Here is a 110,333-nt window from a genome sequence, read left to right as displayed (position 1 = left end):
GCCGGCGTGCATCAGCTGGTGCAAACCGCGCGCGGCGTGCCGACCATCCTGCTGCCGTCGGAGAAGTTCGACATCGCGGAAGCGTATCGCCTGATCGCCAGGCACCGCGTCAGCAACATGTTCACGGTGCCGACCATCCTGAAGATGATGGTCGAGCATCCCGCCGCCGACCAGCACGATCATTCCTCGCTGCGCTACATCATCTATGCCGGCGCGCCGATGTATCGCGAGGACCAGAAGGCGGCGCTGCACAAGCTCGGCGGCGTGCTGGTGCAGTACTTTGGCCTCGGCGAGGTCACCGGCAACATCACGGTGCTGCCGCCCGGCCTGCACGATCCCGAGGACGGCCCGCATGCGCGGATCGGCACCTGCGGATTCGAGCGCACCGGCATGCAGGTCTCGATCCAGGGCGACGACGGACGCGAGCTGAAACCGCACGAGACCGGTGAGATCTGCGTGATCGGCCCCGGCGTGTTCGCCGGCTACTACGACAACCCCGAGGCTAATGCGAAAGCGTTTCGCGACGGCTGGTTCCGCACTGGCGATCTCGGCCATATGGACGAGGAGGGGTTCGTCTACATCACCGGCCGCGCCTCCGACATGTACATCTCCGGCGGCTCCAACATCTATCCGCGCGAGATTGAGGAGAAGCTGCTGACCCATCCCGCGGTCGGCGAGGTCGCCGTGCTCGGCGTGCCGGATCCGTTCTGGGGCGAGGTCGGCGTCGCCGTCTGCGTCGCGCGCGAAGGCGTCGAGGCGGTCGCGGAGGCGGAGCTTGCCGCCTATCTCGCGCCGAAAGTGCCGCGCTACAAGATGCCGAAACGCTTCTTCTTCTGGGAGGCGCTGCCGAAGTCCGGCTACGGCAAGGTGCCGAAGCGGTTGATCCGCGACGAGCTCGAGGCGCGCGGGCTGCTCGAGGTGATCGCCAAATCGACGGGCGCGTGAGGCGATGCGCAGCATCGCCCAGCCTGGCGCTCCGCATGCTGAGCGCATCCAATGGGTCGCCGCGCGCGGCCGCGCGTTTTCATTCGTGCTCGAGGCCGGCATTTCCTTGCTCGAAGCCGTGCGCCGCGGCTTTGCGGCTGAAGGTTTTTCCGGCGGCGTGCTGAACGCGACCGGCGGCGCGCTCGGGCCATTCGCCTATGTGATGCCGGCGCTGTCGAAGGACGGCGTCAACGCGGCGTTCTACAGCGACGCGTTTCGTCCCGATGGCGTGACCCGGCTCAAGCTCGCGGCGCTGACCTTCGGCGAGCGCGACGGCGCGTCGTTCTTCCATTGCCATGGATTGTGGACCGAGGCCGACGGCCGCTGCAACGGCGGACACATGCTGCCGGACGAGACCTTCGTTGCCGAACCGTTCGAGGTGAATGCGTTCGGGATCGAGGGGGCGACGTTCCGGGCCGAGCCCGACAGCGAGACCAATTTCAAGCTGTTCGGTCCGGTCGCATGCGCGCCGCATGCTGCGAAGACCACCAGCCATGCCTTCGCGCTGCGGCTGCGGCCGAACCAGGATTTCGCCTGCGCGCTGGAAGGCTTCTGCCGCCAGCACGGCATTTTGCGGGCGCGGCTGCACGGCGGCGTCGGCTCGACCATCGGCGCGGTCTTCAGCGACGGCCACAGCGTTGTGCCGTTCGCGACCGAGCTCGCGGTGACCGCGGGGCAGATCGCGCCCGACGCCAATCGCCGCCTGCGCGCCAGTCTCGACATCGCGCTGGTCGACTATCTCGGCGGCATCGCCGAGGGCCGCCTGGTGCGCGGCGACAATCCGGTGCTGATGACCATGGAGCTGGTGCTGGAAGTGCTGGAGGAGGCGGAGCGGCCGTAGGGGCGGGCAGTCTCTTGCGCGGGGATGACGGGACTGGGAGCGGATCCAGCAGTCAAATGGCCGAGCACTCGCTGTCATCACCCGCGAAGGGATAGGCGGGTGATCCAGTATTCCAGAGACAGCAGTGCTTGAACCGAGGCGGCGACTGCTTCCCCGCGTCGTCCTGGCCCACCGCGCAACTGTCAATTCCGTCATCCTGAGGAGCGCGCTCTTGCGCGCGTCTCGAAGGATCGACGGCCACCGGCCGGGCCGTGCATCCTTCGAGGCTCGCCAGCGGCGCAATTGCGCCGCAAGGCTCGCACCTCCAGCGACAAAGGCGAAGCTTTTGCGCGGGGAATTTGGTACATCGTCAAACAGCGCTGAGGATGTGCAACGACGTTCTCGCGACATGATTGTCCGAGCTTTGCTTGTCGTTCCGCCCTCCCTCCTTGAAGAGGGCGCAGGGAAAGCCGGGTGCCGATCGCACCCATGGGCCCCGAGCAATAGGTAGAAAGCTCGGGGGTAGGACCACAGGTGTAACCGGAAACAACCCGGCTTTCCCTGCGCGATGGTTGTGCGGCTTATACGTGCTCTCCCCGGCGAGACTTGGCTTTGTTGTCACCGTCTTCACAACGCGCATTTGCGCAATCGGAAAAGACACCTACCGCTAGGGCGTCAGGCCTGCACGATTTCGCCGTCCGCCTCATGCGCGTTCGTCGACTGCGCAATCGGCGTCCACCGCATCTCGACCCGCGTTCGTGACGACCGCGAAGCGCCCCTCGTGTCGGGTGAGACGGCAAATTCATACACTGAACTTCCCTTCGGATAAAGCGAAATATTTTTGCTGCGGGGGCTTGCGCCGTCGGGCAACTCAGATGTATGGGCCGCTCACCGCCGCTTGCGCACGTGGATGTTGATGTCGAGGTCGATCGCGCTGACGCAGGTCTGCTCGGTGCGGTGCGAGCCGCCCTCGTGCCAGCGGCCCTTGCGCAGGCGGATGTCGCTGACATTGGCGAGCCGCAGGCAGCGCCATTGCGGCAGTCTGCCTGAACTCTCGCCGGCGAACTGCCAGGCCAGCACGACCTCTTCGCCGCTCTTGTTGTGGCCGATGATATGCGGGCAGAGCTCGCGCGGCCGGCCGTCATAGACGCAGACCACCTGCTGCTCGGTGCTGACGGCGTTGCGGAACAGGGCGTAGGCGTTGCTGGGCATGCGCTATCGAGCCATCTAGGATTGCTGCGGGGACCTATCATAAACTGGGCCGCCCGCCATTGTTTCCCCGGAACCGCGCAGATGACCCGACGCAATCGCCCGATCAACATGCCCGCGCCGTATCTGCGGCGGGTCTGGCTCGATCCCGCACGCATTCCAGACCGCGAGGCCTATCCGTTCGTGCTGCCGCTGCTGCGCGACGATTTCGAACTCAGTTTCGACAAGCCGATCACCATCATCGTCGGCGAGAACGGCACCGGCAAATCGACGCTGCTCGAGGGCATCGCCGTGATGGCCGGCTACGATGACGCCGGCGGCGGCAAGGGCTACCGCGCGGTCGACCATGGCCGGGCGCTGGAGAAAATGGGTGGCTCGCTTGCGTCGGCGCTGCGTGCAAGCTGGCTGCCCAAGATCACCAACGGCTGGTTCTTCCGCGCCGAGAGCTTCTTCTCGGTCGCACGATATCTGGACGAGGCCGCGATGGACGCCGGAGGCCTTCCGCCCGACTTCCTGTCGCATTCCCACGGCGAGGGCTTCCTGCGCTTCTTTGAGGAGCGCTGCCAGCGGCAGGGCATCTTCATCTTCGACGAGCCGGAATCCGCGCTGTCGCCATCGCGGCAGATCGAGTTCCTCAAGCTGCTGCACCGGATGCACGGCACCCGCCACTGCCAGGTGATCATGGCGACGCATGCGCCGGTGCTGATGGCCTATCCGAACGCGACGCTGCTGCGGCTGAGCAAATATGGCCTCGAGCCGGTGAGCCTGCGGGATACCGATCACTACCGGCTGATGCGCGAGTTCTGCGACGACCCGAAGGGATTCGTCGAGGCGGCGATCGAGGCGTGAAGCCGCCACCGCGGCGGACTTGCCTCCCGGGGAAGCCGCCGGCCGCCAACTTCGCTCTCGTGCAAGCAGCCGGTCCCCGATCTGGTCTAGAACGTCGAGCCATAAACTGCGGCATGCGCCGGGCGGCGGATGGCCGACACATATCGGGAGAGACCAAGGATGAGGCGAACGATCGCGCGGGCTGGCGTCGTGGTGGCGGCATTGGCTGTGTTGGGGGCCGCCTGGGCCCATGGGCCGACCCGCCAGAAGGTGCGCGAATCCATCGAGATCGACGCGCCGCAGGCCAAGGTGTGGGCGGTGATCGGCAATTTCCAGGACATGAGCTGGCTCGCCGGCGTCATCAAGACCGAGGGCGAGAAGGGCAACGAGATCGGCGCCACGCGGCGGTTGACGCTGGGGCCGGGCGCCACCGTCGACGAGGAGCTCTACAAATACGAGCCCGAGATGATGAGCTATTCATACCGGATCACCGCGGTCGACGTGAAGGTGCTGCCGGTCACCAATTATTCCTCGACGCTGACGGTCTCGCCGGCGCCCGAGGGCAAGACAAAGCTGGAATGGGCCGGCGCGTTCTACCGCGGCTTTCCCAACAACGATCCGCCGCCGGAGCTGAGCGACGAGGCGGCGGTGAAGGCGGTCAGCGGGCTCTACAAGGCCGGGCTCGAGGCGCTGAAGAAGAAGATCGAGAGCGGCACCTGAGCGGATGCGAAACTTGCCGTCATTGCGAGGAGCTCGCGACAAAATTGCAAGGCAATTTTGCGCTGAAGCGACGACGCAATCCATTTTTCCTTTCTGCGAGCTATGGATTGCTTCGCGGAGCCTGTCATCCGGCGGCGCTTCGCGCCGACCGGGTGGCTCGCAATGACGTGGATAAAGTTGTCTACTGTGAGCGCGATCGCGTTGGTGGCGCTGCTCGGCCTGCTCGGCGCCGCGCGCGCCGAGGAGGCCTTCGTCACCAACCAGCTCAGCGACGATCTCACGGTGGTCGATCTCGCGACGTCAAGGCCGGTCGCGACGATCGCGATCGGCGGCAAGCCGGCGGGCGTCGCCGTCAGCAATGACGGCCGCTTCGTCTATGTGACGAGCCCGGATGCCAAGGCGGTCACGGTTGTCGACGCGTCGTCGCGCACGGTGGTCGGCCGGATCGATGTCGGCGGCGGGCCGCTCGGCATCGCGGTCGCCCCCGACGGCGCGACGGTCTATGTCGCCGACTGGTATGCCGCCGCGGTGCGAGTGATCGACGCCAAGGCGCAGCGGGTCACCGCCAGCATGGCGGTCGGCGCGTCGCCGTCCGGGCTCGCGGTGACGCCGGACGGGCTGCTGCTGCTCTCGGCCGACCGCGACGACGACAGCATCTCGATCGTCGATACGTCGACGCGGGAGCGGCGAGGGACCGTGAAGGTCGGCGCACGGCCGTTCGGCGTCACCATCGATGCCGAAGGCAAGCGCGCCTACACCGCCAATGTCGGCTCCAACGACGTCTCCGTGATCGACATCGCCACGGCGCAGGAGATCGGCCGCGTCCATGTCGGCCTGCGCCCCTATGCGGTGGCGCTGGCGCAGGGCCGCGGCTTCGTCACCGACCAGTATGACGGCAAGGTCAGCGTGTTCGACCTCGCGACCTTGCAGCCGGTGAAGCGGATCACGGTCGGCGATTACCCCGAAGGCATCGAGGCCACCGCCGACGGCAAGCGGATCCTGGTCGCCAACTGGGAGAGCAATACGCTCAGCGTCATCGACGCCGCCGAGCTGAAGGTGATTGGCGAGGTCAAGGTCGGCGACGGGCCACGGGCGTTCGGGGCGTTTCTCAGGCGGACGGAGTAGCGGCGGGCTGCAGTGCAAGCGCGGTCTCGGGACGGACGCGTGGCGTCCTGACAAGTGAATTCATCGTCCATTCGAACTTGCGCATGAAAATCAAAGTCAGCATCGGCTCGGTTGGGCTGAGTATGATCAGGCTTTCGGGCAACTGGTCGACGTGCAACAGGTCGCGCAGCATCCGTTCCACGTCTTCGATGTTGTCGTGCGACACCAGCATCATCATGCGCTCGATCGGAATGCGCTGGATCGTCTGAAGCAGTTCCCACAGCATATTCTCGGTTATCTCCCCGGGCCAGTCGAAGACGACGAAATCGGCAAATTTCAATTGGGTCGCGATGACTTGCTTCCAGTCGTCATGTGATCCCGGCTTGGCAATGAGGGGCATGTAGGTCTCAGCGAGCACCCAATTGTCCATTCTGGCACCACCGCCTTCCCAAGCCGTTGCCAGCGTTTCGTCGGTCAAGAGCAGGGTCTGCCCATACGTGCCGCACACCGGCATGACTGCTGCAATGTGGCTTGTCGCGAACGCGCGCGCGTTGCGGCGGAACACCACGATCCGAAAGAACGTGTCGATTTGACGTTTGACGAGCATCCTGATCGCGGCGCTGGCGAGCAACGCACTCCAGCTCGCAACGGTGGTGAAGAGCAGTCCCAGCCAGAAGCCGAACGCCATGTAGGACGCCGCGAAAGCGAGGAATCCGGTCAGAGCATTCACCCAACGCAGCTTGGTTCGATTCCACAGGAGGTAGTTGCTGAACGCTAGATAGCGTGGTGTTCGGTAGACATCGTGATCGACGCGATAGCGCCTGAGCACGGATTTGCGATGGGCGTGAATGAATGCCACGCCAGACGCGAGGAAGAGCAGGCCCAGGCCGACGTATTGCAGGTGGCCCGGGACGGAGAAGCAGAGGATGAAGACCCCGGCGACCATGTTGATGCGGGCGAACCATCGGAGCGGGCGAAAGAACGGGTGATCGAACCTATACTGTTCCATATTGCACCATTGCACTGCGTGCTGCCGGTTGCGCTTCCACGATAAGTCATGTCCAGGAATGCAACTGTGAGTAGATTAACACTGTGTCTTGAAATGACGACGGCACGTGGCGCACTTTGCGAGAAATCTCCCGGATTTCGCGGAGCGGGTCGTCGGCCGCGCGCTCACGCGACCCGTTGGCCGATTAGGATGACGGGCGTATAATGGCCGGCAAATATGAGGAAACAGGGAGGATGCCATGCATCATACCTTGGTGCCCAGTGACAGGGTCGAGCATGTCTGCGTCTTCGGGCGCGATGGCGCCAAGCTCGGTTCGATCGAGCGGCTGATGCTCGACAAGGTGAGCGGCACGGTGGCCTACGCCATCATCAAGACCGGCGGCGTGCTGAGCACGCACCACCACTATCCCGTCAGATGGACCGCGCTGCACTTTGATCCTGCCCGGCAGGCCTTCGAGGCCGAAGTGACGTTTGAGGATTTGCGCACCGGTCCGTGCGAATTCGATGGCGACGAATTCGACTGGGGCGACCGCTCGCGATCGTACACGCACCTGAATTATTGGGCGGTGTAGCGCGCAGGTGAGGGGGTGGTGTTGTAGCCCGCATGAGCGAAGCGACATGCGGGAGCGGTCAGTGTGTCCGACCGACAGTCCTCGGATATCGCTTCGTTCATCCAGGCTATTTACTGTCTGGTCTATGAACCCCGCATATCGCTTCGCTCATGCGGGCTACTTGTTGGGCAAACGTCTGACAGATCGCCGCCCATCGCGGCAATCCGTAGGATGGCCGGCCCGCGCTACTCCGCCGCCTCGCTCGCGCTGCTCTTCCTCGGCTTGCTGTTCGCCTTCTTCAGCACCGGGGCCAGAAACTTACCCGTGTAGCTCCTCGGCGCCTTGACGATGTCTTCCGGCGGGCCCCAGGCAACGATCTCGCCGCCGCCGTCGCCGCCTTCGGGGCCGAGGTCGATGACCCAGTCGGCGGTCTTGATGACTTCGAGATTGTGCTCGATCACGACAACCGTGTTGCCCTGCGCGACCAGCTCGTGCAGCACCTCGAGCAGTTTTGCGACGTCGTGGAAGTGCAGGCCGGTGGTCGGCTCGTCCAGGATGTAGAGCGTGCGGCCGGTGGCGCGCTTCGACAGCTCCTTCGCCAGCTTGACGCGCTGGGCTTCGCCGCCCGACAGCGTGGTGGCCTGCTGGCCGACATGGATGTAGTCGAGGCCGACCCGGTGCAGGGTCTGGAAGGTCTCGCGCACGCGCGGCACCGCCTTAAAGAACTCGGCGGCTTCCTCGACGGTCATGTCGAGCACGTCGGCGATGCTCTTGCCCTTGAACAGCACCTCGAGCGTCTCGCGGTTGTAGCGCTTGCCCTTGCAGGTGTCGCAGGTGACGTAGACGTCGGGCAGGAAGTGCATCTCGATCTTGATGACGCCGTCGCCCTGGCAGGCCTCGCAGCGGCCGCCCTTGACGTTGAAGGAGAACCGCCCGGGCTCGTAGCCGCGCGCCTTGGCCTCGGGGAGACCGGCGAACCATTCGCGGATCGGCGTGAAGGCGCCGGTATAGGTCGCCGGATTCGATCGCGGGGTGCGGCCGATCGGCGACTGGTCGATGTCGATGATCTTGTCGATATGCTCCAAGCCCTCGATGCGATCGTGCGGCGCCGCGCCCTCGCTGGCGTTGTTCAGCTTGCGCGCGATCGACTTGTAGAGCGTGTCGATCAGCAGCGTCGACTTGCCGCCGCCGGAGACCCCAGTGACGCAGGTGAACAGGCCGAGCGGGATCTCGGCCGAAACGTTCTTCAGATTGTTGCCGCGGGCGTTGACGACCTTGATGGTGCGGCGGTGGTTCGGCGGCCGTCGATCCGGCACCGGCACCGACAGCTCGCCGGTGAGGTATTTGCCGGTCAGCGATTTCGGATTGCGCATGATCTGGTCGGGCGTGCCTTCGGCGACGATGTGGCCGCCATGCATGCCGGCGCCGGGGCCGATATCCAGCACATGATCCGCCAGGCGAATGGCGTCCTCGTCATGCTCGACCACGACCACGGTGTTGCCGAGGTCGCGGAGCCTCTTGAGGGTGTCGAGCAGGCGGGCATTGTCGCGCTGGTGCAGGCCGATCGACGGCTCGTCCAGCACGTAGAGCACGCCTGTCAGCCCCGAGCCGATCTGCGAGGCGAGGCGGATGCGCTGGCTCTCGCCGCCGGAGAGCGTGCCGGACGAACGCGACAGCGTCAGATAATTCAGGCCGACGTCGAGCAGGAAGGTCAAGCGCTCGCGGATCTCCTTCAGGATACGGGCGGCGATCTCGTTCTGCTGCGCATTGAGCGCTTCCGGCACCGTCTCGAACCACTCGCCGGCGCGCTTCACCGAGAGCTCGGAGATCTCGCCGATATGCTTGCCGCCGATCTTGACGCACAGCGCCTCCGGCTTCAGCCGGTAGCCGTGGCAGCCTTCGCAGGGCACGTCGGAGAAATACTTGCCGAGCTCCTCGCGCGCCCATTCGCTCTCGGTCTCGCGGTAGCGGCGGTCGATGTTGGTGACGACGCCCCTCGAACGGCTTCTTGGTGTCGTAGGAGCGGACGCCGTCCTCATAGGAGAACTTGATCTCGTCGTCGCCGGAGCCGTGCAGCAGCGCGTTCTGGACCTTCTTGGTCAGGTCCTTCCACTTGGTGTCGAGCGTGAACTTGTAGTGCTTGCCGAGTGCGGTCAGGGTCTGGATGTAATAGGGCGACGACGATTTCGCCCACGGCGCGATCGCGCCCTTGCGCAGGGTCAGCTCCTTGTCGGGGATGACCAGGTCCTCGTCGATGTGCTGCTCGACGCCGAGGCCGCCGCAGGCCGGACACGCGCCGTAGGGGTTGTTGAACGAGAACAGGCGCGGCTCGATCTCGGGGATCGTGAAGCCGGAGACCGGGCAGGCGAATTTTTCCGAGAACAGGATGCGCTCGGGGCCGCTCTTGTCGTGGATTTTCGCGGTCTTCTTCTTGTCTTCTTTCTTCTCGTCCTGCGCGGCCGCCGCGGGCGCGTCGGCATATTCGATCACCGCAAGACCCTCGGCGAGCTTCAGTGCGGTCTCAAAACTTTCCGCGAGGCGTTGGGCGAGGTCGGGGCGCACCACGATGCGGTCGACCACGACGTCGATGTCGTGCGGGAATTTCTTGTCGAGGCTAGGGTCTTCCGACAGCTCGTAGAAGGTGCCGTCGATCTTGACACGCTGAAAGCCCTTCTTGAGATATTCGGCGAGCTCCTTCTTGTACTCGCCCTTGCGGCCGCGCACGACCGGCGCCAGCAGATAGAGGCGGGTGCCCTCGGGGAGCGCCAGCACGCGGTCGACCATTTGCGAGACGATCTGGCTCTCGATCGGCAGGCCGGTGGCGGGCGAATAGGGCACGCCGACGCGCGCCCACAACAGGCGCATGTAGTCGTAGATCTCGGTGACGGTGCCGACGGTGGAGCGCGGGTTCTTCGAGGTGGTCTTCTGCTCGATCGAGATCGCCGGCGACAGGCCGTCGATCTGGTCGACATCCGGCTTCTGCATCATCTCCAGGAATTGCCGCGCATAGGCCGACAGCGATTCGACGTAGCGGCGCTGGCCCTCGGCGTAGATGGTGTCGAATGCGAGCGAGGATTTGCCGGAGCCGGACAGGCCGGTGAACACCACCAGCTTGTCGCGCGGAATCTCGACGTCGATGTTCTTCAGATTGTGTTCGCGTGCGCCGCGGATCGTGATGGCGCGCGATGAGGAGCCCGCGTTCTGTTGGCGCTTCGCCTTGAGCACTTCATCCATAGCGACAATTCCGGGCGCATGATCGGGCGCCTTTTGGGCGCGCGTCGCCGGTGATGCCGGGAGCTTGCGCCGATGAGTGTGAAGACTGGAACGTAGGAAGAACGGCCGGCAATTTCCAGTGCTGAATAGCGGCCATCAACGGATAGTTTGCCGGATGGCAGCAGCCGGCAGCAGGATGGGTTCCGAAATGCAAAAAGGCCGGCGCGAGGCCGGCCTTTCGGTGCGATCCGATGCTGGATCCGCCTGGTCCGTTGCCTAAAGCGCGATGAGATTGGATCGAATCGTCATCGCGCCTTAGGTCTTTGTTTGACATGATCTTTCCGGAAAACCGCTTCGCACTTTTCCGGATCATGCTTTAGTACTTGGCGACGATCGGGCCGCCGAAGTGATAGTTCACGCCGAACTGCACGCTGTGCAGGTTGAGGTCGCCGGAGGCAACGCCGAAGTAGGTCTCGCTGCCGAGGCTGCGATACAGGTACTCGCCCTTGATCGACCACTGCGGGGCGATGAACGCCTCGATGCCGGCGCCGACGGTCCAGCCGGAGTGGAAGTTGCTCTGCGAGACGGTGGCGCCGAGCGCGGTGACGCTGATCTCGTTGTCGACCCAGGCATAGCCGCCGGTGCCGTAGAACAGCACCTTGTCGACCGCGAAGCCGAAGCGGCCGCGCACGGTGCCGAGCGCGTCGATCTTGCTCTTCGCGGTGACGCCGAGCGCGCTGACCGACGCATCGACGTCAGCCCAGGCGCCGTCGGCCTCGAGGCCGTACACGATGTTGCCGGCCTGCCAGTTGTAGCCGATGGTGCCGCCGCCGAAGCCGCCTTCCATCTTCGGATTGCCGGAGTTCTCGCTGGCGTAACCGCCGAAGCCACCGATGTAGAAGCCGGTCCAGTTGGTGATCGCGACCGGCGGCGGAGCCTTCACGTAGGGGGCGCGCGCGCCGAGATCGGCGGCCATTGCCGGTGCAATTGCGCTGAGGGCAAACATGCCGGCCGAGGCCAGCAAAACATTCCTGATTTTCAAAGTCCAAATTCCCGTTTTTCTTGCCACATTTTCTTATTGTCCCCTTCAAACATTGAAGGGAGCGTCACAGCAGTGTCGCGTGACGATCACGTGTTTCTACATAGAAATCTCGGAAGTTGTGTATCCGTGAAACCACAATGCACGGAAAACAGCCGCGCCGTGTGCTTGCGCAACGAAAAGGCCGGCGCGAGGCCGGCCTTTATTTTGATGTGAACGCGCGCGTCGCGCGATCAACCGCAGCAGGCTCAGTATTTCGCTGCTACGACCGGGCTTGCGGCGTTGAAATGGTAATTGATGCCGAGCTTGACGGTGTGGAAGGTGTCTTTCCACTCCGAGCGATCGTTGAGCGCGGGCGTGTACTGGATCGGCGCAACCTTGCCGAGATCGATGTAGTTGTACTCGAGCTTGGCCGACCAGTTCGCGGCGAACATGTATTCGACGCCGGCGCCGAGGGTCCAGCCCCAGCGGGTGTCGCTGGCCGAGGCCGAGGGCGGCGCGAGGCCGGCATTGTAGCGATGCAGGATGTCGCCGACCGCAGCGCCGCCGCTGACGAACCACAGCGTGGCGCCGTCGGCGTAACCGAGCCGGCCCTTGATGTCGCCGAAGCTGCGCAGCTCGGTGTAGTAGGTGTCGAGCACGCTTGGCGGTCCGACATTGATCACGTTGGAGCGGCCGGTGATCGAGGCCCAATGGTAGGCGCCCTCGATGCCGAACACGGCAGGGCCGGCCTGGACGTTGTAGCCGATCACGCCGCCAATGAAGCCGCCGCCGGTGGTGTAGCTTTGCGTGCCGATGAACGTCGCATCGTTCGGAGCGCCGAGATAGGTCTCGCTGCTGGTGCCCCAGCCGCCGCCGCCCTGGGCGCCGAGATAGAAGCCGTTCCAGCTGGTCAGGGGCGCGGCAACCGCCGGCTGGGGGGCCTTTGCGGCAAGGTCAGCCGCCGACACGGACGAAACGCTGAGCACGGCGAGGCCGGCTGCACACAGAAGCTGCTTCATGGATCCATCCCGCTTCGATTCGATCATCGCAGGACAGGCTACCATTGCAGGTTGCAGATCGGGCGTAGCGCCCGCGCAACACCGGTAACATTTTGATTTTACTGTATATTTTACGATTTATTAGGATTTAACCATGTCGATTCGGGGGCGGGGCTCAACTCGCAACCGACCCCGGCAAACAGAAAGGCCGGCACAAGGCCGGCCTTTCGTGTCGATCCAATCCGTGTCGCGCAATCAATAGCGCGCAACCACCGGGCCGCCCCACTTGTAGTTCACGCGGACGGTGACGAGGTCGACGTCCTGGCGGTCGCGGATGGTGCTCAACAGCGCTCCACCGGGCGTGGTGAGGTTGTAGTTCTTGTCCTGCATGAACAGGTGGTCGTATTCGACACCAGCGGTCCAGTTCGGCGCGAAGCCGAACTCGATGCCGGCGCCGATGGTGCCGCCCCAGCGGGTGTCGCTGGCGCTGCCGGCGAGCACGCCGGTCGGCGTAACGAAGGTGCTGAAGCGATTGTCGGTCAGCGCCGCACCGCCCTTGGCGTAGAGCAGCACGTTGTTGACGGCGTAGCCGATCTGGCCGGTGAACAGGCCGAACGCGTCGATCTTGGTCTGGTTGGTGAACAGGCCCGGGAAGACCGCACTGCCGTTGCTGCCCTTCAGGTCAGCCCAGTCGCCCTGCGCTTCGAGGCCGAACACCCAGGCGCCGGCCTGCCAGCGATAGCCGATCTGGCCACCGGCGACGCCGCCGGTTGCGTCATGGCACCCGTCCGCACCGAAGGCACCGAGCGGGACCTGGTCCCAGCAATTGTGACTCGAGCCCCAGCCGCCGTTGGCGCCGATGTAGAAGCCGCTCCAGTCATAGACGGCAGCGATCATCGGCGGCGCCTTGGTGTACGGGCGCGCCGCGAGGTCGGCGGCCGCGGCAGGCGCAGCAAACGCAATCAGAGCAACCGTCCCGAGCAAAAACTTCTTCATCGTCAATCTCCCCAGCTCCCCGATCGGCTTCCAAAAGGTCCCGAAGCGCGATCCCAGACGCGAGCGCCCGTCCGTTGGTTGATAGCTATACGCCGATTCAACCGGAAAGCCCGTCTCCCAAATGCCACACTCGGGGAAGAAGTGCCGCCGGAATAAGGCGCTGATTTGTTTATTGTTTTTCTGACGTCGCGTCGCCGGCGGGCGGCTGGGAGCGAAACCGGCTGTCATATCATCGCCACGGACGGCCTCTACGGCTGGTTGTGGCGAACAAAACTGGAACATTCCCGGGCGGGATGCTATATCTGATTATCGTGGATAACCGTGCGACGGCGGAGGGCGCCAAGCCGCCGCCGGCGTATAGGGTCATCCACGACGCCTGCAATGTAAGTGGCGAAGGTTGAGAGTGGCGGCCGATGTCCGGACGCCCGGTTTTTGAGTGGAGATGATGCGATGGCAGGAAGCGTGAACAAGGTGATCCTGGTTGGAAACCTCGGCAAGGATCCGGAGATCCGGCGGACCCAGGACGGTCGTCCGATCGCCAATCTGTCCATCGCCACCTCGGAGACCTGGCGCGACAAGGGCACCGGCGAGCGCAAGGAAAAGACCGAGTGGCACCGCGTCGTGATCTTCAACGAGGGGCTCTGCAAGGTCGCCGAGCAGTACCTGAAGAAGGGCGCCAAGGTGTACATCGAGGGTCAGTTGCAGACCCGCAAATGGACCGACCAGAGCGGCGTCGAGAAGTACTCGACTGAAGTCGTGCTGCAGGGCTTCAACTCCAACCTCACCATGCTCGACGGGCGCGGCGGCGGCGGCAGCAGCTTCTCCGATGATGGCGGCAGCGATTTCGGCTCGTCCGGTCCGGTCAGCTCGGCGCCGCGCCGTGCGGTCGCCGCCGGCGGCGGCAGCCGCAACAGCGACATGGACGACGACATCCCGTTCTGAGCGCGCGCTCGGACACCGCGTCAGCCGCCGTTCCGTGACGATCAGTTGCCGAAACGGCGGTTCGATATGTCGCGACAGTTTCCTCATGTGAATTATGAAGATAACTTTCTAACGGCTTGCAGTGTTTCGCCCAGATGGCGGCGCTCAGAGCCGGTTCCCGCGACTTTGACACAGGTCAATGTGAATGGTATTTACATTGCCTGTGGCGAGCGAGGCTTTGCCGCGGATCATTTCGAGGGCCGCCATCATGAGCCTCGCGCCATTGCTCGACGCCGCGCCTGCGATCCCGCTCCATGCCTTTGCCGCCATGACCGCCTTCGTGCTCGGCTCCATCCAGCTTGCCGCGCCGAAGGGCACGCTGCCGCACCGGACGCTGGGTTGGATCTGGGTGATCCTGATGCTGGTGGTCGCCGGAAGCTCGTTCTGGATCCACCAGATCCGCCTGCTCGGGCCGTGGAGCCCGATCCATCTGCTGTCGATCTTCTCGCTGCTCATGCTGGTGCTCGGCGTCATGGCCGCGCGGCGTCACAACGTCCGCCGCCACAAATACACGATGATCGGCATCTTCTTCGGCGCGCTGGTCATTGCCGGGCTGTTCACGTTCATGCCCGGGCGGATCATGCATGCGGTGGTTTTTGGCCGCTGACGGGATTTGCGAATAGCGAATGGGGAGTGGCGAAGAGGGGATTCTCCACTCGCTATTCGCTACTCGCCATTCGCTTCTCGACCAAGCGGCCGTGGTCCCGCCGACCCACCCGTAAGTCCATGAAAAAACGAAGGGAAAAACGGCTTGCCGGAGCCGTGGAAGGGTGGTTATCAGGCCCCCGATGGGCTATATGATTCCCCAGTAGAACCGACCGGATTTCCCCTTTGTCCGATAACGACGACCACAAGCCCGGCGAGCCGCCGGGGCCCTCAGATATTCGTCCCGTTTCCATTCTCGACGAGATGAAGAAGTCCTACCTCGATTACGCGATGAGCGTGATCGTGTCGCGTGCGCTGCCCGATGCGCGCGACGGGCTCAAGCCGGTGCACCGGCGCATCCTCTACTCGATGCATGAGCAGGGACACACCCCGGACAAGAAATACGTCAAGTCCGCGCGCGTGGTCGGCGACGTGATCGGTAAATATCACCCGCACGGCGACCAGTCGATTTACGACGCGATGGTCCGCATGGCGCAGGATTTCTCCCTGCGTGTGCCGCTGATCGACGGCCAGGGCAATTTCGGTTCGATCGACGGCGATCCGCCGGCCGCCTATCGATATACCGAAGCGCGGCTGACGCGCGCGGCACTGGCCGTGCTCGCCGACATCGACATGGAGACCGTCGATTTCCAGCCGAACTACGACAATTCGGAGCAGGAGCCGTCGGTTCTGCCGGCCCGCTTTCCGAACCTTCTGGTCAACGGCGCCGGCGGCATCGCCGTCGGCATGGCGACCAACATCCCGCCGCACAATCTCGGCGAGGTGGTCGACGCCTGCGTCGCGCTGATCGATAATCCGGCGCTCACGATCGACGAGTTGATCGACATCATTCCCGGACCTGATTTCCCGACCGGCGGTGTCATCCTGGGCCGCCAGGGCATCCGCTCGGCCTATCATCTCGGCCGCGGCTCGATCGTGATGCGCGGCAAGGTGACGATCGACACCATCCGCAAGGACCGCGAAGCGATCATCATCTCCGAAATTCCCTATCAGGTGAACAAGGCGACGATGGTCGAGCGCATTGCCGACCTCGTGAAAGAGAAGAAGATTGAGGGCATCGGGGACCTGCGCGACGAGTCCGACCGCGACGGCTATCGCGTCGTGATCGAGCTGAAGCGCGAAGCGGTGCCCGATGTGGTGCTCAACCAGCTCTACCGCTTCACGCCGCTGCAGACCAATTTCCCCGCCAACATGCTGGCGCTGGATTCCGGCCGTCCGCAGACCATGAATCTGAAGGACCTGCTCAACATCTTCGTCGCGTTCCGCGAGCAGGTGGTGACAAGGCGGACCAAGTTCCTGCTCGGCAAGGCCCGCGACCGCGCCCACATCCTGGTCGGCCTTGCGATCGCGGTCGCAAACATCGACGAGATCATCCGCGTCATCCGGACCTCGCCCGATCCGAACACCGCGCGCGAGGCCCTGATGTCGCGCGACTGGCCGGCGCGCGACGTCGAGGCGATGATCACGCTGATCGACGATCCCCGGCATCGCATCAACGAGGACGGCACGCTGCGGCTGTCGATGGAGCAGGCGAGGGCGATCCTCGACCTCCGGCTGCAACGCTTGACCGCGCTCGGGCGCGACGAGATTTCCGAAGAGCTCGACAAGCTCGCGGCCGAGATCGCCGACTATCTCGACATCCTCCGGTCGCGTGCCCGCGTGCAGGACATCGTCAAGACCGAACTCGCCGAGGTGAAGCAGCAGTTCGCGACGGCGCGCAAGACCGAGATCATCGAGCAGGAAGGCGAGGTCGAGGACGAGGACCTGATCCAGCGCGAGGACATGGTCGTCACCGTGTCGCATGCCGGCTACGTCAAGCGCGTGCCGCTGTCGACCTACCGGGCACAGCGCCGCGGCGGCAAGGGCCGCGCCGGCATGCAGACCCGCGACGAGGATTTCGTCTCGCGGCTGTTCGTGGCCTCCACGCACACGCCGGTGCTGTTCTTCTCGTCGCGCGGCCAGGTCTACAAGGAGAAGGTCTGGCGGCTGCCGATGGCCGCTCCGAACGCGCGCGGCAAGGCGCTGATCAACATCCTGCCGCTGGAGCAGGGCGAGCGCATCACCACGATCATGCCGCTGCCGGAGGATGAATCCTCCTGGGGCAATCTCGACGTGATGTTCGCGACGACAGGCGGCACCGTCCGCCGCAACAAGCTGTCCGACTTCGTCGACGTCCGCCGCTCCGGCATCATCGCCATGAAGCTCGGGGAGGGCGAGGCGATCGTCGACGTGCAGATCTGCACCGAGCATGACGACGTGCTGCTGACCGCCGCCGGCGGGCAGTGCATCCGCTTCCCGGTCACCGATGTGCGCGTCTTCACCGGCCGCACCTCGATGGGCGTCCGCGGCATTGCGCTGGCCGAGGCCGACAGGCTGATCTCGCTGGCGATCCTGCGCCATGTCGAGACCACCTCGGACGAGCGCTCGGCCTACTTGAAGATGCGCCGCGCGGTGGCCGGCGAGGCCGCGACCGAGGAGCCGGTCGAGGCCGAGGGCGAGGAGACCGCGAATGCGATCCAGCTGTCGCAGGAGCGCTATGCCGAGCTGTCGGCCGCCGAGCAGGTGGTGCTGACCGTCTCGGTCAACGGCTACGGTAAGCGGACCTCGTCCTACGAGTACCGCACCACCGGCCGCGGCGGCAAAGGCATCGTCGCGATGAGCGTCAACAACCGCAACGGCAACCTCGTGGCGTCGTTCCCGGTCGAGGATGCCGACCAGATCATGCTGGTCACCGACAAGGGACAGCTGATCCGCTGCCCGGTGGCCGACATCCGCGTCGCCGGCCGCTCGACCCAGGGCGTGATCGTGTTCGACACCGCCGAGGACGAGCACGTGGTCTCGGTCGAGCACATTCCGGAAGAGGAAAACGGCGAGAACGGCAACGGCGGCTAAGGCCGCCGGGGCCGATCTCGTAGCCCGGATGGAGCGAAGCGAAATCCGGGGGTCTGTCGACGCAGCACGCTGGTGCCGGATTGCGCTGCGCTTCATCCGGGCTACGCGGACGATGAGATCAGATCTCGATCTCGGTGCCGAACTCCACGACCTGGCCGGTGGGTACGCCGAAGAACGCCGCCGATCGCTCGGCGTTGCGTTGCAGGAAGGCGAACAGCGATTCCCGCCACACCCACATGCCCGGAATGTCCTCGCGCGGGATGATGGTCTCGCGGCCGATGTAGTAGGTCACGTCGGAGAGATCGATGCCGGGCAGCTTGGCCTGCCGGCAGGCGGTCTTCAGCCCCTCATAGATCGTCGGATACTGCATGAAGCCATAATGCAAGATGATGCGGGTGATGCCCGGGCTGATCTCGATCACGTCGGCGCGGTCCTCGTCGGGAATCCGCGGCCGCTCCTCGATCTGCACGGTGACCAGCAGCACGCGCTGATGCAGCACGTGATTGTGCTTGACGAACTGGGTCAGCGCCAGCGGCACCCCGTTGGGGGCCGAGGCCAGGAACACGGCGGTGCCGGGCAGGCGGGCGCTGCATTTGTTGACCGCGGTCTCGATCAGATCCTCTTCCGGCTGACGCAGCTTGCTGCGCGCCTTCTCGACCAGCTTCACGCCGCTGCGCCAGGTCATCATCAGGAACGCGACCGCGCCGGCGAGCAGCAGCGGGAACCAGCCGCCTTCGAACAGTTTCTCGGTGTTCGCCGCAAAGAAGATCAAGTCGATGATGAAGAAGAAGCCGTTCACCGCGATCACCAGGATCGGCGAGTAGCCCCACTGGATCGCGACCAGGGCGGCGAGCAGCGTGGTGATCGCCATCAACAGGGACACCGCGATGCCATAGGCGCCGGCGAGGGCATCCGAGGTGCCGAATGCCAGCACCGCGCCGAGCGTGCCGGCCGCGAGCAGCCAGTTCACCAGCGGCACGTAGATCTGTCCGATCGCATCGCTGGTGGTGTGGCGGATATGCATGCGCGGCAGGAAGCCGAGCTGGATCGATTGCTGGGTCAGCGAGAACACGCCGGAGATGATCGCCTGCGAGGCGATCACGGTGGCGAGCGTCGCGAGCAGCACCAGCGGATAGTGCGCCCAGTCGGGGGCGAGCTGGAAGAACGGGTTGTCGATTGAGTTCGGGTCGTTGATCAGCTCGCCGGCCTGGCCGAAATAGTTGAGCACCAAAGCCGGCAGGCAGACCGCGAACCAGGCGAGCCGGATCGGAAAGCGGCCGAAATGCCCCATGTCGGCGTACATCGCCTCGCCGCCGGTGACTGCGAGGAAGGCGGCGCCGAGGATGGCGAAGCTGACGTGAAAATCCTGATGGATCAGGAAATCGAATGCATAGTACGGGCTGAGTGCGACCAGCACGCCGGGCGCCTTGACGATGCCGTGGATGCCGAGCGCCGCCAGCACGGCGAACCAGAACAGCATCACCGGGCCGAAGATCTTGCCGATGAAGCCCGTGCCCTGCTTTTGCATGATGAACAGGCCGATCAGGATGACGACGGTGAGCGGCACCACCGCAGGCGCCAGCGAGGGCGCGTCGACCTTGAGGCCTTCGATCGCCGACAGCACGGAGATGGCCGGCGTGATCGCGCCATCGCCATAGAGCAGGGCGGCGCCGATCAGTCCGACGACCAAAAGATGGGCCCGCCAGGTGCCGGGCGCCGCGTTGCGGGCCGAGAGCAGCGCCAGCAGCGCGACAATGCCGCCTTCGCCGCGGTTGTCCGCGCGCAGGATCAGCATCGCATACTTCACCGAGATGATCAGGATCAGCGCCCACAGGATCAGCGACACCACGCCGAGCACCGCACTCGAGGTCAGCGGCCCGCCATGGGCGGCAGCCTTGGCAGCTTCCTTCAGGGCGTAGAGGGGGCTGGTGCCGATGTCGCCATAGACGACACCCAGCGCACCGAGCGTGACCGCAACCGGGATCGGACTGGTTGGAGGGTGGCCGGAAGAGACGATGGCGGGCGTACTGGTCACGGCGATCCCCCGATGGCTTGCGCCCGCCGGATCATCCAACCGGGCGCCTAAACGATAGTCTGCGACGAGACGTCGCAAATTACCATTGGGTTCTGCGTGACGGCCTTGACCTTATGTCAGGCTGACGGCTGGTGTGCCGCTCCGATCGCGCCGGGGCGGCAACTCTCCGAGGTACGACCTCGTCGCATTTCCTTCACGCGAACCGGTGGCGACCTCGTCGGGAAGTTTATTCTACGGGGTGCGGTCGGCGGTGACGAGGCGGGCTTCGCGGACCACCGTCTTGTTGCCGGCGCTGCGCAGGCAGGAGGCTTCGAAATTCGGCCAGGCCTGCTGCGAGCAGTCCTTGCCGACCGGGTGAATGTCGAGACGGTCAGCCTTGGCCAGCGGCTGCGGGGTGGAGGCTTCGACCTGCGGCGCAAAGCCCGGCAGCACGGTGAGCGCGGCGGCAATGAACGCGGCAACGGCGATAGCGGAAAGTGCCTTGATCATGACGGTCCCCATGTGATCGGGCCCCCCGGGGCCCGTCGTTTCGTTGTCCAATGTCTACCGGCCGCAAGTTTCCTGGTGTCTTCGCCACCCCGGGAAATGGTTTCGTCGCCGGCCGGTTTTGTTTCATCCGCCAGTGGCCGACGAAACATTCACCCTCGTAGACGCTGGCATCCCAGAACTCGTTCACTGGACGAGGCGGAATTTATTTCGCGCGGCCGACGGAACCGGGGCGGCTTGCCGGGGAGGGCCGGGCGGGTTAGGAGGGACCATGTCCCGTATCGCGCTCTATCCAGGCTCCTTCGATCCCGTCACCAACGGCCATCTGGACGTGGTCCGGCAGGCCGTAAGCCTGTGCGACCGTCTAGTGGTCGCCGTTGCCATCCACGCCGGCAAAAAGCCGCTGTTCTCGACCGAGGAGCGGCTGGAGATGCTGCGCGAGGTGTGCGGCCCGATCGCCCAGCAGGCCGGCTGCGCCTTCGATTGCACCACCTATGACAATCTGACGGTGACCGCGGCACGCAAGCTCGGCGCGACCATCATGATTCGCGGCCTGCGCGACGGCACCGATCTCGACTACGAGATGCAACTCGCCGGCATGAACGAGGCGATGGCGCCCGAGGTGCATACCGTATTCGTTCCGGCATCCGTCGCGGTCCGCCCGATCACGGCCACACTGGTGCGCCAAATCGCCCAGATGGGCGGCGACTTCTCTGCATTCGTGCCGTCATCAGTCGCCGCTAGCCTGAAGGCCAAGTTCGCCGGTTGAGACCGGCGGGGCCTGCCACATCCCGAACGCTAAAGAGATCCGGAGTTTCCATGATCCGCATTCTTGCATTTGTTGCCGCGCTGCTTTGCGTCGTGCCCGCGGTCGCGCAGCCGCTGCCCGCCGGCCTCGACAAGGCCAATGCGATCGTGATCGACTCGACCAAGGGCCGCATCGTCATCAAGCTGCGCACCGACATCGCGCCCCAGCATGCCGAGCGCATCAAGCAGCTGGCGCGCGAGGGCTTCTACAACAACGTGCCGTTCCATCGCGTGATGGACGGCTTCATGGCGCAGACCGGTGACGGCCAGAACTTCAACGGCACCGGCGGCTCGAAATATCCGAACCTGAAGCAGGAGTTCTCGCAGGTGCCGTTCAAGCGCGGCATCGTCGGCATGGCCCGGCGCGGCGACAGCGTCGACAGCGCCAATTCGCAGTTCTTCATCATGTTCGCCGACGGGCCGAGCCTCAACGGCCAGTACACCGTGATCGGCGAGGTGGTGTCGGGCATGGACGTGGTCGACAAGCTGAAGAAGGCGTCGGCGGGCTCGCCCGGCGGCGCCGTCACCGACCCCGACAAGATGGTGAAGGTGCAGGTCGCATCCGACATCAAGTGATCCGGATGGCGGCGCCCAGCAAACCGTTTGCCTGGTTCGCCGCGCCGCTGATCTGCCTTGCGCTGGCCACGCCGGTGCGGGCCGAGCCGGAGCAACTCAATACGATCAGGGACGTTGTTCTTGCCATCCACCGCTGCTGGCGGCCGCCGCCGGCGGACAAGGCCGGACCGATCGACATCACCGTCATCGTCAGCTTCAACCGCGAGGGCGCGATCCTCGGGCATCCCAGGATCAGTTACGAAACGCAGGAGGCCACCGACAATGACCGGATCGCATACCGGGTCGCGGTGATGGAGGCGTTGCAACGCTGCACGCCGATGCCATTTACCGAGAGCCTGGGCGGCGCAGTCGCTGGCCGCCCATTCGCAATCCCGTTCAGGAACAAGAAATATCCACCCCGAAGCCAGGAGAAGCGAGCATGGCTGCTACCGAGAATACTCTGATCCTCGAAACCACCCAGGGCCCGGTCACGATCGAAATGCGCCCGGATCTCGCGCCCGGCCATGTCGCGCGGATCAAGGAGCTGGTGCGCGAAGGATTCTACGACGGCATCGTGTTCCACCGCGTGATCGACGGCTTCATGGCGCAGACCGGCTGCCCGCAGGGCACCGGCATGGGCGGAAGCGGCAAGAAGCTGAAGGCCGAGTTCAACAAGGAGCCGCATGTCCGCGGCACCGCCTCGATGGCCCGCGCCGCCAATCCGGATTCCGGCGACAGCCAGTTCTTCATCTGCTTCGACGATGCCTCGTTCCTCAACGGCCAGTACACGGTCTGGGGCAAGGTCACCGAGGGCATGGAGAATGTCGACAAGATCAAGCGCGGCGAGCCGGTGCAGAACCCGGACAAGATCGTCAAGGCCCACATGGCCGTCGACGCGGCGTAAGTATTGACCGTCATTCCGGGGCGATGCCTAAAGCATCGAACCCTCAGGTGCGCAATTGCGCACCGAGAATCCCGAGATTCCGGGTTCACGCTTCGCGTGCCCTGGAATGACGGCGGTGAGGTACTGATCGCGCCATGCGCACCGATCTTTTCGACTTCGAACTGCCGCCCGAAAGCATCGCGCTCCGGCCCGCCAGCCCGCGCGATTCCGCGCGGATGCTGGTCGTGCATCCGGACGGCGCACTGCGCGACGCCACCATTGCCGACCTGCCGCATTGGCTGGAGCCCGGCGATCAGGTCGTCGTCAACGACACCAAGGTGATCGCAGCCCAGCTCAAGGGCCGCCGGATCGGGCGTGAGACCGAACCGAAGATCGAGGCGACCCTGATCAAGCGGCTCGACGGCTCGCGCTGGCAGGCGCTGGTCAAGCCGGCGAAGAAGCTCAGCCCCGGCGACAGCATCCGCTTCGGCAACGAGGGCAAGGTCTGCCTGCTCGGCAATCTCGATGCAGAGGTCGAGGCGAAGGGGCAGGAGGGCGAGGTGACGCTGTCATTCTCGTTCCACGGTCCGGTGCTCGACCAGGCGATCGCAGATGTCGGCGTCACACCGCTGCCGCCCTACATCGCCTCCAAGCGGACGCCTGACGACCAGGACGTCAGCGACTACCAGACCATGTTCGCTTCGAACGAAGGCGCGGTCGCCGCGCCGACGGCCGGGCTGCATTTCACGCCGGCGCTCGAGGCGGCACTGCGCAGCCGCGGCGTCGAACTGCACCGGCTGACGCTGCATGTCGGGGCAGGGACGTTTCTGCCGGTCAAGGCCGAGGAGACCTCCGAGCACAAGATGCACGCCGAGTGGGGCTGCATCACCGCGGAGACCGCTTCCGCCTTGAATGCCGCGCGCGCAAAAGGCGGCCGGATCGTCGCGATCGGCACCACGTCGCTGCGGCTGCTTGAAAGCGCCACGACGCCTGACGGCATCGTGCAGCCGTTCGCGGCGGAAACCTCGATCTTCATCACGCCTGGCTATCGTTTCCGCGCGGTCGATATCCTGATGACGAACTTCCATCTGCCGCGCTCGACGCTGTTCATGCTGGTCTCGGCCTTCTCCGGCCTCGATACCATGCAGAGCGCCTACGCGCATGCGATCAAGCACGGCTACCGGTTCTATTCCTACGGTGACGCGTGCCTGCTGTTTCGCGGGAAATCAGACCAATAAGCAAGATGGGCATCGTCTGCCCATCACTGCAGTGGTGTCCTGGAGCGGAAGAGCCAGACCGATGGCTCAGTCTTTTCGGCGGCTCAGGTAAAATTGAACATGCTCGCATCGAGCTGCGCGGGAGCGACGCCGATCAGCCAGGCCGCATTGCCGGCCGCGTCGGTGATGATGGTCGTGTTGATGCCCGCCGAGTAGAACGAGGCGGCCTGGACATCCGCGAATGAGTGCAGCGACGTGCCGGCAAAATCCAGCAGGTCTTTGACGCCACCCGTATTGAAGTCCTCGATCACCATGGTCTCGGGTGCCGCATCGGTGATCATGAACGTATCCGAGCCGCCGCTGCCCCAGACATAGTCGACACCGCCGCCACCGTTGATGACGTCGTTGCCAAAGCCCATCAAAAATACGTCGACACCGCTTCCGCCGGTGACCGTATCTCCGGCGTTGGAGCCGTAGACATAGTTCTGGCCCGATCCGCCGTAGATCACGTTGCCTTCGGTCTCGCCCGAGGAGATGAAGATGTTCAGGCCCGATCCGCCATACATGGTATCGACGCCGGCCCCGCCATAGAAGTAATTCGTGCCGGGCCCGCCATAGAGATAATCCGCGCCGTCGCCGCCGAACATGACGTTGACGTCGCTAGCGCCAGTGCCTCCCGAGCCGACTAGAATGTCGTTGCCCGCTCCGCCAAACAGATAGTTGAAGCCGGCGCCGCCATAGATGGAATCGTTGCCGTCTTCGCCGAGCAGCACGTCGAGGCCGGTTCCGCCGACCAGCAGATCGTTGCCCGCGCCGGCGTAGATGTAATTGTTGCCGTTGCCGCTGTAGCCGGTGTCGTTGCCGTTGCCCAGCACGAGCACGTCGTTACCTACGCCGCCGCTGACCAGGTCGTTGCCATCGCCGCCGTAGAGCAGGTTGTTTCCCGTGCCGCCGTCGACGATGTCGTCGCCGCCGCCGCCGTCCATGGTGTCGTTGCCGGCTCCGCCCGAGAGAGTGTCGCCCAGGGTAGAACCGGAAATGTTGTCATCGCCCGAGAAAAACAGAGTTAGCAGCGCGTCGTTTGGAATATGAACGGTCGTCGCGTATGGCTCCGCTTGCGTCGGGCTGATAGTGTACCAAGAGCTGAAGTCGACCGCGACTGATGTATTCGATATATTAAAATCTACCGCACCGTTGTGCGATGTCTGCATCGATGTGACAGTGCCAGATGCTGCAGCAAAGTAGATGCCATCATTGTTAACATCCGTGTAGGTGAAGCCGCTTCCGGACACAAAAGCTGCGTATTGAGTACCCACGTTCGCCCAAACGAATCCTGCACCAGTTCGGCTCGAAAAACCCGCAATATAGTCGTTCTGGTTCGCGGGTACGAAGACGGAGAACAGGGTCGCAAAGTTGATGGCTTGGTTGGCGGCGGTAAATGTCGTCATGCTGAGAGCCCCGATGCAATGCTCATTTGGAAAAAGGCATAAGCCGTGTCCCTTCGCCCTCTAATTGCATTTTAATGTCGAGCGTGCAATTCTCAACCAGCGCACGAAAATTGGTCCGCTTGCTCTCACACTGTTAAACGGGTTGGGTCTGCGAAGGCAGTGCGTGCGCGAGCTATACGTGGTTCGCCCGCGGGGCATTTGAGCGAGGTGAGTACCGGTTCGGCCTGGAAAATGCATCAAGACCGGAATCCAGAGCTCCGTTCCGATTCAATCGGAACGGAAAGGCTCGAGGCATTGGATCACCCCGGGTCAGATCGCTAGATCAAACGCAGTCGTGTTGGCGGCATCCGACGACACGCCAACACTCTTCAAGAGCCGCTTGCGCTTGCTCGACGTCTTCCGATGAGTGCACGGCCTAGGTAAACGTGAACAGGCTCGCATCGAGTTGCGAGGGAGCCACGCCGATCAACCAGGCAGCGTTGCCGGCCGCGTCGGTGACGATCGTCGTGTTGATGCCCGGCGAGTAGAACGAGGCGGCCTGGACGTCGGCGAATGAGTGCAGCGACGTGCCGGAGAAATTCAGCACGTCGTTGACGCCACCCGCATTGAAGTCCTCGATCACCATGACCTCGGGAGCCGCATCGGTGATCGCGAAAGTGTCCGAGCCACCGCCGCCCCAGGCGTAGTCGACGCCGCCGCCGCCGTTGATAACGTCAGCGCCGGAGCCCATCAGGAACACATCAACGCCGCTGCCGCCCGTGACCGTATCTCCGCCATCGGAGCCATAAACGTAGTTTTGGCCAGAGCCGCCGTAGATGACGTTGCCGTCGGTCTCGCCCGAGGAGACGAAGATATTCAGGCCCGATCCGCCATACATGGTATCGACGCCGGCGCCGCCGTAGAAGTAATTGGTGCCTTGTCCGCCGTAGAGATAATCCGCGCCGTCGCCACCAAACATCACGTTGACGTCGCTGGCAGAGGTGCCTCCTGAGCCGATCAGAACGTCGTTGCCCGATCCACCAAAGAGATAGTTGAAGGCGGCGCCGCCGTAGATGGAGTCATTGCCGTCTTCCCCGAGCAGCACGTCGAGTCCGGTACCGCCAACCAGCAGATCATCGCCGCTGCCGGCGTAGATGTAATTATTGCCATTTCCGGCGTAACCGGTGTCATTACCGTTTCCGAGGACAAGCACGTCGTTGCCTGATCCGCCGGTGACCAAGTCGTTGCCATCGCCGCCGTAAAGAAGATTGTTGCCGGGCCCACTGTCGACGGAGTCGTTTCCACCCCCGCCGTACATGGTATCATTGCCGTCCCCGCCCGAGAGCGAGTCACTCGCTGTAGAACCAGTGATCTGGTCATTGCCTGCAAAGAAGGCATTCATGAGCGCGGTGACAGGAATCTGGACCGTTCCTCCCGCGTACCATGAGCTGAAGTCGACTGCGACCGACGTATTCGTCACCGTGAAATAGGGGGACCCATTGTGCAGCACTGAAATCCCGGTAACTGTCCCTGATGCAGGAACCTGGACGAACAGGACAGTCGTATAAGTGAAATTGGTTCCGGTCACAGTGGTCGTGAAACCATTGTCGTTCGTGTAGGTGAATCCGGACGCGGTTTCGTTCGAAAACGCGGTTGCCAGATGAGCCAGATTGTTCTCGCTGAAGACGGAAAAAAGTGTCGCGAAACTGACGGCTTCGGTATTGGCCGTAAATGTCGTCATCCTGAAACCTCCGAAACAATGCCTTGTCCGCGAATGAGGCTTCCTAAAATATCCGGTCCAATTAACGACAGTTCAGTTGGGCTGGCCGACCGAACGTCGTGCAGGTCAAAGCCAGCATCAGACAGGCAACTTACCGGCGAAAAATTTAGCAGAGCCCGCACGCCGCCGGTGTGAAGCAGGTAACACCGGCCGATCGTACGAGGCCCATTCGAGCAAGCTTGCCGGCCGGAGTCAATTGAAGTTGGTATGACGCTCGTCTATCCCTGCCTGCTGTTTCGAAGGATGGGGCGACCCGCATCGGCCGGGATCAAACCCGGCCGGCGTCGACGATGTAGGTCTGGTGGAGCAGGCGCCGTCCAGCTCGCCGAGCCGAGCCTGATGAGCGAGGCATCGCCTGACTGCTTCATGTCGTCGCGCGCCGCATTGGGCGTGCGGGACCTCAGCACATTCCAGCTTCCCTCACGCCATCGCGCGCTCAGGCAGCAGCTCCGCGATCTGCACCGCGTTCAGCGCGGCGCCCTTGAGCAGCTGATCGGCGGCGACGAACATCGAGATCGAGTGGCCGCTGGGGTCGCTGAGATCCTTGCGGATGCGGCCGACCAGCACGTCGTCCTGGCCGGAGGCGTCGATCGGCATCGGGAAGTAGTTCTTGGCGCGGTCGTCGACGATCTTGACGCCCGGCGCCTGCGCCATGATTGCGCGCACTTGGTCCTCGGTGATCGGCTTCTCGCATTCGAAGGTGATCGCCTCGCAATGCGCGCGCAGCACCGGCACCCGCACGCAGGTGACGCCGATCGCGATCTTCTCGTCCTCGAAGATCTTGCGGGTCTCCTTGATGACCTTGGTCTCTTCGTCGTTGTAGCCGGTCTCCGGATCGACCGCCGTATTGTGGTTGAACAGGTTGAAGGCGTAGGGGTGCGGCATCACTTTCGGGGTGTAGACCTGTCCGTTGAGATTGGCCCGGGTCGATTCGACGAGTTCGTCCATCGCGGCGGCGCCGGCACCGCTCGCGGCCTGATAGGTCGAGATGATGACGCGCTTGATGCGGTTCTTCTGGTGGATCGGCCATAGCGGCACCAGCGCGGTGATGGCGGCGCAGTTCGGGTTGGCGATGATGCCCTTGTGATCGCGGATCCGTCGCGCGTTGATCTCCGGGATCACCAGCGGCACATTCGGATCCATCCGGAAGGCGGAGGAGTTGTCGACCACGACGGCGCCGGACTTCACCGCAAGCGGCGCGAACTTCCTGGAGATGCCGCCGCCGGCCGAGAACAGCGCGATGTCGACGCCCTCGAAGGCGCGCTCGGTCAGCTCCTCGATCACCACCGGCTTGCCGCGGAAGGTGACGGTCTTGCCGGCCGAGCGAGCGCTCGCCAGCGCCTTCAGCTTGCCGACGCGGAAGCCGCGCTTGTCCATGGTGGCGATGAATTCGGCGCCGACTGCGCCGGTGACGCCGACAATCGCGACGACGGGATCGTTACTCACTTTGTCCTCCATTCGGGTTGAAATTCAGGCAACAAAAAAGCCCCGGACCTTCATCAGGCGGGGCTTCGGGCAGAGATGATGCGGTTCGACCGACTACGCGCGCACGCCTCCCGAGGCCCCGGAGGGCTTGGTGGTTTTGCTGGTGCGTTTGGTCGCGGTGATCATGGTGCGGACTTATGCGGGACAGATCGGCGTCCGTCAACGGCTTTTGGGCGAAAATCTGGCGAAGGATTACTGGGTATGCTCAGCGCCGGCGCGCGCCGGGCGGCTCGAGGATGACCTCTTTCAGATCGTTGCCGGCGAGCACGACGATGACGAAATTGAGCTTGCCGCGCTCGCGCATCAGGCCACCCGAGATCGCCTTGCCCGAGGTCGTGTGCTCGGCGACGCGCACCGCGTCCGCCAGGCGATGCCGGAGCGCCCTGAGCACCGTGAGGTTGTCGCGGTCGTCGGCATCGAGGGATGCCAGCGACGAAGGAGCCTCGCCACCGATGACTTCGCCGGTCGAGGCGTTGATGGCGTGCTGCCAGATGCGATCCCGCTGCATGGTCTTGACCCGGTAGACCGCGGGCTCGGTCGCCCCATCGAAGCTGACGTCAGCGGTGATCGCGCCGGAATGCAACGCCTCCGCGATCGCCATCGCCCTGCGCAGCGAGATCTGGGCCGCCTGGAAGCTGTCGAGCTCGCGGCGAACCGCGTGCACGTCGAGCGCGCTGTCGCTGTCCTGCGGGGTGAGGGCTGCGGCCGCCGAGTTCGTGATCGCATGCGCCGGCGAGGCGAAGGGCAGGGCCAGCAGCGCGGTGGCAAAGAGCCGCGTTCCGAATAGCCAAGGCCCAAATGTCCAAGGCAGCAGTCCGCGCAATCGTCCTGTCCTCATCGTCAAACCTGTATCGAACTCATGCTCGCGCGTTGCCCGCGCTTCGGATCGGCCTCTTGGGCCGGGAAAATGCGGCCGGCCCTTGTTAGTCAAAGGCCGGCCGCCGAACGTTCAGACGAAGCGATGGCGGCAGCTCCGTCCTAGACGATCGAAGTTTACAAGGCGGCGCAAAACCCATTGGGGGGCTGATCCGGGTTCGGCGTCTCTTTGCAACTAAACAATACGGTTTCGTTCCGTTTATTCAAGGCTCATCACGGCAACGTGTAAGACGCGGAAACGATCCTATTAAACTGTCAGCGGGACGGCCGGCGGCGCACCTTCGCGGCCTCCTTGGCCGCCTCGTGCAGCCGGTCCCTTGGCCCGACGGCGCCGGCGAGGAACAGCCGGATCGACACTTCCATCCGCGTCTCGGCGGCTTTCATGTCGATCGGAATCCCGAATGTCGCCATCCGATGGGTGTGGCCGACCACCATGTTGAGGAAGGTCTCGGCCGCAATCGTGGTATCTTCGAGGTCGAGGGCGCCCTTGTCGACCAGATGGTCGAAGAAATCCGCCGTCGTGGACACGGCTTTCGACCAGCCCTCGTCGACCGCGAGCTTGGCGACCTCAGGGAAATTGATCGCCTGCGCGGTCAGGATCCGGCTGAAGGCGATCGAATCGGCGCTGCAATTCAGCACCAGCAATTGGCGGCCGAGATCGATCAGCCGCTCCTCGACCTGGCCGTCACAGTTGCCGTCGCCGTGCATCTCGGCGGCGGCGGCGGCGAGCGGTGCAAGCCAACGGGCGATCTCGCGCCGGAGCACCGCGGCGAACAGACCGCGCTTGTCGCCATACTGCCCATAGACCGTGGGCTTGCTGACGCGGGCGGCCTCGGCCACCGCGTCGATCGATGTCGCCTCGAAGCCGCGCTCGAGGAACAGGCGCGTGGCGACCTCGATCAGCCGTTGGTCGCGCTCGATCGCAGCGTCCCGGGTCGGCCGGCCGCCGCGTGACTTGATCACGCCGCGTTTGGTCGCCTTGTTGGCCACCTTGGCCTTGGTTGCCGTCAATCCCATTGCCCATTCATCTCGTTGTGCGTCGGACGGGTCCCTCCGGTCTATAACCCGCGCGATGCGGATTCGTCCATTCGGCGGTATCGGGGGCGGGCCGCTCAGGGCGGCGTCGCGGTCCAGGCCTGGCCTGCGGCGGCCTTGTCGTAGCCGTACTGGTAGAGCGCACGCATATAGCCGGTGTCGAAGCCCTGGGTTTCCGGCGCCGGGTAATCGCGCTCGATATAGGACAAATGGAAGCCCAGCCGGTTGCGGCGGGCGAAATCATAGGTCGACAGGATCACGGAGCGGGTCTGCGCCTGCGTGATCGCGGAAATGCTGCGTGAGGCGACGTCGATCGTCGAGTTCGACACCAGCTCAAAATTGCCTTCGAGCTTCTTGTTGACGAGGATGTAGATGTTCATGCGGCCATTGGCGGGCCAGGCGCGCTCGCGGAACATCAACGCGTCGGGCAGCGTCAGCACCGGCGCGGTGACGCCGCCATCGACATGCATCTCCTGGAAGCGGCGGCCCTGGCCCTCGGCGTCGATCATGATCGGTGGAAACACCAGCGGGATCGAGGCGGAGGCAGCCATCACGTCGCGAAACAGCTGCAACGCGTCCGGCGTTCCGACCGCGGCGATCCGCCCCATGTCCCAGATCACGGTGCGTTGGGTGTCGAGATCGGTGGTGACGATCAGGAGCTTGCGGCCCTTGGTGTTCTCGCGCGCCACCTCGCTCAGGATGTCCGGACCGACATAACGCGCCACCAGTTCGCGCAGCCGCTTGTTGCCGAACAGGCCGGAGCCGAACAGCACCCGCATCAGGCTCGGGTCCTGCAGCAGGCTCTCCGCGATGCCTGAGGTATAGACCTCCTTCAGCGTGTCGTCGTAGCGCGAGCCGAGGAATGCAAAGGGCGCTATCAGGCCGCCGGTGCTGACGCCGGAGACAACCGAGAAGGAGGGACGGTTACCGGCCGCGGTCCAGCCGCTGAGGACACCGACGCCGTAGGCGCCGTCGGCGCCGCCGCCGGAGAGGGCGAGGTAGGTCTTGATCGGGGCGAGGTTGTCCTTCTCGAGTTTGAATTTGGACGCCGGCTCGTCGGCATAACGGCGCAGCCCGTCGAGATCGAGGACCCGCGAACTGGCGGCGTCGGCGGCCGTATACGGCGTGCGCGGGATCGAGCTGCAGGCCGCCAGCACGACCGCAAGCCCGCACAGCAGGGCCGCTTGCCGGATCATGCGCACGATCGTCATCCGATTGCGGATGCCGTCAGGCCGGGCGCTGGAGGGGGAGGACATCGCGATCGGGTTTCGGGCGGGATTGCTGTCGCGGCGGGACGGTCCACCGCCATATTGTTGACATAAAACGATACGGTTTCGTTTTGTTTAACGGAGGCACGGTTCCAGAGCAAGCTTGCGTTCGGCTGTGCGCGTTCACGAAGTCGCGCGGAAGCTGTTACCCGACGGGTTGATCGGGCGTCAGTGACACGCAATAAGCAGCCGCATGACGCTTCCCAATCATTTCGAGCTCTTGGCAACCGACGGCGCCGCCCGTACCGGCCGCCTGACCACGCCGCATGGCCTCGTGCGGACGCCCGCCTTCATGCCGGTCGGCACCGCAGGGGCGATGAAGGGCATGCACTGGCGCGAGGTGCGCGATGCCGGCGCCGATATCGTGCTCGGCAACACCTATCATCTCATGCTCCGGCCGGGCGCCGAGCGCATTGCCGGGCTTGGCGGCCTGCAGCGCTTCACCGGCTGGGGCGGCCCGATGCTGACGGATTCCGGCGGCTTCCAGGTGATGTCGCTCTCGGAATTGCGCAAGGTGACCGAGAAGGCTGTGACCTTCCGTTCGCATATCGACGGCGCCAAGGTCGAACTGTCGCCGGAGCGCTCGATCGAGGTGCAGCGGCTGCTCGGCTCCGACATCGCGATGCAGATGGACGAATGCGTGCGGTTGCCGGCCGAGCGCGCCAACATCGAGCGCGCGATGCAGCTCTCGCTGCGCTGGGCCGAGCGCTCCAAGCGCGCCTTCGAAAGTGCACCGGACGGTTACATGCTGTTCGGCATCGTGCAGGGCGGCGATATCCCCGACCTCCGTCACGCCAGCGCACGCGGGCTGACCGACATCGGCTTTCACGGTTACGCGATCGGCGGCCTCGCAGTCGGCGAACCGCAGGCGGTGATGCTGTCGATGATCGAGGAGACCGCACCGGCGCTGCCGGAGGATCGGCCGCGCTATCTGATGGGTGTCGGCACGCCGGAGGACATTCTGGAGGCGGTGGCGCGCGGCGTCGACATGTTCGACTGTGTGATGCCGACACGGAACGGACGCCACGGCATGGCATTCACCCGGTTCGGCCAGATCAATTTGCGCAACGCCCGGCACATCGACGACCCGCGTCCGCTCGACGAGGAGAGTTCGTGGCCGGCGGCACGCGACTATTCGCGCGCTTATCTGCATCACCTGGTGCGATCAGGCGAAACACTTGGGGCAATGCTGCTGTCCGAGATTAATGTCGCCTATTACCAGGAACTGATGCAGGGCATCCGCGATGCGGTGGCGAGCGGCACGTTCGAGGATTTCAGAACGAAAACGCGCGCCGGTTGGGCGCGCGGGGACATCGCTCAGAGGTGAGCTTATGTGATCAGTTGCACACGATCGGTTTGACCGCGTGCTTGGTCACGAACCCGTAACCGCAGGTGTCGCAGGTCCAGAGGTAGCTGATCAAATTGGCGTGGAGGTAGGCCGACGCTTCCGCCGCAACCATGGAATCCGCACACACCGGACAGGTCGGCAAATCGCTGCCGCGCGGATCGGGCCGAGACGCCGTGGTCGACAGAACTTCAGCAAGAGCTGGCATGTGACCTCCTTTGCGTTCTGAGCTGCACCTGACGAAAGTATATAAGCGCACTTGTTTGACCATGTCGCAACACAAATGCGTAGGTTTTACGTTATTTGGCTGAGGTTTCGATTTTGCGATGCAACGAATTCGCGTCGCGACCGTTTCACACTTGCGCGTTGTGGTGCGCTGCCTCAAATGAGCAAGACCGCATATTTCCAGCATATCCCGCAACGAGGAGCCGCTTGATGGACGCGCCGTCGACAATGAGTGCAGTGCAACCCGGACGCGGCCGCGTCTTTGACTCCATCGTTGATGCGATCGGTTCGACGCCGATCGTGCGGCTGCGCCGACTGCCGCAGGCGGCAGGCGTCAACGCGACGATCCTCGCCAAGCTCGAATACTTCAACCCGGCGGCCAGCGTGAAGGACCGCATCGGTGCGGCGATGATCGTGGCGATGGAGAAGGCCGGCATCATCAACACCGATACCGTGCTGATCGAGCCGACCTCGGGCAATACCGGCATTGCGCTCGCCTATGTGGCCGCGTCGCGCGGCTACCGGCTCAAGCTCGTGATGCCGGAATCGATGTCGATCGAACGGCGGCGGATGCTGGCGTTCCTCGGCGCCGAGATCGTGCTGACGCCGGCGGCGCAGGGCATGAAGGGCTCGATCGCGACCGCGGAAGAACTGGTGCGCACGACGCCCAACGCGGTGATGCCGCAGCAGTTCAAGAACCTCGCCAATCCAGAAATCCATCGCCGCACCACCGCCGAGGAGATCTGGAACGACACCGGCGGCACCATCGACTATTTCGTCGCCGGCGTCGGCACCGGCGGCACCATCACCGGTGTCGGCCAGGTGCTGAAGCCGCGCAAGCCGTCGCTGCGGGTGGTCGCCGTGGAGCCGGAGGAGAGCCCGGTGCTGTCGGGCGGCCAGCACACTCCGCACAAGATCCAGGGCATCGGCGCAGGCTTCATCCCTGACATCCTCGACCGCTCGGTGATCGACGAGATCGTCAAGGTCAACAGCGCGACCGCGATCGAGACCTCGCGCGCGCTGGCGCGCAACGAAGGAATCCCCGGCGGTATCTCCTCGGGCGCCGCGATCGCGGCCGCCTTGCAGATCGGCAAGCGGCCGGAAGCTGCGGGCAAGACTATTCTGGCGATTGTGCCGTCATTCTCGGAGCGCTATCTCTCGACAGCGTTGTTTGAAGGAATTTGAGCCACAGGAATCCCAGACATGGCCGACCAGCCGAGACGTCCGCGAACCCTGAATGATGCCCGCAGCGAGGCCGAGGCGGCGTTCAAGCGCGCCACCACCAAGGTCGCCGACGCGGTGCCGAAGACGGTGGCCGTGCCCGGCGTCCGCGAGCAGGTCACGCTGCGGATCGACCAGGACGTGCTGGAGTATTTCCAGGAAGGCGGTCCCGGCTGGCAGGACCGCATCAATGCGGCCCTGCGCAAGGCCGCGGGGAAGTAGCGCTTTCTGGACCAGGGAGCCCGGGAGATCCCGGGCTCTCTGCTACGATAGGCAAGCTGCGCTGGACGTGGCGCGACGCGAGATCATTTCGCGTGCGCCGGCGCCTTTCCGCCCGGCGTCAGGTTCAAGAGGTTGCCGGCCAGGATCATCGCCGCGCCGAGCACCGTGTAGGCGTCGAGCCGCTCGGCATAGATCAGCCATCCGACGATGGCCGTCAGCGGCACCCGGACGAAATCCATCGGGATCACCACGGTCGCGTCGGCGTGGAGCAACGCACGCGCCATGCAATAATGCGAGAAGGTGCCGCAGAATGCGATCACGGCGAGCCAGCCCCAGGTCGACAGCGGCGGCCAGGTCCAGACATAGAGCGCGGGCCCGATGCTGGCGAGCGACTGCACCACCAGCATCCAGAACATGATGGTCAGTGTCTGCTCGGTTCGGGTCAGCGATTTGACCACGACGACCGAGATGCCGAAGCCGACGGCCGCGCCGAGCGCGATCAGCTGGCCCGGATTGATCGCGCCGGCCGGCCGCACGATGACGAGCACGCCGACCAGTCCCAGCACGATCGCGACCACCTTCCAGGATGTCATGCGTTCGCCGAGAAAGCTCGCCGCCAGGATCGCGGTCCAGATCGGCATCGTGAATTCGATCGCCACAACCTGGCCGAGCGGGATCAGGGTCAGCGCATAGAACCAGCCGAGCTGGGCGCAGAAATGGATCAGGTTACGCGCGATGTGGACGTGCACGCGTGCGGTCTTCACCACGGCAAGCCCGCCATTCATGGCGATCAGCGGATACAGCATCACGAAGCCGAGCACGCCGCGCACCGCCATCAGCTGGAAGACGTTGACCTCGCGCGTCGCCTCGCGACCGGCCACCGCCACGATCAGCATCAGCGCGAGCCAGCCGGACATCCACAGCGCGGCGCGGGTCTTTGAGGGTGTGCGATCCATGACGGAAAAGAGGTGAGGAGGGATTCCCGGTATCGGCGAGCTGCCACGAATTTGCAACGCGCAATTCCGTCGACCGGTGGTGCGCCGGCTGCGCGATCTCTGCTAAGCACAAGATGTCATTCCGGGATGGTTCGAAGAACCAGGCCCGGAATCTCGAGATTCCGGGTTCGCCCGCTTTCGCGTGCGCCCCGGAATGACAATCAGGGAGGATCTGCTCATGCGTGTCTTGCAACCGGCCGAATGGTCGAAACCCCGCGGCTTCTCGCACGGTGTCGCGTTCGACGCGCCCGGCAAATGGATCGTGCTCGCAGGCCAGACCGGCGGCGACGAGAAGGGCGATTACGCCTCCGACATGGCCGCCCAGGTCGGCACCGCGCTGAAGCGCATCGTCAAGCTGTTGAACGAGGCCGGCGCCGGCCCCGAGCACATCGTGCGCCTGACCTGGTACCTGACCAGCCGCAGCGAATACGAGGCCGCGGGCGCCGGCATCGGCGCGGCGTGGAAGGAGACGCTCGGGCGCAATTTCCCGCCGTCGACGCTGCTCTATATCGACGGTCTGGTCGATCAGCGCGCCAAGGTCGAGATCGAGGTTACGGCGTTCGTGCCGGCCGCATAGCGCCGCTGGACGCGCGCGGGGTCATTGACGCGCGGCCAAATGAAAAGCCCCCGGGGATGACCCCGAGGGCTTTTCTCGTCGCAGGACGATTGATTACTTCGACAGCGTGATGTTGGCGCCGCGGAACTGGCTGTCGGCCCTGATGGTGACCGACTGCTTGTTGCCGCTGGTGCGCATCGAGATGTCGGCGTTGAAGCCGGGGGCGCTGGCCACGACCTGGAAGTTGCCGCCGCCGCCACGACCGCGCAGATCGCCGCTGACATTGCGGCTGGATTCGCTCCACGATCCAGTCACCGCGCTGCCTTCAGCCTGTACGTCGGCCGCCAGGTTGAACTTGTAGGCGTCGCTGGCGCAGGTGAGGCTCATGGTCATCCTGGGCCCGCCGACGTGATAGGTCGCACGGCAGCGAATCCGCTCGCTGGATCCATCGTCCAGCGTGACCGAGCCGGCGCCCGACCAGGTGCCGGCCATGCCGGCGAACGGGCCGGACTGCGCATGGCCCGCCGTGCTCGCGAGGGCGGTCACGAAAAACGCGGCGGCTGCAAATGCGGGCCGCCGCGCGCTGGCGAAGAAACTTGATAGGCTGGTGATCTTACTGACGGGATGCTTCCCATCGGCCGCTGCACGGTACGCCAGCTGATGCCCCATTCCACTTCCCCGATCCGGAGTTGCCACTGAGTTGTCCGTTCGCATATGCACCATTGATCGAGACTCGCACAAGTCCCCCACTGCCGACGGTGCCGGAGATCGCCGCACCCTGTGCCGAGATCTTTCCTTCGGCGACGGTCACGGTCGAGCTCTGCGACGGCTCGCAGCTTCCGGTCTTAGTGACGACAGTGACGTTCCAAAGGCCGTCATAAGGCTGCTGAGCGGACGCGGGAGCAGCGGTGAGGGCGGCAGCCGAAGCGACCAAAATCAGGTCGCGGATGCGGATCGAACGCATGAATCAAATCCCTGTAATTTCGTGTGATGACGCGGCTTATCCTGTCACAATGTGTTCAAAATTTGCTGCGTCGCGGGAACCCCCGAATGTTCCTGTGAACTCAAACACATCATAGTGAATCTGGTTCCGGCTCAGGAACGAAAGAATCGTGTCTCCTCGTTTCTAGATGTGGTATTTTAGTACCTAGATGCGGCCTAGTGCTTGCCGGGGCTCAGGTTGGGCGCCTTGGTCGCAAACTGCTCGTCCTGCGGCTTGGCCGGCAGCGTGCCATTGACCTTGCCGTAGTCGATGACCTCGCCGAGCAGACGTAAGCCGAGCGGCGCCAGCGCGCGCTCCCACAACTCGCGGGCGGTCTCGCCCTTCTTGACGAACACCCAGTCCTGCGCGGCGATCGCGCCGGCATCCATGCGATCGGCGAGATGATAGATGCTGCCGCCGGCGATCGGATCGCCTTCCTTGATGGTCCATTCCACCGCCGCGATGCCGCGGTGACGCGGCAACAGCGATGGGTGGTATCCGATGCCGCCGAGCTTGGCGACGGCGAGCGCCTCCTTGCTGACGCGGGCGTGACTGTGGGCGGTGACGATCAGGTCGGTGCCGGGCGCGATCTCCGCGGCGGTCACCAGCTTGGGATCGGCCTGGACCACGACCTCGATGCCCGCCGCCCGGGCTGCGGCCGCCAGCCGGTCCTCGCCGTCATGGACGACCACCCTGACCAGCGTGACGTGGTGCTCGCGCAGCATGTTCAGGGTCGTCACGCCGAAATGGCGGGAACCGACGAGGGTAATGCGCATGGGATCAATTCCGTGGGGGTTACTTTGGACCTATCGAGGGCTGCCGCTATGCCGATAGCACACAGCGGCCGCCCGTTTTGCTGTCCTGCCCGTTATCAACAGGCCGGCCGGCTGGCAATGTCAGGCCGCCGGCGCCTTGCTCGCCAGCACCTTGTCGATGCGTCGGCCGTCGAGGTCGACGATCTCGAAATTCCAGCCCTGCGCGGTGGTTTTCGCGCCGGTATCGGGGATCGCGCCGAACGCGTGCAGCAGGAAGCCGGCCGCGGTCTGGTAAGGCCGCGGCGAGGGCAGCGTGATGCCGAGCAGCTCGCTGAATTCCAGCGCCGGCATCCAGCCTGAAATCAAATAGGAGCCGTTATCGCGCCTGACATAGGCCGGCTCGGCCGGGCCCTGCTCGGTATGGAAGGCGCCGACGATGGCCTCGAGGATGTCGGCGCTGGTGACCACGCCCTGGAAGGTGCCGTACTCATCATGCACGAGGCCGATATGCACCGCGGAGTCGCGCAGGATCGCGACCACGTCGCGGGCGTCGACGGTCTCCGGGATGATCGGCGCATCGCGCGTCAGCGCGCGGATGTCGGGGGTCTGGCCGGCGAGGTAGACGTCGAGCACGTCCTTGGCCTGCACGATGCCGAGCGCATGATCGCGGTTGCCGTCGAACACCACGCAGCGCGAGTGATTGCTCCTCTGCAACGTCGCCAGGATTTCGGGCGCGGGCGCGGCGAGGTCGATCAGGCTGACCTCGTGGCGCGGCGTCATCACGGCACCGACCGGCAGGTCGCCGAGCCGCATCACACCGGCGATCATTTCCTTTTCGCCGGGCTCGAGCACGCCGGCGTTCTCGGCCTCGACCACCAGCGTCTTGATCTCGTCTTCGCTGACGCGGTCCTGGGCGTCCTCGCGATGGCCGAGCAGCCACAGCAGCGACTTGCCGGAGCGGTCGAGCAGCCACACCACCGGCAGCGACAGTTTCGCCATCACCGTCATCGCCGGTGCGGCGCGCACCGCGATCGCCTCGGGATCGCGCAGCGCGATCTGCTTCGGCACCAGTTCGCCGACGATCAGCGAAGCATAGGTGATGACGCCGACGACAATGCCGACACCGGCGGCGTCGGCGACGTTGGCCGGCACGCCAAGCTCGAACAGCCATTGCGAGAGCCGCTGGCCGAGCGTGGCGCCCGAGAAGGCGCCCGAGAGCACGCCGATCAGCGTGATGCCGATCTGCACGGTGGAGAGGAATTTTCCGGGATCGGAGGCCAGCGCCAGCGCGCGGCGCGAGCCGCTGACGCCGCGTTCGACCAGCGCGGCGAGGCGCGCCGGACGCGAGGAGACGATCGCGAGCTCCGACATCGACAACAGACCGTTGACGACGATCAAGACCGTCACGATCGCAAGTTCCAGATATAACACGGGAGTCCCCAAAAGCTTCAGCGGCGTTGGCCGCCCGACGACGCCCAATATAGGCATGCCGGCGAGGTTTTGCTCTGCCTCAGCGCCTCCCGCACAAGCAGAGGGGGCGGATGGGTTGATCGCGGCATTTTGGCGCGCCGGCAGACGGACGCTAGACGAGGATCCGCAGTTCCGGCCTGGCGAACGTCCTGCCCGAAGGCAGGGGCTGGCTCAGCCGTTCGGACGCCGCCTGCAGCTGCACGCGCAGATCGGCGTTGCATTGCTTCATCTGGTTGCGCAGTTCGCGGCGGGAGAAGGCGGTGAGCGAGGGATCCGCAAGCTGCTGCCAGGCGTTGCGGAGCCATTCCTGCAATTCGCGAATATTTTGATCCAAACCGTCGGGCTGGGTCATGCTGCCAAATCCCACGAAGCGATCAGTTGCAAAGTAACGCTGATTCGCCTCGCTTCACCTAGCGCTATGTTGTGTTGGGCGCGGTCGCGGCGGGGGAGATCGGGTGTGGGCAGGCGCGTGCTGCGCGCGTCAGCGCAGGTTGCGGGGGCCGCTGCGCAGGAGATCCAGCGCGACCGGCAGCGCGAGGAACAGTGCAGCCGTCATCGATAGATCACGCGTCTGAAGCGCGGTCAGGCCGAGATCGTATTGGGCGAGATAGGCCAGTATGATCGCGATGTAGGCGGCGACGCAAATCGCGACCGCGATGCCCGCGAAGTCGGTCTTGCTGTCGGTCTCCGAGTCCATGGCGGCACCACTGCGTTGCGGGAGTGGTGTAGCGTGGCTCGCCTTCACCGACTATGAGCTGGATCACGGGGGATCGCGACACCGACTTGACGATCAGGCGCGGAAGAGGTCGCGACCAAACCTCGCTTCGGCACTCTGCCTAGCGCGGCGGGCTGCCTTGCGGTTGGCTTTCGCGCGGGAGCTTGATCGGGACGTGGGGCGAGGTGCTCACCACCCGCGGGCTTCCGTCGGAACGGGTCTGGCCGTTCAGCAATGTCTCAAGAACCAAAAAGAATTTTTCAGAAAGCATGGGCGTAGCCCTCGTCGTCTAATTTCCTTGTGTCGCGGCGCCCCGCGGAAAATTCGATCAACAAAATGCGAGTCGCACCGGCATGGCGATGCTGCGGCGCAGGGTCTTCGAGACGCAATCCGGAAAATTACCGCTGCCCGCGCCGTCAACGCAGCAAGGCTTGCGCGAAATAGTTGCCAAGTTCCTAACGATTGCCGGCGCCGCACGTGATGGCACTCACCGTTCCTTCAAGGATGCACGTTAACGATAGGCGTATGGATCGTGACCAGGACATCGACGAAGGATTCGGATCGGCACTGCGCCGCAGCTACGGCCGGCTGGCCTGGTGGATCGTGCGGCTCAACCGCGTGTTCGAGCCGTCTCGCGCGGCCGAGCCGTCGCGGACCGAGGTCCCGCCGCGCCGCGCCGTTCCGCCCCGGCGGCCGCATCCGCCGCGCCCCGAGTAACCCTCACCAGAATACCATCGTCTACTGTATCGGCAGTGCGGCCGGGCTGCTATTCATGCGCCATCCGCGGACCCCACGGTCCGCCGTTTTTGACGATGCGGCCGTGCGGCCGCGCAAGCTGCGAGGGACGGATACAATGATCGAGACGGTTGGCATTATCGGCGCCGGAACCATGGGCAACGGCATCGCGCAGATCTGCGCGGCGGCGGGGCTTGCTGTCACCATGGTGGATATTTCCGACGCGGCGGTGCAGCGCGGCCTGAAGACGGTCGGGAGCAGTCTCGAGCGCCTGGTTGCGAAGGAGAAGATGACCGCCGCCGATCGCGACGCGACGCTGGCGCGCATCGATGCCACCACCGACAAGTCAAAGCTCGCCTCCTGCGATCTCGTGATCGAAGCCGCGACCGAGAACGAGGAGCTCAAGGTCAAGATCCTCAGGGATCTCTGCGCCGGCTTGAAGCCGAGCGCGCTGGTTGCGACCAACACCTCGTCGATCTCGATCACCCGCCTGGCAGCCTCGACCGATCGTCCCGACCGCTTCATCGGGATGCATTTCTTCAATCCGGTGCCGGTGATGGCATTGCTCGAATTGATCCGCGGGTTGCAGACCTCCGACGACACGGTCGCCAAGGCCGAAGCGTTCGCCAAGCGCGTCGGCAAGGTCGCGATCACCGCGAAGAACAGCCCGGGCTTTGCGGTCAACCGCATCCTGTGCCCGATGATCAACGAGGCGATCTTCGCGCTGCAGGAAGGCATCGCGACCGCGGAGGAGATCGACGCCGGCATGAAGCTCGGCTGCAACCATCCGATCGGCCCGCTCGCGCTCGCCGACCTGATCGGGCTCGACACCATGCTGTCGGTGATGGAGGTGTTCTACACCGGCTTCAACGATCCCAAGTACCGGCCGGCGCCGCTGCTGAAGGAGATGGTCGATGCCGGTCATCTCGGCCGCAAGACCGGGCAGGGGTTCTACAGCTACAGCAAGTGATTTCCGCGCACGGCCGACCCCGTAGTCATCCGGGATGGATCGCGCCGACAAGCTCGCGTAACCACGACGTCTGATCCGCCACTGAGGCGGGGGACATCAGACACGAGGCCCGGTCTCCTAGGCACACCGGGCCTCGTGTTTTTTGTAGGCGCTTGTATGCGCCAAGCCCGTTCGCGGCAGTTTTTCCGTTTCAAGGCACGCCGTCATGCGCGGGTCACAGCTTCTTGAGCCGGCGAGCGAAAACCTCGCAGATTTGGCCTGCGTACCTACATCGACGGCTGGGTGCCGATTGAGAAGGAAGCAGGATCATGCGCAGCACGAATTGGGCGCGTCTCGCGTTCGCCGCGCTCGGGACGAGCTGGATTGTCGGCGCCGCACAGCCGGCGGCGGCCGACCCTTACGACTATCCCTGGTGCATCCAGGGCAAGGAGGAGGGGTATCCCGGTTACTGCGGTTACCAGACCTACCAGCAGTGCCAGGCGTCGGCATCAGGCCGCGCTGCGAGCTGCGGCATCAATCCGCGCGTTGCGTTCAGCCAGCCGCGCGCGGCGCCCCGGGCGCTCCGCTGAGCGGCGAGGCCGGCGGCCATCCGGCCAACAGGCACGATGGTTGCATTGGCTGTGAATGGAGAATTGGCCCCCTGGAGAGCACATGGGCGAGATCATCAGGTTCATCTCGAAGTCTGAACTGGAACGGGCGCGTCTGATCCGCGAGGCCCGCGCCAACTACGAGCGCATCTTTCCGTCGGCCGATGCGGCCGACGCGCAAGGCGCTGCCGTCGAGGGCGACGGCAGCGAGGCGTCGTCGAAGCGGTAGCCGTGGCGATTGCCCTCGGGGCGCCAGGCAGGGACAAGGCAAACGCTGCGATGTGGAAACGGATCTGGCGGGTCTGGACGATCGACAAGCCGGCGGCGCTGGGCGATTGGCTGTGGCAGATCCTGGTCGTCGAACTCGCCGCCTTGCTCGACCGGCTGACGCTGCGCAAGCTGATCGCGCTGATCCCGGTCGTCATCCTGATCGGCGCTTATTGGCACCGGATTCCGCTGCCGCCCGAGTTGATGCTGGTGGGCGATCTGCTGGCCTATATCGACATCTTCTCGATGATCTTCCTGGTCGGCCTGTTCACGCGGGTCGCGACCGTCATGGTCGTCGTCAGGCAGGCCATCGATGTCGTCGGCGGCGCGCTGCGGCGGGTGCACCGGTTCGGGATTCGTCACCGCCGCGCCAAGGACGGCCTGCGGCGCAGGCGGCGGACGCGGGCGGAGTCCGAGGACGATGACGGCGCCGTCATTGCAGGCCTGGCCTGGGCCTAATCCGGGGTCGCCGGACTGTGCCGATGCGAGCTCGAGAGATCTGTCGGAGCCGGCTGGGATCGATGAAACGCAAGACCCATCTGGAAGCTCCAGACGCCGAAGACCAGTGCGCCGGCCGCACAGGCGGCCACGAAGGCCCAATCGCGTTTCTTCATCTGGTTCAACAACCAACCCCATGCCGAATCAACCGCGGCCCGCTCCGACGACAGGACTGCCGGGCAAGACTCACGCATTCTGGGGCAGTCGGGCGCGCCTGTCGATTCGCACCGCGCGCATCGGCAGCGGTCACGCAGCGGTGATGATCACATCATGCATCCAGCAACACTGCGAATGAATCGGCCGGTGCCCGCAACAATCTTGCCAAATTTTCACTAGGTCGCGGGAGCACTCAGTTCGAAGATGCAAAACCAACCGGACGAATCGCAATGACCGAACTTGAGGAGCTTCGCTACTTCGAGCACCAGTGCCTGGAGATGGCGGAGCAATCCACGTTGCCGGATGCCCGACGCGCGCTTGAGATCCTGGCGCGCAACTACGCCACCGCCGCCGAGGTCGTCGAGCGGCGCGCCCAATCCGCCAACACCGCGCTCACGCAACTGTTTCGCTGCCTGGGGCTTTGAGGGCAATTACGGGCAAATCCGCGAATGCGAACCTGACGGAAACCTGCTCCGGTTCCCCGCCGTCAGCGCGGTTTCCGACCAGGTGGAATCCAGGGGAAATAGGGCATCGCAAGCGACTCTAACGGTCTTCCTCCGCGGGTCCGTGACAATGCGTCGAATGCGCCACGATGTTGAACAGGCGTTCAGAAAAGTTCCGAACTAGTTCCTGCAACATGCGCGGACGCCGGTCGTTGTCACGGCGTACTGGAAGGAGGATGTCATGACGAAGTTGACTTACGCACTCGCCGCCGTTGCGGCTCTCTCGATTGCGGCACCGACCATCGCCAGCGCGCAGGGCGTGGGCGTCTATATCGGCGGCGACCGCGGCTACTACGGCGATCGATATGAGGGTCGTCGCGTCTATCGGGACTATGATCGTGGCTGGCACCATGGTTGGTACAACCACCATCGTGACTACGATCGCGACCGCGGTGTAGTGATCCGTGGACACGACTGGGACGACTAGTAAGTCCCGATCTCCATCACGCGGAAGGGCCCCGCTTCGGCGGGGCCCGTCCTCGTCGGCGAGCGCCATGCGTGCCGCCCGCGCGAACAACGTTTCCTTAACCCGACTCACGCAACCTCGTCCTAGGCCGTCTGGATGGGCCGCTAGCAGAAGGCCGCCACGAGACGTTACGTGGCGGCCTTTTGCTTCTCACAGTGCTGAGGGAGACGACCGATGGACTACGGCGCCTTCACCGACGCCAGCCTGAAGATGATGTACGAAGCCATCCGCGGCGCGCTGAAAGCCGACGATGAATTCGAGGCCAACGGCGAAGACCCGAAATTCCGTGTCCGCTCGACGCCGGAGTGGAAACGGCACGCCGGCAGTCTCGAAGCCGAGATGCTCAAGCGCGGGCTCCCGCTCGAGATCATCGACTGGACAGGCGGTCAGGGCGAACTGCCGCTGACGGTGGACCCGTGAGCTCGCGGCGCCAACGCCCAGGCTATCCCTTGGGAATGGGTTTCCCGCCCGCGGGACCCATTGGCCTGGGACCGGTCAGGGGCGGCGGGCTGATGGATGGAAACGGGATCTGATCCATTTCGTGGGTTGCTTTTTCCGGTCGTTTCCCGGGGCTGATCTCATCGTCCAATGACGGGCAAATCTTTTCCCAGCCCGGACCGTAGGCCGTGTCCAGAAAATCGATTCGATCGGTCTCGAAGGTCTGCACGATCCGTTGCCTGCTGCAGGCGGAGACGATTGCGGTTTTGGCTTCTTTGCCGAGGGGACCTGTCAGCGAATAGCGCAGCGTGACCGGTGCGCCGCACCGATTGACGACAGTCCATGTCTGCAACGTGCCGTCCTTCGTCTTGACGGGGCCCGTCAGGCAGCTCTGTGCATTGGCCGTTGCGGCAAGCACGCAAGGCACGAGCCAAACTGCGACAGTCCTGGCAAGTTTCATGTGCGAGCTCCTGGCATCGCATTTTGCACGCCGAAGGAGAGATGGCTACCGCCAGGCGCTCGCCTCGCTCGCGCTCAGGAGGTATGCTGCGGCCATCCGTGGGGAGCTTTGAGGAGTGTATCCGTGCGCGTCATACGAGATGGATTTCTTTCGCTGCTGGCCTTGGGAGCGCTGACGCTGGAAGGTCACGCGCAAGCCCCGATCGCAGCATTGGAGTGCGATTTTCCAGCCGCCTCGACCGATGACTGGAACATGGCTGCCTCGACCCTGCAATACTACGTTGATCCAGCCGGAGGTTGGAAAGCGAGCCAGGATTCCTTTTCCTTCGATGGCCCGACAAATATCACGATCGGTGGCAATGATCTCGTCGCTTCGCTGTCGATCACGATTTCCCGACAGTCTGGCAAGGCGACCAAGACCCTGTCGTCGGGAGGGAAATCGCTGACCGTCAGCGGCGAATGCAAGAAAATGGCATCCGACGGACGTAAGTTCTAAGCGCATTTATCCTCGATCATTGCAACACGACCATTCGGCGGCCTCGGCTTTTCAATTTTTGTCTTCAGTCCTATCCCCGTCGGTGGAGAGTCTCAGGGCGTATCTTTCAGCGAAATCAAAAGTTCGAGCACTGTTCACGGACGGAGAACCACGGAAACAATCCGTGTGCTGATGTTTGCGCGGATTGCTCGCGCTGTTGCCACGGCGATACAGAGATACCCGCGCAACGATGCTAACCAGCCTGCATCTGAACCAAGATGGGGTTGCGTCGTGTCAGGATCTGAGCATTGGAACGGTGCGAATAGTCCTTACGCGTCCACCGGAGCGCCGCAGCCGCGCGATGAGCAGCAGCAGTTCGACCACTATCACAGGTTCGATGACGCCATCTCTCGATCGGCGCAGAGTGTCTCGAGAACCGTGATCTTGGATCGCTACAACCCGCCGGCTCGTTGATCTGGGCGGCGGCCGAGCATTCCAGCCGCGCCTGTCAGCTCTCTGTTTGCCGGCGAAGCCCACAGGATGGATTCCAGCGCTGATCGGATTTCTGTTTGGGCTATGGGAAGACGTTAGTTGGTGAGCGCGGAGGGACTCGAACCCTCGACCCCATGATTAAAAGTCGGTTCCAGCTCGTTTTCCCACCACACTGAAATTGCTCTGGTTTGTACGTGTCCGCCTCTAAGGCATTGATTCAAAAGCGCCTCTATTTGACAAATCATGACTTTGGCCTGACACTCGCTGACGGTTACTGCACTCTTTCGACCGGACACAGAGCGGACACGGGCCATGGCGAATATGCTGACGGACTCGGCGGTGAAGGCGCTTCCTGCACCCGCATCAGGCAATCGGATCACCTACGACGACGGCGACAAATGCGTTCGAGGGTTCGGCGTGCGGGTTACGGCGGCCGGCTCCCGCTCGTTCATTCTCAACTATCGCACGCGCACAGGCCGTGAGCGCCGGATCACCATCGGGCAGTACCCCGACTGGAAAACGGCCGCGGCGCGGGAGGAGGCGAAGGCACTCAAGCGCCGGATTGACCGTGGCGACGATCCCCTAGCGGACATAGAGGCCGATCGCGACGCGAAGACGGTAGCGGATCTGACCAAGCGATTTCTGGAAGAGCACTCGGAGCGCAAAAACCGGGAGACCACCACGGCGCTTTACACCGGGATGATCAACAACTGGATACTTCCGAAGCTGAAACATCTGAAGGTTGCCGAGGTCACTTTCTCGGATGTCGACGGCCTGCACGCTACCGTGACGAAGGAGGGCGGCCCCTATGCCGCCAATCGCATGCTTGCGGCCCTGTCGAAGATGTTCAACCTGGCGATCAAATGGCAGTGGCGCGCCGATAACCCCGCCCGCGGCGTCGACCGCAATCAGGAAGTGAAGCGCCAGCGATACCTGACGGGGGGCGAAATCACGGCCCTTCTGACGGCCCTCAACGAGCACGAGGACAAGCAGGCGGCCAACATCGTCCGCATGCTGCTACTCACCGGAGCGCGCCGGGGCGAGGTCCTAAATGCGACGTGGGATCAGTTTGACCTTGAGGCTGGCATATGGACCAAACCAGGGGCGACGACGAAACAGAAGACTGAGCATCGCGTACCGCTGTCGGCGCCGGCTCGTCAGCTCCTGTCGGAAATCCTCGGGCACGAGAAAGCGAAGGCCGCCAAGACGCGCAAGGAACTGGCCCCGTGGGTTTTCCCCGGGCGCGTAAATGGCGGGCCGCGCGAGGGCATCAAAGGCCCTTGGAGTGAAATCTGCGAGGCCGCTGGGTTCAAATCCCCCGTTCGCATTCATGACCTCCGCCACACCTATGCATCGATCTTAGCGAGTTCGGGACTATCCCTGCACATCATCGGACAGTTGCTCGGGCACACGCAGGCGGCAACTACCCATCGTTATAGCCACCTATTCGACGATCCGCTGCGCGCGGCGACGGAGCGGGTCGGCTCAATTGTTGAGGCTGGCAAGAGACCAGCGGCAGAGGTCGTATCTCTTCGCGATAAGTGAATTGCACGGCGGGGGCTGGCGACACTTGACCAGTGATGTCATCGAGCCCCATATTCATGTCAGTTGCTGTCGTGTAAGGGCCGCTCGGCGCGAATGCCGTGTAATCTGGCGCCAACTGCACGGCTTACCGAGAGGAGCAGCGCTCCAGTCGTCTCGTTTTCGGCACCTCCTAGGAGGTGAAGCGCAGGTATCAGCGCATCGTCCGATTGGCATAGACGACGAACCAGTATCAACCGCGCGCCGCGGCTGGGGAGGGATCAACAGGAGGTCTTTAACCCCTGGGGTCTCGCCCTATGATGCCCATGCGCATGGCGAGGTCCCATTACGCGAGGACTCGCAAGTGTCTGATACTGAAACGATTCTTACCGGTTACATCACGGAGTCGCAATTCGCAGATGGTGCAAAAATATCCGTGCGCACCGTCATCCGTTATCGCAATCAACCCGATGGGCTGCCTTACCTCAAGTTCGGCAGGCGGATCTACATCCCATTCGACGAAGCCCGTGACTGGTTACGGGCCCGGGTGAAGAGACCGAACGCCCGGCGTCGAGCGGTCTGACGCGCATCTCAAATGCGCAAACAGCGTGGTGACCGGCGCTACAGTCGCGCCCGCCACCATCTGCGGGAAATTGAGCGCGTCCTCTACGATCGCCGCGGCACAGACGACTGTGATCTCTATCTGCACCATGCGGTAGCAGAAGCAGCGGCCTGTTTTCGGCTGATGCAACGAGAGCGGGGCGAACGTCCCGACGTCAGCACCGTGCTCAAGGGCCTGGAGCTCTGGTGCGACCGAAATGCGCCGGATCTCGCGGGCTCCGCAGCAGACGTCGCCGCACGGGCCGTCGAGGATCGCTGGGGCCTATCGAAGGCAGATGACCTTGGGGGACGCCTTCGTCTTTCCGATGCCGACCGCACGCGCCTCGCCATTCGAACCATCGGTGCGTACGACGTCGACAAGAAGGCCAGGGAGACGCGCCGGCGCGAGAAGAAGCGGCTCAGGGACCGAGAGCGCGCCCGTGCCAAGCGTGCCGCAGCGGGCAAGCAAACGCGCCAAGAGTGGCTCAAGAAGAACAGCCTATCCCGCTCCAAGCCATGGATCGCTATGGGTGTGTGCAAACGGACTTATGAGCGCAGGCGGAAGGCGGGAAAGATCGCTGCGTGATCGAGGTGCCCTCAAAACCCTGTCGCAGGTGTGTCGCCCATTCCTCTTGCTATCCGTAGGAACGACGGACTTGCGACACGCTCGACGCCAGCCCCGGACGGCGCCTCTCGGCGCAGAGAGGTTCGCTACGCTCACCCGTCCGCGCACCATCAATGATGAAAAAGCTTTCTGACGGGCATGAAGGGAAGAGAGGCGGGGGTCATTATGACATGCGCCGCAGTTGTCATGACACAAGATACATAATCATGGCACATAATCTGACATCTAATTGAAATTGCTTGATTAAATACGTTAGCGATCCTACTGTGTCCGTAGGGTGTCCGCCGTCTTAATGGACGCGATGCCCAGGACATAGGAACGGGTCATATGCTCGATACTGGCCAACTACAGCGGATCGACGGCCGCACTCGCCACGCTAAGCGGCTGCGGGCGCTGATCGCCGGACTGACAGCGGACCTTGGCCGGCAGGCAACCACCGCCGACCGCGTGCTGATTGAGCGCATGGCAAGCGCGACCGTGCGTCTTGAGGCGATGGAGCGCGCTCATCACAACGGTGAGCCCGTGATTCCCGGCGAGATGACCAAATTGACTGGTGTGGTTGCCAGGTGCCATTCGGCGCTCTTTCCGAGGGCAGCCGGGCGGAAGTCAACGGCGCGCATCCTCGATCGCATCGCCGCTCAACAGCGGGGCGCCGCTTGAAGCCGAAGGTCTCGATCAGGCACGCGCTCGAAAGCCCGGATCTGCTCGGCAATGTCCTGGCCGGTCCGTCCTGGGCTGCCTGGCGCGCGGTGCTCATTGCATCGATGGGCGAGGCCCTAACCGAGGACGAACGGAAGCTCTTTCAACAGGTCACCCAGCGCAATAGCGAGCCCCTGGAGCGCGTCGAAGAGCTGTGGGCGGTTGTCGGCCGCCGCGGTGGCAAAACGCGCGCATCAGCAGCGCTGGCCGCCTATCTGGCCGCCTGCGTCGATTACTCGGACAAGCTCGCGATCGGTGAGCGCGGAATGATCCTGCTCATCGCTCAGAACACGAAGCAGGCCGGCGTGGCTTTCAACTACCTGGCCGGCGTCTTCAAAGCGGTGCCGGCGCTGGCGGAACTGGTCGAGAACGAGACGAACGACACACTGAGTCTGGCGAACAGCATTGACGTTGAGGTACGCGCTGCCAGCTTCAAGGGCCTTCGCGGCGTCACAAGCGTTGCGGTCATTGCCGACGAAGCCGCGTTCTGGTCATTGGACGGCACGGCGAACCCGGATAGCGAGGTTCTGAACGCGGTTCGTCCCAGCCTGGCCACGACCTCCGGCCCGTTGATCGTCATCAGTAGCCCACACGCAAGGCGCGGTGAACTCTGGAACACCTACCGGCGTGCCTACGGGCAGGGCGGCGATCCGAAGATCATGGTGCTGCAGGCCGCGTCCCGCACCATGAACCCGAGCTTGCCGCAGTCCGTTGTAGACCGCGCCATTGAGCGTGATCCTGCGGCAGCGTCTGCCGAATATCTGGCAGTTTTCCGCGTCGACCTTGAGCCGTTCGTTTCACGTGAGGTGGCCGAGGCTGCGATTGATCCCGGCGTGTTTGAGCGGGCACCGCTCGAGGGCATCCAATATCGCGGCTTCGTCGATCCCTCCGGCGGCAGCATGGACAGCATGACCGCAGGCATCGCGCATGCCGAGGGTCAAGTCCTGACGCTGGACGCAGTTCGTGAGTTCAAGCCGCCGTTCTCGCCTGAGGCTGTGGTTTCCGAGATTGCCGACCTCTTGAAGCGGTATCGCCTCTCGGAGGTGACTGGCGACCGATACGCCGGCGAGTGGCCCAGAGAGGCCTTCTCCCGCCACGGCATCACATACCGGCTGTCGGAGCGAACCCGCTCGGAAATCTATCAAGCGCTCTTGCCCGAGCTGAATTCCCGCAACGTGGCCCTTTTGGATAACCAGCGCCTGGTCACGCAGCTTTGCGGTCTTGAGCGGAGAACCACGCGCGGCGGCAGAGACCAGATCGACCACGCGCCGGGACAGCATGACGACCTGATCAACGGCGCTGCAGGCGCTCTGATGCTGGTGAAGCCAAGGGCAGTTCAGGAAATCGACATCGGTGGCGTCGTTCAGGTCTCCGCCGGCTCCTACGGCCCCAGCGGGGACTATCAGGACCAGGATTTTGCGAACGACGGCTTTTCCCACGCGAGTTACGGGCGTGGCTCAAGCACACTGGGGCTTTGAGATGAGCTGGTGGCAAGAGCGCGGGATAATCAGCCGCTGGCTTGTATGGGCCAATGATGCCCTGGCCGCTGCCCCGGTGCTCGTTCCTGCGACCATTGCCGGCGGCGAATGCCTTTCGTCAGCTGCAGTTATACCGCGAGGAATGCGAGCGATTGCTGCGGCGCTCCCGCCAGAATGGGATGCCAGCGACATCTCGTTTCAGATCAGCTTCGACAACGTCACTTTCTATGAAGCCACAAGCGCCAGCGAGACGACGATAGGCCCGGAAATACTTCCCGGCGCCGGCCGCGCAAACTTCGCCTTCTTCCTACCGGTCTGGTCGCTCCTTCGGGCGCCGTACCTGAAGATCCGCAGCGGCTCGGCCGCCAATCCAACACCACAGGTCGCCGAACGCATCGTTCAGGTGATCGCAGTCAACCACAACAGTAGTGACCATTGAGAGATCACGATGAGATCTGCAGCTGAACTGGAAAACGAACTCCGGGCCATCATTGCCGAGATCGGCCGGCTCGAGAAAGTCTGGGACGCCAATCGCGCGATCACCCACAACGACTACAACCATTTCAAATACGCGAAAGAGCGGAATGAGGAGAACCGTCAGCGCGCCGATCGTCGAGAGGCCGCATCTGCCGAGATCAGGCGCCTGGAAGGCGTTGCCGCAGGACTCCGCCGCGAGCATGCCCGGGCTCGCGATGCCGAGCTCGCCCCCAAGCCGGTAGAAGCGCCATCCAAGACCACGGCGCAGATGGCTCAGGTTACGCAGAACATTCGAGACGGCCAGGCGGCTATCGAGGATCTGCACGCGCGCCAGCGCGAGGTCGTCGTGTCCGCGGCGGCCGGCGACAAGGCCGCTGGCAAGAAACTCGAGGAGCTGAAGATCGCCGAGATGCGCGCGGTCAACGCGATCGACGTTGGCCTCGATGCGATCGAAGTATTGGAGGACCGACGCGCCGAGGAACTGCGCGAATTTGCCGAGCGCGATGCTGATTCCAAGTTCGCTGCGGCCCAGGCCGTCGTCGGTCAGATGCTTGATTGGTCTGCCGAGACGCAGCGCCTCCTCAACGAGCTTGCGGCCCATTTCGGCAAATCACCGGCGTTGCAGATCGCGCTCATGAAGAGCGGCGCCGACGTCAATACGGCCATCACCGGCAGCATTTTCAGCAGAGCGTCGAACAACCGCGCCGCTAAGGCAGCCGGCCTGCAGGCCATCTTTGACATTGATACCACCGTCAAGGCGGTGCCGCTCGACGAGGCGTTTCGCAGCGCTCTGAAAGTGGCCGTCAGACGTCCGAACCCGAAGGAGAAAGCGGCATGACCGTACAAACCGATATCGATACTGCCATGGCGTCGCTCAAGTCCGCCATCGCTGCCTATGCCGCCGCCGACGGCAACCAGCTGGTGCTGGCGCGTTGGCTGGTCGGGCAACTCAAGGACTCAGACCAGGGCGTTGCCCGCGCGTTGATGAGCGCCGGCACCGAGTTCATCGCGAATGCGCCCGACCGTCGTTCATTCGCAAACGTTGGTTGATCGGAGAGCTGCCATGAACTTTGGAAAAGCCGCCGAGGCGGACTGGAGCGAGGCGCTGGACGCCTACGCAAAGCGTCACAACTTGACGCGCTCAGCGGCCGCGGTGGAGTTCGCGACCACTGCCGAAGCGAACGCTATCTACAAGCGGATAACGCGAACGCCGCGCAGCGAAGCGATCTCGAAGGCTGCGGCCGTCGGAAATGTTTCCGCAGAGCAGCTTGCGAAGTCGGCCTTCCCTGATCTGAGCACCGCGGACGCCATGGTGTCGTGGCTCGGCACCGATGCGGGCCGGAAATTCTACAACGAGAGCATGAACGCGAAGGCTGCTGCAGAGCAGGGCGCGTGAGAGGACTGCCGCTTGTTTCACTTCCGAGCGGCGACGCCAGGCCACCGTGCGTTAACGGAGCAAGTCTTTCCAGATCAATCCTTTCTGGCGAGCGATGATATGTGCCTACTAAACTTGACCGGCGCCGCGAAATTGCTGGTTCCCAGCGGCGTCGCCGGTCCTTTTCTTTTCGGAGCCTAAATGGATCTCGCCAAGGTTGGTTTCGCGGCAGACACGTCGCCGCTCAAAGATCTCACGACGGCGATCGACAACACGAAGACGTCCGCGCAGAACCTCAACGCCGAGCTTGCGAAGACCAAGCCTGCCGCAGATCAAGCATCGGCTGGCGTGAGCCAGGTTGCGGACTCGGCCACCAAAGCCAGCGCCGCGCTCGACAAGACCGCCACAACCGTTCAGCAAACGGCTTCCAAAACGGCGGACCTTGCGCAGAAGCTCGGTCAGTTGCCAGATGGCACGGCGAAAGCTGTGCAGGCCGCGGAGCAGCTGGCGGCATCGCTGGTCAAGATCGGCAATGAAGGTGGAAAGACCGCTAGCGTCAGCCAACAGCTCGAGCAGATCGTTTCGAAGACTGGCGTATCCTATGCTCAGGCCAGCCAAGCGCTGCAGGGCGCAATCGCTGCACACAATGCGGCGTCAACCGCGACGGCATCGCACGCGAAGTCCGCCGAAACCTTGGCTGGGGCGGCCAGCGGTGCAATCCCTCCGATCGTCAATCTCGGTCAGGCGGCCGGTGCTGCTGGAAGCGGTCTTAGTGGCCTTGGCGCAACCGCCCGCGGGCTCGGATTGGACGTCGCCGGTGTGGCCGCGGGAATTGGAGCGGCCGCTGTGGCCATTCAGAAGGCCGGCGATGAGGTCGTCAGGCAGCAGTCCCGCTTCACCTCCATCACGGGCAGCGTGAAAGAAGGCGCGGCTGCTTACAATCTGATCCGGCAGAGCGCAAAGGACGCAGGTGTCGACTTTGCGTCGCTCTCCTCGGCCATCGAAAAAGCCCAGCAGGGCACAGACAAGATGAGCAATAGCTGGCCCGTGATTCGTCTCGGCGCCAGCCAGGCATCCACTGACATCCGCAGTCTGACCGACATGTTCACCACGCTGAACAAGGTCATGCAGATCGCGGGTGCCACTTCGCAGGAAGAGGCGCAGGTCCAAGCAACCCTGGCGCAGGGCATCCAGCAGAATGGGGGCCTGACGCTCGACACGTTCCAGAAAATCAGAGACGTAATGCCGCAAGTGGCACGTGCGATCTCGAGCGGTTTCGGCTTTCAGGACATCAATCAGTTTCAGAAGCAGCTGGCGCTGACTCCCAAGTCGCTCACTGACCTGGAAACAGCAATTGCCGGGATCAAACCCAAGGTCGATGCGGCCTTTGATCCGAACGCACCAAAGACGTTCGAGCAGTCCATTCGAGATATCAAGAACGAGTGGCAAAGCCTGCTGACCACACTGTCGCAGGATGGCGCGTTCAACTTCGTTACGTCTCAACTGTCGAAGTTCAACCAGAGCCTCGACGCCACCATCAAGGAAATCCAGACCCTCATCGGCTGGTACAACCAGCTCAGCGCCGCCGCTGCGACTGGAGGTCCGACCGCCGCCCGAGACCTGGCTGGTGCTGGCGCATTCGGAAACAGTTCGGATGCGGCCGGCCTAAACACAGCACCCGCTGCGCCTGCGACGACCACGTCCGGCAACGGCTTCAACTTCAGCCAAATGTCGTCAAGCGACTACTCGTTCGACAACTCGTCCTTCATCAGCGACAGCGTAGCCAACAGCTTCATCGGCAATTTCGCCGATGGCGGCAGCTTCGTCGTGCCTGGCAGCGGCGGCACCGACAGTTTCAGCGCGTCGATGAACCTGACGCCCGGCGAGATCGTGGACATTCATCCGCCCGGATCTCTGACCGGGGTCGGAGATGGCGCGACGCAGACGCCTGCCGATATGTCGCCCGGTGGCGATCCGAGTGGCATTAAGGCTGCAACCGACGTTCTGGCTGCCAACATCGATCAAGACCTAAAGACCCAGACTGCGGCTCTGACCGAGCGGATCAATGCCTCGACGGCGTCGATCACGGCTGCCGTCAATTCCGCTGCATCCAGCATCACCGCCGGACTCAAGACGGCGACTGCCACCACGCCAGCTAAAGCTCCGACGTCAGCCGGCGGCACCACGTCGGCAACCTCGTCCAGCACATCGCTCGGCTCGTCTGCCGGCGGCCTCGGCGGCGTGACCGGCGTTACCTGGCCGACGGATGACTGGTTCGCCACCGACGACCAAAAGAAGAAGTCCAGCGGCAGCTCGCAGAGTCAAAGCCAACAGCAGGCACCAGCGCTGTCTGCCGCTCAGGCCATCCAGGCTGCTCTCGCTGGAATGGGTGTAAGCCAGGGGCAGGCTCGCGGTGTCAGGGGTTATCAGGGGAGCTTCCCCGTATCCGGGTCGGGTCTTGATCCCTTCACGGGCCAACCCGGACTGTCCTCAGCAACTGACCCGCAGAGCCTGCGCGATGCAGCAGTGTCGGGCCTCGACAACGTCTATACGAAGGATCAATTCAACAGCAATATGAATGATCAGGTGGCGGCGTTGAAGCGCGACTTCGACTCGCAGGCTGCGCTCAACCAGAACATCGCGGACCAGAACGGAGGTTTGAAGACCCCGCGCGACTACGGATCGCCCACTGGCGTATCGACGAACTATCCGCCTGCCGTGCTCGGCCACTACGACGATAACATGGCGTTCGTCCCGAACAACCCCAGCAAGGTTGGGCCGGGTATGACGCCTTTGACCAACGACTACACATTTGCGGGCCAGACGAATCCGCTTCCTTATCAGCCCGGCATCAGCACGCCGCTCAGCTTCCCCAAATACTATAACGACCTCAAGAACGGTGCGATTGACAAAGTCCCGCTGCCGCAGCCACGGCCGCCAGAGGCCGACCAGGCCGCCAAGCAAGACCTTGACCAGCAAACAAATGCGCTGAAGCAGGCGCAGGACAACGGTTCCAAGTCCATCTCCGATCAGGTCAAGAGCAACGCCGATCAGTCCAAGGCGATCGGCGACAAGACCAATACGTCCCTCGGCGATATCTCCAAGTTCTCAAATGATCAGCTGCAGAGCCTCGACGCGGTCGATCAGTCCACCAGGGACAGCACCGACGCAACGCAGGCCGGCACAGATGCCACCAAGGAAGGCACCAGCGCCACGCAGGACGGATTCAAGACAACTGCTGACGGGCTCTCCGGCGTCAAGGATGTCGGGTCGCAGGCCAACGACAGCATCGGCAAAACTACCGACGCCGTCTCTAGCGGCTCCAGCAGCATTGTTGACGCTGTCAATTCTCTTGGCTCGGCACTATCAAACGCCGCGAGCAATGCTGCAGCGTCCGGCGCAAGGGGATTCGGCTCAGACGTTTCCGGCACCAGCGGTCTGTCCGGGTTCTCCAGCGGGTCGTCGTCTGGCAGCGGAGATATCTCTAGCGATGGCATGCCATCCTCCGGATTCGGCGGAGACAGCGGCTATACACCGCCCCCCATAGACTCGCCCCCCATAGACTACGCATCGCAGCTCGCAGCCGGCGAACTTGCGCTCGCCACCGGCGGCCAGTTCACTGTTAAGGGGCCAGGTCACACCGATACTGAAAAGGTCGAGTTTTGGGCAAGCCCGGGCGAGGTCGTCACCGTAACCCCGCCCGGCGGGACGCCTCCGCCGAATCCGACATTTGGCTCCGCCCCTCAGACAAAGAATGGTGCGCGCGCATTCGCTGCCGGCGGGCAGATTACGCTTGGCGGTGAGTTTGGCACGCCATCGCTCAGTCAGACATCAGCGGATCTAATCAGCGCCCACGTAGCCGCCAAGCTGAATGACCAAAGCGCGGCCCTCGGCGACAAGATCGACGCAGTAGGCCAGACCATCGCCGATGCAGTATCCGCCTCGACGGACTCGATCCGGTCTTCGATCGGCGCGCTGTCGAACGCCATCCCCGCCGTCGGCGGCGCGACCGCGACGACATCGGTCGCGACGGGACCCGATCCGGTAGCACTCGCAGCGGCCAAGCAAGCAGCGCTGCAAAATATGCTGGCAGCCACGGGGCCGAGCACCATTGCTGTTCCGGCAACGAGCGGTATCACCACCACCGCCGCGCTCGGTGGCGTGACGCCGAGCTTCGCGAATGGCGGCCAGCTGGCAGTCAGCAGTGATGTCACCGGAAGCACCGCGTCGATCGGCACGGACACCCTGTCGTCCGGGCTTGCGGCCAAGTCCGACCAGCAGACCGCAGGCGTCAAGGCCAAGCTGGATGCCATGGGCAACCGGATTATTGCCGCAGTCAACTCCGACAGCGGCGTGATCATCACCGGCATCAACGGCGTCAAGGATCAGTTCAACGCATGGCGAAGTTCGGTAAACATTAGCGACAAATCGTCGTCGTCGTCGTCGTCGTCAGCCTCCGGCGTATCCAATGGTACGACGGGCGGCTTCTTCTCACCATTCGGCGTGAATGGGATCAGCGTCAATGCCGTCTTGGACAACTCCAATCTTAGTGGTGGTGCGTTCGGGCTCGCCTCATCTGGCGGCGTCAGCGTCAACAATCCTTTAGGAAAGCTCGGGGCCTATGCCACCGGCGGTCAGTTTGTCGTCACCCACGGCATGGCAGACGGTGGCGTTCTCACTGTTCCGGGAGGGAGCAGCGGGACGGACTCGGTGGACGTCGCGGTCAAAGCTGCCCCTGGCGAAAAAATCTTCGTCATGCAGCCGGAAGACGCCGAACGACTGAAGCAGTCGCAGAACATCCAGCATGTCACCCCGGAGCCACTGAAGAACTATCTCGGTGATAGCGCTGCGATCCCCGGCAGTTCCGGCTCTCTTGGCACGGGGCAGTCTTCGGGCAACGCACCTGTTGCCGCCAACAGCAATGGCGCATGGGGGCAAGGAGCAGGCGGCTCTCCGATCACCATCATCGTGCAGGACAAGGTGCAGGCCGACGACTTCATCCGCTCGCGCGCGCAGATTCAGAGGGCGATGCGCGGATGATCACCCTTGAAGCAAGAACGCTGGTGCTGGAGCTCATGACGAGGTCGCTCCTCACCATGTACGTGGCCAACAGCCGGGAGCCGCTGGGCGTTATCGATCAGTGGTCCCGGGAATTCGAGGACACACTGACAAACCTGGTGACCTTCAACGGCGCCGACGAGGCCCAGGGAGCGGCCTTGCGCAAATCAATGCTGGCGATCTTTGAGGACAACATGGCGGGCATCCGTGCCCGCATCGTTACCGATGCCCAACAGGAAGCCGCGGCCGCTAGTGGAATGAGGAACTGATGCGACGAGGTACGATCACCAGCTGGCGCGCCGACCGCGGCTTTGGGTTCATCCGGCCCGATGATGGAGGGCCCGACATTTTCCTACATTTCCGCGGACTGGCGCCCGGGCATCGCGCAGCCGTCGGCGCCCGCGTCGTCTTCGACACCGAATACCACCGCGATGCCGGCCGCGATCGTGCGGTGGATGCTACGGTGGAATAGGGGCCAATGGTCGAGTGCGCAGCACGGAAGGCAGGACGGCCGCCAGACGCCGCCGGCAGGGCTGTGGTGCGGCCGCCGGCCAAGTGCGGCACGAAGCCCCGACAAGGCCGGGCCTCACTGGCCGCCTTCCTGAGCCGCGGCGAATGGCCAACACTCGCGATGAAGGCAGAGCTTGAGCGTACCTCGGCGGAGACGCTGGATCGGCTGCTGGTCGAGCTTGAGGCGGGGCAGGTGGACGAACCAACCCGGCGCCGGCTGGTCCGGCTGATCTACCTCCACGGCCCCGAGCACGCGATCCTGCTGATGCGCGCGGTTGCTGAGTCTAGCAATGGACCGGCCGCCCTGATGGAGCCCGTCGTTACGGCCGTCTCCGGGGTTATGTCGCGCCGTCCGGATTGGCCGGCGAAGGGACTGGCATGGATCGAGGCCTTCGACGGCATCCCGTTGGTGGGACTTGTTGAGGCGATGCGATCCCTGGAGGCGTTCGAGGAGCGGGATCTGGCTGGACACCTCCAGGCGAGCATCACTACCAAGCTGCGTCGTGCGCTCGATCCGCCACCGGTGCCGCCGAAGCCGAAGCGGGCGTACACGAGGCGTTCTCCCAAAGTCCTCTCGCACACCTAACGGTTGTGCAGTAGCATGCGGCCCTTTGAGGGGCTGCGATGTACGAGTTTGAAGAAATCATATTGCGATACGACGGGCTGGATGCGGACAGGCACGTCATCGAACTTGGTACCCTCGGTCAATCGATTCAGGGCGCGTCCCGACTGCTCGGGAGTGCCGGCTCAATTGTCCTAACCGGACAATTCGCCAAGCACACCAATGCCCTGTCAGTGCGGGTGCTCGCCGGCCAGCCTAGGGCACACTGCTGGGAGCTGCCGGCGATCGTCGTGAGCGTGGCGCCGATCGTGACGCCGTTGCTTCCCACCATCAAAGAAGCCGCTAAGTTCGCGGCGACCAAGGCCGTCACAGGCATCGTTAACTTTGCAATCTCGACCGTCGGACACAAACCGAAAGAGGCGGAAATGGCCAAAGAGGTCGCTGTAAAAGCCCTCGAAGAAATGGGGCATACATCTCGCACCGCCATTGAGGCAATGGAGAGGCTTGCCACGTCACAGCGGCCGGCGGTCCGACTCTTCGTTTCTCCGGTCGGGGAGAGCTGCAGCATAGCAAGGATTGGCGACCCCACCTTCGGGGCCGTGGCCGTCGACCAGGAGATGCGTCAAGCTATCGAGGCGTCGGAGCCCATCGAAATCTCGGCCGCCGCAGAATACGACGTCCTAATCTCCGAATTCGACCTCAAAAATCGATCATGCAAGTTCTCGCTGCGCGACCAGGACGATCCGAACGACCGGTTCAATGGAGAGATCACCGACCCCGTCGCGCAGCTTCCTCAAAACCCATATTCCGACGCACTGAACAGCCAGCGCTGGATCAGAGTGAGAGCGAAAGCGCAATTGAAGAACGGCGAGTTGGAAAAGCTCTTCATCTCTGATCTGGTCGCGCGTTCCGCGCCGGAACCCGCGCGATGAGTTGGATCGCGGTTATCCTTTTGGTCATCGGCGCCGCATGGTTTCTGCGGTCGTGGTGGCGCTGGAATCGGAAGCAAGCCGGTGATGCCAATGAACTAGATTGGCTGGACGAGATTGTGCGCGAGCACACTGCGGGAAAGCAAGATCATAGCAAACTGATCCGAAGGGCGATCACTGACATCGAGCGCGATCATGAGCCGTCGCCTGCTCTTTCCCGAGAGCTTCGCAGGGCCAAAGATGCGATCGGCTACAAAGACTGACCTTACCGTGGTCAGTGGCTGATGAGCCGGAAATTGTGACGGTGTCCGAAACATGAGCACGAGTGATGAAGCGCCAATCCGGTGCCTGAACTGCGGTTCGACCCAAGTCCACGCGGAAAAGCGCGGCTGGAACGTTGCAACTGGCTGGCTAGGCTCCAGCAACATCAAGATCACGTGCCTGAAGTGTGGCAGCACTCAGCGGCCCGGGCAGACTGACAGCCCAACGGCCCGGCGCTTGTTCTTCCTGTTCGTCGTGGGCGTGGCTTTTCTTGTCTGGCTGATGACATGACCCACCACTGAAGTCACCCAAATGGAGGCCATCCGATCTATTTGGCTTTCGCCCTCAGCCCGATCTCGACCAGCCGGCGGATGGCCTCGGGTCGGCCGGGCAGGTCGTCCTGCTGGCGCCGGAAATCATCAATCTTTTTGGCCATATCAGGCTGAAGCCGGACCAAAACCGGCTCTCCGGTTGCCTCGGCTCGTTTCTTCGGTGATTTCGTGATTTCACGACTTGCCTTGCTCATGAGGGCATGATATCACGAAATCAAGCCGGGGCAAGGCGGCAACCTCGCTCCCGGCTCTAACCCGAACCACGGAGCTAACCCATGGCCCAAGCTGTCCGCCAGTCTACCACAAAACCGCTTTCCTCACTCTTCCGCGATCCCTACGTCGCGGCCGCCTTCAAGGCCGCCGAGGACGACGGACTGAGCCCAGCGCAGGTCAATGTCGACCCGCCACGCAGCCCCGCCAGCGGGGGCGCAGAAGCCGTCCAAGTGACCCGCACCCTCGAGACGGCGTAACGGAGGGTCGCAAACATGAAAGCGTACCGTCATGGCGCCCAGGGCGCCGAGCGATTGTCGTCGTCGCAATTGATTCCCGATAGCCGCTCGATCGCGGGGCAGGGAGTCAAAAACGTGCCAGAACTTTCCGGCGGCTCGCCGATTCTTGCCAGCGGGGCTGGAATGAATCGGAGAGCACTAATGAGCACACTCGCTTCTGCCGCCGCTGTGGCGGCTACCGTCCCGGCCGCGGCGATGGCCCAAGCATCGACGCTCGGTACCGAGCCAATCTTTGGAATGATCGAGCGTCACAAGCGAATGGCTGCAGCGCTCAATCTGCTTGGCGCAGAGGAAGACGCGCTGTGCGACTCGATCCGGAAAGACCGGCGACGTAGCAGCATCTTCGGCGCTGAGCTTGAGCTTTGCAAAACCGATGATCCGCGCTGGATAAGCTACCAGAAGCGGGTGATTGCGGAATTTTCGGCCGTCGATGAGCTGGCTTGCGAGATGTTGAGCACAGACCTTGGCTCAGTGGCCGCGGTTGTGGCGCTGCTGAGGTACGGCCTCGAGCACGTCGAGGCCGGGAATCTCTGGCCCGACAATCTTTACGATGGGGATGCGCGGCGGCCCTGGCTGCATTTCGCAGTGCAGAACGCGATGGCTGCTCTTGAAGATTTGCAATAAGCGCCCACGGGCACGGCCCCGCTGCCAGCAAAGCGGCGGGGTCCGCCCAGCCTTATTTATCGCCGGCGATCTTCGCCGCCACGGGCAGGTCCTTCACCGCGCGGATCTCGACGTAACTCCGTTGGTTGCCCAAGATGGCCCGAATGTTTCTTGTGAGGTTCGGGGCGGCAGGAATTTCTGTGTTTGCCTTGATGTCAGTTGACTCGCTCGCAGTCGTGCGGGGACTGGATGACTGGCCAAATCTCAGCATCATGACGCGTTTCCTTCGTTTATCGCAGTATCCCAAGGTTTGTGCTTTACCCAACGAAACTTGCGATCGACCGTGATCACCGCAATCTCGATCGGACCGCCACAAATCTGCGGAAAATTCGAGAACTTTATGGCTTTGATGGTGCTTTGAATGCACGCATGAGCAAAGTCAATGGCGTCCCTGATCGGTACGACCGGGTGACCCAGCTCGAATTGTCCCACTAACGCATCCAGGTCTTGCGGTGTTCCTGCCCACTTACCGCTGTCCAGAATCGCCGACTTGAGCCCATCATCGCAGCCGAAAAGTAAACGCTTGATGAAGTTCGGGGCTCCCCAGAACCGATATGCGCTGAGAGGAATGGGGTCAGGCTGAGGCTGACCCTGGGCGGGGTCGAAGATCATCTGATACGCGGCCGGCGCGCGGCTGTTGTCAGCGTATCCTCCCAAGCAAAAGCCCACCGTGAAATTTTCACGCAGTTGATTCAGCTCATCTTCCTCTGCCTGCGTCCTTGCGGTGGGGGATTGGCCGCTCGGATCGAACGGCGCCTTCTGCGCCAGCGTCGCGCAGCGAGCTATATCCTTCGCGTAAGGACATGCGACGTATTGTTGCCAGAAACTGTGACACCAGCGAGATGCCGCGTCCTGTACGCTGGTTGGCGGGTTCGCGACGAGGTCATCAGCGAACACGGCGATAAGCTGCCTGTAGCTGCTTACGGCGAGCCCGCCCAATCCCCAAGTGACCATGCCGAGCGATCCACCGTCTCCCACCTCGAATAGCTTTTGCGCCTGATTGAAGTAGTGCGGGATGCCATTGATCCCGTTGTACGTCGTGGTGCTGTCCGCTCCGAGGACGACTCCCTCAGGCGAGAGGTAGCAAGCGGCAATCGTCATCAAAAAATCTTTCACCAAGCAATTTGGCCATTTGGGCATGGTCTTCGAGTCGAGACAAGCAAAAAGCGCAACCAATAATTGCTGCTTTTGGCTGATCGCTGCCGCCGAACATTTGCGGACATGGGGCGGACACGAAATCCGATAGACCACCCGTCCTTCGTATAGCTTCTTCCAACTATTTGATACTATGAGTAATTTGGTGAGCGCGGAGGGACTCGAACCCTCGACCCCATGATTAAAAGTCACGTGCTCTACCGCCTGAGCTACGCGCTCACTCACCTGAACATCAGATCCGGACGCAAGCGGTGAACCGCTCCGGATCATGCTCCAGTCCGCGCTGTGTAGGGGGCGGGGCCCATCGGGTCAATAGCCGGCGGGCGGTCAATTGTGTACCGTTGCGGCGGATTTGCCCATTCGGCGCCTGCGGTTAGGGCCGTTTCTTGAAGTTGACTTTGTTTGCGCATGATCTTTCCGGAAAACCGCTGCGCACTTTGCGCTGACGCGGCCCTCGGGGTCCGGATCAGGCGTTAGCCGTCGTGGCGGATTTCCGAGCCGACCGGCTGCTGCGGGGCGGCGACCGAGGGCAGGCTGACCGGGCGAAGTCCGATCAGTTCCGCGGTGCGGATCGCGCTGTTACGCCAGAACGCGAACTCGTTGATCCGCGAATTCTCCAGGATCGCGATTGAAACCGCGGCTAGGAACGGCAGGCTTTGCAGCACCAGCACGCCGGCGAAGATGTAGATTTCGCGCACCTGCTTGAAGCCGTTGGTCACGATCAGCACGATCGCGCCGATCAGCAGCAGTACGCCGATCACCGCTTCCCAGAACGCCTGGAATTCGATCGACATGCGCGACAGGCCGCCCTTGGAGGTGCGGGCGAAGGCGAGATGTTCGGTGATCAGGCCCTGCGCCACCGCGCGCGACACCGTCCACTGCACGCTCATCGCCGCGATCATGGCGCCCAGCATCTGGCCGGCCTTGATGTTCACCCGCAGCCGGTAGAGCGCGACGAAATGTACGAGCGAGACGACGAAGGAGGCGATGATCGGCAAGGTCAGGATCTTGTCGGGGATCGCGATGTCGGCGAAGGCGACGATCGGCACCCAGATCAGATTGAGGATCGCAACCACGACGCCGAGGCTTTCGGCCCCGAGCCAGTTGAGCCAGCCGAGCGAGAATTCGCGGCGCTGATCGGGCGTCAGCCGGCTGGCGCCGGGCAGGAAGCGCCGCCAGTGCTTCTTGACGATCTGGAAGCCGCCATAGGCCCAGCGATGGCGCTGCTTCTTGAAGGCCTCGTAGGTGTCAGGCAGCAGGCCTTCGCCGTAACGCACATTGGTGTAGTGCGTGAGCCAGCCCGCCTGCTGGATCGAGAGGCCGAGATCGGTGTCCTCGCAGATCGTGTCGGAGGACCAGCCGCCGACCTTGTCCATCGCGGCGCGTCGAATCAGGCACATCGTGCCGTGCACGATGATGGCGTTGAACTCGTTGCGCTGGACCATGCCGATATCGAAGAAGCCGGCATATTCCCCGTTCATGATGTAGTGCATCAGCGAGCGGTCGCCGTCGCGGTGCTCCTGCGGCGCCTGCACCAGTCCGACGCGCGGGTCGGCGAAGGCCGGCACCAGGTCCTTCAGCCAATCCGGGTGCACGACATAGTCGGCGTCGATGATGCCGATGATCTCGGCGTCGGCCGCGGTGCGTTCCATCGCGATGCGCAGCGCGCCGGCCTTGAAGCCCTGCACCTTCTCGGCATTGATGAACTTGAAGCGCTCGCCGAGCAGCCGGCAGTGATCCTGGATCGGCCGCCAGAAGTCGGGATCGGGCGTATTGTTGATGATGCAGACGCACTCGAAGTTCGGATAGTCAAGCCGCGACACCGCATCGAGCGTCTGCTTCAGCATCTCGACCGGCTCAAAGTAAGCCGGGATGTGGATCGAGACTTTCGGGAACTTGACGTTCTCGCCGATCGTGGCCGGCGCCAGCGGCGCGCTCTTGCCGATCAGCCTACGCGGGCCGCGGCCGAATGCCACCGCCGCGATCTCCTCGATCCGCGCCATCGCGATAAGTACGAGAGGAACCAGGAGCACCAGGCCAAGGCTGAGCGCAAACGCCGAGCCCCAGACGAAATAGTGCGTGGTCCAGTATGAGAACACGGTCGCAACCCAGGCGCCGACGCCATTGGCCGCGGCCGACAGCAGCAGCGCCTGCATCACGGTCGGCTGGTCCAGCCGCAGGATCGGCAGCGACATGAACAGCCCGACCAGCACGGCGACCAGCGCGATCTTCCAGTAGTTCAGGTCGGTGATCGGTCCGGTCCAGGCGAACTTCGCCTCGCGGTCGGCATTGAGGATGCCCCAATAGGGACCGACGCCGCCTTCGAAGAACTTCCAGGGCTGATCGATGGCCTCGACGATGTTGTAGTCCATGCCGATGGCTTCGGCGCGGGTAACGAAGTTGCGCAGCACGGTGGCCTGCTGGAACGCGCCCGGCTCGGCGTTGCGCAGATTGTAGCCCTGGCTCGGCCAGCCGAATTCGGCGATCAGGATGCGTTTGCCGGGGAAGGAGTCGCGCAACAGATTGTAGCGATCGACCGCCTGGTCGACCGCCTGCTTGTCGGTGAAGTTTTCCCAGTACGGCAGCACGTGGGCGGCGATGAAGTCGGCCGAGTTGGCGAGCTGCGGATGATCGCGCCAGATGTTCCAGATTTCGCCGGTCGTGACGGGAACGTTGACCGACTTCTTGACCCGCTGAATCACCCTGACCAGCCGCTGCACGTTGTTTTCGGCAACCGCCCATTTGACCGCTTCGGCGCGCTTGTCCTCGGGCTGCGTATCCGCGTCGTGAAGGCGCTGTGCTTCCTCGCGCAGGATTCGCTCGGAGTCCTCAGGCGACACGCCGATCTCCGGAACCGTGCCGAGGTTTTCGAGCGGGACCTGCTCGCCGCGGAACACGGTTTCGTTGCCGACCACGATGCCGATGACGTTGCTGTTGCGCTTGGCCAGGTTGATCGCGGCGTCGAGCTCGCGATTGTTGCGGTTGGCGTCCTTGTCGATCCACGCGCCGACGGTGACCTTCATGCCGAACTCGGCGGCAACCGGAGGCACCAGTTCGTTGCCTTCGGTCGATGAATAGAGCCGGACCGCTTTCGTGAGGGTGGAGAGCTTTCTGAGATCGGCGCGCACCTTCTCGGTGTCGGCAGCAACGTCAGCGACGGTGTGCCCTGACTCGAACGGGGCGTAGGACAGGCTCGGCAGCGTGCCGCGGAAATCGGGCGCCGACTGTTTCTCCTGGAAGAGACCCCACAGGGCGGCGTGGGCGGCGGTGACAAGCAACAGGACGGCGACGACGGCGCGCATCGCGGTTAAACCATACGGGGCCTGAGAGTGAGGACTAAGCGAACCCGTCCCCTGGGTTCGACCAATATCACGGTGGAGGAAAAGATATCTCCGCCATCCGATTTAACAACTGGTGTGCCGCGATGGCGTTTTAAGGGCGCAAGCCGTTCCAGCCGCGAAAAAATCGCGGCCGGACCCCCGGTCGCGCGAGCGCCGCTATTTCGACGCCGGCGCAGGTGTGGCCGACGGGGCCGGTGCAGGCGAGGGCGAGGCAGCCGGTGCGGGCGCGGCGTTGCCGGCGGTCGACGGTGCCGGGCTCGGCGCCGCGGCAGCCGCCGCGGCCTGCGGCTGGGCGCCCGGATTGATCCAGCAGGCGTGGATGCGGCCGTCGAGGCTGCCGCGCACCTTGTCGTCGATCTGGGCGCCGAACCGGGTCAGGCAGCGGAACGCAGCCTGGACGTGACCGCCGGGGCAGCCGAACCGGTCATACAGGTCAAGGTGGCGGAACGCGGTGTCGAGGTCGTCGTTCCACATCAGGCGGACCACACGGCGGCCGAGCCAGACGCATTCCGGGTTGCCGGCTGGGCCGTTGATGGCCTGCTGAGCCTCGCCGAACTCCTCGACCTTGCGCTGGTTCGCCTCCCGCGCGGCATTGGCGTTCGCATCGGCCGGATTTCCGGGCTGCTGTTTGGCCTGATCCGGCGGATTCGGCGTGCCGCTCTGGGCGAAAGCGCCGCCGGCTCCGGTCAGGAGCGCAAGACTGGCCACAACGCCGGTGACGGCAAGGTGACGCAAAGCAGTGTTCTTCAACTCAAGCAGCCGTCGACGCATGTATTCCCCGATAATGTTCCTGCCCCCGCGGGATCATCCTAACGGCTCGCGTGATGCCGTCCAAATAGGTCTCCAGTGCGGCGGAGACTCTGGCGGAGTCAGATGACTGGAATTTGGTATTTTGTCCAGCAAACTCACAACTTTATCGATCCGGCGCGAAACTGTCGCAGGACAACCATGGTATTGACCTAATCCCGCTCTTGGCAGATGGGCTGTGACCGGCTAATTCGACGGTCCCCCGGAGGATGGAACCGATTTCGCTTCGTACGCCACTGGCGCTTCTCCTGATCTCGCTCGTCGTGATTGCTTCCGTGTGGTGGTGGCTCGCCACGCCGATCACGCTCGCGCGTGCGCCGATCGATCCGGCCGCAAAGCTGCAATGCGTGTCCTACACGCCGTTCCGCGGCGCCCAGACGCCGCTTGATCCTACGACACAAGTCCCGGTCGAGCAGATCGAGCAGGATCTGACCGATCTCGCCAAGGTCACCGACTGCGTGCGCACCTATTCGATCGAGAACGGCCTCGACCAGGTCCCCGGCGTTGCGGCCAAGGTCGGGCTGACGGTGATGCAGGGCATCTGGCTCAGCAGCAACCGCTTCAAGAACCTGCAGCAGATCGCCATCGCAGTCCGCCTCGCCAAGGAATATCCCGGTGTCGTCACCTCGCTGATCGTCGGCAACGAGGTGCTGCTGCGCGGCGAGATGACGGCCGCCGATCTTGCCGGCAACATCCGCGCGGTGAAGGCTTCGGCCGGCAATATCCCGGTCACCTATGCCGACGTCTGGGAATACTGGGTGAAGAACCGCGAGATCTATGACGCGGTCGATTTCATCACCATTCACATCCTGCCGTATTGGGAGGACATCCCGATCAAGGCCAAATACGCCGCGGCGCATGTCGACGATATCCGTAAGCGGATGGCGGTGACGTTTCCCGGCAAGGAGATCCTGATCGGCGAGACCGGCTGGCCGAGCCAGGGGCGGATGCGGGAGGGCGCACTGCCGTCGCGCACCAACCAGGCGCGGGTGGTGTCGGAGATCCTCGACCTCGCCAAGCGCGAGGGCTTTCGCGTCAACCTGATCGAGGCCTATGACCAGCCCTGGAAGCGCAAGCTCGAGGGCACCGTCGGCGGCAATTGGGGCCTGTTCGATTCGATCAAGCGGCAGGTGAAGTATCCGCCGGGCGTTGCGATCAGCAACTATCCCGACTGGAAGCTGCAGATGGCCGGCGGCATGGCGCTGTCGGTCGTCACCTTCCTGGTCGCCTGGCTGACGTTGCGGCGCCGGCCCTGGACGCCGCGGCCGGCGGCCTGGATCGCGGTCGGCCTTTCGGCGACCACGGCGGGGACGCTGCTCGGGATCGCCGGCGACAAGATGTATTACGAGAGCTACGGCGTTGCCGGCTGGCTGCATTGGGGCGTGCTGCTGGCGGCCGGCATCGCCGCGCCGCTATTGACCGCGCATGCGCTGATCGCCGGGCGCTCGCTGCCGACCTTCCTCGAACTGGTCGGACCGCGCGACTATCGCGGCAAGGGTATGTTCGGGGCGGTGCTGGCGATCGTGCTGGCGGCGACCACCGTGATCGCGGCCGAAGCCGCGCTCGGCTTCGCCTTCGATCCGCGTTACCGCGATTTCCCCTATGCCTCGCTGACCATGGCCGTGGTGCCGTTCGCGCTGCTGACCATGCTCAACCGTCCGAAGGAGGGCGTCCGGCCGATTGCGGAATCCGTATTCGCCGGTCTGCTGGCGATCGCTGCCGCCTATACCATCTTCAACGAGGGGACGATCAACTGGCAGTCGGACTGGACCTGCGTGATGTTCCTGCTGCTGGCCGCTACGCTGTGGCGGGCGCGGGCCGCGCAAAACCCAGGATAAACAGTCCGATCGCCAGGCCCGACAGCACGACGTTGTAGAGCACGATGCCGAGCCCCGCGGCGATCAGGCCGGCGGTGAGCAGCACGATCGACGGCCGCGTCAGATTCAGCACGGCGATCACCAGCGCCGTGATCCCGAACACCGAGTTCTTGAACAGCACGGTCGAGAGCGCGCGGGCCTTGCAGAGCATGGTCTGCCCGCCGGCGTCGCAGGCCAGCGCGACCGGAGAGAACTCGATGGCCAGATAGCGCACATACAGCGCGTAGCCGACGGTGAGGAAGCCCACGACCAGCAGGAACTGGACCTGATAGGGGGAGAGGCGGAACGGTGGTTTGGTCATCGCGGCACTATGGTCGGGAAAGGGGGCGGGGACAAGGCTCGGCGTAAGCCGCGAAATCGGTCGAGAATTTGGCCGCAATCCATTGGCCTGGCATCATCATTGGCTGTTGCGCCGGAACATCGAGGAGATCGTCGAAGGCTCCGGCTTCTTGTCCTCGGCAACAGCCTGCTGCGGCGGCGCCACGGCGGCGCGCTTCGGCACGAACCGCCGGTGCGGCAGGGCCGGCCTGGCTGCGGCGGGCGGCTCGTTCAAGGCCAGCCGCTGGCCGTCATAGACCGCGGTCTCGCAGGTCCGCTGGACCAGGCTGAGGCCGGCGCAGATCTTGGCGGCGGTGCCGGCGTCGTTCAGCGGTCCGGCCACCAGGCGCAGCTGCATGCCGAGCCCGTTGCCGTTCTCCTTGATGACGATGATCGGCCGCAGCGCGGCCAGCGCGGCATTGGACTTCGACTTTAGCAGGCCCCGCCACAGCGCGCGCAGTCCATTGACCGAATTTGCCGTGCCGAGATCGACGCCGAACTCGGTGCGCTGGATCTGGGCCTTCGGCGCGTCCGCCTCGTCCTCCGCGTCGGCGTCGGGATCCGCCTTGATCACCGGCGGTGGATTCGGCGCCACGCCCGCATCGCTCGCGGTCGGCGGCTTGGCCGTTTCGGCCGGCTTGGTCGAGGCGGGATCGAGCGATGCCAGCTGAGGCCTATCAGTCAGCGGCTTGTCGGAGGGCGGCGGCGCAGCGGCTTTGGTGTCCACTGCGGTGGCCGCAGCAGCGGCGCTCATTGGACTGGCAACGGACGGGGCGGCGGACGAAGCCGGCGGCGCATTGTCGGAGGCGGGCGGCCTCTCCGCGGCGACTTGCGGCTTCGACGCCGCGGGCGCTGGTTTCTTGTCGGCGGCGGGCTTTTCAGCCGCCGCAACGGTCTTCTCGATCGCTGCGGGCGGCTTGCTGTCGGCAGATGCCGGCACCTTGTCGGCCGTCGGCGGCTTGTCCGACGCGGCCGGCGGTATCGTGGCGACACCGGCGACAGTTGGTGCCGGTGCCGGAGCTGCTGGCGCCGAATTGGCTGGTGCGGGCGGCGCTAGAGCTGGCGCCGCGGGCTGCTTGGCGATCGCGCCGGTCACGGATTCCAAGCCTTGTTCCAGTGTGGTGACGCGCGAATAGAGCCGGTCGCGATCGGCGTTCAGCGTATCGATCGCTGACGCCAGCCGGCGCGTCTCGTTGTGGCTCTCCTTGGCCAGCGTCTGCAATTGCTGGGCCTGGCGCGCGACGTCGGTTGCGGCGATCTGATTGCGCTTCAGCGTCAGCGCCGACTGGTTGGCCATTACCGCGACGGTGACTGCGCCGACCGCGGCCACGCCCCACGACCCGAGCCGCCAGAGCATGCGACGATCGAAAGCATCCTCCTCGGCCAAAAAGCCGGAGCTGCTCTCGGTGTCGAATTCCGCCGCCAGATTGTCGCGATCTTTGGCCAAAGCCCGCTTGGCCCTCCTCAAGGCCCGCCGAATCACGAGGCAAAGATTAACAGGAAATGGATCGGGAACTTGAATCCGGAGCGCCACGGAGGCGAATCGGTTTCTTCCGGCGGGGAAAACAATTAAAGACGGCCTCGAACCAAGTTTGGCGCAGCGAGCTGCGCGCGAGATCGAGGATTGCGAATGACTGCGCGAACCAGCCTGACAGTGGTGCTTGCGGCCGGCGAGGGCACGCGGATGCGCTCGTCGCTGCCGAAGGTGCTGCACCCGGTGGCCGGGCAGACGCTGCTGGCGCATGTGCTCAATGCCGCCGCCTCCGGCGACGGATCGCAGCTCGCGGTCGTGATCGGACCGGACCATGAGGCGGTTGCCGCCGAAGCCCGCCGGGTGCGGCCCGACGCGCAGACCTTCGTGCAGCGCGAGCGGCTCGGCACCGCACATGCGGTGCTGGCCGCACGCGAGGCGATCGCCAGCGGCGCCGACGACCTGCTGGTCGCGTTCGGCGACACGCCGCTGATCTCGGCCGAGACCTTTGCGCGCATGCGTGCGCCGCTGCGCGAGGGTGCTGCGCTGGCGGTGCTCGGTTTCCGTGCCGCCGACCCGGCCGGCTACGGCCGTCTGGTGGTCGAGAACGGCAGACTGGTCGCGATCCGCGAGCAGGCCGACGCCAGCCCCGAGGAACGCAAGATCACGCTGTGCAATGCCGGCGTGATGGCGTTCGACGGCAAGACCGCGCTCGCGATCATCGAGAAGATCGGCAAGGCTAATGCCAAGGGCGAATTTTATCTGACCGATGCCGTGACCATCGTCAAGGAATTGGGACTGGAGGCCGTCGTGATCGAGACCAGCGAAGACGAAGTGCGCGGCATCAACACCAAGGCGCAGCTCGCCGAGGCCGAGGCTGTGATGCAGGCGCGGCTGCGCAAGCAGGCGCTCGAGGCCGGCGTGACCCTGATCGCGCCGGAGACCGTCTATCTCGCCGCCGACACCAAGTTCGGCAAGGACGTCGTGATCGAGCCGTTCGTGGTGATCGGCCCGGGCGTTGCGATCGACGACGGCGCCGTGATCCATGCTTTCTCGCACATTGTCGAGGCCAGCATCGGCAAGCAGGTGTCGGTCGGTCCCTATGCGCGGCTGCGGCCCGGCACCTCGCTCGGCGACGGCGCGCGGATCGGTAATTTCGTCGAGACGAAGGCTGCGACGCTCGAGGCCGGCGTCAAGGTCAACCATCTCTCCTATGTCGGCGACGCCCATGTCGGCGCCAATTCCAACCTCGGCGCCGGCACCATCACCTGCAACTATGACGGCTTCCTCAAGCACAGGACGCTGATCGGCGAGGGCGCCTTTGTCGGCACCAATTCGTCGCTGGTCGCGCCGGTGACGATCGGCAAGGGCGCCTATATCGGCTCCGGCTCGGTCATCACCAGGGACGTGCCCGACGATGCGATGGCCATCGAGCGCAGCGAACAGTCGATCCGCGACGGCGGCGCGGCGCGCTACCGCGCGGCGAAGCTGAAGGCGAAGGCAGCGAAGGGGAAGTAGTCTTCTCCTTTTGGCGTGATCGCGAACCTGCCGCCACACCAAGATGTCGTCCCTGCCTGGTGCGCACCAGGCAGGGACGACAAGGAGTATGCGGCGCAGTCAGCGGGACACGCGCTGAATTCTCGCGACATACTTCTTGCTCGTCGCGGCTGGTCAGGCCGCACGCGCAGACGCGCCATAAAGCAGATCGTTCAGCATCTGTCGTTCCTTCTCGATTCGTCGCGTGAGCAGCTCGCGCTCGTGGTCTGATTTCGCGGTATCGAGCAGGAATTGATAATGGCTGATGACCTTTTCGCTCCCACGTATGAGCAGACGCTGCAGCTCTGTCATGGCCGGCCCTCTCCTGACTGCCCGACAATTTGCTCGTTCGCCGGTGGATCAAGGACAAGAGGCGGTATGTCGGCCGCCAACACCTGCATCGCTGCCATCTCTTCAGTAAGACGTCGGTTGACGAAATCGCGTTCCAGGTCGGAAAGCTCGGTGCCGAGCAGCCGCCGATATCGGCCAACATTGTTGCGATGTGCGCGCAGCCGTTCGAGGCGCTCATCGATCTGTTCCGAAGTTCGCTGCCGATCTTTGTTGAACCTTGACCACCAGCGATCTTCAATCCTGTCGATGACTTGCTTCGGAAGCCTGATCTCGGTCATGGGCCGCTCCTATGCAGCAGCGACGCGGCGCTCGGTGGAGTGGAGCCGGGCCGGCCTGCCTCCTGGCGGTTCGCGCGGATCGTCAAGGGTGCGCAGCGCATCGAGGATATCGCCCACTGGAACGGGCGATCTGAGTTCTGGAGGCGCGCGCAGAGCAGGATTGGATGCGACGGCGCAGGCATCCGAAGCCCAGGATGCCAGAATGCTTCTCTTCGCCGCCACCGTCAGGCAGGGATCGCGCAGCACATCGCGCGGATGTTCGTATTGCCTGCCTCTGGGCTGGCGAAATGCAAGGACATTGTCGACAGTCGCGGTCGTCGGCCGCATGGGTGCCTCCATTCTTGAGACGAAGCCAGAGATGAGGAGCCGCGCCCCAGCGGAGCGCGGCTTTGCGGATCGTTAGGCTGCCACGCCTTCCAACTGGCGCGTCGCCTTGCTTGGAACTGCATTGATCGCAATTCGCCTCGGCTTCATGGCCTCCGGCACTTCACGGGCGAGCTCGATCCTGAGCAGGCCGTTATCGAACGACGCGCTCTTGACCTCGACGTGATCGGCCAGGCTGAACAGTCGTTTGAAGCGACGTGTCGAGATGCCCTGATAGATGTACTCACGCTCGGCCTTTTCGACCTTCGTGCCTTCGATGGTCAGAACGTTCTGCTCTGCCGTCACCGATATCTCGTCAGGGGCAAAGCCGGCGATCGCGAGCGCGATCTGGTACCGATCCTCGGCAAGCCGTTCGATATTATAGGGGGGATAATTGTCTTCGCCGGCACGTTGGACGGTCTCGGCGAGGTCAAAGAGCCGATCAAAGCCAATGGCTGACCGGAACAGGGGAGAGAAGTCGTATGTGCGCATAGCCAAATCCTCCATAGAGCAAGATGGATATGAATGGCACCGGACACGACCGGTGCCCGTCTCGCCTGGGCCCGACTGGCGCCCAGGTGCTGGCCCGCAAGGGCCTAGCGAGCAAAAAATTAGAAAACCGGTTTCGGAAGTCAAGAAGTGTCGTGAAAAAAAGTCGGCCTTGGCCGGTCGTGCGGGGAACGACTGCCGGACCTGCCGGCGGGGTGGTAGCCGCGGCCGGAGACGTGTCCGACACGTCGTGAGATAGCTCATCCGTCGGACGCATTGAGGCTGCCATCAGCGGCAGGCTCAGCATCCTCCACAAGCGATCATCTGCCAAGCACAGCCGCCAGCCGAGCCGGGGCGTTCGGGCGAATGGCCGGTTTTGCAGCTTGAATCACGGGGAGCGGGATTTCACCAAACCAAGAGCCAAGCCACGCTTGCGATCAGGGTCACAAAGGACACCGCCGCGGCGCAGACAAAGGCGATTTCCACTCCGTCGATATGGTGGTGGTTCGCCGGCATGTCGTCCCGTCCTAGATCGGGCCCCGTGGGCCTGATGACATCAGCCATTCCGTCAAATGAGCCGTGGTCTCATCGTGTCGCGCCTTCCTCAGCAATGCTTCTCGCTCTCGACTGGGCGGAAGCGCCTTAGCCCGTTTGCGCAGCGCTTTGGCTTCCTGGGCGAGGCGTTCTTCAAGGGGGAAAATCTGCTTAACCCGGCGTCGCCGCTTCATGGCTCTCCTCTCTCCAATGCTGACGTTCGCTGCCCCAAAACAGCAAAAATCCCGACGGAGAGAAAAGTTCCGATGCCGTTCGCGTCACAGATGGACGTCCGCGCCGGCTACGCGATCGGGATTGCCGACAGGCTCAGGCCGCGCTCTTCGCCCGTGCGGGCTCGTTGGCGCTTGGCTGGACCGGTCCAAGCAGGATGCGCTGCTGCATCTCGTCAAAGGCGAGATCGGCATTCTTCTCCCGCGTGACCAGCGACAGCAGGATCGCGACCGCAAAGGACAGCGGCATGCTGATGATCGCCGGATTGCGCAGCGACACGAACCACCATTGATGCTCGATCGCGGCCAGCGGCTTGCCGAGGATGTCGACCTGGATGGTCGGCGACAGATAGATCAGCACCAGCGAGCTCAGCGTGCCGACCAGGATGCTCGCGACCGCCGCAGGCGTCGTGAAACGGCGCCAGGTGATGGCGAGCACCAGCGAGGGGAAATTGGCGGCGCAGGCGACCGAGAACGCGAGCCCCGCCATGAAGGCGACATTCTGGCCTTCGAATGCGATGCCGAGAATGATGGCGAAGATCGAGATCATGACGGTCGCGATCCGCGCGACCTTGAGCTGCTCGGTCTCCGAGGCGCTGCCGTTGCGGATCACATTGGCCCAGACGTCGTGGCAAAGCGTGGCGACGCCCGACAGCGTCAGCCCGGCGACGACGGCGAGCATGGTCGCGAACGCGACCGCGCAGATGAAGCCGAAGAACGCATTGCCGCCGACGGCGAGTGCGAGCAGGGGGGCGGCCATGTTGCCGCCGCCTCCGGCCTTTGCCACCGCCTCGGGACCGACCAGCACCATCGCGCCGAAGCCGATGATGAAGACCATGAGGTGAAACACGCCGATCAGGCCGGTGGCATAGAGGATCGACAGCCGCGCGGCCTTGGCGTCCTTCACCGTGTAGGCCCGCATCAGCACGTGGGGCATCGCAGCGGTCCCGAACATCAGGCCGAGCCCGAGCGAGATCGCGTCCCACTGTCCCGAGACCACCTTCGATCCCGGCTGCAGGACCCTGCTGCCGTATTTCTCGGACGCCGCGGCGAACAGCTTCAGCGGGTTCATGTCAAAATGGGTCAGCACCAGGAAGGCGAGCAGGATGCCTCCGCCCATCAACAGCGCGGCCTTCACCACCTGCACCCAGGTCGTCGCCAGCATGCCGCCGAACAGCACATAGACCAGCATCACGCTGCCGACCACGGCGACCGACCAGGTATAGGGCAGGCCGAACAGCAGCTTGATCAGCGATCCCGTCGCGACCATCTGGGCGATCAGGTAGAACAGGATGACGGCGAGGGTGCCGACCGCGCCGGCGAGCCGCACCGGGCGCTGGCGCAGGCGATAGGCCACCACATCGGCAAAGGTGAAGCGGCCGACATTGCGCAATGGCTCCACGATCAGGAACAGGATGATCGGCCAGCCGACCAGCCACCCGATCGAATAGACCATGCCGTCGAAACCGTTCGAGGTGACGATGCCGGCAATCCCGAGCAGCGCGGCGGCGCTCAGGAAGTCCCCCGCGAGGGCCCAGCCGTTCTGCCATGCCGTGACCTGTCCGCCGGCGGCAAAGAAGTGCTCCGTGGTGCGCGTGCGCCGCGCAGCCCAATAGGTGATCGCCAGCGTCAATGCCATGAAGGCGAAGAAGAACCCGATCGAAAGTGTGCTGCTGCCCATCTGCTCTGCCTCTTCAGCGAAGGTTGCGGATGCCGGCGTCGAACACCCGGTTCGCCCACAGCACGTAGATCAGACAGAGCACGAAGGATGAGATGATGACGAGCGGGCCGAGCAGGATGCAAAGCGACAGCCCGGGCGCCAGGATGGTGCCGAGCAGCGGCTTGTCGAACGCGAACAGCGCCATGAAGCCGAAATAGATCACGATCATCGCAGCGCTCAGGATGAGCGCGACGGTCAACCGTCGCTTGGCAAGTCGCTTGGCAAGTGCAACGCCGTTCGGCGTCGGCTTGGCATTGCCCGGACTCATCGCGTTCATATCGGCCCCCATCAAACCTTCAGCGCGCAACGCCTTGCGCCAATCGGGCAAGCTTCAGCCGGGCCCCGATGGAAGGGAATTATGGATTTTTGCAATCTGCTGTGCGCGGCTGCGGCACGGCGTCCGCCAGCGAGACCTGCATGTCGGGGTCCTGCTTCAGGGTATTCTTCAGGAACGCGCGGACGGCGCGGATGCGCGGGGCAAATTGCAGGTCGCTGTGCACATTGAGCCAGACCTCGCGAGCGGTGCTGGCGAGGGCTGGCAGAACGGGGATGAGGTCGGGCCGGTTATTGGTGGCAAAGCTCGGCAGCATCACGATGCCGAGGCCGCCCGCTGCCGCATTCATCTGCGCGATCATGCTGTTGGAGTGGAAGGCGACCTTCGGCTCCTCGATGACGTCGGCGAGCCAGCGCACCGAGTCGACCTGGACCAGATCCTCGATATAGGACACGAACCAATGATCCCCGAGGTCGCGCAGGCTTGCCGGCATGCCGTGACGGTCGAGATAGTCCTGGCTCGCGAACAGCCCGAGCCGGAACTTGCCGATGCGCTCCGAGATCAGGCCCGGACCGGGCGGCCGGAAGAACGACACGAACAGGTCGGCTTCGCGCTTGTGGACGTAGACCGTCTGGGCTGACGTGACGAGCTCGACGGAGAGTTGCGGCGCGCTGCGGCGCAGCTTGGCGAAGCGTTGCGCCAGGTAGAGCGAGGCGATGCCCTCCATGGTCGCGAGCCGCACCGTCCCGGCGAGCTCCTGGGTGTCGCTGGCGCTGGCTTCCTCGCGAATGGCGATGACAGCGCTCTCGACCCGCTCGGCATGCCGCAGCAGCCGCTCGCCGACGTCGTTGAGCTTGAGGCCGGTGCGGTGACGTTCGAACACCGCAATCCCGAGCGAGGCTTCCATCTGGGCGATGCGCCGGCTGACGGTGGAATGGTCCAGCCGCAGCCGCTTGGCTGTCTGGCTCAAATTGCCGGCGCGGGCGGCGCAGAGAAACACCCGCAAATCGTCCCAGTTGATCGTATCGAACATGACCTGCCTCCGGATTGCGGCCCCTCGTCAGTCAGCAAAGCAATTCCCGTTCCAGCGCCCGGCGGCTCCGATCCTTCGCAACCGGCCTTGCGACAATTCCCATGCATGCCGCCAAGGCCGGGATGATACCGCTTCGCTCCCCTCATCCTAGCCGGGATTTTCACGATGCTCCCTCGTTTCAAGGCTGCTGCCGTCCACGCCGCGCCCGTCTTCCTCGACAGCCGGGCCACCACCGAGAAGGCGATCGCCATCATCCGCGAGGCGGCCAGGGCCGGCGCCGAGCTGATCGCGTTTCCCGAAACCTACATTCCCGCCTTTCCGGTCTGGGCCGCGCTGTGGCCTCCGATCGACAACCACGACCTGTTCGTGCGCATGGCCGAGCAATCCGTGCTGGCGGACGGACCTGAAGTCGCGCAGCTGTGCGCCGAGGCGCGCGCCCTCGGCGTCACGGTCTCGATCGGCATCAGCGAGCGCTCGGCCGTCAGCGTCGGCGGGCTGTGGAATTCGAACCTGTTGATCGGCGAGACCGGCGACATCCTGGTCCATCATCGCAAGCTGGTTCCGACCTTCTATGAGAAACTGGTGTGGTCGTCGGGCGACGGCGCGGGCCTTCAGGTCGCCGAGACGCGGCAGGGCCGGATCGGCGGGTTGATCTGCGGCGAGAATACCAATCCGCTGGCGCGCTTCGCGCTTATGGCGCAGGGCGAACAGGTGCACATCTCGAGCTGGCCGCCGATGTGGCCGACCCGGCGTCCGGCCGGCGGCGGCAATTTCGACAATGTCGCCGCCAACCGCATCCGCGCCAGCGCCCACTGCTTCGAAGCCAAGGTGTTCGGGATCGTGACCGCCGGCTACATGGACGCGGCGATGCGCAGCTTCCTCATCGAACGCGACAGCAGCATCGCCGACGTGATCGACCGGACGCCGCGCGCCGCGAGCTTCTTCGTCGATCCGACCGGGGTCGTGTTCGGCGATGAATTGCAGGACCAGGAGGGCATCGCTTACGCGGAGATCGATCTCAATCGTTGCGTCGAGCCGAAGCAGTTTCACGATGTGGTCGGCTATTACAACCGCTTCGACATCTTCGGCTTGACGGTCGACCGCAGCCGGCTGACCCCGGCACGATTTCGCGATGAGCCCATCGCGGAAGCGCAAGACGAGGCAATCCCGCCCGACGATGCCGACACCGGATCGAACGGGCAGGGGCGCGAACTCATCAGGCTCCAGAGCGGTCGCATGTTTCGCGCCTGACACCGGTTCGAGCGTCTGCGCAAATGCCGGTCGCCTGCGAAACACTCCTGTGAACCACTCCTGTTGCCAACGCGGGAATGTCTGATTACGCTCGACGAGTAAGCCTCAAGCGCTCGTTCGACCGGCCGGACGTTCATGCCCAAATTCCTTCGCATCGGAGTCCATCAATCGAACGTGTCCGGATACACGTCGAAGGCCTGGTGCATTCGACGGACCGGATCGACGGTGTTCCTGAAGTGGGGCGCGGTGGAGGTTCACGGCGCCGGAGCCGGGCGAAAGGTCTACTGGACGTTTCCGCCGCAGGAAAAAACCATTCGCTGCCGCACGGTGCCGCGTGCCCAGGACTACACCAAGGCCGCCATCGCGCGGCGGCGCAGCCATCGCTATGAGCCTCTGACCGGAAACATCGCGAACCGGCGCCTGACCATCGATCGGGACTCACAACTCAAACAGGCGCTCGCCACGATCCTCTATGTCGACATCGTCCGATCCACCGAAAAGGCCGCGCGGCTCGGCGACACGCGCTGGGCGACGGTGATGAATCACTACTACGTCGCGGTGCGCAGGGAGCTGAAGGCCATGCGGGGCAAGGAAGTCGTGACGACGGGAGACGGTCTGCTGGCGACGTTCCGCGCGCCGGCGGCCGGGATCCGTTGCGCGACCGCAATCCGCGACGCCGTGCGCACGCTCGGGCTCGAGATCAGGGTCGGGCTGCATGCGGGCGAATACAAGGTGAGCGGGGCGGAGGTGATCGGTCTTGCGTTTCACATCGGCGCGCGTGTCGCAGCGAAGGCGCGGGCCGGCGAGGTGCTGGTCTCGAGCGCGGTCAGGGATCTGATGGCGAAGTCCGAAGTCCGCTTCAAGGACCGCGGCGCGCACCAGCTCAAGGGTGTGCCGGAGCGCTGGCGGCTCTATCTGGTCGAGCATTGAGGCAACCACTCGTCATTCCGGGGCGCGCCTCTTGGCGCGAGCCCCGGAACGACGACGGAGAGAGGTTGGCTACTTTGCGCCGACTGGCTTCCACACTCCAAAGGCGCTCCTCAGGTAAAGGCGACCTCGATCCTGTTGTCGGCCTTGCCCGTGATCCGGCAGGCCCGCGACAGCGCGTCGGCGGCGATGGCGAGCTTGAACTGATCGGGGATGCCGGACGTGGACAGCACCTCGATGGTCGCCGTCTGGCGCGACAGTCCACGCACCGTACAGTCGATGGTGGAATGGCCGGCATTGAAGCTGATCGTACCGGCCTTGAACACGCGCCGCGCGGTCGGCGCAATCGACGGCGCACGATCCACCCAGGCCAGCGCCTGGTTGCGGCCGCCCTGTTTGGCGCCGTACATCGCAAGATCGGCGTTGCGCAGCATGTCGTCGAAGCAATTGCCTGGCGACAGGGCCGCGCCGCCGAGGCTGCAGGTGACGCGGATCGTGCCGGCCGGCGTCTCGATCCGGGTCGCGGCGACGGCGGCGCGCACCTTCTCGAGCACGCCCATCGCCTGGTCGAGCCCGGTGTGCGGCAACAGGATGCCGAACTCCTCGCCGCCGAGCCGGCCGATCGTGTCGGAGCCGCGCAGCGCACAACGCGCAGCGTCCGCGACCGCCGCCAGCACCATGTCGCCGACGGCATGGCCGTAGGTATCGTTGACCGATTTGAAGTGATCGACATCGAGCACGGCACAGGCAAGCGGACTGAGATGCCGCCCGGCCAGCGCGGTCAGCCGTTCGCCTTCGCCGCGGAAGGCACGCCGCGACGAGCAGCCGGTGAGGCCATCCTGCATCGACAGGTTACGCAGCATCAGTTCGTCGACGGCAATGGCCGCAAGATCGCACAGCATGCTGATGGCGTCGGCATCGAAGTCGCGCGGGCTGGTATCCATCGCGCACAATGTCCCGACCACCGCGCCTGAAATCTTGAGCTGCGCGCCGGCATAGAAACGGATATGGGGCTTGCCGTGCACGAAGACGTTGTCGGCGAGGCGCGGGTCGCGCAGCGTGTCCGCAATGACGAGGGGGTGGTCCTGCGCGATCGCGATGTTGCAGAGCGCCGGTCCGCGTGCGGTCTCGCGATCCTGCATGCCCTCAGAGGCCTTGAACCACTGCCGATGGCCGTCGATCAGCGTCAGCGTCGACATCGGTACGCGAAAGATCTTCCGGCATAATCCGGTCAACCGGTCGAAGGCAAGCTCGCGCGGCGTGTCGAGGATGTCGAGTTCCGCGAGCACGTCCAGTCGCGGCGTCTCACGATCGTGCGTGGTTTGCATCAGGGTACCTCCGGCGGCGGCACCCTCTCCGAAAGGCATTAACGAGGCGTTGACGCGGCTTGCAGCGTTTGCCGGCGGTGGTTGTACCGCTCTTAGGCGGCGGTGCTGCAAAACACGCCATGCGCAAACATGCCGCGACCATTCCGACTGGAATCTTTTGCGGTCTGGTGACTCACTTCAGCGCCCGCGCGGCTCGACCAATGGACAGAGACCGGACAGCTGGTAAGGCTGTTCCGGAAGGCGTACGACGGCTCAAGCCGGGCTGCCGACGAGAGCGCCTGCCGACGCACTCTTGCCAAAATGGTTAGCCCCGATTAACCAGCCTTTCGCATCGAGGCGGCCGTTTAAGATTGTCGCAATCGGCAATAATTATTGAGTATCGCGCGGCCGGCGATTCCCGTTAAGGGACCGTGTCGCCGCTTCGGCAAATTTTCGGCGATTTTGGGGACATTGAACCGCATGTGCGGCATCGTCGGCATTCTTGGACGCGCTCCGGTCGCGGAGCAATTGGTGGATTCGCTCAAGCGGCTCGAATATCGCGGCTATGATTCCGCTGGTGTCGCCACGCTGGAGAACGGCGGCCTGGCGCGGCGCCGCGCCGAGGGCAAGCTGAAAAATCTCGAGGCCCGGCTGGAAGCCAAGCCGCTCGGCGGCCATACCGGCATCGGCCACACCCGCTGGGCCACCCATGGCCGGCCGACCGAGAACAACGCGCATCCGCACGCCACCGAACGCGTCGCCGTGGTGCATAACGGCATCATCGAGAATTTCCGCGAGCTGCGCGACCATCTCGAAGCCAAGGGCGCGGTGTTCTCGACGGAGACCGACACCGAGGTCGTGGTGCATCTGGTCGACGATCTGCTCAAGGGCGGCGTCGCGCCGGTCGAGGCGGTGAGGGCGGTGCTGTCGCAGCTGCGTGGCGCGTTCGCCCTCGGCTTCATCTTCGCCGGCCATGACGATCTGATGATCGGCGCCCGCAACGGCCCGCCGCTCGCGATCGGCCATGGCGACGGCGAGATGTATCTCGGCTCGGATGCAATTGCGCTCGGGCCGTTCACCGACACGATCAGCTATCTCGAGGACGGCGACTGGGTGGTCTTGAACCGCAAGGGCGCCACCATCTTCGACAAGGACAACGCCATCGTCCACCGCGAGGCGATCAAGCACACCACCGCGACGGCGCTAGTCGACAAGGCGAACTACCGCCACTTCATGGCCAAGGAGATCCACGAGCAGCCGGAAGTGGTCGGGCACACGCTGGCCCGCTATGTCGACATGGCGACCGAGCGCGTCACCATGCCGGTCAAGCTGCCGTTCGACTTCAAGGATATCCAGCGCGTCTCGATCACGGCCTGCGGCACCGCGAGCTATGCCGGTTTCGTCGCGAAATACTGGCTGGAGAGGCTGGCGCGGCTGCCGGTCGAGCTCGATGTCGCCTCCGAATTCCGGTACCGCGAAGCGCCGCTGCGCAAGGGTGACCTCGCGATCTTCATCTCGCAGTCCGGCGAAACCGCCGACACGCTGGCGGCGCTGCGCTACGCCAAGTCGCAGGGCGCGCACACGCTCTCGGTCGTCAACGTGCCGACCTCGACGATCGCGCGCGAGAGCGAGACCGTGCTGCAGACGCTCGCCGGTCCCGAGATCGGCGTCGCTTCGACCAAGGCGTTCACCTGCCAGCTGATGGTGCTGGCCTCGCTCGCGGTTGCCGCCGGCAAGGCGCGCGGCGAGCTGTCCGATGCCGACGAGGCCAAGCTGGTGCATGGCCTGGTCGAAATTCCGCGGCTGATGTCGGAAGCGCTCACCACCGAGCTGCAGATCGAGAAACTGGCGCGCGAGATCGCGAAGTCGCGCGACGTGCTCTATCTCGGCCGCGGCACCAGCTATCCGCTGGCGCTGGAAGGCGCGCTGAAGCTGAAGGAAATTTCCTACATTCATGCCGAGGGCTATGCCGCCGGCGAGCTCAAGCACGGGCCGATCGCGCTGATCGACGAGCACATGCCGGTCGTGGTGATCGCACCCCACGACAAGGTGTTCGAGAAGACCGTTTCCAACATGCAGGAGGTCGCCGCCCGTGGCGGCAAGATCATCCTGATGACCGACGCCAAGGGCGCCGCGGAGGCCACCATCCAGTCGCTGGTGACGATCGTGATGCCGGACATGGGGGCGACCTTCGCGCCCATGGTCTACGCCGTCCCGGTGCAGCTGCTCGCCTATCATACCGCCGTGGTGATGGGCACCGACGTCGATCAGCCCCGGAATCTGGCCAAATCAGTCACGGTCGAATAGTCGCAAGCGGGGCCGCTACGCGGCCCTTCAAAAATGCGCCGGAATGGCTTAGCTGGGTGGTGGACTACGGCCGCTTCGACGACCCTGGAACCGCAATGACTTCCAACCAAGTGCCTCCCGCCTCGACGGGTGAATTGGCCCCGGATGCCCCCCGCGGGCTGATGGCGCGTTTTCGCACCTATTTCCTGACCGGCCTTGTGGTGGCCGGGCCGGTCGCGATCACCCTGTATTTGACCTGGTGGTTCGTGAACTGGGTCGACAATCTGGTCCGCCCGTTCGTGCCGACGGCCTACCGGCCGGAAACCTATCTGCCGTTCGGGCTGCCCGGTTCCGGCCTGATCGTCGCGGTCATCGCGCTGACGCTGCTCGGCTTCCTCACCGCCAATCTGATCGGCCGCACCCTGGTTGATCTGGGCGAGCGGCTGCTCGGCCGGATCCCTGCGGTGCGCGCGATCTATCGCGGCCTGAAGCAGGTGTTCGAGACGCTGTTCTCGGGCAACGGCTCGAGCTTCCGCCGCGTCGGCCTGGTCGAGTTTCCTTCGCCCGGCATGTGGTCGATCGTGCTGATCTCGCAGGCGCCGAACGCCGAGCTCGCGGCCAGCCTGCCCGGCGAGGAGGAGCATATCTCGGTGTTCCTGCCCTGCGCGCCGAACCCGACCACCGGCTTCTTCTTCTACGTGCCGAAGAGCAAGATCATCGAGATCGAGATGAGCACCGAGGATGCCGCGACGCTGATCATGTCGGCCGGCGTGGTGCAGCCCGGCTCCACCGACCAGAAGCGCGCCGCGGCACTCGCCGGCATGGCCAATGCCGCGCGCATTGCCAACCAGGGTACGGCCAACCAGGCCTCGCTGCAGCCGGCGGCGCCGGCCAAAGTCGAGGGTTAGCATGAATCCGGGAACGAAAACTCTGCTGGAGCGCGTCGAGTCCTGGCCGATCGAAGACCAGGAAGAGCTTGCCGAGTTTGCGCGTGAAATCGAATCGCGTCGTACGGGCGTCTATCGGTTGTCCGACGACGAACGAGCCGCAATTCGCTCAGGATTGGAAGAATCGCGTCAGGGCGATTTTGCCACTGAGAAAGAGATCGAAGACTTTTATGAGTTGCATCGCCGCGCATGAAGGTTCGCTTTAGTCGGACCGCACAGCGTGATCTCGACCGGATCCACGCCTACATCAGCCAAGATAGCCCTGCAGTCGCGTCTCGCTTCGTCGTTCGGCTGATTGATCGCGCGCGGGAACTTGCCGATCATCCGCTCTCGGGCCGGGTGACTGACGAGCCGGGTGTCAGAGTTATTGTGGTGCCCCGACTGCGGTATCTGATCTTTTATACGGTCGCTGTGGACGAGATTCATATTACTCACATCAGGCATACGTCGCGCCGCCGTCCTCCGCGTTGGGGGCGTTGACCTAACATCGCTACCCCGCGCCGATCAGCGGCACGGCCTCATCGCGTTCGTAGAGGTAGAGCAGAACGCGCAGCGCTTCGCCGCGGTCGCCCTTCAGCTTCGGATTGTCCTTCATGATCCGCAGCGCCTCGTCACGGGCCTGGGTGATGAGCTGGCCGTGCACCTCGGAACGCGCGATGCGGTAGCCGGGCAGGCCGCTCTGGCGGATGCCGAGCACGTCGCCTTCGCCGCGCAGCTTGAGGTCTTCTTCCGCGATCCGGAATCCGTCGGTGGTCTCGCGGATCACCTTGAGCCGCGCCTTCGACATCTCGCCCAGCGGCTCTTTGTAGAGCAGCAGGCAGGTCGACGCTTCCGAGCCGCGGCCGATGCGGCCGCGCAGCTGATGCAGCTGCGCCAAACCAAAGCGCTCGGCGTTCTCGATCACCATGATGGTCGCCGCCGGCACGTCGACACCGACCTCGACCACCGTGGTCGCGACCAGCAGCCCGATCTCGTGCGCGGCGAACTGCGCCATCACGCGATCCTTTTCAGTGCCCTTCATCTGGCCGTGCACCAGGCCGACGCGATCGCCGAACCGCTGCTGCAGGCTCTCGAAACGCTCGGTCGCGTTGGTCAGATGCTCGGTGCCTTCGGCCTCGGACTCGTCGACGAGCGGGCAGATCCAGTAGACCAGCTTGCCGGCGCCGAGCGCGCGGCCGACGCCATCCATGACGTCCTCGATCCGGCTCATCGACACGGTACGGGTCTCGATCGGCTGGCGTCCGGCCGGCTTCTCACGCAACTCCGAAACGTCCATGTCGCCGAAATAGGTCAGCACCAGCGTGCGCGGGATCGGCGTCGCGCTCAGCACCAGCACGTCGACGGCCTCGCCCTTGGAGGTCAGCGCAAGGCGTTCGCGCACGCCGAAGCGATGTTGCTCGTCGACCACCGCAAGCGCCAGGGCCTTGTAGATCACGTCGTCCTGGATCAGCGCATGGGTGCCGACCAGGAGGTCGATCTCGCCGGCCTCGAGCCGCGCCAGCAGCTCGCGGCGCTCCTTGCCTTTCTCGCGGCCGGTGAGGATCGCAACCCGCATCCCGGCGCTCTCCGCGAGCGGCGCGATGGTCTTGATGTGCTGGCGCGCCAGGATTTCGGTCGGCGCCATCAGCGCGGACTGCTTGCCGGCCTCAGCGACGGCGGCGGCGGCCAGCAGCGCCACCACGGTCTTGCCGGAACCGACGTCGCCCTGCACAAGGCGCAGCATCCGCACCGGCTGTTGCAGGTCCGCGATGATCGCCGCGACCGCCTCCTGCTGCGACCTGGTCAGCGCATAGGGCAGGGCGTCGATGATCTTCCGGCGCAAATGCCCGTCGCCGGCGTTGCGCACCCCCGCCGGGCGGCGCAGCGTGGCGCGGATCAAAGCGAGCGCGAGCTGGCCGGCGAGCAACTCGTCGAACGCCAGGCGCGACCAGAACGGGCCGTCGGGCAGGATGTCGGTCAGCTCGACCGGAACATGGACGCGGGTCAGCGCCTCCCGGATCGGCGGGAAGTTGCAACGGTGCAGCACCTCGGGGCTGATCCATTCCGGCAGCTCCGGCAGCTCCGGCAGCTTGGTCAGCGCCTGCGCGATGGCGCGGCGGAGCGAGCCGATCGCAAGCCCCTCGGTCAGCGGATAGACCGGATCGATGCCGGAGAGCTTTGCAAAGCCGGCCTCGTCGACGACGCGGTCGGGATGCACGATCTGCGGGATGCCGTCATACATCTGAAGCGTGCCGGAGACGTAGCGCTTCTCGCCGACCGGCAAGAGCTTCTCGACATAGCCGGGCTGGGCGCGGAAGAAGGTCAAGACCACGTCACCGGTATCGTCGCTGGCATAGACCAGATAGGGCGCGCGCGAGTTGCGTGGTGGCGGCGGGCGATGGCGGTCGACGGTGACTTCCAGCGTCACCATGGTTCCGACCACGGCATCGCGGATCTTCGGCCGCGTCCGGCGATCGATCACGCTCGCCGGCAAATGGAGCAACAGGTCGACCAGCCGCGGCGTCTCGCTGCGGTCGAGCAGATAGCGCAACAGCTTCTCCTGCTTCGGGCCGACACCCGAAAGCGTCGTGACCGGGGCGAACAGCGGATTGAGCAGGGTTGGGCGCATCGGCGTCCTTTACACACGACTCACGTCATGCGCGCAAGGAAGCCCAAAAGACGGCGAATGAGGGCTGACATCGGGCACCGCCGTCGCTATATCAAGCCCGCCCGGCACGTCCGGGCTTTTGGCGTTCGAATGGATTTGGGACATGACGGGATCGACACGATCGAGCCACGGGCTCGATGACCGCCGCAAGCGGCTTTTGTTTCGCTGCTGGCACCGCGGCACCCGGGAAATGGACCTGATCCTCGGCCGGTTTGCCGATGCCGAGATCGCCGGCCTGTCCGATCAGGAACTCGGCGAGCTCGAGCATCTGATCGAGGTGCCGGATCCCGACCTCTATGCCGCGCTGACCGGTGACAAGCTGCTGCCTTCAGAATACGCCACCGCGCTGTTTGCCCGCATCAAGGCGTTCCGGATCGCGGATCCCAGCGCATGAAGCAGCCGATGAAATCACCGGCCGCGATGCTCGCGCCCGGCCGGGTGCTGACCATCGCCAACGTCGCCGAGGGCGCCGAGGGGCTCGTGATCTCCGACCTGGCGCGTGCCATCGCCGCGCAGCCGAAGCGGTCGGCGGTCAGCCTTGCCGTGGTATGCCGCGATGGCGCGCGGATGCAGCAGCTCGCCCGCGCGCTGGAGTTCTTCGCGCCCGACATCGCCGTGATGCAGGTTCCGGCCTGGGACTGCCAGCCCTATGACCGCGTCTCGCCGCATTCCGGCATCCTGGCGCAGCGCCTGACTGCGCTGGCCAAGCTGTCGCGGCTGGTCGGCAGTGACAAGCCGCTGATCGTGCTCACGACTGTGAACGCCGCCGTGCAGCGCGTGCCGGCGCGCGACCAGGTTGCCGCGCAGGCGCTGTCGGTTGCGCCCGGCAATGTGGTGCCGATGGACTCGGTCGTCGCATGGCTCGAGCACAATGGCTACACCCGATCGTCCACGGTGCGCGAGCCCGGCGAATACGCCGTCCGCGGCGGTATCCTCGATCTGTTTCCGGCCGGCCTCGAGCAGCCGGTGCGCTTCGACTTCTTCGGCGACTCGCTGGAATCGATCCGCACCTTCGATTCCGAGACCCAGCGCACGCATCTGGACATGCGCGGCCTCGATCTGGTGCCGGTCTCGGAGTTCCAGCTGACGACCGAGACCATCCGCCGCTTCCGCATGGGCTATGTCGCGGCCTTCGGCGCGCCCGAGCGCGACGACCAGCTCTATGAGGCGGTCTCGGAGGGACGGCGCCATCCCGGCATGGAGCACTGGCTGCCGCTGTTCCAGGAGCGGATGGACACACTGTTCGACTATCTCGACGGCGCGACGATTGCGATCGAGCCGCAGGGCGAGGACGCCGCGCGCGAACGGTTCACGCAGATTGCGGATTACTACGACGCGCGGCGCGAGGCGCTGGAGCATCCCGGCAGCGGCGCGATCTACAAGCCGTTGCCGCCGGACAAGCTCTATCTGACCGAGGCCGAATGGAGCAGGCTTCTCGGCGAGGCGCCGCTGGCGCGGCTGACGCCGTTCGCGGTGCCCGAGGGCTCGCCCGATGTGTTCGATGCCGGCGCGCGGCAGGGCCGCAATTTCGCGCCGGAGCGCGCCGACAGCAACATCAACGTGTTCGAGTCCGTGGTCGGCCACATCGGCGCGCTGCAATCGCAACGCAAGAAGGTCGTCGTCGCGCTGTGGAGCGAGGGCTCGCGCGACCGCATGGGCGCGATGCTGCGCGACCACAAGCTGCTCAACATCACGAGCGTCAACACCTGGCGGATCGTCCAGGCGACGCCGCGCAACGAGACCATGCTGGCCGTGCTCGGCATGGAATCCGGTTTCGAGACCGACGAATACGCCGTCATCAGCGAGCAGGACATTCTCGGCGACCGCCTGGTGCGGCCGCGCAAGGCGAGCCGCAAGCTCGACAATTTCATCTCGGAGGTGACGAGCCTGGCGACCGGCGATCTCGTCGTGCATGTCGAGCACGGTATCGGCCGTTTCGTGGGCCTGCAGACGCTGGAAGTCTCCGGTGCGCCGCATGACTGCCTCGAGCTGCACTATGCGGCGGAGACAAAACTGTTCCTGCCGGTCGAGAACATCGAGCTGCTGTCGCGCTACGGCTCCGACAGCGCCAATGTCGAGCTCGATCGTCTGGGTGGCGGCGGCTGGCAAGCGCGCAAGGCCAAGCTCAAGAACCGCATCCGCGAGATCGCGGGCGAGCTGATCAAGATCGCCGCCGAGCGGCAGCTGCACGAGGCGCCGAAATTCCCGCTGCAGCCGCACGTCTATGACGAGTTCTGCGCGCGCTTCCCTTATGACGAGACCGAGGACCAGCTCGGGGCGATCAATTCGACCTTGAAGGATCTCGAGATCGGCCGTCCGATGGACCGGCTGATCTGCGGCGACGTCGGCTTCGGCAAGACCGAGGTGGCGCTGCGCGCGGCGTTCGCCGTGGCGCTCGAAGGCCGACAGGTTGCGGTCGTGGTGCCGACCACGCTGCTGGCGCGGCAGCATTCGCGGACCTTCACCGAGCGCTTCAAAGGCTTCCCGGTCAATGTCGCGCAGGCCTCGCGGCTGGTCTCGACCAAGGAGTTGAACCAGGTCAAAAAGGGACTCGCCGATGGCAGCGTCGACATCGTCGTCGGCACCCACGCGCTGCTCGGCAAGGCGATCAAGTTCAAGGACCTCGGCCTCTTGATCGTCGACGAGGAGCAGCACTTTGGCGTCAGCCACAAGGAGCGGCTGAAGCAGCTCCGCGCCCAGGTCCACGTGCTGACGCTATCGGCGACCCCGATCCCGCGCACGCTGCAGCTGGCGCTGACCGGCGTCCGCGAACTTTCGATCATCGCCTCGCCGCCGGTCGATCGCCTCGCGGTGCGCACCTTCGTCGCGCCGCACGATCCGCTGATGATCCGCGAAGCGCTGCTGCGCGAGCGCTACCGCGGCGGGCAGGCGTTCTACGTCGTGCCGCGGATCGAGGACCTCGCCGGCGTCAAGGACTTCCTCGACAAGAACGTGCCGGAGATGAAGGTCGCGGTTGCCCACGGCCAGATGCCGCCGACCGTGATCGAGGACATCATGTCCGCGTTCTACGACGGCAAATACGACATCCTGCTGTCGACCACGATCGTCGAGTCCGGCCTCGACATCCCGAACGCCAACACGCTGATCGTGCACCGCGCCGACATGTTCGGCCTCGCTCAGCTCTATCAGCTGCGCGGCCGCGTCGGCCGCTCCAAGCTGCGCGCCTATGCGCTGTTCACGCTGCCGGCGCAGCAGAAGATCACGGCGCAGGCGGAGCGGCGGTTGAAAGTACTGCAATCGCTGGAGACGCTCGGCGCCGGCTTCCAGCTCGCCTCGCACGACCTCGACATCCGCGGCGCCGGCAATCTACTCGGCGAAGAGCAGTCCGGCCACATCAAGGAAGTCGGCTTCGAGCTGTACCAGTCGATGCTCGAGGAGGCGATCGTCAACCTCAAGGCCGGCGTCGCCGAGCCCGCTGCCGACCGCTGGTCGCCGCAGATCACGATCGGCATGCCGGTGCTGATCCCCGAGGACTATGTCAACGACCTCAGCGTGCGGCTGTCGCTGTATCGCCGGCTCGCCGATCTCGACACCGATGAGGACATCGACGCCTTCGCCGCCGAGATGCGCGACCGCTTCGGCGTGCTGCCCGACGAAGTCCGTTATCTGTTCAAGGTCGCCGCGATCAAGGCCTATTGCCGCCGGGCCAATGTCGGCAAGGTCGACGCCGGCCCGAAGGGCGCCGTGATCGCATTCCGCGACAACAGCTTTGCGCATCCGGAGCGGCTGGTGACGTTCATCCGCCAGCACGGCCAGGCCGCCAAGGTGCGGCCCGACATGAAGGTGGTGTTCTTCCAGGAGTGGGACACTCCGGAAGAGCGGCTCGCCGGCACCACGGAGATCCTGCGCCAGCTCGCCAATCTCGCGGAAAGCAAGAAGGCGGCGTGAGGGCAATTGTGGATTTCATAGACACGGCCTTGTCAGCGAAGGTCGACTCAACAAGTCTAAGTGCCCCCTAGAACACTCGTCTCAGGGTCAACTAGGGTTTGCCGCCATCGGCACCCTTCTGTGATCCGGCCTGGCAGGGCTGGAGGTTGCCACAGCGCGCTCCCGCGTAAGCCGAGGGAGTGAGCCTGCGGGCAGTATGTCCCGCGCAACAGAAAGGACTTGGCCATGATCAGACATGGCGAAGGTCCAAAGGACGTGTTTGTCAGTTCGTATGGGCGTTGGCGTGAAGGGCGCTACGAACGCGTGTGCAGTTCACATCGCGCATCGTGGCACCGGATGAGCCTACGGTCATCGCCTGATCAACTCGACTTTGGCTTTTGACGACGGGAAATATCGGTTTCGCCGTCATCCGCCGATGGCGGCATCTTCTGGCCGCGTTGAGCTTTGGCCAAGGTTCTTCAGTGTTGCGTTGAATGCGTCTTCGGGATCGGTGGCCTCTGCTTCGCGGGCCGCGTCTCGGAACATTGCAACCTAGGACTTCTCTTCCGCCATGACTGACGACCATCGAACGCTTCAAATCAACAAGATCGATGCTGCCCAGAGACAGCTACAGACCGCTATCAGGATGTGGTTTTACGATATCGATCCCGTCTCAACTCACGCCCTCGCGTTTGCGGCTTACGAAGTCATCCACGCCGTTAGCAAGGCTCGCAATCCCGACCGAGAGGATTTGCTATTCGATTCCAAAAGTATCAAGCCGGGGGAGAGAAGCAAATTCATCCGCTATTTCAAGGAACCGGCCAATTTCTTCAAGCACGCTGACCGAGACCCTGACGATTCTTTCGCCTTCACGCCGGGCTTAACTCAAATCCTGATTTTCTATGCGGTCCACGGCGTGGAGCTGTGCGGTGAAAAGATCGCCGCCGAGTTGTTAGCCTTTCAGTATTGGCTCCAGATTGCCAATCCCCAAATCCTGTCGGAGCAAGCCCGCAAAGTGCTCATGGAGAGCGGCATGATCGAACATTTTGACCATCTTAAGCGGCTTTCGAAGCATGAGTTTTTCGAGATGTGGATTCATGTCACGCAAGGGCGCCGAGCGAGCTAGTGAGCCCTGCCGTCCGGCTTCCTCTTCCTGAGGTCCCTGATGTGAGACAGCTATCTCCACGTCATTGCGAGGAGCGATAGCGACGAAGCAATCTATCGTTCCGCGGGCGCAGAGAGATGGATTGCTTCGCTTCGCTCGAAATGACGATGCGGGTAATTTGTGGTCGCAACGCTACGACGCCGCGCGCTCCGGTGTCCCGAACAAGCGTCCCAGCAGCGACTGGGCGGAATCACCCGGCATCAGCGTTGCGACGCTGACGGCGGGCTCGGCCCTGATGTCGCGGCGGCCGTTCTGGGTGTGGCGCATCACGCTGGCCAGGCGCCGCGTGATCGCCTGGGCGTTGCGCTGGTCGGTGCCGGCGAAGGCCACGACGAGCGACCGGTCGTCATATACCGCGCCGAAGTCGGCCTGGCGCATCAGCCGGCTGATGATCCGCGCGCCGTCGAATTGCGCGCGCGGCTGCGTGGTGTCGAAGGTGAAGCGGGCCACCGAGAGCGCGCCGCCGCGCTCGGAGGTCTGGTAGACGGCGGTTGCGAAGTCGCGCTCGAAGGCGGCCTTGGTGAGCAGGCCGGTGCGCGGATCGAGCAGGCCCTTGGCGTCGATCGCCTTGAGCATGCGGCCGAGCCGCGCCTCGAAGGCATGCTGGCGGATCATCGGCAGCGCCATGTCGGCGACGCGGGTCGGACCGGCCGTGACGATCTCGAGATTGGGCAATTCGTAGCGCGGCGTCAGCTCGCCCGAGGCGACGATCACCGGCAACGGGCGGAAGCGGACGTCCTCGGTCAGCACGGTCAGGAACGCATCCATCACGCGCGGCGTGAAGCCTTCGGCCAGTACGATGCCGTCGATGTCGCGGCTACTGAGATGCTTGGCGGCGGCCTCGATGCTGAGCGCACCGACCACGCCGGCGCGTTCGCCGAGCGCGACCGACAGCGTCGGGTAGGCGCCACCGCGGCCGATCAACAGCGCAGTGGCTTCGCCGATGGGATCGATATCGGACATCGCGATCGGGGCCGGCGGCACCAGGCGGCGCATCACGGTCGCATGCAGCGCGCGAACCCGTAAGGACGCGTTGAGCCGGGCGACCAGGCGGTCCGGCAGTCCCTTCTTCTGAAAGAACGCGATCACGGTGTCGGGCAGGGTGGTCGCCGGATCGATCGCGATCAGCGGCAGATAGGGCGCGCGGGCGGCAGCGCGCTTGGCCAGCCCGGTCAGCGTGACGAAGTCGACGCCCTCGGCAGCCGCGATGATCGCCGCCGGTTTGACCTGCTCGATGGCCCGTCCGACCTCGTTCCAGTCGGTGACCACGACCGGGAACAGCTTCGTCTCATCGAGGGCGGCGGCGAACGGCGGCTTTGCCGACGCCGATACGATGAGGACCGGACCTTGTTGAGACATTCGAACGCTCGAAACCAATGCTCAGGAACAGCAACGGCTGCGATGCTAGTGGGCATGGCTTAATGCGGCGTCAACACAATGCTAAGACTAACGCAATGATAAGATTTTAACTCATTCCGGCGCCGTTGCGGTCGCGAAAAGCCTCGACCATCAATGGGTTAAGCCCAAGTTCTGTGAGGGCGTCGCGGGCCCGCGCATTGTCCTGGGCGCGTCCGGCCAGCCGGTGGCCGCTGAGTCGGTCCGGCAATGCCGTCAGCAGCGCGCCCTGGCCGAGGCGGCGCGACCATTCCTGCAGCTCCTGGGCATGGAAACGGTAGCCGCCGACGGTCATCACCCCCGACGGCGGTGCGGTGATGTTGATGGCGCCGGTCACGCGATCGACCCGCGCGGCATATTCGGTGTCGACGTAATCGCGCGGCGGCTGCGCGATCAGGGTGTCGGCCGGCGGAGGCGGCGGCGCGTAGGCCGCGACCGGCACCATCGGGCCGCGCAGGCCGAGCGTGCCCTTCGGCGTCAGCAGGATCTCGCCGGCGATCGATGCGCCGGGCGCTTCACGCGGCGCGCTGTGCGGACCCGGCTTGATCGCGGCCGGCGCGCCGTCCTCGGCGTTGCGGCGGGCGCCGAACAGCCCGGCCTCGCCGAACAGGTAGACGTCGGTCATGCTCACCCGCCGCGAGGTCCAGTGCGCGCTGGAGGCAACCTGCTCCGGCGTGCGCCAGAGGCCGATCACGTTGCGCAGGCTTGGCAGGTGCTCCGACAGGCCGCGCTCGTCGAGCCGCAGCGCGAGTTGCGCCGGCGCGATCAGCGTGTCGCAGGCGTGGTCGTTGAACTGGGTCTCGAACGCGTCCTCGTCGAACGGATGATGCATGACGAGCGTGCCGCCCGACAGCAGCCAGGTCACGAGCGTCGAGCAGATGCCGGCAAACGACATCGGCGCCAACGCCGCCATGATGGTCGCGCCCTGCGCCAGATCGCTCTCCAGCGACATCGCGAGCCCGCCGGCGATCAGGCCGAAATGCGCCCGCGGCACCGGACGAAAGCCGTCACTGGTGACGTCGAAGGAGATCAGCGCCGGCTTGCGGCCGTCCTGGATCATCGGGCGCGAGGTCCTGGAGTCCCGCAGGATCGCCTCGTCAAGCGAGGCCATGCCTTCGGGCAGGTCAGTGCCGAAGCCACAGACGTGACGGATCGAGAACGCCTCGGCCGCGGCGTTCATCGCGATGTCGGCATAGGAGACGCCGTCGATCTTGCCGCAGGTGACGATCGCCCGCGCCGCGGTGCGGTTGAGCACCGACGTCAGCTCGGCCTGTCGCCACAGCAGCGGCAGCGGCACCACCACCAGACCGACGCGATGGGCGGCCAGGACCGTCAATGCGAACTCGATCGTGCTCGGCAGCTGAACGGCGATCACCGTATTGGCCGGCAATCCGTTCTCGACGAAGTGGGCCGCGATCGCCGAGATCGCACGGTCGGCCTGGGCATAGGTCAGGCGCTTGCGGGTCTGGCCGGTGACACGCTGCTTGTTGAGCGGATCGACAAGCGCCAGCGCATCGGGTTGCCGCGCCAAGGTGCGCTTGAACAGCGTATCGAGCGTTGGCGAGGTGATCGACTGGTTCACAGGTTCAACGTCGGTTGCATCGCTTCGATCGGACCGGGTCATGCCGCGTCGCCTGGTCGATCATCGGGATTGCGCGCCGGGTTTCTGCCACCAGGTCTCCGGCAGGTAGCCCGTCAGCGCATTGGTCGAAGGCCGTTCTATCCGATTCCAGCGCGCGTTCCATTGCTCTCCCGCGTTAAATAGGGGGATAGCGTAGCAGCCCGACATCAAGGCCCGGTCCAGCGCACGCACCGCCGAGACGAAGGCGGGCTGCTCCCGCGCCGCCAGCAGTGCCGCGATCATGGCATCGATCGCCGGATCCTTGGCGCCCATGTAATTCCGGGTGCCCGGAACGTCGGCGGCCTGGCTGCCCCAGTAGAACCACTGCTCGTTGCCGGGCGACAGCGACTGGTCCCAGCGGATCGGGACCATGTCGTAGTCATAGGCGACGCGGCGCTGCTCGAACTGCACCGCGTCGACCACGCGTACCGCGGCGTCGATGCCGGCCCGCTTCAGGTCGCGCTGATAGGCCAGCGCGATCCGCTCATGCTCGCGGGTCGTGACCATGATCTCGAAGCGCAGCGGCGTCCCGGTCGATCGCTGCTTCAACACCGTGCCGTCGAGCGCATAGCCGGCGTCCGCTAGGAGCTTGAGCGCATCGCGCAGCACGCTGCGGTCGCGCCCCGAGCCGTCGGTGACGGGAAGGTGGTAGCGGCCCTCGAGGATGTCGGGGGCGATGTGCGCGAGGTACGGCTTGAGCAGCTCGCGCTCGCGCTCGTCGGCGGGGCGGCCATAGGCGGATAATTCCGAACCGGCGAAATAGCCGCCGGCGCGCGAATACAGTTCGAAATAGTAGTTGCGGTTGATCCATTCGAAATCGAACAGCATCAGCAGCGCCTGGCGGACCCTGATGTCGGCAAATTTCGGCCGCCTGGTGTTGAACACCAGATATTCTGATGGTGCCGGCGTGCCGATCTTGACGGGATCGCGGATCACGTCGCCGCTCTTGATCGCCGGGAAGTCATAGCCCTCGTGCCAGCGCAGCGGCTCGGGCTCGGTCCTGAAGTCGTACAGGCCGCGCTTGAACGCCTCGAACTGGCCGTTGGCGTCGCGGTAGTAATCGAGCCTGATCTCGTCGAAATTCCACAGGCCTCGGTTCACCGGCAGATCGCGCCCCCAGTAATCGGGATTGCGGGTGAAGCTCACGCTGGCGCCGGGCTTGACCTCCGCAACGCGGTAGGGACCGGAGCCGATCGGCGGCGCCAACGTGGTCTCCTCGAATTTGGCGACGTCGGTGGCATGGCGCGGCAGGATCGGCATCAGGCCAAGAATCAGCGGTAATTCGCGGTCCGCGACGCCGCCGAAATCGAACCGCACCGTCAGCGGGTCGAGCACTTCGGTCTTTGCGACTTTCGAATAATACTGGTGATGCAGCGGACGGCCGTGATCGCGCAGCAGTTCGAGCGAGAACACCACGTCGTCGGCCGTGACCGCGTGCCCGTCGGAGAAGCGCGCGCGGGGATCGATATGGAATGTCACATAGCTTCTGGCGTCGTCGGTCTCGACGCTGCGGGCGAGCAGGCCGTACAGCGTGAACGGCTCGTCATTGTTCCGCGCCATCAGGCTTTCGTAGACATAGCCGCGCTCATAGGCGTAGCCCCTGAGCTGCTGCACGGCGAGACCCCTGACGATCAGGGGATTGAGGCTGTCGAACGTGCCCTCCCGGGGGCTCAGCACCAGGCGGCCGCCCTTGGGCGCATCCGGATCGGCATAGGGCAGGTGGGTGAAGTCGGCCGGCAGCGCGGGCGCGCCATGCATCGCGAGGGCATAGCTCTCGGCCGCCGCCGCGGGGCCGAGCCAGCTCAGCAGACCCAGGACGAGTGCCGGAACAAACGCCAAGCCGAATGCCAAGCCGAATGCCAAGCCGAACGTCAAGCCGCGCCGGACAACGCGCCCGGGAACAGGTGTGTGAGGTGCGGGATTTGATTCGCGAAACGTCACGCCGAAAGGTTTATCACAGGGCGCTGAAACCCGTCGTCACATGGGCGCAAATACGCTTGTCGGCATTGATCTTTCCGCGCGCCGCTGTATTGAAGGCGTGCAATTGGATAGGCGGGAACGCCAGTCACGTATCCGCCTCAATTGACTAGGAGACAGCCGCGCGAGCAGCTGTGTTTCGCGGCTATGTGTCGGCGCCTGCAGCGGTTTCGGGCGCTGCCGTTCAGAAAGGGTTTTCCGCAATGAATTTCCGTATCTTGGCCGCCCCGGTCCGGCCGCATGGGCGCATTGTTGCCCTGATGGCGGCGACGGCATTCTCTGCAGCGCTCCTGGTTCCTGCCGCTCAGGCCCAGCAGCCGGCAGCGCCGGCGCCCGCGGCACCGAAGGCAGCGCCCAAGGCGGCACCGAAGGCAGCTCCGAAGGCGCCGGCTCCGGCAGCCCAGGCGCCCGCAGCCCCGGCACCGGCCGCGGGTCAGGCGCCCGCAGCGGCCGCCGGCCAGCAGCCGCCCCAGGATCAGCAGATCCAGCTCATTTACGCCCCCTGGACCAAGTTCTGCCTGAAGGGCCAGGAAGCCAACGCCAAGCAGGTTTGCTTCACCGGCAAGGACGGCCGCATCGAGTCGGGCCAGCCGGTGATCGCCGCCGTGATCATCGAACCGGAAGGCGAGCCGAAGAAGATCCTGCGCGTCACGCTGCCGCTCGGCATGCAACTCGTGCACGGCACCCGCATCATCGTCGACAACAATCCGCCGCAGCAGGCGCCCTACGTGATCTGCTTCCAGAACGGCTGCATGTCCGACTATGAAGCAACCCCCGAGCTGATCGCCAACATGAAGAAGGGCCAGAACCTCGTGGTCCAGGCGATCAATTCGAACGGCGCGCCGCTGACCCTGCCGCTGCCGCTCAACACCGAATTCGCCAAGGCCTATGACGGCCCGCCGACCGATCCGAAGGTGTTCGAGGAAAACTCGAAGAAGCTGCAGGAAGAGTTGCAGAAGCGCGCCGAAGAGCAGCGCAAGAAGCTGGAAGGCGCGGGCGGCGGCGCCGCGCCAGCGGCTCCGGCCAATCCGGCGGCCAAGTAAAACGGCAAGTAGGAACTTCGATCACGCGTTCAAGAAAGCGCGAGATCGTCGCTATCGAAAGGCGCCCGCAAGTGCGCCTTTTTGTCATGCGATACCGACTGGCTGATGGCAGCCTGCTGCGCTGGTGATCGTGCGCATCGTGTGCGATGTTGGTTGAAGGGCATCGCGGTTGCGTCGCGCCGTGAGCGCGGATCGTCGATGTCTTGTCCGGACAAATCCGGCGTCGCAGCACAATCACAAATCCGATACGGGAGGCCAGACGAAAGCGCGGGACAAGCGCCTTCGATGCGCAGACGCGCGTGGTTGTTCGTGACCGCTGGCCGCCATTCGCAGTCATGGAAGTCGCGCAATGTCCCAGCAAGTCAGCACGCAGCGTCGGGAACCGGTGTCCCGGCCCACAGAGCCGCCGGTCGCCGCTGCTGCGGTCGATGCTGGTATCCGCGTCAACCAGGACAACGTTCCAGGCAGCTTTCATCCCGGCATCGTCCATCTTGCGCTGGCGATGGGCGGGTTCGCGATCGGCATCGCCGAATTCGCGACCATGAGCCTGCTGCCGTTCTTCGCCCATGACCTCAACGTCAGCGAACCCCAGGCGGGCCACGCGATCAGCGCCTACGCGCTCGGCGTCGTGGTCGGCGCGCCTGTCATCGCCGTGCTGTCGGCACGGATGACGCGGCGCAATCTCTTGATCGCGCTGATGGGCTTCTTCGCGCTGATGAACGGTCTCTCCGGCCTCGCGCCGGACTATCATACGATGCTGGTGCTGCGCTTCCTCGCCGGGCTGCCGCACGGCGCCTATTTCGGCATCGCCATGCTGGTCGCGGCCTCGCTGGTGCCGATGGACAAGCGCACGGCAGCGGTCGGCCGCGTGATTCTCGGCCTCACGATCGCGACCACGATCGGTGTCCCGCTGGCCAATGGGGTGGGGCAGGTGATCGGCTGGCGCTGGGCGTTCGCGATCGTGGCCGGCCTCGCGCTCCTGACCGCCATCCTGGTGCTGATCTTCGCCCCGCGCGATGCCGCCAACACCAATGCAAGCCCGCTGCGCGAATTGTCGGCGCTCGGGCGCAAGCATGTCTGGCTGACGCTTGGGATCGGCGCGATCGGCTTCGGCGGGCTGTTCTCGGTTTACACCTATCTGGCGTCGACCATGCTGGCGGTGACTCACACATCGCCCGCTTTGGTGCCGGTCACGCTGTGCGTGTTCGGCGCCGGCCTCACCGCCGGCAACATCATCGTGCCGCGCTTCGCCGACCGCGCGCTGATGGCAACCGCGGGCGGGCTGTTGCTGTGGTCGGCGGCGACGCTGGCGCTGTATCCGCTGGCGGCCGGCAATGTCTGGACGCTGAGCGCCGACGTGTTCCTGATCGGGCTCGGCGGGGCGCTCGCCACGGTGTTGCAGACCCGGCTGATGGATGTCGCGGGCGAGGCGCAGAGCCTTGCTGCTGCGCTCAACCATTCCGCCTTCAACGTCGCCAATGCACTGGGCCCGTGGCTCGGCGGCATGGCGGTTGCGGCAGGCTATGGCTGGACGTCGACCGGCCTTGTCGGCGCGGGCCTCGCGCTGGCGGGCTTTGTGGTCTGGGCGATCGCGGTGGCGCTCGCCAAACGTGAGGGCGTGTGAACGTGCCGGGCGAATGCCGCAGCATTCGCACGCCCGGGGGCGTGTCAGTTCAGCGAGGGATTGCGCGGACGGTAGCCGCCCGACTTGTCCTTGATGAAGATCTCCGCCACCTGCGAATGCCGGATCGGCTCGCCGGACTCGTCGGGCAGCAGGTTCTGCTCAGAGACATAGGCGACGTACTCGGTCTCCGAGTTTTCCGCGAGCAGGTGATAGAACGGCTGGTCCTTGTGCGGCCGCATGTCCTCGGGGATCGACAGCCACCATTCCTCGGTGTTGTTGAACTCCGGGTCGATATCAAAAATCACGCCCCGGAAGGAGAACACCCGGTGACGGACGATCTGCCCGATCTGGAATTTGGCGGTGCGCGCTTTGATCATGGTTCGTCGATAGACCAACATTGTGGCCGATGCTAGGGGCTAAGCTTCGAATTAACCATCGGTTTACCGATTCCAGCCCTGCAAAAACCACCCGAAAACCCGCCGAGAAACTACTTTCAGAATGATCGATATCCTCAATCTGGCGCTGCCGTATTTCGGCTTGATCTTCATCGGTTACGCGTGCGGAAAAGCCAAGGGTTTGCCCGAGAGCGGGCTCGCCTGGATGAATTTCTTCCTGCTTTACGTTTCGTTGCCGGCGCTGCTGTTCGGGATCATGTCCAAGACCCCGTTTGCGGAGCTGAACAACCCGCCATTCCTGATCGCCACCACGCTCGGCACCGTGATCGCGTTCTTCCTGGCGATGGTCGCGGGCAAGCTGATCGGGGGCCTCTCGCTGCGCGAGGCGACGCTGGCCGGCCTGTCCGGCGCCTACGGCAATATCGGCTATATGGGGCCGGGCCTTGCGCTTGCTGTGCTCGGCGCCAAGGCGGCGGCGCCGACCGCGCTGATCTTCTGCTGCGACAGCATCTTCCTGTTCTCGATCGTGCCGCTCCTGATCGAGCTCACCGACCGCGACCATCCCTCGCTACTGCACGCGCTCGGCGTGGTGCTCAAGCAGATCGTGCAGAACCCGCTGATCATGTCGGCGGTGTTCGGCGCGCTGGTCGCCGCGTTTCATGTCCCAATTCCAGTCGCGCTCGACCGCACCATCCAGTTCCTGCAAAACGCGGCCGCGCCGATGGCGCTGTTCGCGCTCGGCGTCACGGTGGCGCTGCGGCCGTTCGAGCGGGTGCCGTGGGAGGTGCCGGGCGTGGTCGCGATCAAGCTGCTGATCCATCCGCTGCTCGCGTTCGGCCTGATGCTGCTGTTCGGCCCGTTCGCGCAGCCCTGGGCGGCGACCGCGGTGCTGATGGCCTCGCTGCCGCCGGCGCTCAACGTGTTCGTGATCGCGCGGCAGAACGATACCTGGATCGAGCCGGCCTCGGTCGCGGTGCTGATCGGCACCTTCGCCTCGGTGGTCACGCTGACCAGCGTGATGTGGTTCATCCAGAGCGGCCGGCTGGTGTTTCCTTGAGGAAGGTTTACCGCCGCCAGGACGGCGCGAGGCCCTCGCGCATCGCGAGCCGCCGCAGCGGGCCGAATGCGCCGAGCAGATGCAGGCCGGCGGCACGCGCCGTCTGCACGCCGAGGAAGTCGCTCAGCAGCGACCGGTTGGCGAGATCGATCGCCCAGGTCCGGCTGGCAACGTCCGGACGCCGCGCCGCCTGGTAGCGTGACAGCACGTTCGGCGCGCCGGGATCCTCGCCGCGGCCGATCGCCTGGCCCGTGATCTCGGCAATGTCGGCAGCGTCGCGCAGCCCCATGTTGAGGCCCTGCGCGCCGATCGGCGGCAGCACGTGGGCGGATTCCCCGACCAGCGCGATCCGGTCTTTTGCAAATTGCCGCGGCCGCTCGATCGCGAGCGGAAACACGTGACGGCCGCCCTCGACCTCGACGCGCCCGAGGATCGAGTGCGACTGGCGTTCGGCCGCGACGGACAATTCGTCGTCGCTGAGCGCCTTCAGGCGCTCGGCTTCCTTCGGCGAGGAGACCCAGACCACGCTGCTTCTGTTGCCGGCGAGCGGCACGAACACGCAAGGGCCGTGCCCGGTGTGAAATTCGGTCGAGATGTTGTGGTGCGGCCGCGTGTGCGTGATGTTGAAGGTGAGGGCGGACTGCCCGAGCGCGCGGCTCGTCACCTCGATGCCGGCGGCCTCGCGCGACAATGAATTGCGGCCATCGGCGCCGACCGCCAGCCGGGCGGTGAGCGACTGGCCCTGCCGCGTCGCCACCGTGACTGCGGCATCGCCCGGCTGCACCGAGGCCGCCTCGTCGTCGAACCGGGTCAGCGCGGCCATTTCGCCGGAGCGCTCCTCGAGCGCTGCGACCAGCGACCGGTTGTCGATGTTGAAGCCGAACTGCTCGCGCCCGATCTCCTCGGAGGAGAACCGCACCTCCGGCGCGCGGATCAGGCGGCCGGTGTCGTCGACCAGACGCATGGTCTTGAGCGCCGCCGCTCTGTCGCTGCACCGCCGCCAGACGTCGAGCCGTTCCAGGATCTCGGTCGAGCCGCCGAGCAGTGCGGTGGTCCGGTTGTCGGCGTAGGGAGCGCGGCGCGCCAACAGCGCGGTCCGCGCGCCGGCGTCGGAGAGAGCAATCGCGGCCGTCAAACCGGCCGGACCGCCGCCTATTACGATAACGTCATAATACTGCGAGCTGTCGGTCATACCAGGGACATTTGACATGCTTGGCCCGATTTTCAAGCCATTGCTAACCACCAAGAGTTTCCAACGCTTTGCGCGGCGGAACGCCGCAACAGCGCATATGCAAAGCCGGCCGATTCCTGATAGCACTTCGGCCGATGGAGCACTCGAGCCAGCCCGATGCGTTGCCAGAACGGATGCGGACCGCCGCATTCTCCGTTCACATTTTCACGGCGCTCGGCGCCGGCGTCGCGCTGCTGGCCATGCTGGAAGCCGTGCGGGAGCACTGGGCCAACATGTTCGGCTGGCTCGGGGTTGCGCTGATCATCGACGGGATCGACGGCCCGCTGGCGCGCCGGCTCGACGTGGTGCGGTTGCAGCCGAACTGGTCGGGCGAGGTGCTCGACCTGGTGGTTGATTTCGTCACCTATGTGTTCGTGCCGGCCTATGCGATCACCGCGAGCGGCATGCTGCTGCCGCTGGCCGCGCCGATCCTCGGCATCGGCATCGTGGTGTCCAGCGCGCTGTATTTCGCCGACCGCCGCATGAAATCCGACGACAATCATTTCCGCGGTTTTCCGGCACTGTGGAATGCGGCGGCGTTCTATCTGTTCCTGCTGCATCTGCCGCCGGTGCTGTCGACCGTCGTGGTCGCGCTGCTGATCGTGCTGACCTTCGCGCCGTTCCACGTGCTGCATCCGTTGCGCGTGGTGCGGCTGCGCTGGCTGACGCTGTGGCTGCTCGCCGCCTGGGCGCTGCTCGGCATGTACACGCTTGCCAACGATTTCGTCGTCGGCCCCTCGATCACCTTCGGTCTCTGTGCCATTGCCGTCTACATCGTCGGCAGCGATACCGTGATTCGCCGGATGAAAGCCTTCAGAGCATGATGCAATTGATCACCAGCCCGGAAGCCTGGGCTGCGCTGCTGACTCTGACTGCGCTCGAGATCGTGCTCGGCATCGACAACGTCATCTTCCTGTCGGTGCTCGTCTCGCGGATTCCGCAACCGCAGGCCGATCGCGCGCGGCAGATCGGCCTGCTGCTGGCGCTGGTATTCCGCATCATCCTGCTCAGCGTGCTGGTCTGGCTGATCGGGCTGACGCAGCCGGTGATCGCTTTCGTGAGCGTCGCGCTGTCCTGGCGCGACATCATCCTGATCGGCGGCGGCCTGTTCCTGATCGCCAAGGCGACCCACGAGATCCACGCCGAGGTCGAGGCGCGTGACGTCGAGGCGACCGACAAGCCGAGCCCGAACGCGTTCTTCTGGGTGATCGTGCAGATCATCGTCATCGACCTGGTGTTCTCGCTGGACTCGATCATCACCGCGATCGGCATGGCGCAGGACATCGAGATCATGATCGCGGCGGTCGTGATCGCCTGCGCCATCATGTACATCTCGTCCGGACCGGTGGCGCGGTTTGTCGCGGAGCATCCGACCACCAAGATGCTGGCGCTGGCCTTTCTGGTGCTGATCGGCGTGGCGCTGGTGGCCGACGGCTTCAAATTCCACATTCCGCGCGGCTACATCTATTTCGCAATCGCGTTCTCGGCCGCGGTCGAGGCATTCAACGTGCTGGCCAGGCGCAACCGCAAGAAGGCGGCAGGCTAGGCATGATCCGGAAAAGTGCGACGCGGTTTTCCCTCGCGACAAACGCGGAACGCGTTTGCGCGGAGATCATGCATCTAGTGGCCAAGTTCCAGGCGGCTTGGTCCACGCGGCTTGGTTGACAAGCCAGCGCCGTTGGCATTCGCTTGCCTGGCGCCGATATCTGAGGGGAGCGACGACATGACCAAGGCTGTGCGCGTGCACAAGGTGGGGGGCCCGGAAGTCCTGACTTATGAGGACGTCGAGGTCGGCCCGCCGGGGAACGGCGAGGTCCGGATCCGCCAGCATGCGGTCGGGCTGAACTTCATCGACGTCTATTTCCGTACCGGCCTCTACAAGGCGCCCGGCCTACCGTTCATCGCCGGCAACGAGGCCGCAGGCGAGGTTTTGGCCGTCGGCCCCGGCGTGACCAATTTCCACCCAGGCGATCGCGTCGCCTACTATTACAACCTCGGCGGCTACGCGTCCGAGCGGGTCATCCCGGCAGACAAACTGGTAAAACTGCCCGACCACATCACCTATGAGCAGGGCGCCGTGCTGATGCTCAAGGGGCTGACGGTCTGGTACCTCCTGCACAAGACCTTCAAGGTGGAGCATGGCCATCGCGTGCTGATCCACGCGGCGGCGGGCGGCATCGGACTGCTGGCCTGCCAGTGGGCCCACGCGCTCGGCGCGCATGTCATCGGCACCGTCGGCTCGAAGGCCAAGGCCGATCTCGCGCTCGCGAATGGCTGCGACCACGTCATCCTCTACAACGAGGAGAACTTCGTCGAACGCGTCAAGCAGATCAGCCGCGGCGAGCTCTGCGACGTCGTCTATGACGGCGTCGGCAAGACCACCTTCCCGGGATCCTTGTCGTGCCTGCGGCCACGCGGCTTGTTCGTCTCGTTCGGCAACGCGTCGGGCCCGGTGCCGCCGTTCCCGCTCGCCGAGCTCAACAACCACGGCTCGCTGTTCGCGACGCGGCCCAAGCTCAACGATTATGTCGGCACCCGCAAGGAACTGCTCGAAGGCGCGGACACGTTGTTCGCCGCCGTCATCAACGGCAAGCTGCACGTGCCGATCAACCACGCCTATGCGCTGAAGGATGCGGCCAAGGCGCATACCGATCTGGAGAGCCGGGCGACCACCGGCGCGGCGATTCTCAGGCCGTAAGTTTCTGCCGTCATTGCGAGGAGCGAAGCGACGAAGCAATCCGTTGTCCCGCATGCGCGGAGGGATGGATTGCTTCGCTTCGGTCGCAATGACAGTGGTTGCTACGCCACCCGCCTGGCCGCACCGACCTTCGTCAGCACGATGTCCAGGCAATCGATGACAGCGGAAATCTCTTCCCGCGTCACATTGAGCGCCGGCATGAAGCGCAGCGCGTCCGGCTGTGGCGAGTTGATCAGCACGCCGGCCGCAAATGCTTCGGCAACCACGGCCGCGCCGATCGGCATCTTGAGATCGAGCGCGACCAACAGGCCGCGGCCCCTGATCTCGCCGAGCCCATGCCGCGCCGACAGCCGCTGCAATTCGCGCTCCAGCAGCAAGCCGGCATCGGCAACCGATTTCAGGAAATCGGGTTTGCCGATCTGATCGAGCACGGCGAGGCCGGCGGCGCACATCAGCGGGTTGCCGTTGAAGGTGCCGCCCTGATCGCCGTGGTCGAAGCACGAGGCATGCTCGGTCGCGAGCAGCGCCGCCAGCGGCACGCCGCCGCCGATGCCCTTGCCGAGCGTCATGATGTCGGGTGCGATCCCGGCATGCTCATAGCCGAACAGCTTTCCGGTTCGGCCCATGCCGGTCTGGATCTCGTCGACGATCAGGAGCAGGCCGCGCTGCTGGGTCAGCGCCCGCAACTCCCTGAGGAATTCGCCCGTCGCAGGCCAGACCCCGGCTTCGCCCTGGATCGGCTCCAGCATCACCGCGACCGTCGACGCAGAGATCAGCTTGCGCACCGACTCGATGTCGTTCAGCCGCGCTTTCCGGAAGCCTGAGACCTTCGGTTCGAACAGCGGCTCGAACGCCTTCTTGCCCGAGGCCGACATGGTCGCGAGCGTGCGGCCGTGGAAGCCGCCCTCAAAGGTGATGATCTCGTGCGCGCCACCCTTGTACTTGGCGCCGAATTTGCGCGCGAGCTTGATCGCGCCCTCATTGGCCTCGGCGCCGGAATTGGCGAAGAACACCTGGTCGAAGCAGCTGTTCTCGACCAGCGCCTTTGCCAGCTTCAGGCTCGGCTCGTTGTAGAACGCCGGGCTCGGGGTTAGCAGCCGCCGGGCCTGCGCGGCCAGCGCGTCGGCGATGGCCGGCGGCGAATGGCCGAGCGCGTTGACGGCCCAACCCTGCACAAAATCGAGATAACGGTTGCGGTTGTTGTCCCACAGATACGAGCCGGCGCCGCGTACGAACACGACCTCGGGGCGGGCGGTGATGTCCATCAGCGCGTCGAACGGTTGGGTAGCGTTGGTCATGTCGATCTCCTCTGGGGTCGTGTGGGGAAGGGGCAGGCCGAAAAGCGAGAAGGCCGCGCTTTGGGGGCGCGGCCTTCTCGAAAACCCTGGCTGATGTCAGCTAATCAGCGATGGCGTCGGACACGGCGCAGCCCAGCATCGTCGCGGGAGCGACGACGGCAGATGGCGCGGCGGTGGGTCCGGTTCAGCTTCATGGCGCAGGGCCATACAGCCGAAGGGGCGGCGGTGTCAAGCGGGAGGTGATATCGCACGCAACCGGCTCGCGGAGCGAGTTAAGCTGCGACGAGGCAATCTTGGAGCAATCTTGGAGGTGGCGCCGTGATCAAGCTGCTGATCGAACGAGATCTTCCGGCCAATTTCGACGTGACCGACGACGCGCAGGCGGCGCGTCATGCGCGCATTGCGTTGGATGCCATCGTTGCGACGCAGGGCAAGATGCATTGGATCTGCACCTATGCAACTGACGACCGCAAGTTGTTTGGACTCGTGGTGGTCGACAGCGAGGAGGTCATCGATGCCTATGTGCGCAGTGCAGGCATCGGTAGCTCGGTGCGTATCCATCGCGTGCTCCGCACGTTGGACCCGGCGCTCGCCGCTCCACCGGCGCCCCATTAGGCGACGTCAGAAACCAGCGACGCTGCCGTGCAGGTCGTATTGGTCGGAGCGCTCGATCCTGGCGGTGACGATCTCGCCGACTTTGAGGGGGCGGCGGCTGGTGAGGTAGACGGCGCCGTCGATCTCGGGCGCATCGGCCTTTGAGCGGCCTTTGGCGACCGTCGGGCCGACTTCGTCGATGATCACCTGCTGGCGGGTGCCGACCTTGCGCTTCAGCCGTCGCGCCGAAATCTTCTGCTGCCGGGCCATCAGCGCATTCCAGCGTTCCTGCTTGACCTCGTCGGGCACGGCATTGCCAATCGCGTTCGAGGTGGCGCCGGCGACCGGCTCGTATTTGAAGCAGCCGAGGCGGTCGATCCCGGCTTCATCGAGCCAGTCGAGCAGATAGGCGAAATCGGCATCGGTCTCGCCGGGGAAGCCGACGATGAAGGTCGAGCGCAGCGTCAACTCGGGGCACTGCTCGCGCCATTTCTGGATCCGCGCCAGCGTCTTCTCCTGCGCGGCCGGGCGCTTCATCGCGCGCAGCACGTCGGGGCTCGCATGCTGGAACGGGATGTCGAGATAGGGCAGCACCTTGCCCTCGGTCATCAGGCCGATGACCTCGTCGACATGCGGGTAGGGGTAGACATATTGCAGCCGCACCCAAGCGCCGAGTTCGCCGAGCTCCTTGGCGAGGTCGAAGAACTTGGCGCGCACGCTGCGATCCTGCCACGGGCTCTCGGCATATTTCAGGTCGACGCCATAGGCCGAAGTGTCCTGCGAGATCACGAGCAATTCCTTGACGCCAGCCTTCACCAGCCTCTCGGCCTCGCGCAGCACGTCATTGGCCGGCCGCGACACCAGGTCGCCGCGCAGCTTCGGGATGATGCAGAAGCTGCAGCGATTGTTGCAGCCTTCGGAAATCTTCAAATAGGCGTAGTGCCGCGGCGTCAGCTTGACGCCCTGCGGCGGCACCAGATCGACATGCGGGTTGTGCGCCGGCGGCAGCGCGCGATGCACGGCATCCAGCACGCTCTCATATTGCTGCGGGCCCGTGATCGAGAGCACGCCGGGATAGGCGCTCTCGATCTGCTCCGGCTCGGCGCCCATGCAGCCGGTGACGATGACCTTGCCGTTCTCGGCCATGGCCTCGCCGATCGCAGCGAGCGATTCCTGCTTGGCGCTGTCGAGGAAGCCGCAGGTGTTGACGATCACGATGTCGGCGCCATCGTGCTTGCGCGCCAGCTCGTAGCCCTCCGCGCGCAGCCGGGTGATGATCCGCTCGGAATCGACCAGCGCCTTGGGGCACCCCAAGGACACGAAGCTCACTTTCGGCGCGGCGGCCTCTTGCATATCGTCCCAAATCTGCCTGATTGATGGGCAGGAGCTAGTCCCAATTGCCGAGAATTACAACCCTTTCCGCGGGCTTCCGGCGTGATATGGATGCTTCTCGCCGGGCTTTAAGAGTTGTCGATGAGCGCAGAATCGTCTCCCAAGATCGTCATAGTCGACGAGAGCCCGATCCGCGCGGCCATCCTGGAGGAGGGACTGCGGGAGGCCGGCTATACGGACGTGGTCCATATCAGCGAGATGCAGAGCCTGCTGTCGCGGATCTATGCGCTTGACCCCGAGATCATCGTCATCGACCTCGAGAACCCCAGCCGCGACGTGCTGGAGCAGATGTTCCAGGTCAGCCGCGCGGTCCGCCGGCCGATCGCGATGTTCGTCGATCAGAGCGACGCCGCCTCGATCCAGGCGTCGGTGGAGGCGGGCGTCTCGGCCTACATCGTCGACGGGCTCAAGAAGGAACGGATGAAGCCGATCCTCGATCTCTGCGTGTCGCGCTTCAATGCCTTTTCCAAATTGCAGGACGAGCTCGACCGCACCAAGCATGCGCTGGAGGAGCGCAAGGTGATCGATCGCGCCAAGGGCATCCTGATGAAGGTGAAGGGGCTGACCGAAGAGGAGGCCTATGTGCTGATGCGCTCGACCGCGATGCGCGAGAAGAAGAAGATCGGCGAGATCGCGCAATCGATCCTGACGGCGTCGGAGCTCTTGAAATGACCACACCCCTGCGCATCGGGTTCATCCCGCTGGTGGACGCTGCCGCCCTGATCACCGCCGTCGACAAGGGCTTCGCCGCCGACGAGGGCCTCGACGTCACCCTGGTGCGGGAAGTGTCGTGGTCGAATGTCCGCGACAAGCTCAATATCGGCCTGTTCGACGCCGCCCATCTGCTGGCACCAGTGGCGATCGCCTCGAGCCTCGGGCTCGGCCACGTCAAGGTGCCGATCACGGCGCCCTTCAATCTCGGGCTCAACGGCAACGCCATCACGGTGTCGCCAGCCCTGCACGCGGCGCTGATGGAGGAGCTCGACGGCGATCGCTTCGACCCGATGGCGACCTCGCAGGCGCTGGCCCGCGTGGTGGCAAAGCGGCGCAAGAGCGGGGCGGAGCCGCTGACCTTCGGCATGACGTTTCCGTTCTCGACCCACAATTACCAGCTGCGGTTCTGGATGGCCGCCGGCGGCGTCGATCCCGATGAGGACGTCCAGCTCGTGGTGCTGCCGCCGCCCTACATGGCGGACAGCCTCGCCAACGGCCACGTCGACGCGTTCTGCGTCGGCGCGCCGTGGAATTCGATCGCGGTCGATCTCGGCATCGGCCACATCCTGCATTTCGTCTCGGATATCCTGCTCAGCGCGGTGGAGAAGGTGCTCGCGGTGCGCCAGGGCTGGTCGGAGAAGCATCCCGACATCGTCGCGTCGCTGGTGCGCGCGCATCTGCGCGCCGCGGAGTTCATCGAGCAGCCCGAGAACCGGGGCGAGGTGGCACGCATCCTCAGCTCACCCGAGCGGATCGGCGTCGATGCCAGCGTCATCCAGCGCACGCTCGATGGCCGGCTGAAGATCTCGCCCGACGGCACCATGCGCGAGAGCAGCCGCTATCTGCTGGTCGGGCGCGAGGCCGCGGCGCGGCCGGACCCGGCGCAGGCGGCCTGGCTCTATGCCCAGATGGTCCGCTGGGGCCAGACGCCGTACCGGCCGGAGGCGCTGAAGGCTGCGATGGCCGTGTTCAGGCCCGACCTCTACGACGCCGCGTCAGGGCGCCCGGCAGGCGCCTCCAGCGCCATCGGCGCGTTCGCCGGTCCACCGTTCGATCCGGCCGACGTCCCGGGCCATCTGGCTGCCTTCAAGATCGGACGCTGGAAGCCCTGAACGCGGCGTAG

Annotated in this window: 110 protein-coding genes, 1 tRNA gene and 1 pseudogene (1 of these 112 running past the window's edge); 65 read left to right on the top strand and 47 right to left on the bottom strand. The window is 64.4% G+C overall.

Annotated features, from left to right (window positions below):
• Both ACVW17_RS28205 and ACVW17_RS28200 read left to right on the top strand, forming a co-directional pair.
• Positions 1 to 945: the 3' portion of an acyl-CoA synthetase gene (locus ACVW17_RS28205; RefSeq protein WP_456754905.1), read on the top strand. The gene continues 696 nt to the left of window position 1, outside the view; 945 of the gene's 1,641 nt are visible here — the last part of the coding sequence; its start codon lies off the left edge, out of view; it ends in the stop codon at positions 943 to 945.
• Between the two features lie 4 nt (positions 946 to 949).
• On the top strand, positions 950 to 1,825 hold the full coding sequence (locus ACVW17_RS28200) for a PCC domain-containing protein (RefSeq protein WP_456754904.1): 876 nt from the start codon (positions 950 to 952) through the stop codon (positions 1,823 to 1,825).
• 867 nt (positions 1,826 to 2,692) lie between these two features.
• Here the strand turns inward: ACVW17_RS28200 and ACVW17_RS28195 are convergent.
• Entirely contained in the window at positions 2,693 to 3,016 is a 324-nt protein-coding gene (locus ACVW17_RS28195) for a hypothetical protein (RefSeq protein WP_456754903.1), read from the bottom strand.
• Between the two features lie 81 nt (positions 3,017 to 3,097).
• Between ACVW17_RS28195 and ACVW17_RS28190 the strand changes: the two genes are divergently transcribed.
• The 3 genes from ACVW17_RS28190 (at position 3,098) to ACVW17_RS28180 (ending at position 5,686) form a co-directional block, all read left to right on the top strand.
• Positions 3,098 to 3,862 (top strand): AAA family ATPase, encoded by a 765-nt coding sequence (locus ACVW17_RS28190; protein ID WP_456798135.1) that lies wholly within the window; start codon positions 3,098 to 3,100, stop codon positions 3,860 to 3,862.
• Positions 3,863 to 4,021: 159 nt separating this feature from the next.
• Positions 4,022 to 4,561, top strand: a complete 540-nt coding sequence (locus ACVW17_RS28185) for an SRPBCC family protein (protein ID WP_456754902.1) — start codon at positions 4,022 to 4,024, stop codon at positions 4,559 to 4,561.
• A gap of 162 nt (positions 4,562 to 4,723) precedes the next feature.
• A complete protein-coding gene (locus ACVW17_RS28180; protein WP_456754901.1) occupies positions 4,724 to 5,686 on the top strand; it encodes a YVTN family beta-propeller repeat protein in 963 nt (320 codons plus the stop codon).
• Here the strand turns inward: ACVW17_RS28180 and ACVW17_RS28175 are convergent.
• Complete coding sequence (locus ACVW17_RS28175; RefSeq protein WP_456754900.1) at positions 5,670 to 6,674, bottom strand: hypothetical protein; 1,005 nt, start codon at positions 6,672 to 6,674, stop codon at positions 5,670 to 5,672. The two genes, ACVW17_RS28180 and ACVW17_RS28175, sit on opposite strands and share 17 nt — an antisense overlap.
• 238 nt (positions 6,675 to 6,912) lie before the next feature.
• On the opposite strand from ACVW17_RS28175, the gene ACVW17_RS28170 reads away from it, so the two are divergent.
• Positions 6,913 to 7,245, top strand: coding sequence for a PRC-barrel domain-containing protein (locus ACVW17_RS28170; protein ID WP_456754899.1), 333 nt, complete (start codon positions 6,913 to 6,915; stop codon positions 7,243 to 7,245).
• A gap of 224 nt (positions 7,246 to 7,469) precedes the next feature.
• Here ACVW17_RS28170 and uvrA read toward each other — a convergent pair.
• The 4 genes and pseudogenes from uvrA to ACVW17_RS28150 all read right to left on the bottom strand — a co-directional run bounded on the left by uvrA (position 7,470) and on the right by ACVW17_RS28150 (position 13,452).
• Positions 7,470 to 10,458, bottom strand: a pseudogene (uvrA, locus tag ACVW17_RS28165) (excinuclease ABC subunit UvrA).
• 355 nt (positions 10,459 to 10,813) lie between these two features.
• Positions 10,814 to 11,473, bottom strand: coding sequence for an outer membrane protein (locus ACVW17_RS28160; protein ID WP_456756545.1), 660 nt, complete (start codon positions 11,471 to 11,473; stop codon positions 10,814 to 10,816).
• Between the two features lie 251 nt (positions 11,474 to 11,724).
• Positions 11,725 to 12,477: an outer membrane protein gene (locus ACVW17_RS28155; RefSeq protein ID WP_456754897.1), complete on the bottom strand. Its 753-nt coding sequence runs from the start codon at positions 12,475 to 12,477 to the stop codon at positions 11,725 to 11,727.
• Between the two features lie 234 nt (positions 12,478 to 12,711).
• Positions 12,712 to 13,452, bottom strand: coding sequence for an outer membrane protein (locus ACVW17_RS28150; protein ID WP_456798134.1), 741 nt, complete (start codon positions 13,450 to 13,452; stop codon positions 12,712 to 12,714).
• A gap of 450 nt (positions 13,453 to 13,902) precedes the next feature.
• On the opposite strand from ACVW17_RS28150, the gene ACVW17_RS28145 reads away from it, so the two are divergent.
• The 3 genes from ACVW17_RS28145 (at position 13,903) to gyrA (ending at position 17,991) form a co-directional block, all read left to right on the top strand.
• A complete protein-coding gene (locus ACVW17_RS28145) occupies positions 13,903 to 14,394 on the top strand; it encodes a single-stranded DNA-binding protein (RefSeq protein WP_028340751.1) in 492 nt (163 codons plus the stop codon).
• 247 nt (positions 14,395 to 14,641) lie between these two features.
• Positions 14,642 to 15,040, top strand: coding sequence for a DUF2306 domain-containing protein (locus ACVW17_RS28140; protein ID WP_456798133.1), 399 nt, complete (start codon positions 14,642 to 14,644; stop codon positions 15,038 to 15,040).
• Positions 15,041 to 15,264: 224 nt separating this feature from the next.
• A complete protein-coding gene (gene gyrA / locus ACVW17_RS28135; RefSeq protein WP_456754893.1) occupies positions 15,265 to 17,991 on the top strand; it encodes a DNA gyrase subunit A in 2,727 nt (908 codons plus the stop codon).
• Between the two features lie 118 nt (positions 17,992 to 18,109).
• On the opposite strand, the gene ACVW17_RS28130 is transcribed toward gyrA, so the two are convergent.
• Positions 18,110 to 20,008 carry a potassium transporter Kup gene (locus ACVW17_RS28130; protein WP_456799000.1) on the bottom strand — a complete coding sequence of 633 codons (1,899 nt, stop codon included), beginning with the start codon at positions 20,006 to 20,008 and terminating at the stop codon, positions 18,110 to 18,112.
• Between the two features lie 249 nt (positions 20,009 to 20,257).
• Complete coding sequence (locus ACVW17_RS28125) at positions 20,258 to 20,515, bottom strand: hypothetical protein (RefSeq protein ID WP_050630591.1); 258 nt, start codon at positions 20,513 to 20,515, stop codon at positions 20,258 to 20,260.
• A 268-nt stretch (positions 20,516 to 20,783) separates the two neighbouring features.
• Here ACVW17_RS28125 and coaD point away from each other — a divergent pair, with 268 nt between their 5' ends.
• The 5 genes from coaD to queA all read left to right on the top strand — a co-directional run bounded on the left by coaD (position 20,784) and on the right by queA (position 23,995).
• Positions 20,784 to 21,281, top strand: a complete 498-nt coding sequence (gene coaD / locus ACVW17_RS28120) for a pantetheine-phosphate adenylyltransferase (RefSeq protein ID WP_456798132.1) — start codon at positions 20,784 to 20,786, stop codon at positions 21,279 to 21,281.
• Between the two features lie 50 nt (positions 21,282 to 21,331).
• Complete coding sequence (locus ACVW17_RS28115) at positions 21,332 to 21,895, top strand: peptidylprolyl isomerase (RefSeq protein ID WP_212013932.1); 564 nt, start codon at positions 21,332 to 21,334, stop codon at positions 21,893 to 21,895.
• A 5-nt stretch (positions 21,896 to 21,900) separates the two neighbouring features.
• Complete coding sequence (locus ACVW17_RS28110; protein ID WP_456798999.1) at positions 21,901 to 22,338, top strand: hypothetical protein; 438 nt, start codon at positions 21,901 to 21,903, stop codon at positions 22,336 to 22,338.
• On the top strand, positions 22,314 to 22,778 hold the full coding sequence (locus tag ACVW17_RS28105) for a peptidylprolyl isomerase (RefSeq protein ID WP_456798131.1): 465 nt from the start codon (positions 22,314 to 22,316) through the stop codon (positions 22,776 to 22,778). The genes ACVW17_RS28110 and ACVW17_RS28105 overlap by 25 nt, the downstream gene beginning before the upstream one ends.
• Before the next feature lie 134 nt (positions 22,779 to 22,912).
• On the top strand, positions 22,913 to 23,995 hold the full coding sequence (gene queA, locus ACVW17_RS28100) for a tRNA preQ1(34) S-adenosylmethionine ribosyltransferase-isomerase QueA (protein ID WP_456798130.1): 1,083 nt from the start codon (positions 22,913 to 22,915) through the stop codon (positions 23,993 to 23,995).
• 83 nt (positions 23,996 to 24,078) lie between these two features.
• On the opposite strand, the gene ACVW17_RS28095 is transcribed toward queA, so the two are convergent.
• The 6 genes from ACVW17_RS28095 to ACVW17_RS28070 all read right to left on the bottom strand — a co-directional run bounded on the left by ACVW17_RS28095 (position 24,079) and on the right by ACVW17_RS28070 (position 31,773).
• Positions 24,079 to 25,422 carry a calcium-binding protein gene (locus tag ACVW17_RS28095; protein WP_456798129.1) on the bottom strand — a complete coding sequence of 448 codons (1,344 nt, stop codon included), beginning with the start codon at positions 25,420 to 25,422 and terminating at the stop codon, positions 24,079 to 24,081.
• A gap of 415 nt (positions 25,423 to 25,837) precedes the next feature.
• On the bottom strand, positions 25,838 to 27,142 hold the full coding sequence (locus tag ACVW17_RS28090; protein WP_456798128.1) for a calcium-binding protein: 1,305 nt from the start codon (positions 27,140 to 27,142) through the stop codon (positions 25,838 to 25,840).
• A gap of 459 nt (positions 27,143 to 27,601) precedes the next feature.
• Positions 27,602 to 28,639 carry an aspartate-semialdehyde dehydrogenase gene (locus ACVW17_RS28085; protein ID WP_456798127.1) on the bottom strand — a complete coding sequence of 346 codons (1,038 nt, stop codon included), beginning with the start codon at positions 28,637 to 28,639 and terminating at the stop codon, positions 27,602 to 27,604.
• Between the two features lie 232 nt (positions 28,640 to 28,871).
• Complete coding sequence (locus tag ACVW17_RS28080) at positions 28,872 to 29,489, bottom strand: PepSY domain-containing protein (RefSeq protein ID WP_456754885.1); 618 nt, start codon at positions 29,487 to 29,489, stop codon at positions 28,872 to 28,874.
• A 308-nt stretch (positions 29,490 to 29,797) separates the two neighbouring features.
• Positions 29,798 to 30,559, bottom strand: a complete 762-nt coding sequence (locus ACVW17_RS28075; RefSeq protein ID WP_456754884.1) for a TetR/AcrR family transcriptional regulator — start codon at positions 30,557 to 30,559, stop codon at positions 29,798 to 29,800.
• 95 nt (positions 30,560 to 30,654) lie between these two features.
• The gene (locus ACVW17_RS28070) at positions 30,655 to 31,773 is read right to left on the bottom strand and encodes a patatin-like phospholipase family protein (protein WP_456754883.1); all 1,119 of its coding nucleotides are present in this window, start codon (positions 31,771 to 31,773) and stop codon (positions 30,655 to 30,657) included.
• A 265-nt stretch (positions 31,774 to 32,038) separates the two neighbouring features.
• On the opposite strand from ACVW17_RS28070, the gene tgt reads away from it, so the two are divergent.
• The gene (gene tgt / locus ACVW17_RS28065; RefSeq protein WP_456754882.1) at positions 32,039 to 33,172 is read left to right on the top strand and encodes a tRNA guanosine(34) transglycosylase Tgt; all 1,134 of its coding nucleotides are present in this window, start codon (positions 32,039 to 32,041) and stop codon (positions 33,170 to 33,172) included.
• A gap of 10 nt (positions 33,173 to 33,182) precedes the next feature.
• Here the strand turns inward: tgt and ACVW17_RS28060 are convergent, their stop codons facing one another.
• Positions 33,183 to 33,398 (bottom strand): hypothetical protein, encoded by a 216-nt coding sequence (locus tag ACVW17_RS28060; protein WP_456798126.1) that lies wholly within the window; start codon positions 33,396 to 33,398, stop codon positions 33,183 to 33,185.
• 227 nt (positions 33,399 to 33,625) lie between these two features.
• Between ACVW17_RS28060 and cysK the strand changes: the two genes are divergently transcribed.
• Together cysK and ACVW17_RS28050 are read left to right on the top strand one after the other, a co-directional pair.
• Positions 33,626 to 34,600, top strand: a complete 975-nt coding sequence (cysK, locus tag ACVW17_RS28055; RefSeq protein WP_456754880.1) for a cysteine synthase A — start codon at positions 33,626 to 33,628, stop codon at positions 34,598 to 34,600.
• A gap of 18 nt (positions 34,601 to 34,618) precedes the next feature.
• Positions 34,619 to 34,858, top strand: a complete 240-nt coding sequence (locus ACVW17_RS28050; RefSeq protein WP_050400483.1) for a BrnA antitoxin family protein — start codon at positions 34,619 to 34,621, stop codon at positions 34,856 to 34,858.
• 83 nt (positions 34,859 to 34,941) lie between these two features.
• Here the strand turns inward: ACVW17_RS28050 and ACVW17_RS28045 are convergent, their stop codons facing one another.
• The gene (locus ACVW17_RS28045) at positions 34,942 to 35,814 is read right to left on the bottom strand and encodes a DMT family transporter (protein ID WP_456754879.1); all 873 of its coding nucleotides are present in this window, start codon (positions 35,812 to 35,814) and stop codon (positions 34,942 to 34,944) included.
• Between the two features lie 217 nt (positions 35,815 to 36,031).
• Between ACVW17_RS28045 and ACVW17_RS28040 the strand changes: the two genes are divergently transcribed.
• Positions 36,032 to 36,430, top strand: a complete 399-nt coding sequence (locus ACVW17_RS28040) for a RidA family protein (protein ID WP_456798125.1) — start codon at positions 36,032 to 36,034, stop codon at positions 36,428 to 36,430.
• Positions 36,431 to 36,523: 93 nt separating this feature from the next.
• Here ACVW17_RS28040 and ACVW17_RS28035 read toward each other — a convergent pair whose 3' ends face one another.
• The 6 genes from ACVW17_RS28035 to ACVW17_RS28010 form a co-directional block, all read right to left on the bottom strand.
• The gene (locus tag ACVW17_RS28035) at positions 36,524 to 37,078 is read right to left on the bottom strand and encodes a hypothetical protein (protein ID WP_456754878.1); all 555 of its coding nucleotides are present in this window, start codon (positions 37,076 to 37,078) and stop codon (positions 36,524 to 36,526) included.
• Complete coding sequence (locus ACVW17_RS28030; protein WP_456754877.1) at positions 37,023 to 37,373, bottom strand: hypothetical protein; 351 nt, start codon at positions 37,371 to 37,373, stop codon at positions 37,023 to 37,025. The genes ACVW17_RS28035 and ACVW17_RS28030 overlap by 56 nt, the downstream gene beginning before the upstream one ends.
• Before the next feature lie 194 nt (positions 37,374 to 37,567).
• Positions 37,568 to 38,167 carry a formyltransferase family protein gene (locus ACVW17_RS28025; RefSeq protein ID WP_456754876.1) on the bottom strand — a complete coding sequence of 200 codons (600 nt, stop codon included), beginning with the start codon at positions 38,165 to 38,167 and terminating at the stop codon, positions 37,568 to 37,570.
• Between the two features lie 120 nt (positions 38,168 to 38,287).
• Entirely contained in the window at positions 38,288 to 39,577 is a 1,290-nt protein-coding gene (locus tag ACVW17_RS28020) for a hemolysin family protein (RefSeq protein ID WP_456754875.1), read from the bottom strand.
• A gap of 151 nt (positions 39,578 to 39,728) precedes the next feature.
• The gene (locus tag ACVW17_RS28015; RefSeq protein ID WP_456754874.1) at positions 39,729 to 39,968 is read right to left on the bottom strand and encodes a hypothetical protein; all 240 of its coding nucleotides are present in this window, start codon (positions 39,966 to 39,968) and stop codon (positions 39,729 to 39,731) included.
• A 129-nt stretch (positions 39,969 to 40,097) separates the two neighbouring features.
• Positions 40,098 to 40,313 carry a hypothetical protein gene (locus tag ACVW17_RS28010; RefSeq protein WP_456754873.1) on the bottom strand — a complete coding sequence of 72 codons (216 nt, stop codon included), beginning with the start codon at positions 40,311 to 40,313 and terminating at the stop codon, positions 40,098 to 40,100.
• Positions 40,314 to 40,856: 543 nt separating this feature from the next.
• Between ACVW17_RS28010 and ACVW17_RS28005 the strand changes: the two genes are divergently transcribed.
• From ACVW17_RS28005 to ACVW17_RS27970, 8 genes are all read left to right on the top strand, one after another.
• Positions 40,857 to 41,048 (top strand): hypothetical protein, encoded by a 192-nt coding sequence (locus ACVW17_RS28005; RefSeq protein WP_456754872.1) that lies wholly within the window; start codon positions 40,857 to 40,859, stop codon positions 41,046 to 41,048.
• A 55-nt stretch (positions 41,049 to 41,103) separates the two neighbouring features.
• Complete coding sequence (locus tag ACVW17_RS28000; protein ID WP_456754871.1) at positions 41,104 to 42,036, top strand: 3-hydroxybutyryl-CoA dehydrogenase; 933 nt, start codon at positions 41,104 to 41,106, stop codon at positions 42,034 to 42,036.
• Between the two features lie 308 nt (positions 42,037 to 42,344).
• Positions 42,345 to 42,605, top strand: a complete 261-nt coding sequence (locus ACVW17_RS27995; RefSeq protein WP_456754870.1) for a DUF3551 domain-containing protein — start codon at positions 42,345 to 42,347, stop codon at positions 42,603 to 42,605.
• A gap of 82 nt (positions 42,606 to 42,687) precedes the next feature.
• Entirely contained in the window at positions 42,688 to 42,852 is a 165-nt protein-coding gene (locus tag ACVW17_RS27990; RefSeq protein WP_456754869.1) for a hypothetical protein, read from the top strand.
• Positions 42,853 to 42,902: 50 nt separating this feature from the next.
• Positions 42,903 to 43,349: a hypothetical protein gene (locus tag ACVW17_RS27985; RefSeq protein ID WP_456754868.1), complete on the top strand. Its 447-nt coding sequence runs from the start codon at positions 42,903 to 42,905 to the stop codon at positions 43,347 to 43,349.
• Positions 43,350 to 43,774: 425 nt separating this feature from the next.
• Positions 43,775 to 43,969: a hypothetical protein gene (locus ACVW17_RS27980; protein WP_456754867.1), complete on the top strand. Its 195-nt coding sequence runs from the start codon at positions 43,775 to 43,777 to the stop codon at positions 43,967 to 43,969.
• 259 nt (positions 43,970 to 44,228) lie between these two features.
• Positions 44,229 to 44,474 carry a hypothetical protein gene (locus ACVW17_RS27975; protein ID WP_456754866.1) on the top strand — a complete coding sequence of 82 codons (246 nt, stop codon included), beginning with the start codon at positions 44,229 to 44,231 and terminating at the stop codon, positions 44,472 to 44,474.
• A gap of 213 nt (positions 44,475 to 44,687) precedes the next feature.
• Complete coding sequence (locus tag ACVW17_RS27970; protein WP_456754865.1) at positions 44,688 to 44,933, top strand: hypothetical protein; 246 nt, start codon at positions 44,688 to 44,690, stop codon at positions 44,931 to 44,933.
• A 22-nt stretch (positions 44,934 to 44,955) separates the two neighbouring features.
• On the opposite strand, the gene ACVW17_RS27965 is transcribed toward ACVW17_RS27970, so the two are convergent.
• The gene (locus tag ACVW17_RS27965) at positions 44,956 to 45,411 is read right to left on the bottom strand and encodes a hypothetical protein (protein ID WP_456754864.1); all 456 of its coding nucleotides are present in this window, start codon (positions 45,409 to 45,411) and stop codon (positions 44,956 to 44,958) included.
• A 123-nt stretch (positions 45,412 to 45,534) separates the two neighbouring features.
• Here ACVW17_RS27965 and ACVW17_RS27960 point away from each other — a divergent pair, with 123 nt between their 5' ends.
• The 17 genes from ACVW17_RS27960 (at position 45,535) to ACVW17_RS27880 (ending at position 60,763) form a co-directional block, all read left to right on the top strand.
• Entirely contained in the window at positions 45,535 to 45,906 is a 372-nt protein-coding gene (locus tag ACVW17_RS27960; RefSeq protein ID WP_456754863.1) for a hypothetical protein, read from the top strand.
• Between the two features lie 783 nt (positions 45,907 to 46,689).
• On the top strand, positions 46,690 to 47,922 hold the full coding sequence (locus ACVW17_RS27955; RefSeq protein WP_456798124.1) for a tyrosine-type recombinase/integrase: 1,233 nt from the start codon (positions 46,690 to 46,692) through the stop codon (positions 47,920 to 47,922).
• A 340-nt stretch (positions 47,923 to 48,262) separates the two neighbouring features.
• Positions 48,263 to 48,481, top strand: coding sequence for a helix-turn-helix domain-containing protein (locus ACVW17_RS27950; RefSeq protein WP_456798123.1), 219 nt, complete (start codon positions 48,263 to 48,265; stop codon positions 48,479 to 48,481).
• Between the two features lie 12 nt (positions 48,482 to 48,493).
• On the top strand, positions 48,494 to 49,084 hold the full coding sequence (locus ACVW17_RS27945) for a hypothetical protein (RefSeq protein ID WP_456798122.1): 591 nt from the start codon (positions 48,494 to 48,496) through the stop codon (positions 49,082 to 49,084).
• A gap of 366 nt (positions 49,085 to 49,450) precedes the next feature.
• Entirely contained in the window at positions 49,451 to 49,783 is a 333-nt protein-coding gene (locus tag ACVW17_RS27940; RefSeq protein WP_456798121.1) for a hypothetical protein, read from the top strand.
• Positions 49,780 to 51,300, top strand: coding sequence for a hypothetical protein (locus ACVW17_RS27935; RefSeq protein WP_456798120.1), 1,521 nt, complete (start codon positions 49,780 to 49,782; stop codon positions 51,298 to 51,300). Before ACVW17_RS27940 ends, ACVW17_RS27935 begins: the two co-directional genes overlap by 4 nt.
• A gap of 1 nt (position 51,301) precedes the next feature.
• Positions 51,302 to 51,739 (top strand): hypothetical protein, encoded by a 438-nt coding sequence (locus tag ACVW17_RS27930; RefSeq protein WP_456798119.1) that lies wholly within the window; start codon positions 51,302 to 51,304, stop codon positions 51,737 to 51,739.
• A 9-nt stretch (positions 51,740 to 51,748) separates the two neighbouring features.
• Complete coding sequence (locus ACVW17_RS27925; protein ID WP_456798118.1) at positions 51,749 to 52,615, top strand: hypothetical protein; 867 nt, start codon at positions 51,749 to 51,751, stop codon at positions 52,613 to 52,615.
• On the top strand, positions 52,612 to 52,827 hold the full coding sequence (locus tag ACVW17_RS27920) for a hypothetical protein (protein WP_456798117.1): 216 nt from the start codon (positions 52,612 to 52,614) through the stop codon (positions 52,825 to 52,827). The genes ACVW17_RS27925 and ACVW17_RS27920 overlap by 4 nt, the downstream gene beginning before the upstream one ends.
• Before the next feature lie 13 nt (positions 52,828 to 52,840).
• Positions 52,841 to 53,173, top strand: a complete 333-nt coding sequence (locus tag ACVW17_RS27915; protein ID WP_456798116.1) for a hypothetical protein — start codon at positions 52,841 to 52,843, stop codon at positions 53,171 to 53,173.
• A 180-nt stretch (positions 53,174 to 53,353) separates the two neighbouring features.
• Positions 53,354 to 58,192 carry a tape measure protein gene (locus ACVW17_RS27910; RefSeq protein ID WP_456798115.1) on the top strand — a complete coding sequence of 1,613 codons (4,839 nt, stop codon included), beginning with the start codon at positions 53,354 to 53,356 and terminating at the stop codon, positions 58,190 to 58,192.
• On the top strand, positions 58,189 to 58,479 hold the full coding sequence (locus ACVW17_RS27905) for a hypothetical protein (protein WP_456798114.1): 291 nt from the start codon (positions 58,189 to 58,191) through the stop codon (positions 58,477 to 58,479). The genes ACVW17_RS27910 and ACVW17_RS27905 overlap by 4 nt, the downstream gene beginning before the upstream one ends.
• On the top strand, positions 58,479 to 58,682 hold the full coding sequence (locus tag ACVW17_RS27900; protein ID WP_456798113.1) for a cold-shock protein: 204 nt from the start codon (positions 58,479 to 58,481) through the stop codon (positions 58,680 to 58,682). The genes ACVW17_RS27905 and ACVW17_RS27900 overlap by 1 nt, the downstream gene beginning before the upstream one ends.
• Positions 58,683 to 58,841: 159 nt before the next feature.
• Complete coding sequence (locus ACVW17_RS27895; RefSeq protein ID WP_456798112.1) at positions 58,842 to 59,306, top strand: hypothetical protein; 465 nt, start codon at positions 58,842 to 58,844, stop codon at positions 59,304 to 59,306.
• A gap of 38 nt (positions 59,307 to 59,344) precedes the next feature.
• Positions 59,345 to 60,214: a DUF7946 domain-containing protein gene (locus ACVW17_RS27890; protein ID WP_456798111.1), complete on the top strand. Its 870-nt coding sequence runs from the start codon at positions 59,345 to 59,347 to the stop codon at positions 60,212 to 60,214.
• Positions 60,211 to 60,474: a hypothetical protein gene (locus ACVW17_RS27885; protein WP_456798110.1), complete on the top strand. Its 264-nt coding sequence runs from the start codon at positions 60,211 to 60,213 to the stop codon at positions 60,472 to 60,474. The genes ACVW17_RS27890 and ACVW17_RS27885 overlap by 4 nt, the downstream gene beginning before the upstream one ends.
• Before the next feature lie 52 nt (positions 60,475 to 60,526).
• Complete coding sequence (locus tag ACVW17_RS27880; RefSeq protein WP_456798109.1) at positions 60,527 to 60,763, top strand: hypothetical protein; 237 nt, start codon at positions 60,527 to 60,529, stop codon at positions 60,761 to 60,763.
• A gap of 37 nt (positions 60,764 to 60,800) precedes the next feature.
• Here the strand turns inward: ACVW17_RS27880 and ACVW17_RS27875 are convergent, their stop codons facing one another.
• Complete coding sequence (locus ACVW17_RS27875) at positions 60,801 to 60,998, bottom strand: hypothetical protein (protein WP_456798108.1); 198 nt, start codon at positions 60,996 to 60,998, stop codon at positions 60,801 to 60,803.
• Positions 60,999 to 61,079: 81 nt separating this feature from the next.
• Between ACVW17_RS27875 and ACVW17_RS27870 the strand changes: the two genes are divergently transcribed.
• Both ACVW17_RS27870 and ACVW17_RS27865 read left to right on the top strand, forming a co-directional pair.
• Positions 61,080 to 61,274 carry a hypothetical protein gene (locus tag ACVW17_RS27870; RefSeq protein ID WP_456798107.1) on the top strand — a complete coding sequence of 65 codons (195 nt, stop codon included), beginning with the start codon at positions 61,080 to 61,082 and terminating at the stop codon, positions 61,272 to 61,274.
• Between the two features lie 15 nt (positions 61,275 to 61,289).
• Positions 61,290 to 61,937, top strand: a complete 648-nt coding sequence (locus ACVW17_RS27865; protein WP_456798106.1) for a hypothetical protein — start codon at positions 61,290 to 61,292, stop codon at positions 61,935 to 61,937.
• A gap of 52 nt (positions 61,938 to 61,989) precedes the next feature.
• Here the strand turns inward: ACVW17_RS27865 and ACVW17_RS27860 are convergent, their stop codons facing one another.
• The 5 genes from ACVW17_RS27860 to ACVW17_RS27840 all read right to left on the bottom strand — a co-directional run bounded on the left by ACVW17_RS27860 (position 61,990) and on the right by ACVW17_RS27840 (position 67,243).
• Positions 61,990 to 62,190, bottom strand: a complete 201-nt coding sequence (locus tag ACVW17_RS27860; RefSeq protein WP_456798105.1) for a hypothetical protein — start codon at positions 62,188 to 62,190, stop codon at positions 61,990 to 61,992.
• Positions 62,187 to 63,227 carry a hypothetical protein gene (locus tag ACVW17_RS27855; RefSeq protein ID WP_456798104.1) on the bottom strand — a complete coding sequence of 347 codons (1,041 nt, stop codon included), beginning with the start codon at positions 63,225 to 63,227 and terminating at the stop codon, positions 62,187 to 62,189. The genes ACVW17_RS27860 and ACVW17_RS27855 overlap by 4 nt, the downstream gene beginning before the upstream one ends.
• Positions 63,228 to 63,274: 47 nt before the next feature.
• Positions 63,275 to 63,350 (bottom strand) — tRNA-Lys (locus ACVW17_RS27850).
• Between the two features lie 254 nt (positions 63,351 to 63,604).
• Positions 63,605 to 66,433, bottom strand: coding sequence for a glycosyltransferase (locus tag ACVW17_RS27845; protein ID WP_456754838.1), 2,829 nt, complete (start codon positions 66,431 to 66,433; stop codon positions 63,605 to 63,607).
• Positions 66,434 to 66,628: 195 nt separating this feature from the next.
• The gene (locus tag ACVW17_RS27840; protein ID WP_456754837.1) at positions 66,629 to 67,243 is read right to left on the bottom strand and encodes a beta-1-3, beta-1-6-glucan biosynthesis protein; all 615 of its coding nucleotides are present in this window, start codon (positions 67,241 to 67,243) and stop codon (positions 66,629 to 66,631) included.
• Between the two features lie 245 nt (positions 67,244 to 67,488).
• Here ACVW17_RS27840 and ACVW17_RS27835 point away from each other — a divergent pair, with 245 nt between their 5' ends.
• Positions 67,489 to 69,117, top strand: coding sequence for a glycoside hydrolase family 17 protein (locus ACVW17_RS27835; RefSeq protein ID WP_456798103.1), 1,629 nt, complete (start codon positions 67,489 to 67,491; stop codon positions 69,115 to 69,117).
• Here ACVW17_RS27835 and ACVW17_RS27830 read toward each other — a convergent pair.
• Both ACVW17_RS27830 and ACVW17_RS27825 read right to left on the bottom strand, forming a co-directional pair.
• Positions 69,077 to 69,457, bottom strand: coding sequence for a hypothetical protein (locus tag ACVW17_RS27830; protein WP_456754835.1), 381 nt, complete (start codon positions 69,455 to 69,457; stop codon positions 69,077 to 69,079). The two genes, ACVW17_RS27835 and ACVW17_RS27830, sit on opposite strands and share 41 nt — an antisense overlap.
• Positions 69,458 to 69,553: 96 nt before the next feature.
• Positions 69,554 to 70,921 (bottom strand): hypothetical protein, encoded by a 1,368-nt coding sequence (locus ACVW17_RS27825; protein WP_456754834.1) that lies wholly within the window; start codon positions 70,919 to 70,921, stop codon positions 69,554 to 69,556.
• A gap of 183 nt (positions 70,922 to 71,104) precedes the next feature.
• Here ACVW17_RS27825 and glmU point away from each other — a divergent pair, with 183 nt between their 5' ends.
• Positions 71,105 to 72,463 (top strand): bifunctional UDP-N-acetylglucosamine diphosphorylase/glucosamine-1-phosphate N-acetyltransferase GlmU, encoded by a 1,359-nt coding sequence (gene glmU, locus ACVW17_RS27820; RefSeq protein ID WP_456754833.1) that lies wholly within the window; start codon positions 71,105 to 71,107, stop codon positions 72,461 to 72,463.
• 153 nt (positions 72,464 to 72,616) lie between these two features.
• On the opposite strand, the gene ACVW17_RS27815 is transcribed toward glmU, so the two are convergent.
• The 7 genes from ACVW17_RS27815 to ACVW17_RS27785 all read right to left on the bottom strand — a co-directional run bounded on the left by ACVW17_RS27815 (position 72,617) and on the right by ACVW17_RS27785 (position 77,753).
• Positions 72,617 to 72,793 carry a hypothetical protein gene (locus ACVW17_RS27815; RefSeq protein ID WP_456754832.1) on the bottom strand — a complete coding sequence of 59 codons (177 nt, stop codon included), beginning with the start codon at positions 72,791 to 72,793 and terminating at the stop codon, positions 72,617 to 72,619.
• Entirely contained in the window at positions 72,790 to 73,110 is a 321-nt protein-coding gene (locus ACVW17_RS27810; RefSeq protein WP_456754831.1) for a hypothetical protein, read from the bottom strand. The genes ACVW17_RS27815 and ACVW17_RS27810 overlap by 4 nt, the downstream gene beginning before the upstream one ends.
• A 9-nt stretch (positions 73,111 to 73,119) precedes the next feature.
• Complete coding sequence (locus ACVW17_RS27805; RefSeq protein WP_456754830.1) at positions 73,120 to 73,437, bottom strand: hypothetical protein; 318 nt, start codon at positions 73,435 to 73,437, stop codon at positions 73,120 to 73,122.
• Positions 73,438 to 73,509: 72 nt separating this feature from the next.
• The gene (locus ACVW17_RS27800) at positions 73,510 to 73,965 is read right to left on the bottom strand and encodes an Hsp20 family protein (protein WP_456754829.1); all 456 of its coding nucleotides are present in this window, start codon (positions 73,963 to 73,965) and stop codon (positions 73,510 to 73,512) included.
• Between the two features lie 858 nt (positions 73,966 to 74,823).
• On the bottom strand, positions 74,824 to 76,407 hold the full coding sequence (locus ACVW17_RS27795) for a solute symporter family protein (RefSeq protein WP_456754828.1): 1,584 nt from the start codon (positions 76,405 to 76,407) through the stop codon (positions 74,824 to 74,826).
• Positions 76,408 to 76,420: 13 nt separating this feature from the next.
• Positions 76,421 to 76,723, bottom strand: a complete 303-nt coding sequence (locus ACVW17_RS27790; RefSeq protein WP_456754827.1) for a DUF485 domain-containing protein — start codon at positions 76,721 to 76,723, stop codon at positions 76,421 to 76,423.
• Between the two features lie 79 nt (positions 76,724 to 76,802).
• Entirely contained in the window at positions 76,803 to 77,753 is a 951-nt protein-coding gene (locus ACVW17_RS27785; RefSeq protein ID WP_456754826.1) for a LysR family transcriptional regulator, read from the bottom strand.
• 165 nt (positions 77,754 to 77,918) lie between these two features.
• Between ACVW17_RS27785 and ACVW17_RS27780 the strand changes: the two genes are divergently transcribed.
• Together ACVW17_RS27780 and ACVW17_RS27775 are read left to right on the top strand one after the other, a co-directional pair.
• Entirely contained in the window at positions 77,919 to 79,004 is a 1,086-nt protein-coding gene (locus tag ACVW17_RS27780) for a carbon-nitrogen hydrolase family protein (RefSeq protein WP_456754825.1), read from the top strand.
• 135 nt (positions 79,005 to 79,139) lie between these two features.
• Entirely contained in the window at positions 79,140 to 79,934 is a 795-nt protein-coding gene (locus tag ACVW17_RS27775; RefSeq protein ID WP_456754824.1) for an adenylate/guanylate cyclase domain-containing protein, read from the top strand.
• A 110-nt stretch (positions 79,935 to 80,044) separates the two neighbouring features.
• Here ACVW17_RS27775 and ACVW17_RS27770 read toward each other — a convergent pair whose 3' ends face one another.
• Entirely contained in the window at positions 80,045 to 81,259 is a 1,215-nt protein-coding gene (locus ACVW17_RS27770) for a sensor domain-containing diguanylate cyclase (RefSeq protein WP_456754823.1), read from the bottom strand.
• 459 nt (positions 81,260 to 81,718) lie between these two features.
• Here ACVW17_RS27770 and glmS point away from each other — a divergent pair, with 459 nt between their 5' ends.
• From glmS to ACVW17_RS27750, 4 genes are all read left to right on the top strand, one after another.
• The gene (gene glmS, locus ACVW17_RS27765) at positions 81,719 to 83,545 is read left to right on the top strand and encodes a glutamine--fructose-6-phosphate transaminase (isomerizing) (protein WP_456754822.1); all 1,827 of its coding nucleotides are present in this window, start codon (positions 81,719 to 81,721) and stop codon (positions 83,543 to 83,545) included.
• A 95-nt stretch (positions 83,546 to 83,640) separates the two neighbouring features.
• On the top strand, positions 83,641 to 84,432 hold the full coding sequence (locus ACVW17_RS27760) for a DUF502 domain-containing protein (protein WP_456754821.1): 792 nt from the start codon (positions 83,641 to 83,643) through the stop codon (positions 84,430 to 84,432).
• Position 84,433: 1 nt separating this feature from the next.
• Positions 84,434 to 84,664, top strand: a complete 231-nt coding sequence (locus tag ACVW17_RS27755) for a hypothetical protein (RefSeq protein WP_456754820.1) — start codon at positions 84,434 to 84,436, stop codon at positions 84,662 to 84,664.
• Positions 84,661 to 84,951 carry a type II toxin-antitoxin system RelE/ParE family toxin gene (locus tag ACVW17_RS27750; RefSeq protein ID WP_456754819.1) on the top strand — a complete coding sequence of 97 codons (291 nt, stop codon included), beginning with the start codon at positions 84,661 to 84,663 and terminating at the stop codon, positions 84,949 to 84,951. Before ACVW17_RS27755 ends, ACVW17_RS27750 begins: the two co-directional genes overlap by 4 nt.
• Before the next feature lie 10 nt (positions 84,952 to 84,961).
• On the opposite strand, the gene recG is transcribed toward ACVW17_RS27750, so the two are convergent.
• Positions 84,962 to 87,079, bottom strand: coding sequence for an ATP-dependent DNA helicase RecG (recG, locus tag ACVW17_RS27745; RefSeq protein ID WP_456754818.1), 2,118 nt, complete (start codon positions 87,077 to 87,079; stop codon positions 84,962 to 84,964).
• A 142-nt stretch (positions 87,080 to 87,221) separates the two neighbouring features.
• On the opposite strand from recG, the gene ACVW17_RS27740 reads away from it, so the two are divergent.
• The 3 genes from ACVW17_RS27740 (at position 87,222) to ACVW17_RS27730 (ending at position 92,132) form a co-directional block, all read left to right on the top strand.
• The gene (locus ACVW17_RS27740) at positions 87,222 to 87,512 is read left to right on the top strand and encodes an FAD assembly factor SdhE (RefSeq protein WP_456754817.1); all 291 of its coding nucleotides are present in this window, start codon (positions 87,222 to 87,224) and stop codon (positions 87,510 to 87,512) included.
• Positions 87,509 to 91,027 (top strand): transcription-repair coupling factor, encoded by a 3,519-nt coding sequence (mfd, locus tag ACVW17_RS27735; protein WP_456754816.1) that lies wholly within the window; start codon positions 87,509 to 87,511, stop codon positions 91,025 to 91,027. Before ACVW17_RS27740 ends, mfd begins: the two co-directional genes overlap by 4 nt.
• Positions 91,028 to 91,577: 550 nt before the next feature.
• Positions 91,578 to 92,132, top strand: coding sequence for a hypothetical protein (locus tag ACVW17_RS27730; protein ID WP_456754815.1), 555 nt, complete (start codon positions 91,578 to 91,580; stop codon positions 92,130 to 92,132).
• A gap of 171 nt (positions 92,133 to 92,303) precedes the next feature.
• Here the strand turns inward: ACVW17_RS27730 and ACVW17_RS27725 are convergent, their stop codons facing one another.
• From ACVW17_RS27725 to ACVW17_RS27715, 3 genes are all read right to left on the bottom strand, one after another.
• A complete protein-coding gene (locus ACVW17_RS27725) occupies positions 92,304 to 93,530 on the bottom strand; it encodes a GGDEF domain-containing protein (protein WP_456754814.1) in 1,227 nt (408 codons plus the stop codon).
• 106 nt (positions 93,531 to 93,636) lie between these two features.
• Positions 93,637 to 95,190 carry an AMP-binding protein gene (locus ACVW17_RS27720; RefSeq protein ID WP_456754813.1) on the bottom strand — a complete coding sequence of 518 codons (1,554 nt, stop codon included), beginning with the start codon at positions 95,188 to 95,190 and terminating at the stop codon, positions 93,637 to 93,639.
• Between the two features lie 18 nt (positions 95,191 to 95,208).
• A complete protein-coding gene (locus ACVW17_RS27715; RefSeq protein ID WP_456756542.1) occupies positions 95,209 to 96,945 on the bottom strand; it encodes an extracellular solute-binding protein in 1,737 nt (578 codons plus the stop codon).
• Between the two features lie 422 nt (positions 96,946 to 97,367).
• Between ACVW17_RS27715 and ACVW17_RS27710 the strand changes: the two genes are divergently transcribed.
• Both ACVW17_RS27710 and ACVW17_RS27705 read left to right on the top strand, forming a co-directional pair.
• Entirely contained in the window at positions 97,368 to 98,207 is an 840-nt protein-coding gene (locus ACVW17_RS27710; RefSeq protein ID WP_456754812.1) for an invasion associated locus B family protein, read from the top strand.
• 349 nt (positions 98,208 to 98,556) lie between these two features.
• Entirely contained in the window at positions 98,557 to 99,831 is a 1,275-nt protein-coding gene (locus tag ACVW17_RS27705) for an MFS transporter (RefSeq protein WP_456754811.1), read from the top strand.
• Between the two features lie 44 nt (positions 99,832 to 99,875).
• Here the strand turns inward: ACVW17_RS27705 and hspQ are convergent, their stop codons facing one another.
• Positions 99,876 to 100,208 (bottom strand): heat shock protein HspQ, encoded by a 333-nt coding sequence (gene hspQ / locus ACVW17_RS27700; RefSeq protein ID WP_021081543.1) that lies wholly within the window; start codon positions 100,206 to 100,208, stop codon positions 99,876 to 99,878.
• Between the two features lie 121 nt (positions 100,209 to 100,329).
• On the opposite strand from hspQ, the gene ACVW17_RS27695 reads away from it, so the two are divergent.
• Positions 100,330 to 101,283, top strand: coding sequence for an AEC family transporter (locus ACVW17_RS27695; RefSeq protein ID WP_456754810.1), 954 nt, complete (start codon positions 100,330 to 100,332; stop codon positions 101,281 to 101,283).
• 7 nt (positions 101,284 to 101,290) lie between these two features.
• Here ACVW17_RS27695 and ACVW17_RS27690 read toward each other — a convergent pair whose 3' ends face one another.
• Positions 101,291 to 102,475, bottom strand: a complete 1,185-nt coding sequence (locus ACVW17_RS27690; protein WP_456754809.1) for a UbiH/UbiF family hydroxylase — start codon at positions 102,473 to 102,475, stop codon at positions 101,291 to 101,293.
• Positions 102,476 to 102,609: 134 nt separating this feature from the next.
• Between ACVW17_RS27690 and pcsA the strand changes: the two genes are divergently transcribed.
• The 3 genes from pcsA to ACVW17_RS27675 all read left to right on the top strand — a co-directional run bounded on the left by pcsA (position 102,610) and on the right by ACVW17_RS27675 (position 105,212).
• A complete protein-coding gene (pcsA, locus tag ACVW17_RS27685) occupies positions 102,610 to 103,338 on the top strand; it encodes a phosphatidylcholine synthase (protein ID WP_456754808.1) in 729 nt (242 codons plus the stop codon).
• Complete coding sequence (locus tag ACVW17_RS27680) at positions 103,335 to 104,060, top strand: TerC family protein (protein WP_456754807.1); 726 nt, start codon at positions 103,335 to 103,337, stop codon at positions 104,058 to 104,060. The genes pcsA and ACVW17_RS27680 overlap by 4 nt, the downstream gene beginning before the upstream one ends.
• Positions 104,061 to 104,237: 177 nt before the next feature.
• Positions 104,238 to 105,212, top strand: coding sequence for a quinone oxidoreductase family protein (locus ACVW17_RS27675; protein ID WP_456798102.1), 975 nt, complete (start codon positions 104,238 to 104,240; stop codon positions 105,210 to 105,212).
• Positions 105,213 to 105,313: 101 nt separating this feature from the next.
• On the opposite strand, the gene ACVW17_RS27670 is transcribed toward ACVW17_RS27675, so the two are convergent.
• Complete coding sequence (locus tag ACVW17_RS27670; RefSeq protein ID WP_456754805.1) at positions 105,314 to 106,510, bottom strand: acetylornithine transaminase; 1,197 nt, start codon at positions 106,508 to 106,510, stop codon at positions 105,314 to 105,316.
• 318 nt (positions 106,511 to 106,828) lie between these two features.
• On the opposite strand from ACVW17_RS27670, the gene ACVW17_RS27665 reads away from it, so the two are divergent.
• Positions 106,829 to 107,125 (top strand): hypothetical protein, encoded by a 297-nt coding sequence (locus tag ACVW17_RS27665; RefSeq protein ID WP_456754804.1) that lies wholly within the window; start codon positions 106,829 to 106,831, stop codon positions 107,123 to 107,125.
• A gap of 6 nt (positions 107,126 to 107,131) precedes the next feature.
• On the opposite strand, the gene rimO is transcribed toward ACVW17_RS27665, so the two are convergent.
• Complete coding sequence (rimO, locus tag ACVW17_RS27660; protein ID WP_456754803.1) at positions 107,132 to 108,457, bottom strand: 30S ribosomal protein S12 methylthiotransferase RimO; 1,326 nt, start codon at positions 108,455 to 108,457, stop codon at positions 107,132 to 107,134.
• A gap of 120 nt (positions 108,458 to 108,577) precedes the next feature.
• Between rimO and ACVW17_RS27655 the strand changes: the two genes are divergently transcribed.
• Both ACVW17_RS27655 and ACVW17_RS27650 read left to right on the top strand, forming a co-directional pair.
• Positions 108,578 to 109,168: an ANTAR domain-containing response regulator gene (locus ACVW17_RS27655; protein ID WP_018271619.1), complete on the top strand. Its 591-nt coding sequence runs from the start codon at positions 108,578 to 108,580 to the stop codon at positions 109,166 to 109,168.
• Positions 109,165 to 110,322, top strand: a complete 1,158-nt coding sequence (locus ACVW17_RS27650) for a CmpA/NrtA family ABC transporter substrate-binding protein (RefSeq protein WP_456754802.1) — start codon at positions 109,165 to 109,167, stop codon at positions 110,320 to 110,322. The genes ACVW17_RS27655 and ACVW17_RS27650 overlap by 4 nt, the downstream gene beginning before the upstream one ends.
• Positions 110,323 to 110,333 lie beyond the last annotated feature (11 nt).

The sequence above is a fragment of the Bradyrhizobium sp. USDA 4473 genome, from assembly GCF_054063335.1.
The sequence above is the reverse complement of the archived record's forward strand: the minus strand, read 5'-3'. Positions and strand labels throughout refer to the sequence as shown.

Excerpts from the sequence above, each read along its gene's own strand:
- ACVW17_RS28200 (WP_456754904.1), top strand. The coding sequence starts at position 950 with ATGCGCAGCATCGCCCAGCCTGGCGCTCCGCATGCTGAGCGCATCCAA.
- ACVW17_RS28195 (WP_456754903.1), bottom strand. The coding sequence starts at position 3,016 with ATGCCCAGCAACGCCTACGCCCTGTTCCGCAACGCCGTCAGCACCGAG.
- ACVW17_RS28190 (WP_456798135.1), top strand. The coding sequence starts at position 3,098 with ATGACCCGACGCAATCGCCCGATCAACATGCCCGCGCCGTATCTGCGG.
- ACVW17_RS28185 (WP_456754902.1), top strand. The coding sequence starts at position 4,022 with ATGAGGCGAACGATCGCGCGGGCTGGCGTCGTGGTGGCGGCATTGGCT.
- ACVW17_RS28180 (WP_456754901.1), top strand. The coding sequence starts at position 4,724 with ATGACGTGGATAAAGTTGTCTACTGTGAGCGCGATCGCGTTGGTGGCG.
- ACVW17_RS28175 (WP_456754900.1), bottom strand. The coding sequence starts at position 6,674 with ATGGAACAGTATAGGTTCGATCACCCGTTCTTTCGCCCGCTCCGATGG.
- ACVW17_RS28170 (WP_456754899.1), top strand. The coding sequence starts at position 6,913 with ATGCATCATACCTTGGTGCCCAGTGACAGGGTCGAGCATGTCTGCGTC.
- ACVW17_RS28155 (WP_456754897.1), bottom strand. The coding sequence starts at position 12,477 with ATGAAGCAGCTTCTGTGTGCAGCCGGCCTCGCCGTGCTCAGCGTTTCG.
- ACVW17_RS28150 (WP_456798134.1), bottom strand. The coding sequence starts at position 13,452 with ATGAAGAAGTTTTTGCTCGGGACGGTTGCTCTGATTGCGTTTGCTGCG.
- ACVW17_RS28145 (WP_028340751.1), top strand. The coding sequence starts at position 13,903 with ATGGCAGGAAGCGTGAACAAGGTGATCCTGGTTGGAAACCTCGGCAAG.
- ACVW17_RS28140 (WP_456798133.1), top strand. The coding sequence starts at position 14,642 with ATGAGCCTCGCGCCATTGCTCGACGCCGCGCCTGCGATCCCGCTCCAT.
- ACVW17_RS28125 (WP_050630591.1), bottom strand. The coding sequence starts at position 20,515 with ATGATCAAGGCACTTTCCGCTATCGCCGTTGCCGCGTTCATTGCCGCC.
- coaD (WP_456798132.1), top strand. The coding sequence starts at position 20,784 with ATGTCCCGTATCGCGCTCTATCCAGGCTCCTTCGATCCCGTCACCAAC.
- ACVW17_RS28115 (WP_212013932.1), top strand. The coding sequence starts at position 21,332 with ATGATCCGCATTCTTGCATTTGTTGCCGCGCTGCTTTGCGTCGTGCCC.
- ACVW17_RS28110 (WP_456798999.1), top strand. The coding sequence starts at position 21,901 with ATGGCGGCGCCCAGCAAACCGTTTGCCTGGTTCGCCGCGCCGCTGATC.
- ACVW17_RS28105 (WP_456798131.1), top strand. The coding sequence starts at position 22,314 with ATGGCTGCTACCGAGAATACTCTGATCCTCGAAACCACCCAGGGCCCG.
- queA (WP_456798130.1), top strand. The coding sequence starts at position 22,913 with ATGCGCACCGATCTTTTCGACTTCGAACTGCCGCCCGAAAGCATCGCG.
- ACVW17_RS28095 (WP_456798129.1), bottom strand. The coding sequence starts at position 25,422 with ATGACGACATTTACCGCCGCCAACCAAGCCATCAACTTTGCGACCCTG.
- ACVW17_RS28090 (WP_456798128.1), bottom strand. The coding sequence starts at position 27,142 with ATGACGACATTTACGGCCAATACCGAAGCCGTCAGTTTCGCGACACTT.
- ACVW17_RS28085 (WP_456798127.1), bottom strand. The coding sequence starts at position 28,639 with ATGGAGGACAAAGTGAGTAACGATCCCGTCGTCGCGATTGTCGGCGTC.
- ACVW17_RS28075 (WP_456754884.1), bottom strand. The coding sequence starts at position 30,559 with ATGGGATTGACGGCAACCAAGGCCAAGGTGGCCAACAAGGCGACCAAA.
- ACVW17_RS28070 (WP_456754883.1), bottom strand. The coding sequence starts at position 31,773 with ATGATCCGGCAAGCGGCCCTGCTGTGCGGGCTTGCGGTCGTGCTGGCG.
- tgt (WP_456754882.1), top strand. The coding sequence starts at position 32,039 with ATGACGCTTCCCAATCATTTCGAGCTCTTGGCAACCGACGGCGCCGCC.
- ACVW17_RS28060 (WP_456798126.1), bottom strand. The coding sequence starts at position 33,398 with ATGCCAGCTCTTGCTGAAGTTCTGTCGACCACGGCGTCTCGGCCCGAT.
- cysK (WP_456754880.1), top strand. The coding sequence starts at position 33,626 with ATGGACGCGCCGTCGACAATGAGTGCAGTGCAACCCGGACGCGGCCGC.
- ACVW17_RS28050 (WP_050400483.1), top strand. The coding sequence starts at position 34,619 with ATGGCCGACCAGCCGAGACGTCCGCGAACCCTGAATGATGCCCGCAGC.
- ACVW17_RS28045 (WP_456754879.1), bottom strand. The coding sequence starts at position 35,814 with ATGGATCGCACACCCTCAAAGACCCGCGCCGCGCTGTGGATGTCCGGC.
- ACVW17_RS28040 (WP_456798125.1), top strand. The coding sequence starts at position 36,032 with ATGCGTGTCTTGCAACCGGCCGAATGGTCGAAACCCCGCGGCTTCTCG.
- ACVW17_RS28035 (WP_456754878.1), bottom strand. The coding sequence starts at position 37,078 with ATGGGGCATCAGCTGGCGTACCGTGCAGCGGCCGATGGGAAGCATCCC.
- ACVW17_RS28030 (WP_456754877.1), bottom strand. The coding sequence starts at position 37,373 with ATGCGTTCGATCCGCATCCGCGACCTGATTTTGGTCGCTTCGGCTGCC.
- ACVW17_RS28025 (WP_456754876.1), bottom strand. The coding sequence starts at position 38,167 with ATGCGCATTACCCTCGTCGGTTCCCGCCATTTCGGCGTGACGACCCTG.
- ACVW17_RS28015 (WP_456754874.1), bottom strand. The coding sequence starts at position 39,968 with ATGACCCAGCCCGACGGTTTGGATCAAAATATTCGCGAATTGCAGGAA.
- ACVW17_RS28010 (WP_456754873.1), bottom strand. The coding sequence starts at position 40,313 with ATGGACTCGGAGACCGACAGCAAGACCGACTTCGCGGGCATCGCGGTC.
- ACVW17_RS28005 (WP_456754872.1), top strand. The coding sequence starts at position 40,857 with ATGGATCGTGACCAGGACATCGACGAAGGATTCGGATCGGCACTGCGC.
- ACVW17_RS28000 (WP_456754871.1), top strand. The coding sequence starts at position 41,104 with ATGCGCCATCCGCGGACCCCACGGTCCGCCGTTTTTGACGATGCGGCC.
- ACVW17_RS27995 (WP_456754870.1), top strand. The coding sequence starts at position 42,345 with ATGCGCAGCACGAATTGGGCGCGTCTCGCGTTCGCCGCGCTCGGGACG.
- ACVW17_RS27990 (WP_456754869.1), top strand. The coding sequence starts at position 42,688 with ATGGGCGAGATCATCAGGTTCATCTCGAAGTCTGAACTGGAACGGGCG.
- ACVW17_RS27985 (WP_456754868.1), top strand. The coding sequence starts at position 42,903 with ATGTGGAAACGGATCTGGCGGGTCTGGACGATCGACAAGCCGGCGGCG.
- ACVW17_RS27980 (WP_456754867.1), top strand. The coding sequence starts at position 43,775 with ATGACCGAACTTGAGGAGCTTCGCTACTTCGAGCACCAGTGCCTGGAG.
- ACVW17_RS27975 (WP_456754866.1), top strand. The coding sequence starts at position 44,229 with ATGACGAAGTTGACTTACGCACTCGCCGCCGTTGCGGCTCTCTCGATT.
- ACVW17_RS27970 (WP_456754865.1), top strand. The coding sequence starts at position 44,688 with ATGGACTACGGCGCCTTCACCGACGCCAGCCTGAAGATGATGTACGAA.
- ACVW17_RS27965 (WP_456754864.1), bottom strand. The coding sequence starts at position 45,411 with ATGAAACTTGCCAGGACTGTCGCAGTTTGGCTCGTGCCTTGCGTGCTT.
- ACVW17_RS27955 (WP_456798124.1), top strand. The coding sequence starts at position 46,690 with ATGGCGAATATGCTGACGGACTCGGCGGTGAAGGCGCTTCCTGCACCC.
- ACVW17_RS27945 (WP_456798122.1), top strand. The coding sequence starts at position 48,494 with ATGCGCAAACAGCGTGGTGACCGGCGCTACAGTCGCGCCCGCCACCAT.
- ACVW17_RS27940 (WP_456798121.1), top strand. The coding sequence starts at position 49,451 with ATGCTCGATACTGGCCAACTACAGCGGATCGACGGCCGCACTCGCCAC.
- ACVW17_RS27930 (WP_456798119.1), top strand. The coding sequence starts at position 51,302 with ATGAGCTGGTGGCAAGAGCGCGGGATAATCAGCCGCTGGCTTGTATGG.
- ACVW17_RS27925 (WP_456798118.1), top strand. The coding sequence starts at position 51,749 with ATGAGATCTGCAGCTGAACTGGAAAACGAACTCCGGGCCATCATTGCC.
- ACVW17_RS27920 (WP_456798117.1), top strand. The coding sequence starts at position 52,612 with ATGACCGTACAAACCGATATCGATACTGCCATGGCGTCGCTCAAGTCC.
- ACVW17_RS27915 (WP_456798116.1), top strand. The coding sequence starts at position 52,841 with ATGAACTTTGGAAAAGCCGCCGAGGCGGACTGGAGCGAGGCGCTGGAC.
- ACVW17_RS27910 (WP_456798115.1), top strand. The coding sequence starts at position 53,354 with ATGGATCTCGCCAAGGTTGGTTTCGCGGCAGACACGTCGCCGCTCAAA.
- ACVW17_RS27905 (WP_456798114.1), top strand. The coding sequence starts at position 58,189 with ATGATCACCCTTGAAGCAAGAACGCTGGTGCTGGAGCTCATGACGAGG.
- ACVW17_RS27900 (WP_456798113.1), top strand. The coding sequence starts at position 58,479 with ATGCGACGAGGTACGATCACCAGCTGGCGCGCCGACCGCGGCTTTGGG.
- ACVW17_RS27895 (WP_456798112.1), top strand. The coding sequence starts at position 58,842 with ATGAAGGCAGAGCTTGAGCGTACCTCGGCGGAGACGCTGGATCGGCTG.
- ACVW17_RS27890 (WP_456798111.1), top strand. The coding sequence starts at position 59,345 with ATGTACGAGTTTGAAGAAATCATATTGCGATACGACGGGCTGGATGCG.
- ACVW17_RS27885 (WP_456798110.1), top strand. The coding sequence starts at position 60,211 with ATGAGTTGGATCGCGGTTATCCTTTTGGTCATCGGCGCCGCATGGTTT.
- ACVW17_RS27880 (WP_456798109.1), top strand. The coding sequence starts at position 60,527 with ATGAGCACGAGTGATGAAGCGCCAATCCGGTGCCTGAACTGCGGTTCG.
- ACVW17_RS27875 (WP_456798108.1), bottom strand. The coding sequence starts at position 60,998 with ATGAGCAAGGCAAGTCGTGAAATCACGAAATCACCGAAGAAACGAGCC.
- ACVW17_RS27870 (WP_456798107.1), top strand. The coding sequence starts at position 61,080 with ATGGCCCAAGCTGTCCGCCAGTCTACCACAAAACCGCTTTCCTCACTC.
- ACVW17_RS27865 (WP_456798106.1), top strand. The coding sequence starts at position 61,290 with ATGAAAGCGTACCGTCATGGCGCCCAGGGCGCCGAGCGATTGTCGTCG.
- ACVW17_RS27860 (WP_456798105.1), bottom strand. The coding sequence starts at position 62,190 with ATGATGCTGAGATTTGGCCAGTCATCCAGTCCCCGCACGACTGCGAGC.
- ACVW17_RS27845 (WP_456754838.1), bottom strand. The coding sequence starts at position 66,433 with ATGCGCGCCGTCGTCGCCGTCCTGTTGCTTGTCACCGCCGCCCACGCC.
- ACVW17_RS27840 (WP_456754837.1), bottom strand. The coding sequence starts at position 67,243 with ATGCGTCGACGGCTGCTTGAGTTGAAGAACACTGCTTTGCGTCACCTT.
- ACVW17_RS27835 (WP_456798103.1), top strand. The coding sequence starts at position 67,489 with ATGGAACCGATTTCGCTTCGTACGCCACTGGCGCTTCTCCTGATCTCG.
- ACVW17_RS27830 (WP_456754835.1), bottom strand. The coding sequence starts at position 69,457 with ATGACCAAACCACCGTTCCGCCTCTCCCCCTATCAGGTCCAGTTCCTG.
- glmU (WP_456754833.1), top strand. The coding sequence starts at position 71,105 with ATGACTGCGCGAACCAGCCTGACAGTGGTGCTTGCGGCCGGCGAGGGC.
- ACVW17_RS27815 (WP_456754832.1), bottom strand. The coding sequence starts at position 72,793 with ATGACAGAGCTGCAGCGTCTGCTCATACGTGGGAGCGAAAAGGTCATC.
- ACVW17_RS27810 (WP_456754831.1), bottom strand. The coding sequence starts at position 73,110 with ATGACCGAGATCAGGCTTCCGAAGCAAGTCATCGACAGGATTGAAGAT.
- ACVW17_RS27805 (WP_456754830.1), bottom strand. The coding sequence starts at position 73,437 with ATGCGGCCGACGACCGCGACTGTCGACAATGTCCTTGCATTTCGCCAG.
- ACVW17_RS27800 (WP_456754829.1), bottom strand. The coding sequence starts at position 73,965 with ATGCGCACATACGACTTCTCTCCCCTGTTCCGGTCAGCCATTGGCTTT.
- ACVW17_RS27795 (WP_456754828.1), bottom strand. The coding sequence starts at position 76,407 with ATGGGCAGCAGCACACTTTCGATCGGGTTCTTCTTCGCCTTCATGGCA.
- ACVW17_RS27790 (WP_456754827.1), bottom strand. The coding sequence starts at position 76,723 with ATGAACGCGATGAGTCCGGGCAATGCCAAGCCGACGCCGAACGGCGTT.
- ACVW17_RS27785 (WP_456754826.1), bottom strand. The coding sequence starts at position 77,753 with ATGTTCGATACGATCAACTGGGACGATTTGCGGGTGTTTCTCTGCGCC.
- ACVW17_RS27780 (WP_456754825.1), top strand. The coding sequence starts at position 77,919 with ATGCTCCCTCGTTTCAAGGCTGCTGCCGTCCACGCCGCGCCCGTCTTC.
- ACVW17_RS27775 (WP_456754824.1), top strand. The coding sequence starts at position 79,140 with ATGCCCAAATTCCTTCGCATCGGAGTCCATCAATCGAACGTGTCCGGA.
- ACVW17_RS27770 (WP_456754823.1), bottom strand. The coding sequence starts at position 81,259 with ATGCAAACCACGCACGATCGTGAGACGCCGCGACTGGACGTGCTCGCG.
- glmS (WP_456754822.1), top strand. The coding sequence starts at position 81,719 with ATGTGCGGCATCGTCGGCATTCTTGGACGCGCTCCGGTCGCGGAGCAA.
- ACVW17_RS27760 (WP_456754821.1), top strand. The coding sequence starts at position 83,641 with ATGACTTCCAACCAAGTGCCTCCCGCCTCGACGGGTGAATTGGCCCCG.
- ACVW17_RS27755 (WP_456754820.1), top strand. The coding sequence starts at position 84,434 with ATGAATCCGGGAACGAAAACTCTGCTGGAGCGCGTCGAGTCCTGGCCG.
- ACVW17_RS27750 (WP_456754819.1), top strand. The coding sequence starts at position 84,661 with ATGAAGGTTCGCTTTAGTCGGACCGCACAGCGTGATCTCGACCGGATC.
- recG (WP_456754818.1), bottom strand. The coding sequence starts at position 87,079 with ATGCGCCCAACCCTGCTCAATCCGCTGTTCGCCCCGGTCACGACGCTT.
- ACVW17_RS27740 (WP_456754817.1), top strand. The coding sequence starts at position 87,222 with ATGACGGGATCGACACGATCGAGCCACGGGCTCGATGACCGCCGCAAG.
- mfd (WP_456754816.1), top strand. The coding sequence starts at position 87,509 with ATGAAGCAGCCGATGAAATCACCGGCCGCGATGCTCGCGCCCGGCCGG.
- ACVW17_RS27730 (WP_456754815.1), top strand. The coding sequence starts at position 91,578 with ATGACTGACGACCATCGAACGCTTCAAATCAACAAGATCGATGCTGCC.
- ACVW17_RS27725 (WP_456754814.1), bottom strand. The coding sequence starts at position 93,530 with ATGTCTCAACAAGGTCCGGTCCTCATCGTATCGGCGTCGGCAAAGCCG.
- ACVW17_RS27720 (WP_456754813.1), bottom strand. The coding sequence starts at position 95,190 with ATGACCCGGTCCGATCGAAGCGATGCAACCGACGTTGAACCTGTGAAC.
- ACVW17_RS27715 (WP_456756542.1), bottom strand. The coding sequence starts at position 96,945 with ATGCATGGCGCGCCCGCGCTGCCGGCCGACTTCACCCACCTGCCCTAT.
- ACVW17_RS27710 (WP_456754812.1), top strand. The coding sequence starts at position 97,368 with ATGAATTTCCGTATCTTGGCCGCCCCGGTCCGGCCGCATGGGCGCATT.
- ACVW17_RS27705 (WP_456754811.1), top strand. The coding sequence starts at position 98,557 with ATGTCCCAGCAAGTCAGCACGCAGCGTCGGGAACCGGTGTCCCGGCCC.
- hspQ (WP_021081543.1), bottom strand. The coding sequence starts at position 100,208 with ATGATCAAAGCGCGCACCGCCAAATTCCAGATCGGGCAGATCGTCCGT.
- ACVW17_RS27695 (WP_456754810.1), top strand. The coding sequence starts at position 100,330 with ATGATCGATATCCTCAATCTGGCGCTGCCGTATTTCGGCTTGATCTTC.
- ACVW17_RS27690 (WP_456754809.1), bottom strand. The coding sequence starts at position 102,475 with ATGACCGACAGCTCGCAGTATTATGACGTTATCGTAATAGGCGGCGGT.
- pcsA (WP_456754808.1), top strand. The coding sequence starts at position 102,610 with ATGGAGCACTCGAGCCAGCCCGATGCGTTGCCAGAACGGATGCGGACC.
- ACVW17_RS27680 (WP_456754807.1), top strand. The coding sequence starts at position 103,335 with ATGATGCAATTGATCACCAGCCCGGAAGCCTGGGCTGCGCTGCTGACT.
- ACVW17_RS27675 (WP_456798102.1), top strand. The coding sequence starts at position 104,238 with ATGACCAAGGCTGTGCGCGTGCACAAGGTGGGGGGCCCGGAAGTCCTG.
- ACVW17_RS27670 (WP_456754805.1), bottom strand. The coding sequence starts at position 106,510 with ATGACCAACGCTACCCAACCGTTCGACGCGCTGATGGACATCACCGCC.
- rimO (WP_456754803.1), bottom strand. The coding sequence starts at position 108,457 with ATGCAAGAGGCCGCCGCGCCGAAAGTGAGCTTCGTGTCCTTGGGGTGC.
- ACVW17_RS27655 (WP_018271619.1), top strand. The coding sequence starts at position 108,578 with ATGAGCGCAGAATCGTCTCCCAAGATCGTCATAGTCGACGAGAGCCCG.
- ACVW17_RS27650 (WP_456754802.1), top strand. The coding sequence starts at position 109,165 with ATGACCACACCCCTGCGCATCGGGTTCATCCCGCTGGTGGACGCTGCC.